The 115,343-nt window shown below is 63.2% G+C and carries 90 protein-coding genes, 1 tRNA gene and 3 pseudogenes (1 of these 94 cut by a window edge); 40 read left to right on the forward strand and 54 right to left on the reverse strand.

Features of this window, described 5'->3' with window-relative positions:
* The 7 genes and pseudogenes from GE253_RS26050 to GE253_RS12810 all read right to left on the reverse strand — a co-directional run.
* Nucleotides 1-1,105 (reverse strand): annotated as a pseudogene (locus GE253_RS26050) (hypothetical protein); the annotation flags it as partial.
* A 315-nt stretch (nt 1,106-1,420) separates the two neighbouring features.
* Nucleotides 1,421-2,164 carry a methyltransferase gene (locus tag GE253_RS12785; RefSeq protein WP_153204516.1) on the reverse strand — a complete coding sequence of 248 codons (744 nt, stop codon included), beginning with the start codon at nt 2,162-2,164 and terminating at the stop codon, nt 1,421-1,423.
* A complete protein-coding gene (locus GE253_RS12790) occupies nt 2,161-3,207 on the reverse strand; it encodes a glycosyltransferase (protein WP_153204517.1) in 1,047 nt (348 codons plus the stop codon). The genes GE253_RS12785 and GE253_RS12790 overlap by 4 nt, the downstream gene beginning before the upstream one ends.
* Nucleotides 3,204-4,661 carry a radical SAM protein gene (locus tag GE253_RS12795; RefSeq protein WP_153204518.1) on the reverse strand — a complete coding sequence of 486 codons (1,458 nt, stop codon included), beginning with the start codon at nt 4,659-4,661 and terminating at the stop codon, nt 3,204-3,206. The genes GE253_RS12790 and GE253_RS12795 overlap by 4 nt, the downstream gene beginning before the upstream one ends.
* Nucleotides 4,658-5,464, reverse strand: a complete 807-nt coding sequence (locus GE253_RS12800) for a class I SAM-dependent methyltransferase (RefSeq protein ID WP_153204519.1) — start codon at nt 5,462-5,464, stop codon at nt 4,658-4,660. The genes GE253_RS12795 and GE253_RS12800 overlap by 4 nt, the downstream gene beginning before the upstream one ends.
* Nucleotides 5,461-7,998: a radical SAM protein gene (locus GE253_RS12805; protein WP_153204520.1), complete on the reverse strand. Its 2,538-nt coding sequence runs from the start codon at nt 7,996-7,998 to the stop codon at nt 5,461-5,463. The genes GE253_RS12800 and GE253_RS12805 overlap by 4 nt, the downstream gene beginning before the upstream one ends.
* Nucleotides 7,995-9,530: a radical SAM protein gene (locus GE253_RS12810; protein ID WP_153204521.1), complete on the reverse strand. Its 1,536-nt coding sequence runs from the start codon at nt 9,528-9,530 to the stop codon at nt 7,995-7,997. Before GE253_RS12810 ends, GE253_RS12805 begins: the two co-directional genes overlap by 4 nt.
* Before the next feature lie 353 nt (nt 9,531-9,883).
* Here GE253_RS12810 and GE253_RS12815 point away from each other — a divergent pair, with 353 nt between their 5' ends.
* The 4 genes from GE253_RS12815 to GE253_RS12830 all read left to right on the forward strand — a co-directional run bounded on the left by GE253_RS12815 (nt 9,884) and on the right by GE253_RS12830 (nt 16,826).
* The gene (locus GE253_RS12815; protein WP_153204522.1) at nt 9,884-11,074 is read left to right on the forward strand and encodes an efflux RND transporter periplasmic adaptor subunit; all 1,191 of its coding nucleotides are present in this window, start codon (nt 9,884-9,886) and stop codon (nt 11,072-11,074) included.
* Nucleotides 11,071-13,023 carry a MacB family efflux pump subunit gene (locus GE253_RS12820; RefSeq protein ID WP_153204523.1) on the forward strand — a complete coding sequence of 651 codons (1,953 nt, stop codon included), beginning with the start codon at nt 11,071-11,073 and terminating at the stop codon, nt 13,021-13,023. The genes GE253_RS12815 and GE253_RS12820 overlap by 4 nt, the downstream gene beginning before the upstream one ends.
* 7 nt (nt 13,024-13,030) lie before the next feature.
* Complete coding sequence (locus GE253_RS12825) at nt 13,031-14,434, forward strand: TolC family protein (RefSeq protein ID WP_173012621.1); 1,404 nt, start codon at nt 13,031-13,033, stop codon at nt 14,432-14,434.
* An 85-nt stretch (nt 14,435-14,519) separates the two neighbouring features.
* Nucleotides 14,520-16,826 (forward strand): HAD family hydrolase, encoded by a 2,307-nt coding sequence (locus GE253_RS12830; protein ID WP_153204525.1) that lies wholly within the window; start codon nt 14,520-14,522, stop codon nt 16,824-16,826.
* Between the two features lie 2 nt (nt 16,827-16,828).
* Here the strand turns inward: GE253_RS12830 and GE253_RS12835 are convergent, their stop codons facing one another.
* The 4 genes from GE253_RS12835 to GE253_RS12850 all read right to left on the reverse strand — a co-directional run bounded on the left by GE253_RS12835 (nt 16,829) and on the right by GE253_RS12850 (nt 21,088).
* A complete protein-coding gene (locus GE253_RS12835; protein WP_153204526.1) occupies nt 16,829-18,862 on the reverse strand; it encodes a glycosyltransferase in 2,034 nt (677 codons plus the stop codon).
* Nucleotides 18,863-18,949: 87 nt separating this feature from the next.
* Nucleotides 18,950-19,492: a gamma carbonic anhydrase family protein gene (locus GE253_RS12840; protein WP_247878633.1), complete on the reverse strand. Its 543-nt coding sequence runs from the start codon at nt 19,490-19,492 to the stop codon at nt 18,950-18,952.
* Nucleotides 19,489-20,547, reverse strand: a complete 1,059-nt coding sequence (argC, locus tag GE253_RS12845) for an N-acetyl-gamma-glutamyl-phosphate reductase (RefSeq protein WP_153204527.1) — start codon at nt 20,545-20,547, stop codon at nt 19,489-19,491. The genes GE253_RS12840 and argC overlap by 4 nt, the downstream gene beginning before the upstream one ends.
* 70 nt (nt 20,548-20,617) lie before the next feature.
* Entirely contained in the window at nt 20,618-21,088 is a 471-nt protein-coding gene (locus GE253_RS12850) for a GNAT family N-acetyltransferase (RefSeq protein ID WP_211101438.1), read from the reverse strand.
* 42 nt (nt 21,089-21,130) lie between these two features.
* Between GE253_RS12850 and GE253_RS12855 the strand changes: the two genes are divergently transcribed.
* A complete protein-coding gene (locus GE253_RS12855) occupies nt 21,131-22,462 on the forward strand; it encodes an MFS transporter (RefSeq protein WP_247878634.1) in 1,332 nt (443 codons plus the stop codon).
* A gap of 180 nt (nt 22,463-22,642) precedes the next feature.
* Here the strand turns inward: GE253_RS12855 and pobA are convergent, their stop codons facing one another.
* Entirely contained in the window at nt 22,643-23,812 is a 1,170-nt protein-coding gene (gene pobA, locus GE253_RS12860) for a 4-hydroxybenzoate 3-monooxygenase (protein WP_153204528.1), read from the reverse strand.
* 146 nt (nt 23,813-23,958) lie between these two features.
* Between pobA and GE253_RS12865 the strand changes: the two genes are divergently transcribed.
* On the forward strand, nt 23,959-24,840 hold the full coding sequence (locus tag GE253_RS12865) for a helix-turn-helix domain-containing protein (RefSeq protein ID WP_153204529.1): 882 nt from the start codon (nt 23,959-23,961) through the stop codon (nt 24,838-24,840).
* A gap of 114 nt (nt 24,841-24,954) precedes the next feature.
* Here the strand turns inward: GE253_RS12865 and GE253_RS12870 are convergent, their stop codons facing one another.
* Nucleotides 24,955-25,851 carry a branched-chain amino acid aminotransferase gene (locus tag GE253_RS12870; protein ID WP_153204530.1) on the reverse strand — a complete coding sequence of 299 codons (897 nt, stop codon included), beginning with the start codon at nt 25,849-25,851 and terminating at the stop codon, nt 24,955-24,957.
* Between the two features lie 73 nt (nt 25,852-25,924).
* Here GE253_RS12870 and GE253_RS12875 point away from each other — a divergent pair, with 73 nt between their 5' ends.
* Genes GE253_RS12875 through GE253_RS12885 form a run of 3 tightly spaced genes read left to right on the forward strand, consistent with a single transcriptional unit; the run spans nt 25,925 to nt 28,537 of the window.
* The gene (locus GE253_RS12875; RefSeq protein ID WP_153204531.1) at nt 25,925-26,422 is read left to right on the forward strand and encodes a MarR family transcriptional regulator; all 498 of its coding nucleotides are present in this window, start codon (nt 25,925-25,927) and stop codon (nt 26,420-26,422) included.
* Nucleotides 26,423-26,468: 46 nt separating this feature from the next.
* Nucleotides 26,469-27,176: a response regulator gene (locus GE253_RS12880; RefSeq protein WP_153204532.1), complete on the forward strand. Its 708-nt coding sequence runs from the start codon at nt 26,469-26,471 to the stop codon at nt 27,174-27,176.
* On the forward strand, nt 27,173-28,537 hold the full coding sequence (locus GE253_RS12885) for an ATP-binding protein (RefSeq protein ID WP_247878635.1): 1,365 nt from the start codon (nt 27,173-27,175) through the stop codon (nt 28,535-28,537). Before GE253_RS12880 ends, GE253_RS12885 begins: the two co-directional genes overlap by 4 nt.
* Before the next feature lie 7 nt (nt 28,538-28,544).
* On the opposite strand, the gene GE253_RS12890 is transcribed toward GE253_RS12885, so the two are convergent.
* Nucleotides 28,545-28,994 carry an NUDIX hydrolase gene (locus GE253_RS12890; RefSeq protein ID WP_153204533.1) on the reverse strand — a complete coding sequence of 150 codons (450 nt, stop codon included), beginning with the start codon at nt 28,992-28,994 and terminating at the stop codon, nt 28,545-28,547.
* A 279-nt stretch (nt 28,995-29,273) separates the two neighbouring features.
* Between GE253_RS12890 and GE253_RS12895 the strand changes: the two genes are divergently transcribed.
* Both GE253_RS12895 and GE253_RS12900 read left to right on the forward strand, forming a co-directional pair.
* Nucleotides 29,274-29,927 carry a DUF47 family protein gene (locus tag GE253_RS12895; protein WP_153204534.1) on the forward strand — a complete coding sequence of 218 codons (654 nt, stop codon included), beginning with the start codon at nt 29,274-29,276 and terminating at the stop codon, nt 29,925-29,927.
* Nucleotides 29,928-29,962: 35 nt separating this feature from the next.
* A complete protein-coding gene (locus tag GE253_RS12900) occupies nt 29,963-30,961 on the forward strand; it encodes an inorganic phosphate transporter (RefSeq protein ID WP_153204535.1) in 999 nt (332 codons plus the stop codon).
* 8 nt (nt 30,962-30,969) lie between these two features.
* Here GE253_RS12900 and GE253_RS12905 read toward each other — a convergent pair whose 3' ends face one another.
* The gene (locus tag GE253_RS12905) at nt 30,970-32,070 is read right to left on the reverse strand and encodes a branched-chain amino acid ABC transporter substrate-binding protein (protein WP_153204536.1); all 1,101 of its coding nucleotides are present in this window, start codon (nt 32,068-32,070) and stop codon (nt 30,970-30,972) included.
* Nucleotides 32,071-32,148: 78 nt separating this feature from the next.
* Nucleotides 32,149-33,258, reverse strand: a complete 1,110-nt coding sequence (locus GE253_RS12910) for a branched-chain amino acid ABC transporter substrate-binding protein (RefSeq protein WP_153204537.1) — start codon at nt 33,256-33,258, stop codon at nt 32,149-32,151.
* Nucleotides 33,259-33,458: 200 nt separating this feature from the next.
* Here GE253_RS12910 and GE253_RS12915 point away from each other — a divergent pair.
* Nucleotides 33,459-33,543, forward strand: a tRNA-Leu gene (locus tag GE253_RS12915).
* 274 nt (nt 33,544-33,817) lie between these two features.
* Here GE253_RS12915 and GE253_RS12920 read toward each other — a convergent pair.
* Nucleotides 33,818-35,722, reverse strand: coding sequence for a potassium transporter Kup (locus GE253_RS12920; RefSeq protein ID WP_348770843.1), 1,905 nt, complete (start codon nt 35,720-35,722; stop codon nt 33,818-33,820).
* 233 nt (nt 35,723-35,955) lie between these two features.
* Here GE253_RS12920 and GE253_RS12925 point away from each other — a divergent pair, with 233 nt between their 5' ends.
* The gene (locus GE253_RS12925) at nt 35,956-37,350 is read left to right on the forward strand and encodes an amino acid permease (RefSeq protein ID WP_211101439.1); all 1,395 of its coding nucleotides are present in this window, start codon (nt 35,956-35,958) and stop codon (nt 37,348-37,350) included.
* A gap of 36 nt (nt 37,351-37,386) precedes the next feature.
* Here the strand turns inward: GE253_RS12925 and GE253_RS12930 are convergent, their stop codons facing one another.
* The 3 genes from GE253_RS12930 to GE253_RS12940 all read right to left on the reverse strand — a co-directional run bounded on the left by GE253_RS12930 (nt 37,387) and on the right by GE253_RS12940 (nt 40,650).
* The gene (locus GE253_RS12930) at nt 37,387-38,565 is read right to left on the reverse strand and encodes an FAD-dependent oxidoreductase (protein WP_247878636.1); all 1,179 of its coding nucleotides are present in this window, start codon (nt 38,563-38,565) and stop codon (nt 37,387-37,389) included.
* Between the two features lie 45 nt (nt 38,566-38,610).
* Nucleotides 38,611-39,255: a DNA oxidative demethylase AlkB gene (alkB, locus tag GE253_RS12935; protein WP_153204539.1), complete on the reverse strand. Its 645-nt coding sequence runs from the start codon at nt 39,253-39,255 to the stop codon at nt 38,611-38,613.
* 78 nt (nt 39,256-39,333) lie between these two features.
* Nucleotides 39,334-40,650, reverse strand: coding sequence for an outer membrane protein transport protein (locus GE253_RS12940; RefSeq protein ID WP_153204540.1), 1,317 nt, complete (start codon nt 40,648-40,650; stop codon nt 39,334-39,336).
* 342 nt (nt 40,651-40,992) lie between these two features.
* On the opposite strand from GE253_RS12940, the gene GE253_RS12945 reads away from it, so the two are divergent.
* The gene (locus tag GE253_RS12945; protein WP_211101440.1) at nt 40,993-42,264 is read left to right on the forward strand and encodes an MFS transporter; all 1,272 of its coding nucleotides are present in this window, start codon (nt 40,993-40,995) and stop codon (nt 42,262-42,264) included.
* On the opposite strand, the gene smpB is transcribed toward GE253_RS12945, so the two are convergent.
* Both smpB and dapA read right to left on the reverse strand, forming a co-directional pair.
* A complete protein-coding gene (gene smpB, locus GE253_RS12950) occupies nt 42,265-42,738 on the reverse strand; it encodes an SsrA-binding protein SmpB (protein ID WP_153204541.1) in 474 nt (157 codons plus the stop codon).
* A 79-nt stretch (nt 42,739-42,817) separates the two neighbouring features.
* Nucleotides 42,818-43,690: a 4-hydroxy-tetrahydrodipicolinate synthase gene (gene dapA, locus GE253_RS12955; protein WP_153204542.1), complete on the reverse strand. Its 873-nt coding sequence runs from the start codon at nt 43,688-43,690 to the stop codon at nt 42,818-42,820.
* A 90-nt stretch (nt 43,691-43,780) separates the two neighbouring features.
* On the opposite strand from dapA, the gene GE253_RS12960 reads away from it, so the two are divergent.
* The 3 genes from GE253_RS12960 (at nt 43,781) to GE253_RS12970 (ending at nt 47,616) form a co-directional block, all read left to right on the forward strand.
* Nucleotides 43,781-45,730, forward strand: a complete 1,950-nt coding sequence (locus tag GE253_RS12960; RefSeq protein WP_247878637.1) for a lytic transglycosylase domain-containing protein — start codon at nt 43,781-43,783, stop codon at nt 45,728-45,730.
* A 327-nt stretch (nt 45,731-46,057) separates the two neighbouring features.
* On the forward strand, nt 46,058-46,288 hold the full coding sequence (locus tag GE253_RS12965; RefSeq protein WP_153204544.1) for a hypothetical protein: 231 nt from the start codon (nt 46,058-46,060) through the stop codon (nt 46,286-46,288).
* 638 nt (nt 46,289-46,926) lie between these two features.
* Nucleotides 46,927-47,616, forward strand: a complete 690-nt coding sequence (locus GE253_RS12970) for a helix-turn-helix domain-containing protein (RefSeq protein WP_153204545.1) — start codon at nt 46,927-46,929, stop codon at nt 47,614-47,616.
* 517 nt (nt 47,617-48,133) lie between these two features.
* On the opposite strand, the gene GE253_RS12975 is transcribed toward GE253_RS12970, so the two are convergent.
* The 6 genes from GE253_RS12975 to GE253_RS12995 all read right to left on the reverse strand — a co-directional run bounded on the left by GE253_RS12975 (nt 48,134) and on the right by GE253_RS12995 (nt 55,922).
* Entirely contained in the window at nt 48,134-48,760 is a 627-nt protein-coding gene (locus GE253_RS12975; RefSeq protein ID WP_153204546.1) for a response regulator transcription factor, read from the reverse strand.
* On the reverse strand, nt 48,757-49,836 hold the full coding sequence (locus GE253_RS12980) for an ATP-binding protein (protein WP_153204547.1): 1,080 nt from the start codon (nt 49,834-49,836) through the stop codon (nt 48,757-48,759). Before GE253_RS12980 ends, GE253_RS12975 begins: the two co-directional genes overlap by 4 nt.
* Before the next feature lie 78 nt (nt 49,837-49,914).
* Entirely contained in the window at nt 49,915-50,043 is a 129-nt protein-coding gene (locus tag GE253_RS26515) for a hypothetical protein (RefSeq protein WP_282183216.1), read from the reverse strand.
* 92 nt (nt 50,044-50,135) lie between these two features.
* Nucleotides 50,136-51,452, reverse strand: a complete 1,317-nt coding sequence (locus GE253_RS12985) for a nitrate/sulfonate/bicarbonate ABC transporter ATP-binding protein (protein WP_153204548.1) — start codon at nt 51,450-51,452, stop codon at nt 50,136-50,138.
* A 12-nt stretch (nt 51,453-51,464) separates the two neighbouring features.
* On the reverse strand, nt 51,465-53,219 hold the full coding sequence (locus tag GE253_RS12990; RefSeq protein ID WP_153204549.1) for an ABC transporter permease subunit: 1,755 nt from the start codon (nt 53,217-53,219) through the stop codon (nt 51,465-51,467).
* Between the two features lie 381 nt (nt 53,220-53,600).
* Entirely contained in the window at nt 53,601-55,922 is a 2,322-nt protein-coding gene (locus GE253_RS12995) for a TonB-dependent receptor (RefSeq protein WP_173012622.1), read from the reverse strand.
* A gap of 545 nt (nt 55,923-56,467) precedes the next feature.
* On the opposite strand from GE253_RS12995, the gene GE253_RS13000 reads away from it, so the two are divergent.
* The 7 genes from GE253_RS13000 (at nt 56,468) to speB (ending at nt 65,083) form a co-directional block, all read left to right on the forward strand.
* Nucleotides 56,468-57,157, forward strand: coding sequence for a TetR/AcrR family transcriptional regulator (locus GE253_RS13000; RefSeq protein WP_153204551.1), 690 nt, complete (start codon nt 56,468-56,470; stop codon nt 57,155-57,157).
* 593 nt (nt 57,158-57,750) lie between these two features.
* Nucleotides 57,751-58,905: an MFS transporter gene (locus tag GE253_RS13005; protein WP_348770851.1), complete on the forward strand. Its 1,155-nt coding sequence runs from the start codon at nt 57,751-57,753 to the stop codon at nt 58,903-58,905.
* Between the two features lie 52 nt (nt 58,906-58,957).
* Complete coding sequence (locus tag GE253_RS13010) at nt 58,958-60,379, forward strand: aldehyde dehydrogenase family protein (RefSeq protein ID WP_153204553.1); 1,422 nt, start codon at nt 58,958-58,960, stop codon at nt 60,377-60,379.
* 170 nt (nt 60,380-60,549) lie between these two features.
* Nucleotides 60,550-62,013, forward strand: coding sequence for an amidase (locus tag GE253_RS13015; RefSeq protein ID WP_247878638.1), 1,464 nt, complete (start codon nt 60,550-60,552; stop codon nt 62,011-62,013).
* The gene (locus GE253_RS13020) at nt 62,010-62,660 is read left to right on the forward strand and encodes a TetR/AcrR family transcriptional regulator (RefSeq protein WP_153204554.1); all 651 of its coding nucleotides are present in this window, start codon (nt 62,010-62,012) and stop codon (nt 62,658-62,660) included. Before GE253_RS13015 ends, GE253_RS13020 begins: the two co-directional genes overlap by 4 nt.
* A complete protein-coding gene (locus GE253_RS13025; RefSeq protein WP_153204555.1) occupies nt 62,657-64,018 on the forward strand; it encodes a flavin monoamine oxidase family protein in 1,362 nt (453 codons plus the stop codon). The genes GE253_RS13020 and GE253_RS13025 overlap by 4 nt, the downstream gene beginning before the upstream one ends.
* A 3-nt stretch (nt 64,019-64,021) precedes the next feature.
* Nucleotides 64,022-65,083, forward strand: coding sequence for an agmatinase (gene speB, locus GE253_RS13030; protein ID WP_153204556.1), 1,062 nt, complete (start codon nt 64,022-64,024; stop codon nt 65,081-65,083).
* 83 nt (nt 65,084-65,166) lie between these two features.
* Here the strand turns inward: speB and GE253_RS13035 are convergent, their stop codons facing one another.
* Nucleotides 65,167-65,541, reverse strand: a complete 375-nt coding sequence (locus tag GE253_RS13035; protein WP_348770844.1) for a GcrA family cell cycle regulator — start codon at nt 65,539-65,541, stop codon at nt 65,167-65,169.
* 284 nt (nt 65,542-65,825) lie between these two features.
* On the reverse strand, nt 65,826-67,283 hold the full coding sequence (locus GE253_RS13040) for an NADP-dependent isocitrate dehydrogenase (protein ID WP_173012623.1): 1,458 nt from the start codon (nt 67,281-67,283) through the stop codon (nt 65,826-65,828).
* Nucleotides 67,284-67,700: 417 nt separating this feature from the next.
* Here GE253_RS13040 and GE253_RS13045 point away from each other — a divergent pair, with 417 nt between their 5' ends.
* On the forward strand, nt 67,701-69,077 hold the full coding sequence (locus GE253_RS13045; protein ID WP_173012624.1) for a globin-coupled sensor protein: 1,377 nt from the start codon (nt 67,701-67,703) through the stop codon (nt 69,075-69,077).
* 28 nt (nt 69,078-69,105) lie between these two features.
* On the opposite strand, the gene GE253_RS13050 is transcribed toward GE253_RS13045, so the two are convergent.
* The 4 genes from GE253_RS13050 to egtB all read right to left on the reverse strand — a co-directional run bounded on the left by GE253_RS13050 (nt 69,106) and on the right by egtB (nt 74,074).
* Nucleotides 69,106-70,293 carry a VWA domain-containing protein gene (locus GE253_RS13050; RefSeq protein WP_153204559.1) on the reverse strand — a complete coding sequence of 396 codons (1,188 nt, stop codon included), beginning with the start codon at nt 70,291-70,293 and terminating at the stop codon, nt 69,106-69,108.
* A 39-nt stretch (nt 70,294-70,332) separates the two neighbouring features.
* Nucleotides 70,333-71,478, reverse strand: a complete 1,146-nt coding sequence (locus tag GE253_RS13055) for a hypothetical protein (RefSeq protein WP_153204560.1) — start codon at nt 71,476-71,478, stop codon at nt 70,333-70,335.
* Between the two features lie 304 nt (nt 71,479-71,782).
* Nucleotides 71,783-72,784, reverse strand: a complete 1,002-nt coding sequence (gene egtD / locus GE253_RS13060; protein ID WP_153204561.1) for an L-histidine N(alpha)-methyltransferase — start codon at nt 72,782-72,784, stop codon at nt 71,783-71,785.
* A 30-nt stretch (nt 72,785-72,814) separates the two neighbouring features.
* Entirely contained in the window at nt 72,815-74,074 is a 1,260-nt protein-coding gene (gene egtB / locus GE253_RS13065; protein WP_153204562.1) for an ergothioneine biosynthesis protein EgtB, read from the reverse strand.
* A 351-nt stretch (nt 74,075-74,425) separates the two neighbouring features.
* On the opposite strand from egtB, the gene GE253_RS13070 reads away from it, so the two are divergent.
* A complete protein-coding gene (locus tag GE253_RS13070; protein ID WP_348770845.1) occupies nt 74,426-74,890 on the forward strand; it encodes a spore coat protein U domain-containing protein in 465 nt (154 codons plus the stop codon).
* 239 nt (nt 74,891-75,129) lie between these two features.
* On the opposite strand, the gene GE253_RS13075 is transcribed toward GE253_RS13070, so the two are convergent.
* From GE253_RS13075 to tagH, 20 genes are all read right to left on the reverse strand, one after another.
* Nucleotides 75,130-75,666, reverse strand: coding sequence for a hypothetical protein (locus GE253_RS13075; protein ID WP_173012625.1), 537 nt, complete (start codon nt 75,664-75,666; stop codon nt 75,130-75,132).
* Complete coding sequence (locus GE253_RS13080; protein ID WP_153204565.1) at nt 75,611-76,099, reverse strand: hypothetical protein; 489 nt, start codon at nt 76,097-76,099, stop codon at nt 75,611-75,613. Before GE253_RS13080 ends, GE253_RS13075 begins: the two co-directional genes overlap by 56 nt.
* A 2-nt stretch (nt 76,100-76,101) precedes the next feature.
* A complete protein-coding gene (locus GE253_RS13085; RefSeq protein WP_153204566.1) occupies nt 76,102-77,028 on the reverse strand; it encodes a hypothetical protein in 927 nt (308 codons plus the stop codon).
* 73 nt (nt 77,029-77,101) lie between these two features.
* On the reverse strand, nt 77,102-77,581 hold the full coding sequence (locus GE253_RS13090) for a type VI secretion system tube protein Hcp (RefSeq protein WP_247878639.1): 480 nt from the start codon (nt 77,579-77,581) through the stop codon (nt 77,102-77,104).
* A 52-nt stretch (nt 77,582-77,633) separates the two neighbouring features.
* Nucleotides 77,634-80,273, reverse strand: coding sequence for a type VI secretion system ATPase TssH (gene tssH / locus GE253_RS13095; protein ID WP_348770846.1), 2,640 nt, complete (start codon nt 80,271-80,273; stop codon nt 77,634-77,636).
* Nucleotides 80,274-80,500: 227 nt separating this feature from the next.
* A complete protein-coding gene (tssG, locus tag GE253_RS13100) occupies nt 80,501-81,559 on the reverse strand; it encodes a type VI secretion system baseplate subunit TssG (RefSeq protein ID WP_153204568.1) in 1,059 nt (352 codons plus the stop codon).
* On the reverse strand, nt 81,556-83,373 hold the full coding sequence (gene tssF / locus GE253_RS13105) for a type VI secretion system baseplate subunit TssF (RefSeq protein WP_153204569.1): 1,818 nt from the start codon (nt 83,371-83,373) through the stop codon (nt 81,556-81,558). The genes tssG and tssF overlap by 4 nt, the downstream gene beginning before the upstream one ends.
* Complete coding sequence (tssE, locus tag GE253_RS13110) at nt 83,366-83,854, reverse strand: type VI secretion system baseplate subunit TssE (RefSeq protein WP_153204570.1); 489 nt, start codon at nt 83,852-83,854, stop codon at nt 83,366-83,368. Before tssE ends, tssF begins: the two co-directional genes overlap by 8 nt.
* Nucleotides 83,855-83,858: 4 nt before the next feature.
* Nucleotides 83,859-84,647: a type VI secretion system accessory protein TagJ gene (locus GE253_RS13115; RefSeq protein ID WP_153204571.1), complete on the reverse strand. Its 789-nt coding sequence runs from the start codon at nt 84,645-84,647 to the stop codon at nt 83,859-83,861.
* A gap of 148 nt (nt 84,648-84,795) precedes the next feature.
* Entirely contained in the window at nt 84,796-86,247 is a 1,452-nt protein-coding gene (gene tssC / locus GE253_RS13120) for a type VI secretion system contractile sheath large subunit (RefSeq protein WP_153204572.1), read from the reverse strand.
* Nucleotides 86,247-87,740 carry a type VI secretion system contractile sheath large subunit gene (tssC, locus tag GE253_RS13125; RefSeq protein ID WP_153204573.1) on the reverse strand — a complete coding sequence of 498 codons (1,494 nt, stop codon included), beginning with the start codon at nt 87,738-87,740 and terminating at the stop codon, nt 86,247-86,249. Before tssC (GE253_RS13125) ends, tssC (GE253_RS13120) begins: the two co-directional genes overlap by 1 nt.
* Nucleotides 87,740-88,249 (reverse strand): type VI secretion system contractile sheath small subunit, encoded by a 510-nt coding sequence (tssB, locus tag GE253_RS13130; protein WP_089290479.1) that lies wholly within the window; start codon nt 88,247-88,249, stop codon nt 87,740-87,742. Before tssB ends, tssC (GE253_RS13125) begins: the two co-directional genes overlap by 1 nt.
* Nucleotides 88,250-88,306: 57 nt before the next feature.
* Nucleotides 88,307-89,413 (reverse strand): type VI secretion system protein TssA, encoded by a 1,107-nt coding sequence (gene tssA / locus GE253_RS13135; RefSeq protein ID WP_173012626.1) that lies wholly within the window; start codon nt 89,411-89,413, stop codon nt 88,307-88,309.
* Nucleotides 89,414-89,417: 4 nt separating this feature from the next.
* Nucleotides 89,418-90,758: a serine/threonine-protein kinase gene (locus GE253_RS13140; RefSeq protein ID WP_153204575.1), complete on the reverse strand. Its 1,341-nt coding sequence runs from the start codon at nt 90,756-90,758 to the stop codon at nt 89,418-89,420.
* Nucleotides 90,755-92,290 carry a type VI secretion system-associated protein TagF gene (gene tagF / locus GE253_RS13145; protein ID WP_153204576.1) on the reverse strand — a complete coding sequence of 512 codons (1,536 nt, stop codon included), beginning with the start codon at nt 92,288-92,290 and terminating at the stop codon, nt 90,755-90,757. Before tagF ends, GE253_RS13140 begins: the two co-directional genes overlap by 4 nt.
* A complete protein-coding gene (gene tssM, locus GE253_RS13150; RefSeq protein WP_153204577.1) occupies nt 92,272-95,823 on the reverse strand; it encodes a type VI secretion system membrane subunit TssM in 3,552 nt (1,183 codons plus the stop codon). The genes tagF and tssM overlap by 19 nt, the downstream gene beginning before the upstream one ends.
* On the reverse strand, nt 95,820-97,241 hold the full coding sequence (gene icmH, locus GE253_RS13155; RefSeq protein WP_153204578.1) for a type IVB secretion system protein IcmH/DotU: 1,422 nt from the start codon (nt 97,239-97,241) through the stop codon (nt 95,820-95,822). Before icmH ends, tssM begins: the two co-directional genes overlap by 4 nt.
* Entirely contained in the window at nt 97,241-98,590 is a 1,350-nt protein-coding gene (gene tssK, locus GE253_RS13160) for a type VI secretion system baseplate subunit TssK (protein ID WP_348770847.1), read from the reverse strand. Before tssK ends, icmH begins: the two co-directional genes overlap by 1 nt.
* A 10-nt stretch (nt 98,591-98,600) precedes the next feature.
* A complete protein-coding gene (gene tssJ / locus GE253_RS13165; protein WP_153204579.1) occupies nt 98,601-99,095 on the reverse strand; it encodes a type VI secretion system lipoprotein TssJ in 495 nt (164 codons plus the stop codon).
* Between the two features lie 30 nt (nt 99,096-99,125).
* Nucleotides 99,126-100,487 (reverse strand): type VI secretion system-associated FHA domain protein TagH, encoded by a 1,362-nt coding sequence (tagH, locus tag GE253_RS13170; RefSeq protein WP_153204580.1) that lies wholly within the window; start codon nt 100,485-100,487, stop codon nt 99,126-99,128.
* Nucleotides 100,488-101,229: 742 nt separating this feature from the next.
* Between tagH and tssI the strand changes: the two genes are divergently transcribed.
* From tssI to GE253_RS13235, 14 genes and pseudogenes are all read left to right on the forward strand, one after another.
* Entirely contained in the window at nt 101,230-103,782 is a 2,553-nt protein-coding gene (gene tssI, locus GE253_RS13175) for a type VI secretion system tip protein TssI/VgrG (protein WP_153204581.1), read from the forward strand.
* Nucleotides 103,783-103,846: 64 nt separating this feature from the next.
* Nucleotides 103,847-104,869, forward strand: a complete 1,023-nt coding sequence (locus GE253_RS13180) for a hypothetical protein (protein WP_153204582.1) — start codon at nt 103,847-103,849, stop codon at nt 104,867-104,869.
* A 29-nt stretch (nt 104,870-104,898) separates the two neighbouring features.
* Nucleotides 104,899-105,306, forward strand: coding sequence for a hypothetical protein (locus GE253_RS13185; RefSeq protein WP_153204583.1), 408 nt, complete (start codon nt 104,899-104,901; stop codon nt 105,304-105,306).
* Nucleotides 105,307-105,496: 190 nt separating this feature from the next.
* Nucleotides 105,497-105,982: a hypothetical protein gene (locus tag GE253_RS13190; RefSeq protein ID WP_211101441.1), complete on the forward strand. Its 486-nt coding sequence runs from the start codon at nt 105,497-105,499 to the stop codon at nt 105,980-105,982.
* A 252-nt stretch (nt 105,983-106,234) separates the two neighbouring features.
* Nucleotides 106,235-106,885, forward strand: a complete 651-nt coding sequence (locus tag GE253_RS13195) for a hypothetical protein (protein ID WP_153204585.1) — start codon at nt 106,235-106,237, stop codon at nt 106,883-106,885.
* Between the two features lie 37 nt (nt 106,886-106,922).
* Nucleotides 106,923-107,372, forward strand: a complete 450-nt coding sequence (locus GE253_RS13200) for a DcrB-related protein (RefSeq protein ID WP_153204586.1) — start codon at nt 106,923-106,925, stop codon at nt 107,370-107,372.
* A 3-nt stretch (nt 107,373-107,375) separates the two neighbouring features.
* Nucleotides 107,376-111,713, forward strand: a complete 4,338-nt coding sequence (locus GE253_RS13205; RefSeq protein ID WP_153204587.1) for an RHS repeat-associated core domain-containing protein — start codon at nt 107,376-107,378, stop codon at nt 111,711-111,713.
* Complete coding sequence (locus tag GE253_RS13210) at nt 111,701-112,219, forward strand: hypothetical protein (RefSeq protein ID WP_153204588.1); 519 nt, start codon at nt 111,701-111,703, stop codon at nt 112,217-112,219. The genes GE253_RS13205 and GE253_RS13210 overlap by 13 nt, the downstream gene beginning before the upstream one ends.
* A 160-nt stretch (nt 112,220-112,379) precedes the next feature.
* Nucleotides 112,380-112,706: pseudogene (locus tag GE253_RS26670) on the forward strand (hypothetical protein); the annotation flags it as partial.
* Nucleotides 112,683-113,654 (forward strand): RHS repeat-associated core domain-containing protein, encoded by a 972-nt coding sequence (locus tag GE253_RS26675; RefSeq protein ID WP_348770852.1) that lies wholly within the window; start codon nt 112,683-112,685, stop codon nt 113,652-113,654. The pseudogene GE253_RS26670 and the gene GE253_RS26675, both read left to right, overlap by 24 nt.
* A gap of 26 nt (nt 113,655-113,680) precedes the next feature.
* Entirely contained in the window at nt 113,681-114,061 is a 381-nt protein-coding gene (locus GE253_RS13220) for an SMI1/KNR4 family protein (RefSeq protein ID WP_153204590.1), read from the forward strand.
* 306 nt (nt 114,062-114,367) lie between these two features.
* On the forward strand, nt 114,368-114,613 hold the full coding sequence (locus GE253_RS13225) for a hypothetical protein (protein ID WP_153204591.1): 246 nt from the start codon (nt 114,368-114,370) through the stop codon (nt 114,611-114,613).
* The gene (locus GE253_RS13230; protein WP_153204592.1) at nt 114,613-115,113 is read left to right on the forward strand and encodes a hypothetical protein; all 501 of its coding nucleotides are present in this window, start codon (nt 114,613-114,615) and stop codon (nt 115,111-115,113) included. Before GE253_RS13225 ends, GE253_RS13230 begins: the two co-directional genes overlap by 1 nt.
* A 102-nt stretch (nt 115,114-115,215) precedes the next feature.
* A pseudogene (locus GE253_RS13235) lies at nt 115,216-115,343 on the forward strand (transposase); its annotated part runs 182 nt beyond the window's last position; the annotation flags it as partial.

The raw sequence follows: 115,343 nt of genomic DNA on the forward strand, positions 1-115,343 counted from the left end.
GACCACCGCCAGAACCCTGGCCACCACCGGAACCTTGACCACCGCCAGAACCCTGGCCACCACCGGAACCTTGACCACCGCCAGAACCCTGGCCACCACCGGAACCTTGACCACCGCCAGAACCCTGACCGCCACCGGAACCTTGACCACCGCCAGAACCCTGGCCGCCACCGGAACCTTGACCACCGCCAGAACCCTGGCCGCCACCGGAACCTTGACCACCGCCAGAACCCTGGCCGCCACCGGAACCTTGACCACCGCCAGAACCCTGGCCACCACCGGAACCTTGGTCCCCGCGAGGATCATCTTTCTGCTTCTGCGGTGGGTCCGGCGGTTGTGCCGCCTGCTGGGCGGGGGGCAGCGGCTGGAAGGGGATCAGCCAGTTGGCACCCGGAAATCCTGTAATCAGCAGCAGCAGGAAAATGGGCAGCAGCCCTGCCACCAGACGCAATGTCCCGATGGCGCGCCACCGCAGATCATCGCGCAGCCACCCCATATCAATGTGAATGTCACCGGGCCAGATGGTGCGTTTTTGCTGGGATCGGCGGCTGGCCATACTGACCAGACGGCCCAGGCGGGTCGATCCATGCGCGATGCCGGCCATGTCCGCCTGGACCGCCGCCGCATAACGCTGTGCCGCCACATGGGCCTGCGCCGCCTGATCCGGTGCCGGACCCAGCGGACGGGGCGGCAATGCCAGCCAGCTCAGCAACGCCACACAATCCGGCGGACCGCCCCCCACAAGACCGGAGAGCGTATAGATGGCAATGGCCGTCGCCAGCATGACGCAAGCGAGCACCGGGACCAATGGCCCGGTGAAGGAAAGCAGGGTCAGGGCGCCACCAAGAAACAGCAGCGCCCAGACGCAGGCTATCAAGTGGAAGGAGAGTTTCTGGGCTGTGCCCAACCGGCGCAATATTTCGGCAGGCTCCCCCGAACGCTGCTGCCAACCGGTGCGAAGCCGCTGGAAGAAAATCGCAAAGGCAGCCGAAGCAAGCAGGATAAGTGTTGCGGCAACCAGCAGCACAACCCAGCCCCCAGTCACGACAGGGGCCGGCATCACGGCCGTCAGATAGCTTGCGAGAATGCCCAGGATGACAGACACGTAAAATCGCGGCTGTTCGAACCACCGCCGATATTCACGGGCAATTTTGAGAAAATGCGCGACCGTCGGCTGAAGGCCAGCCGGCGCAGCAGGTATGTTTACCCGCCCGCCACCGTAACGCATTACCCCTTCAGAGGGCGTCCCCACCATTGCCATCCCACCGACTTTGACAACCCAATTTACTGAAATTTCGGGGGAGCGGGTAAAAAATCATCGTGTAAACAGAATGTTCACTCGCATGTCGGGTATTTTGGCGGCTGATGAAGTCGTTTCTGACCATCGGCAACATGCATACAAGTCGCAGAAATCCAGGGCTCACGCGCTGGCGCCAACATCCGTTGGCTTGGCATAAGCCACCACCCGCAGCAGCCAGGTCATTTCCAGCCACGACCGCTTGGCATGAACCAGCCGCAGGCCCAGCCCCTGGCCGGACAGGATGGCGTTGATGGTTTCCACCGCGCAATCCTCCGACAGCAGCATCAGCACTTCCGTGCGGGCAAGGTCCAGGGCGGCCAGTTGCGGGGCCAGACGGCGGAAATAGGCGAAATCATCGCCACAAAACCAGGCCCGTTCCGCCATGCTGGCAGGATCGTGCGGGTAATAGGGCGGGGTGATGATGATCAGATCAAAGGCATCCGGGGCAAAGCTGGTGGCCTGATCCGCCAGAACCGGGCGCAGGATCAGGCCATTGCGCACGGCGTTCAGCCGCGCATTGGCCAGCGCTGCCGGGTTGATGTCGCTGGACACCACCCAGGCCCCGGCGCGGGCCAGGAACAGGCCGACCAGCCCGGTGCCGCAGCCCAGATCCAGCACCCGCCGCCCGGCCAGCGCCGTGCCGGGAAAGCGGCGGGCGAAATGATCCAGCAGCACGGCGGTGCTGACCGTGGGGCCGGGCGGGAAGACGCCCGGCTGCACAATGATATCAAGCCCCTGCCGCCACCAGCGCCGTTCTACCGCATAATGCCGGCGGAACCAGCGCTGCAATAACGGCGTCACAGGCCGCAATATCAAGCGGCGCAGGCCGGCCAGCCAGCGGTTGCGGCGGGGCAGCCCCGTCATGGCGTCAACCCCTGATAAAGCTGGGTATAGGCTTCCACCGTCTGTTCAATGGGCCAGAGGCGGCACGGCGGCGGCGGATCGTCCGCCAAGGCGGCCAGGGCCGCTGCGGCCAACCCCTCCTCCCCCACCGCCAGCCGGAAACCGGGATCGGCGCTGGACGGGGCAATGCCGACCGCGCGGGATACCACCATGGCACCGCGCGCCCGTGCCTCTGCCATCACCATGGCGAAGCTTTCAAACGCGGCCGTGTGCAACAGCACCCGGCTGCGCGCCATCAGGTCGAACACGGCGGCGCGCGGCAGGCGGCCGGTGAAGCTGAGATTATCCGCCACCCCCAATTGCCGCGCCAGTGCCTCCGCCGGTTCCAGCAATGGGCCCCAGCCGGCCCAGCAGGCGCGCAGGGTCGGGCGCTGCACCACCAAATGGGCGACAATGCGCACAAAGGCCAGCGGGTCTTTTACCGGGATCAGGTTGCCCACGGCCAGCAGATCGATTTCCCGTGGGCAGGCCGGCTGTTCCACCGGGGCCACCCCCCAGGGGATGACATGGCCGACATTCGGCCCGCCATTTTCCAGCAGCACCCGGCGCTGAAAGGCGCTGACCGCCACGCCGGTGACACCCGGCTTGCCCAGCAGGCTGTGCCAGCGGCCGATGTGCCGCACCTCCTGCCCCATCAGCGTCACCACCAGGGGGGCACCGCAAAGCCGGGCCGCCAGCCGGGCCACCCCGGCGCATTCCCCCAGCCAGAAGGCATGGATCAGGTCGAACGGCCCCGCCTGATGCAGGGCGGTCAGCAATTGCGCCTGGGCCAGCAAGCGGCGCGGCAGCCGCGCATTGTCCCCACCAATGGGCAGCACATCCAGCCCATGCCATTGATAGGGGGCGCGGCGGGCCGGATAATGCAGGGCGAAGATGCTGATCCGCCAGTCGGGATGGGCAGCGCGCAGCGCCAGCACATAATCCTGCAGGGCGGGGATACAATCACTGTCCTGTTCATCGGCCGGGAAGCCCGGCGTCACCAGGGCGATGTGACGCGCACTCATCCCGCCGCCCCCGCCGGGGCGGTGGTGCTGCAGGACAGGGCCCGCACGTCCGGCCGCCCCGGTACCTGCCAGCGGGCGATCAGCATCCCCGCCCGCGACCGCCAGGCCCGCAGCTTCAGCCGCAGGGCGCGGGGATGCAGGCGGTTCTTCTCCTGGTCCCAGGCCACCTCATGCGTCAGATAGGCCAGGGCATGGGCGTAGTAGCGTTCGGAATAAGTGCGGGGGAAGCGGTTTTCCCGGTCACTGCCCTCGGCAAAGTCGGGCGAGGTGACGTGGGGCGACAGTTCGCTGTAAAGCTCCGTCCCCTTGATCGGATAGGCCAGCGTGACCGTATAGCGGTCGGGCCGGGCATTTTTCAGATATTGCAGGGTGTTGAGGATATCCACCTCCTCCTCCCCCGGATAGCCCAGCATCAGGAAGGTGCCGGTTTCAATCCCCGCCTCGCTGGCGGCGCGGATCATGGCGGTGGCCGCCTCCACCGTCACCTGCCGGTTCATGCTGTCCAGAATGCGCTGGGAACCGCTTTCCGCCCCGATCCAGACACGGATGCAGCCGGTGCGGGTCAGCAGCTCCACCACCTCCGGGCTCATCCGGTCGGCGCGGGTGATGCATTCATAGCGGATGCGCAGGCCGGCAGCGTCCAGTGCGTCCGCAAATTCCCGCAGCCAGCGGTGATTGACGGTGAAGACATCATCGACAAACCAGAACTGGTCCGGCTGGTACAGCCGGGTCAGTTCGGCCAGTTCGGCCACCACCTTGTCAGCCGCGCGGCGGCGGTAGCTTTTGCCGTAGACGGCGCGGCTGCACCAGGAACAGCTATAGGGGCAGCCGCGCTGGGTGGAAACGTTCAGCGAGGTCTGGCCATGCGCCCCCCGCCAGGCCCGGAAATAGGGCGACAGGTCGATGCGATGGCGGGCCGGGACGGGCAGGTCATCCAGCTTGGGCAGATGCGCGCGCGACGGGGAAAAGGCCGCCTGCCCATCCGCCCCGCGATAGGCCAGCCCCGGAATACCGACCAACATAGCGGGGTCGGCCAGATCGGCATCGGGCAGGGCGGCGATGGCGGCCATCGTCTCCTCCCCCTCCCCCACCACCAGCAGGTCCACGCCATGGGCCAGATAATCGGCGGCGTTATAGCGCCCGTCCGGCCCGCCCAGCACCACCTTGATGCCGGCGTGCAGGGCCGACGCACGCAACTGGCGGATCAGCCGCAGCACCACCTTGCGGGTCATCAAGGTGACGTAGAAGGCCACCATGCGCGGACGCAACTCATCCATCCGGGCCAGGAAGGCGGGCTCCGTCAGGAAGGTATTGTCGATCACCTCATGCACCACGCCCTGGCGGTCCAGCCAGGCGGAGATGGACAGCAGGCCCAGCGGCGGATAGGGCCGCATGATCTTCTGTTCCACCGGGTCATCGGCGAGAAAGTAACCGTGGGAGAGGACGAGGCTCATCCCTGTCTCCGAAATTCCAGCAACATGTGATCGGATATCCCGGCCAGCAGCGGCCAGCCGGGCAAGGCGCGGTCGAGGCGTTCCAGCCGGTCCACCAGGGCGGGACGGTTGGTAAAGACCGGTTCCAGCGCGCTGGGGGGCACGGCCAGACCGATGGGGCGGACGGCCACACAGTCAAAATCGGCGGCGAACATGCGGCGCAGCCGGTCCGGCCCGTAATACCAGATGGGAAAGCTGGCCGCCCCCACCCGCGCCGTCACCGGCCCGCCACCCAGGCGGCGGAAGGCCGCGCGCGGGTGCAGGCGGGGCAGATGCCACGCCACCTCCCACAGGCAGAGCGGCGGCATCACCACCAGCACCACCCGCCCGCCGGGCCGCACGATGCCGGCCAGCCGCCCGGCCAGGGCGGCCATATCATCGGGCGACAGACAGTTCAGCCCGCCGAAATTGGACAGGACCAGATCAAACTGCCGGCCCAGCAGGGCGGGCGACAGCATTTCCGCCGCCAGCCGGGTGGTCTGCACCAGATGGCCCAGCCCGGCCCTTGCGGCTTTACGCGCCGTCTGCACCAACATGCCGGTGGAAATATCGGTGGCCAGCACCTGATAGCCACGGGCGGCCAGATGCACCGCATCTTCCCCCGTGCCGCAATTGATCTCCAGCACGTCCGCCGGGCGGCCCAGCGCGTCCAGCACCGGTTCCAGATGCGACCAGACAAGGTTGCGCTGCGCCCGGCCAACCCGGCTGCGGGTGAAATCATCGTCATAGCTGTCGGCGGCCTGATCGAAGGCGGCATCGGTCATGATGCCGCCCCCGCCGTTTCCGCCGCCGCCATCACCGGGGCATCGCCGCGCGGTTTTTCCAGCCGCAGCCGCAGGGCGCCCAGCGCCAGCGGCAGGGCCTGACGCGCCAGCACCGACAGGGCGCGCAGCCGCCCGCCCGGCAATGCACCGCGCAGCACCTTCACCGCCCGCGCCCAGGCGACGCGGCGGTGCACGTAACGGTGCAGATGGCGGTAGAAATTGGGCCGATAGGCGCCGGGGAACATCAGGTCCAGATCGTCGCTATGGGTCCAGTTGGTCTTTTCCCCCAGCGCTGCCCGCATCCGTTCATAGAAGACCGTGCCGGGCAGCGGGTAGGAGACGGAAATACCGATCTGATCGGGCAGCAGCCCCGTCACCATGGCGATGGTGCGGTCGATATCGGCGCGGGTTTCACCGGGATATCCGAATTGCAGGAAGAAGGCCGACCGCATCCCCAGCGCCCGGATGCGCGGCACCAGCGCGTCAATCTGGGCGCGGGTGATGCCCTTGTCCATGGCATCCAGAATGCGCTGCGATCCGCTTTCCGCCCCGATCCAGACGGTGTCCAGGCCGGACGCGGCCAGTGCTTCCAGCGTGTCAGCCTTGGCCAGCAGATCAGCACGCGACTGAATGGTGTAGGAAAAGCGCAAAGCCCGCTGTTGCACCAGTTCGGCAAAGCGCTGAATCCAGCCGGGTTTCAGGCCGAAAATATCATCCGTGATCCAGAAATGATCGGGCTGATAGGCCGCGATCAGATCGGCGATTTCATCCACCACGCTTTCCGGGGAGCGGGAATTATAGCGGCTGCCATAGATGGGCTTTGCGCACCAGTTGCAACTGAACGGGCAGCCGCGCGTGGTGGAGATGTTCAGCGAGAAGCGACCATGCGCCTGCCGCCAGATGCGGCGATACGCCTCCATATCCACCAGATCCCAGGCCGGGCGCGGCAGCGCATCCAGATCGCGCAGCACGGCACGGCGCGGGGTGGCCACAGGCGTGGCCAATTTGCTCTCCCCCGTCGCTGCCAGCATCGGCTGCGCGTGGATAATGCCCTCGATCCCGTCCAGCGGCTGGCCTTCCCGAAGGGCTGCCAGCACGGCGCGCAAGGTCGCCTCCCCCTCGCCCTTGATCACGGCATGGGCACCGGCGGCCAGGTAAAGGTCGGCATGGTCGGCGGCATCGGAACTGCTGACCAGCACCTTGGCGCCGCGCGCGCGGGCCAGGGAGACCATGCCCAGTGCTGCCTCCCGCATCCGGGTCAGGCACATCTTGGTCAGATAGTTGAAGCCATCTTCATAGATCACCACGGTGCCGGGGCGCTCCCCATCCACCAGATCGACAAAGCCGCGTTCATTCTCCGCCAGACCGGCATCGAACAGGGAGACGTTATAGCCGGCCTGCCGCGCCACGGCGGCGGCATAGAGCGTGCCCAGCGGCGGATAGGGCTGGGCCGCCCGCCACTGCTTTTCATCAAAACGATAGAAAAAGGCCGAGGCCACCAGCAGGCGGGAGCGGTCCACCCCACGGTCGATCAGCATGTCGCCCTTATTCTCCAGCCGGTCCAGCGTGTCCTGATAGGAACGCAGGATGCGGTTACGCCAGTCACGCGTGTGCAGCTTGGCCACATGGCGGGTCATCTGCATGGCCCCGCGCGCTTCCAGCGCCGGCAGGGCCGGCACCTTGCGGCGCACCCAATAGCGGGTGAGATGCAGCAGGGCACGGTCGATCAACCCGCCCCAGGGGCCGGCGAACAAAGTCTCCGCCCAGGGACGGGGAAAGGCCGCCGCCTCCCCCGCCGGGGCGGGCAGCAGGGCGGCCGGGCGGGCCTTGGCTACCCATTTGTTGCGGCTGTGCAACTCATCCAGCAGGGCGGTGCCGGCCACCGGGATCATGCTGGCGGTTTCCACCGCCGTGAACGGGTCACGCAGCGGCAGATCCAGCGTATCGGCATCGACCAGATAATTGGCGCAGAGCAGATCGGGATCGGGCAGGCGATGCACCTTCCACTGGATCAGCGTGCGCGCGATCCACAGCCGGCCCGGCTGGGCAATGATGAAATAGTCAAAATCACCATCCGCCGCCATCACGCCTTTGGAGAGCGAGCCGGAAATCCCCACCGCCCGCACGAAGGGGATGCGCATCAGGCTGCGGCCCATGGCCAGCGCGTCGGGCATCACCTGGCGGGCGCGGGCGGCCGTATCGGCACGGCGCGCCACCCGCGCCGCAATCTCCGCCAGGGCGAAGAAGGGACCGGGCGGCAAAATCCATTGCGGGTCCAGGGCGGCATCCACCCCATCCAGCCGCTGGACCAGGCCCAGCGCCACCAGCCGGTCCAAACCATCCGCCAGGGCCGCCGGTTCCATATCCGGCAGGTCGATCCAATGGCCGATTTCCGCCGTGGTCAGCGGATGACGGAACAGGTCATGATAGGCCAGCACACGCAGGATGGCAGAACCCACCCGGCCCATGCCAGGGATGGAACGGCCGATATCATCATTGGCCGGGATCAGTGCGAGGGGCAGCATGTTGTTCATGGGCTGGTCGCCTCCTCTGCCCGAAATCCCTCGATCTCGGGCCGCGTATAGCGGAGCAGTTTCTGGAAAACCTTCAGTTCCAGCGGCTTGGCATAAAGCTGCAGGCCATAGCGCAGGGCCGCCAGCAACGGCATCAGCCGGCGGTTCAGCGGCCCGACGGTGAAATCGGTGCGGGTGGGGTAGCGCGCGTTCAGCACGGTTTCAAAATCATGGATGTGCCGTACCATGGCGGGCGTCAGCCAGGGGGTCAGCGGGTTACGGTGCAGGTCGAAATTCTCCCAGGCCGGCGACAGCCATTCCTCCAGGCTGGAGGGAAAGGCAAAGCCGGCTTCCACGATCTGGCGGTGCAGGTCGCTGCCCTCCGTCGGCACGGGGCTGTAGATGTAAAGAATGATCTCCGTCGCCGGGGCCTGGCGCTTCAGTTCGCGGATAAAGCCGATATCGCGGTAGATCTGCGCCCAGACGTCGGCTTCTGTCGGCTTGGGGAAGCCCAGCACGAAGGAATATTCCGGGATGATGCCAAAGCCCGCCAGACGACGGGCAAAGCGCAAAATCTGTTCGCCGGACTGTTTGCCGCCCTTGTCGATCTGGGCCAGGATGCTGTCATCCCCGCTTTCGGCCCCGAAAAAGATCATCCGGCAGCCGGCGCGATGCATCAGCGCCAGCGTCTCATCACTATATTTGTCGATCGTGTCGATACGGCCTTCGCCCCACCAGATAACGCCCTGGCCCTGCATGGCGCGGGCGAATTCCACCACCCGCTTTTCCGAGACGAAGAAGTTATTGTCTGTAAATTCAATGGCATCCACGCCATGGGTATCGCGCACCCGCAGCACATCCTGCGCCACCAGGGCCGCCGAGCGCGATTTCCAGCGGCCCTGATAGATCGGCACCACGGCGCAGAAGGAACAGGTGAAGGGGCAGCCGAAGCTGGTATGCATGGCATGGGTGCGCCGCCCCAGGAAGGTACGCGGCAAATATCCCGCCATCGGATAGCGGCGTTCCAGCAGGTGCAGCGGCAGGGGTGGCACGGCATCCGGGTCGGGGATGGCACCGCGCGACACGCGCAGCAGATTATCACCACGCAGCAGGATCAGCCCCGGCACCTTGTCCGGTGCCTGCCCCGCCTCCAGCGCATCCAGCAGGGCCGGGAAGGCCAGATCGGCCGGCCCGTCGATGATGTAATCCACCCAAGATGAGCGCAGCACGGCATCGGGCTGGTTGGAGGGGAAATAGCCGCCCCAGATGATGGTGATATCGGGGAAATGTTCCCGCACCTGGCGGGTGATCGGCACGGCCTGGCGCAATTGCGGCCCCGGCATCACCGTGGCACCGAAATAACGGTAACGCCCGCTGGCCAGCAGGTCGCGGATGGTGGGCCAGGGGTCGGCCTCCCGGTTGCCATCCACCAGTTCAATGGCGAAGCGGTTACCCAGGCAGGCGGCCAGATGCAGGATGCTGTTGGGCACACGGGGCCGGCTGGTGGCCCAGGGGTTGAACAGGATGATGCCGGGCTGGGAAAGGCTGGACAAGATCAGGCCCCCGCCCCTGGGACGGCCCGGCACAAGCCTGCAACGGCCCGCCTGCCCCCACTGAAATCCACCTGATCCATCACCGACCTCCCATACCGTCGGACCCTTGACGGATGGAGGACGGGGATTATTCCGGATGGCAGCAGAAAATTTCTGAAACAGAGCAGAAACAATATTTACAGTTCAGCAATTTCACTTCCCCTGCCGAACAATGATATATCCCGTCGGGAGGGTCGTTAACGATCTTCGGCCCCGGCGACAGTCGCTGCCATACCTGCCCGTGACAGACCGGGTTTCCCCCAGGCTGATCTTGTTCCCTGCAAGTCTCAGGCTTTCCCGACAGGTGTTTACGAATGCGCAAATGGATTTTGGTGGCGGTGATCGTGGCAACCGTTGCCGCCTTGCTGTGGTTCAAACCCTGGCACAAGGAAGGACCACCCAAGGATCTGACGGCAACGGTCCGGCGGGGTGATATCAGCGACACCGTTTCCGCCACGGGCACGCTGGAACCATCGAAACTGGTGCAGGTCGGTGCCCAGGTGACGGGGCAGTTGAAGGCCCTGCATGTCACCTTGGGCGACCGGGTGGCCAAGGGCGACCTGATCGCCGAGATTGATTCCATCCAGCAGCGCAATGATCTGCGCGTCGCCCGCGCTGCCCTGGCGGAAGCCGAGGCCTCGCTGAAATCTCGCCAGTATCAGTTGGACAAGGCCGAACGCACGCTGAAGCGGCAGCGCACGCTTTACACCGGCAACGCCGGGTCGGGGGCCGATTTCGACGATGCGGAAATCGCCGTCGACGTGGCCCGCGCCGATCTGGCCCTGGCCAAGGCGCAGATTGAACGCGCCACGGTGGAAGTGGAAAAGGCAGAGGCCAATCTGGGCTATACAAGGATCGTCGCCCCCATGGATGGCCGCGTGCTGGCGCTGGCGGTCAAGGCCGGCCAGACGTTGAGTGCAGCGCAGACCATCCCGGTCATCGGCGTCATCGCCGAGACCGACACCATGACGGTACGCGCCCAGGTCTCGGAAGCCGATGTGGCCAAGATCAAACCCGGCCAGAAATTATGGTTCAATACGCTGGGCGACCGGCGGACCCGGCATGAAAGCACGGTCAGGAAGGTGGAACCCGCCCCCACCTCCATCCTGACCGCCGGGCAGGAAGGGCTGAGCAGCGCCAGCAGCCAGAGCACGACATCACAGGCCGTCTATTTCAACGTGCTGTTCGATGCGCCCAACCAGGGCGGCAGCCTGATGCCGATGATGACGGCAGAGGTGCATATCACCACGGCCGCGGTGGAAAAGGCCCTGATCGCCCCGATGAGCGCCTTTACCGGCCCCGGTGCCGGCGGGCTGTATCGCGCCCGGCTGCGCGGCCCTGATGGGAAGGTGGTGGAACGCAAGGTCAAGCTGGGCCTGACCAACCAGGTGGAAGGCGAAATCCTGGAAGGCGTGAAGGAAGGAGAGGTGCTGCTGCTCTCCACTGGGATGGAAGGGCCGGGGACTGTACCGGCGGTTGATGTCGATATGGGTGGGGATGAATGACGGCCAGGCTGGAACTGTCCGGCATTACCCGCCTGTACCAGACCGGCGGGGAAACTGTGGCAGCCCTGGACGGCGTCGATCTGGTGATCGAGCCGGGGGAAATGGTGGCCATTGTCGGGGCCTCGGGCTCTGGCAAATCCACGCTGATGAATATTCTGGGCTGCCTGGACCGGCCCAGCGGCGGGCATTACAAGGTGGGCGGCGAGGACGTGGCCAACCTGTCGCCCGACGGGCTGGCCCGGCTGCGGCGGGAACATTTCGGCTTCGTCTTCCAGCGCTATCACCTGATTTCCGGGCTGACGGCGGCGGGCAATGTGGAATTGCCCGCCATCTATACCGGTGAACGGTCGGAAAGCCGGCGCACCCGCGCCCATGCTATCCTGGAACGGCTGGGCCTGGGCGGACGCCTGACCCACCGCCCCAACCAGCTTTCCGGCGGCCAGCAGCAGCGCGTGGCCATCGGCCGCGCCCTGATGAATGGCGGCGGCGTCATCCTGGCCGATGAACCGACCGGCGCCCTGGACAGCCGCACCGGTGAAACCGTGCTGGCCTTGCTGAAGGAACTGAACGCCGAAGGCCGCACCATCATCATCGTCACCCATGATCACGGGGTGGCCGCCCATGCCAACCGGGTGGTGGAAATCGCTGATGGCCGCATCCTGTCCGACAGCGGCCGGCCTGTGGAACGGGCAGCCCCGCCCCCAGCCACCCCCCAGGCGTCCAACCCGTTCCGCCCGCTGGCGGCCATCGGGTTCAGCATCATCGGCGCCATGGCCATGTCGATGCGGGCCATGGCGGCGCAGAAGCTGCGCACCGCATTGACCATGCTGGGCATCATCATCGGCATCACCGCCGTGGTGGCGGTGGTGGGGCTGGGCGAAGGGGCGCAGCGCCGGGTGACAGAGGAACTGAGCGATCTGGGCACCAACACGCTGGGCATCTATCGCGGCCGGGGCTGGGGGGACATGAAGGCCGCCCGCCTGTCCAAGTTGACCCTCTCCGATGCGGATGCGCTGGCGGCCCAGCCCTATGCCGATGGGGTGACACCGGAAATGTCTGGTTCGGTCACCGCGCGCTATGCCGCCAATTCCGCCACCATGTCGGTGACGGGGGTGGGGCTGGATTATTTCCGTGTCAACGGCATGAAACTGAAATCCGGCCGGCTGCTGACACCGGCGGACCTGAACGGCGCGCAGCCCAGCATCGTGCTGACGGACAAAACGGTGGAAAGCCTGTTCAAGGGGGAGGCTGGCGACCCGATCGGCCGCATCATCCTGGTCGGCCAGGTGCCGGCCACCGTGGTGGGCATTGTGGAAACCAGCCGCCAGGGCATGGGCGGCGGCAGCCGGGCCACCGGCTATATGGCCCATACGGCCCTGCGCGCCCGGCTGACCGGCAGTGCGGACCTGGATTCCATCACCGTGCGGCTGAAGGATGGGGTGGACAGCACCAAGGCCGAAAAGGCCCTGAGCGCCCTGCTGATCCAGCGGCATGGCACCAAGGATTTCAACATTTTCAACAGCGACCAGATCCGCAAATCCATCCAGCGGACCACGGCGATCTTCAGCCTGATGATCTCTGCCCTGGCCGGGGTGGCGCTGGTGGTGGGCGGCATCGGCGTGATGAACATCATGCTGATCGCCGTGACGGAGCGTACACGTGAAATCGGCCTGCGCATGGCGGTCGGCGCCCGCCAGTCCGACATCATGATCCAGTTCCTGATCGAAGCCATCGCTGTCTGCATGGTCGGCGGCGGGGCCGGGCTGCTGATCGCCTTCGGGGTGGCCGGTATGTTCAATGCCGGCGCCTTCGGCCTGTCGATCATCATCACCCCGGCCGCTATTCTGCTGGCCTTCCTGTCCACCATGCTGATCGGCCTGATCTTCGGCTTCCTGCCGGCGCGCAAGGCCGCGCGGCTGGACCCGGTCGATGCCCTGTCACGGGATTGAACAACCGATGCGCGCCCGCCTGCTGCCCTGTCTGATCGCCCCGCTGCTGCTTTCCGGCTGCCTGACCACGCCCGCATCCTATCAGCGCCCGCCGCTGCCGGGCGGGCTGGACTGGCAGGGTGAACAGCCCGCCAGCACACCGGCATCCCCAGCCCCGCCTGCGCCGGTGCCGGCGTCGGCCGATCCTTGGTGGCATTCCTTCGGCGATCCGGGGCTGAATGCCCTGATGCCGGTGGTGCTGGCCGCGAATAATGACGTGTTCAGCGCCGCCCTGCGGGCCCGGCGCGCCCTGCTGGAGGCTGATCTGGCCGGCGTGCCCAGCATTCCCAGCCTCTCCGGCTCGGTCAGTGCCGGGCGCAACATGCCTTTGTCGGGCGATGGCAAGGCGCGCAACAATGCCGGCACCAGCCTGGGCCTGTCCTATGAGGTCGATCTCTGGGGCCGCATCGCCGCCAGCCGGGGGGCAGCGGGGATGGAGGCGCTGGCGTCGGCCGAAGATGTGGAGACGGCGCGGCTGACGGTGATTGCCGCCACGCTCTCCACCTGGTGGCGGCTGGCCCATGCCAACCAATCCATCGCCAGCGCCCGGACCGGGCTGGAAACCACCTACCGCACGCGGGAAATCGTTGCCACCATGCTGCGGGCCCGCACGGCGTCGGAGCTGGAACGGCTGGAGATGGAACAGACGGTGGAGGCTCAGCTTTCCAACCTCGCTGCATTGGAGCGGGAGCGGGATGCCCAGCGCGCCGCCCTGGCCGTGCTGCTGAACGGGGCCACCAACCCGGCGGCGGAACCGCAGATGCTGCCCCAGGGCGCGCTACCGCCGCTGGCCCCCGGCCTGCCCGCCAGCCTGTTGTCGCGCCGGCCGGACCTACGGGCAGCGGAATTGCGGCTGCGCGCCACGCTGCGCCGCACAGATGAACGCAAGGCCAGCTATTTCCCGGCGCTGACCCTGTCGGGCAGCCTGTCCACCAGCGGGGAGAAGCTGGCCGAATTTCTGACCAATCCGGTCGGCGCGCTGGCCAGCCAGATCACCATGCCCTTCCTGAACCTGAAGGAAATGGGGCTAAACCTGAAGGTCTCCCAGGCCCAATATGAGGAGGCGCAGGCCAGTTTCCGGGGTACCGTGCTGACCGCCCTGTCGGAAGTGGTCACCGGCCTGTCGGCGCGCGAAGCCCTGTTGCGCCAGGATGACCATCTGGCGCGCTCCCTGACCCTGCAACGGCAGGTGCAGGCGCTGTATGACGTGCGGCTGCGGGCCGGTGCCGTGCCGCTGCGGACCTTGCTGGAAGCGCAGGAACGCACCCGCACGTCCGAAAATGCCGTTATCGACAACCGGCTGGCCCGCCTGCTGAACGAGGCGACACTCTACCGGGCATTGGGCGGCAGCCCGGCTGCTGGCGGGGAATGACAAGGGCGCAATGACAAGGGCGCTTGGCCCCGGGCCGGGCATTGTGCAACAGTTCCGGCCTGTCCCCGCAGCGCCGCCCGGTTCCATGACACTCGCCGCCCTGTTGCATCACGCGCCCTTGCTGGTGTCGTTTGATATTTTCGACACGCTGCTGCTGCGCCGGGTGGAACCGCCGACGGTGCTGTTCGAACAGGTGGGAGAGGCAGCCCTGGCGGCCGGGCTGCTGCCGGCCAGCCTCTCCCCGCCGCTGTTCCGGCTGGCCCGGCAGGAGGCGGAGCGGCGGGCGAGGGCAGGACAGCCGGGCGGAGAGGTCGATCTGGCGGCCATTTATGCGGCACTGGGCTTTGGCGATCCGGCGGCGCTGACCGCCCTGGAACTGGCGTTGGAGCAGCAGGCCATTTTCGCCAACCCGCTGCTGCTGCCGGTGCTGCGGGGGCTGGCGGCGGCCGGCATCCCGGTGGTGCTGCTGTCCGACATGTATCTGGCACCGCCGGACCTGATCCGGCTGCTGCAAGGGGCCGGCATCGGGCCGGGCCTCTATCGCCGGCTCTATGTTTCCAATGCGGAAGGGGTGTCCAAGGCAGGGGGCGGGCTGTTCAGCCGGCTGCTGGCCGACCACCCGCAGATACCGCCCGACCGCATCCTGCATCTGGGCGACGATCCGCTGGGCGATGTCGCCATGGCAAAGGCGGCGGGCCTGCAAGCCATCCACTATGTGCCGGGGCCGGGGTTGGCCCGGCTCAGGGAACGGGAACGGTCGGTAGCGGGGCTGGCTGCCCCGGCAGAGGGGCTGCCGCCGCGCCGCGCCGCCGCCCTGGCCGGGCGGGGGGACGCGGCGGATGAGGCCGAAGCGCTGGAATTCGGTACCCTGGTGCTGGGGCCGGCGGTGGCTGAATATTGCCGCTGGGTGGTCGCACAATGCCGGCGGCAGGGGATCAGGCGCATCCTGCCGCTGATGCGGGAAGCGGCCCTGTTCACCCCCGTGCTGGAAAATTGCATCCGCCAGACTGGCGGCGGGCTGACGGTGACGCCGCTTTACGTCTCCCGTCAGGCGCTGTTACCGCTGGAACTGGCGGGAATCGATGCCACAACGGCACGGCACCTGCTGGGCACCCGGCCGCATCTGCCCTGGGACCGGCTGTTGCAGCAGGCCGGCGGGCAGGTGCCGGCGGACCTTCAGCCCTGGGCCGGGCTGACGCTGGAGCAATTGCTGGCAACAGAGGCTGCCGGCCCCGCCCTGGCCTTGTTCGATGATCCCGCCCTGCAGGCCCGCGCGGCCGCACAGGCGGCAGAAACCCGGACCCTGCTGCTGGATTATCTGGCGCCATTGCTTGGCGAAGAACCGGTGGCGCTGGTCGATCTGGGTGCAAGGGGCAGCACACCGGCTGCCCTGGTGCGGCTATTGCCGGCGGGGCGGCAGCGCTGCCAGATATTCCTGGCCTATGCGGTGGCTGATATTGCCGGCCCGCTGGTGGACGGGATCGGTATCCAGGTCTTTGCCGGGCAGGATGCGGCGGGCCAGACCCTGGGCCGCATCCTTTACCGCAGCCCGCAGCCGCTGGAACGGGTGCTGACGGGGCTGCATGGGACGACGCTGGGCTATCAACGCAAACCGGATGGCGCGGTTGTGCCGGTGCTGGCCGACCCGCCGGCCACGGGTACGGAGGCGCGGCTGCTGGGCCTGATGCAGCAAGGCATCCACCGCTATGCCAGCATGATGGCCGCCGCCTGTCCGGCCGACAGCAAACCCGCCAACGGCTTTGCGGCCTTGCTGCCCCTGGCCGCCGCGTTGCTGCGCCCCACGGCGGCAGAGGCGGCCCTGCTGGGCGGGCTGGCCTATGACCAGAATGACGGGACGGCGGGGGAGCAGGTGATCTGCGATGCCACCGCCCTGGAGACGGTGCGTACCCTGGCCGACGATCCGGCGGGAATGCCCACCCTGGCCCTGGCCATGGGCCTGCGCCCGGCACTGGCCCCCTGGCCGCAGGGCGCACTGACGCTGCTGGACCCCGGCATTTTCCAACGCCCGGCCGACCGGCTGGGGCTGGAGGCGGGGCATGGCCCCGTCTGCCGGGCGCTGGTGGCAAGGCTGCGGCAACAGGGCGTGACCCGTTTCGGCATTCTGGCCGTGGGCGGCGAAGGCGGCATGGGACCGGATTTCATCCGCCACGCGCGGGAATCCGGGCTGGAACCGGCTGCCTATGCCGACCTGATGGCCCATCTGGCCCCGCCCCCCCTGTTCCATGGCGTGCCGGTACAGCCGATGGCGGCGATGCGTCATGCGGGCCTGCCGCTGGTGCTGGTGACGCTGGGTTATGCCAGCCAGTTGACCGCCCTGATGCAGGAGGGTCCGGGGGAGCCGCCGCCGCTGATCAGCCTGCGCCGGGGTTGAAATCACTCCGGCCGCTCTGCCAGACGCGCGGCGATATAGGGATAGGCGTTCAGGATATGGGCCGGCAGCGCCGCCCCCCTCCGCAGCACGCGCAAGATGTCGGAGACATATTGCGCGGCGATGATGATGGTGGCCGCCGCCATGTCGGCGGCATCAATATCCTGGGGCCGGGACAGGGGCAGGCCAAGCATGTCCCCCTGGCGATGGCTGTCCAGAAATCCCCGCAGGCGACCACGGACGGCATCCGGCAAGCACTCCAGCACCAGCGCCCCGCCCTGCCCCGCCCCATAGAGCCAGATCGGCCCTGTCCCCGGCACTGCCGCGAAATCCGCCGCCCGCCAGAGGAAGGCGATACTGGCCGCCAAGGCGGGATCAAGATCGTTCAGCCCGGTCAGGCGGGGTGGCTGTTCCACGCCGGTTGCCGACCGCTCTGGCCAGGGCAGCAGCGGCCCGACGCCAGATGCGGACGGCCGCAGCAGGCGCAGGCTGGGCACTGGGATTTCCCGGACCTCCCCCCGCGCCGCCAGTGCCGGGGCGAGGTTGAGCGCCAGTTGCAGCCAATCCCCCCCCAGCAGGCCGAGTTCGCGCAGCCGTGCCACCGGGCAGCCCAACCCCGCCGCGCGCAGCCAGGCGCGTTCCAGCAAACGGTCTTCAGGGATGGTCAGCGGTGGGGGCGGCGGCAGGGTCCATTCTTCCGCCGGATCAATGGGGAAACCCTGATCCCCCGCCCCGCGCGGCCAAAGACCGGCAGCCAGGGCAACACCCGCTTTCCCGGTCGCCTGCAGCAGCCCCGCCAGATGGCCCGGATGCCATTCCACCCCGGCCGGCAGGATGGCCAGCATCTCCACACCCGCCAGCGCCGCCGACAGCGCCGGCAGACCCGCCGGCCGGTCCAGCAACCGCAGTGACAGCCCAGCGGGAACGGAGGCGGGGGCTTCCCCCGCCGGCAGCAGGGCGGTTACTGCCAGCCCCTCCCCCGCCTGGGCGGCAAGTTGCGCCAGCCGGCCGTCCAGTTCCCCACCCGGTGGCAACAGCACGGCCACCGATGACAGTTGGCGCGGCGCTGGCCGCCGTGTCAGCGCGGCCAGCAGATCCGGCAGCGGTTCCAGCAACACCTCCAGACAGAGCGCGCGGTTGAAAATATCCTGCGCGGCACCGGCCATGGTGCGGGCCTGGACCGGGTGCGCCTTTATCCAGGCCACCCGATCCAGGATATGGTCGGCCATCGCCGCTTCGCCACCGGTCGGGTCGACATACAGCACCGTATCGCCGAACCATTCTTCAATGAAGGGATGGCGGTCGGCGATGATGACAGCGCCGGCCGCCGCCAGCTCGAATACCCGCATATTGGGCACCGCCGCATCCCGATGTGACGGCAGATGCAGGCACAGCCCCATGCCCCAATGATGGGCGGCGGCGATCACCGCGCTTCCATCAAAGGGCAGCGGACCCTGATAGGCGTCCGGCAGATGCGACCAGCGGTCGGCCGTGCCATGCAGGGCCAGCACCCCCGCCGCCGCCAGCCGACCCAGCAAATGGGGATAGCGCCGCCCATCCCAGTTGGAACCGACATAGAACAGCCGGCTCTGCGGCCCCAGATTGGGTGTCAGATGCGAACGGGGGGAACTGACATGGAAGGGCAATGTCGGCGGATCGCGCCCCACCAGCGCCATCCGCCCGCCCAGATGCGCCGCCAGATCGGGGCCGGAGACCAGATAGGCATCATGGCTCAGCTCAAACGCGCGGCCATGATGAAAGGCGGTTTCGCTGCCCGCCGCAATCAGGGCCGGCGGATTCCAGTAACAGGCGAGCCAGGGATGCGCCGTCAGCTTAGGCGTGGCCTGCGGGTGCAGGCACAGCACCGCGTCCGGGTCCATCGCAGCCACGTCGGCGGCCCGGCTGTGGATCGCGGCCTGCCAGCCCAGCCCGGCCATGGCATGGCCCAGGCGCAGCGCCAGTTCCCGTTCGGCCAGGGGAAGGGCCGGGTCGAACGGGTTGAACAGCGCCAGACGCAGCCCCCTGCGATGCAGCGCCATGGTTCAGCCGCCTCTTTCAGAAATGGCCATGCCCTCTCACCGTCAGTCCCCAAGCCGTATCCAAGCGCGATGGGGCGGGCCAGCCCCTCACCCGCCGCCGCCAACCTCTGCCAGATATTGCTTGGCCATGCTGGCATAATGCGGGGCAATGCCCATCTGGACCCGCACATCCTCTTCCGTCAGCGGGCGCAGAAACTTGGCCGGGCTGCCGCCCCATAATTCCCCTGCCTTCACCCGCTTGCCGGGGGTGACCAGCGCGCCGGCCGCCACCATGGCGCCGGCTTCCACCACGGCCCCATCCATCACGCAGGCCTTCATGCCGATGAAGGCGCCATCTTCCACCACGCAGCCATGCAACAGGGCCAGATGGCCCACCGTCACATTGTCGCCGATGGTCGTGCTGAACCGCTCCCGCGTGCAATGCACGACGCTGCCATCCTGGATATTCGTGCCACGGCCGATGCGGATAGCGTTGACGTCACCACGGATGGTGACGCCAAACCAGATATTGCTCTCCGCCCCGATCTCCACATCGCCGATCACCACGGCATTGGACAGGAAGACCGTGGGGTCGATCACCGGCAGCTTGCCCTTGAAGGGCAGGATGGTGGGGCGCAGCGGGCTGGTCATGGGAACACCGGCACCAGATCCAGGCCCAGCGTTTCTTCAAAGCCATACATGATGTTGAAATTCTGGATGGCCTGACCAGAAGCGCCCTTCACCAGATTGTCGATGGCCGAGATGACGATGGCACGGCCCGGCAGCCGATCGGCAAAGACATTGATCAGGCAGAGGTTCGACGCGCGGACATAGCGCGTCTGCGGTGCCACCCCATCAGCCAGCACCTTCACAAACGGCTCATCCTTGTAGGTGTTGCGCAGCATGTCGCGCAGGTCATCCGCCGTGGCGCTGCCCTTCAGCTTCACATAGGTGGTGGCCAGGATGCCGCGGGCCATCGGCATCAGATGTGGGGTGAAGGCGACCACAATATCCTTGCCGGCGGCCTGCGACAGGCCCTGTTCGATTTCCGGCGCATGGCGATGGCTGGCGATGCCATAGGGGTGGATGCCCTCGGTCACTTCCGTGAACAGGCTACCCTGCTTGGCATCGCGCCCGGCACCGGAAGCGCCGGACTTGGCATCGATGATGATATCGTCACTCTCGATCAGGCCGGCCTGCAACAGCGGGATCAACGGCAATTGCGACGCGGTGGGGTAGCAGCCGGGGTTGGCCACCAGCCGGGCCTTGGCCACCGCCTCGCGGGTGATTTCCGACAGGCCATAGACGGCGTTTTCCTGCAGGGCGGGGGCCTTGTGGGCGTGGCCATACCATTGGGCATAGGTTTCCACGTCGAACAGGCGGAAATCAGCCGACAGGTCGCAGATGCGCACATGCTCGGGCAGGCCGGCGATCACTTCCTGCGTGGTGCCATGCGGCAGGCCGCAGAAGACAAAATCCACGCCCGACCAGTCGACATCGGCAATCTTGGTCAGGGCCGGCAGATCATAGGGGGCCAGATGCGGGAACACCTCAGCCACCGGCTTGCCGGCGGCGCGTTCCCCCGTCAGGGCGACGATGCGGGCACGCGGGTGGCGGAGCAGGAATCGCATCAGTTCCGCCCCGGTATAGCCGGAAGCGCCCAGAATGGCGACGCGGACGGGGGCGGACGGATCGATAGTGCTCATGATGTTCCGTTTCTCTCGGCTGCTTTGGTGAAACATGATCAAGGGGTGGGGCCGTTATCCCACCGCTTCATTACAAATACAGCTTCATGCCGACATGCGAAGCCTGAAAGCCTAAGCGCTGGTAGAACCTGTGCGCATCGGTCCGCTGGGAATTGCTGGTCAGTTGCACCAGGGTACAGCCGCGCGCGCGAGCCAGATCCAGGCAATTTTCGATCAGTACTTCGCCCAGGCCCTGGTTACGAAAGGCGCTGGCGATGCGCACATTCTCGATCATGCAGCGCCGCATCCCGCCGCGCGCCAGATGGCGCATATAGTTCAGCTGCGCCACGCCAACCAATCGCCCATCCACATCCAGCACCAGGATTTCGGCATTGGGGTCCAGCATGATCTCGTCCCACGCCTCGTAATAAGACGTCAGGTCGGTCGCGTTGGCATCGGTGGCATTGGGGTCCAGGCTGTCTTCCCGCAGCAGGGCCACCATGTCGGGCACATCGCGCCGCTGCGCCACCCGCACCACCACATCATCCTTCAGCGCCATCATGGTTCCCCTGACATCCTGTCCTGCCCCAGACGATATTCTGCCTTGCAGGATGCACCCTTATCGCCCGGATCGGGGCTGGCGCATAGTTCCAACCTGTCGCCCGTTACCCGATCCGGTTCCATGCCCGCCCCCTCCCCGCTTGAAAAGCCGCAAAGCCCGTTCGCCTATTCAGGCTACCGGCTTTACTGGTTCGCCCGTGTCTGTGCCATCCTGGCCCTGCAGATCCAGATCGTCGCCACTGGCTGGCGAATCTATGATGTTTCCGGCAGCGCGCTGGCGCTGGGATTCGTCGGGCTGGCTGAATTCCTGCCGTCGATCCTGCTGGTGCTGATCACCGGCCATGTCGCCGACCGGTTCGACCGGCGGCGCATCATCAATGTCTGCCAGACGCTAGACATCATCGCCATGATGCTGCTCTGGATGGCCTTGTGGAATGACAATGCCCCGATCTGGCCCGCCTTCATCGCCGTGTTCATCCTGGGCGTAGGCCGGGCGTTTGAGATGCCGGCGGCGGCATCGCTGGTGCCCAATCTGGTCCCACGGGAGATTTTTCCCCGTGCCGTGGCGCTGAATTCATCGGCATGGCAGGGGGCCAGCATCATCGGCCCAGCGCTGGGCGGCGTGCTGTATGGCGTGATCGGTCACTCTGTCTTCGCCATCAGCGCCGCCCTGTTCGCCACGGCCTTCGTGCTGGTCTGGCTGATCAAGCTGGAACCGCGCACGCCAAAGGAAGCCGCCAAGAAGGTTTCCATGCAGGTGCTGCTGGCCGGTTTTTCCTTCATCAAGGCCAAGCCCATCGTGCTGGGCGCCATTTCGCTGGACCTGTTCGCCGTGCTGCTGGGCGGGGCCACGGCCTTGTTGCCGATTCTGGCCAAGGATCAGTTTGGTGCCGGCCCGATGCTGGCCGGCATCCTGCGCGCCGCGCCATCCGTGGGTGCGCTGGCAACGGGGCTGGCCCTGTCCATCTGGCCGGTGCGGCGGCAGGTGGGGCGGACCCTGTTCATTTGTGTAGCGGCGTTCGGGGTTGGCACAGTCATTTTCGGGCTGACCAGTTCCGCCATCATTGCCGGCATCGCGCTGGTGGTGATGGGGGCGGCCGATATGGTCAGCGTCTTCATCCGCCAGTCGCTGGTGCAGTTGGAAACCCCGGACGAGATGCGCGGCCGGGTCAGCGCCGTCAGCAGCCTGTTCATCGGCGCGTCGAACCAGTTGGGCGAGTTCGAATCCGGCGTCATGGCTGCCTGGCTCGGTGCTGGGCCCGCCGTGGTGGTGGGTGGCATCGGCACGCTGGCCGTGGTGCTGATCTGGGCCGTGCTGTTCCCGGCCCTGCGCACGGCGGACCGTTTCCCCGGCACGGTGGAGCAGCGGGGATAGGGGCACCCCCCCCTATCCCCGTCAAGCACCCCTGTTAAAGTGTATTTCCGCTGTACGGAAATACACTTTAACCTTTCGTTCTCCTCAATCGCCGGCGCTGCATCCGCAGCTTGGCTACGCGCCACGAGGCGCGCGGCGGCAGTCGCCGCCGGAGCTGTTTTCGGTCAACCGAAAACAGCTCTACCGCAGGGGCAGCCCGACATAGTTTTCCGCCACGGTGCGGCGGGCAGTTTCGGAGCCCTTGATATAATCCAGCTCCGCCATCTGCATCCGCCGGCCGAAGGCATCGGTATCCGGGAAACGGTGCATCAGGCTGGTGAACCACCAGGAGAAACGTTCCGCCTTCCAGATGCGGGAGAGCGCGCGGGTGGAATAAAGCTCCAGCCCGGTGGCACTGCCCTTGTAATGGTCGATCAGCCCTTCCGCCAGGAAGGCCACATCGGATGCCGCCAGATTCAGCCCCTTGGCCCCCGTGGGCGGCACGATATGGGCGGCATCGCCGGCCAGGAACAGGTTGCCATAGCGCATCGGCTCCGCCACAAAGCTGCGCAGCGGCGCGATGGATTTTTCCAGCGACGGCCCCCGCGTGATGCGCGGGGCAACATCCGGCCCCAGGCGGACGGTCAGCTCATCCCAGAACCGTTCATCCGACCATTCCTCCACCTTCTCCGTCAGCGGCACCTGCACATAATAGCGTGAGCGGGTGTGGGAGCGCATGGAGGCAAGCGCAAAGCCCCGCTCATGGCTGGCATAGATCAGTTCATGATCGCACGGCGGCACATCGGCCAGCAGGCCCAGCCAGCCGAACGGGTACACCCGTTCAAACAGGGACAGCTTGTCGGCGGGAATGGAGGCGCGGGCCACACCATGGAACCCATCGCAACCGGCGATGAAATCCGCCTCCAGCTTCTCTTGCTTGCCGTTGCGGGTCCAGGTGACGATGGGCTTGGCCCCCGTCACATCATGCACCGCCACATTCTCCGCCTCGAACAGCAGGGGGATGTTGCGCTCAATGGCGGCGTCGATCAGGTCGCGCGTCACCTCCGTCTGGCCATAGACCATGACGTTCTTGCCGGTCAGCGCGGCCATGTCGATACGGATCGTCTCCTCACCCGTAGCCATGGCGAAGCCGTCATGGGCCAAGCCCTCCCGGTCCATCCGCTCATTCACGCCAACCTGGCGCAACAGATCGACGGTGATCTGTTCCAGAATGCCGGCGCGGATGCGGCTTTCCACATAGGCGCGGTCGCGCCGTTCCAGGATCACGCAATCGATCCCGGCCTTGTACAAAAGATGGGATAGCAACAGGCCCGCCGGCCCCGCCCCGATAATCGCCACCTGGGTGCGCATCGCTGTTTCCTCTCCATTGATTTAACGTTGTTGGCGCGATGCTACAAAAGGTTCGGTCGGGAAACAGGACACGCAGCAATCAAAAAATTGGACTTTTCATCGATCATTCGTAATGCTGCATAACAGCATAAATCGAGGGATCGCCGATGCGCCCCACCCGCCCGCTGGTGCCGCGTTTCTTTCTTTATGGTGAAGCGCCGGCCAAGGCGGATGAACGTTTCATCCATGCCGAAACGCTGGAGCGCCGGTCACGCCCCAGCGGCTGGAAAATCGCCCCCCATGCCCATCCGGATCTGAACCATGTGCTGGTGATGGGGCGGGGCAACGGGGCGATGCTAGCCGGCGGGCGGGCGCATGGCTTCACCGCCCCTGCCCTGCTGCTGGTCCCGGCGGGGGAGGTGCATGGTTTTGATTTCGGTCCGGAAAGCCAGGGCTTCGTCATCACCTTCGTGGACCCGCTGCTGCACGCGCTGGCCCGGCGGGAGGCTGGGTTGGAAAGCCTGTTCGCCGCCGCCCGCACCGTGCCCCTGCCCGTCGGCGATACGCTGTGCCTGCCCTTGGCCACCGCCTTGGAAGCGGAGATGGAGGAACAAAGGCCGGGCCGGGAATTGATGGTGGAAGGGTTGCTGACTACCCTGCTGCTGGCCAGCCTGCGCGTGGCAAGGCTGGTGGAAGGGGCAGCCGGGGCAGCAGCACGGGGACCACGGGTGACGCTGGTGGCACGCTACCGCGAGTTGCTGGCCACCCATTTCCGCGACGGCTGGTCGGTGGCAGATTATGCGGCGGCCCTGGGGGCCACGCCGGGCCGCCTGCGCGCGGCCTGTCTGGAGGTGACGGGCCGCGCGCCGATCGATCTGCTGCACGAAAGGCTGCTGGCGGAAGCCAAGCACAGCCTGCTTTACGGCGACCTGCCGGTGGCGGAGGTGGCGTTTGAACTGGGATTCACTGACCCCGCCTATTTCAACCGTTTCTTCACCAGCCGCATCGGCTGTTCCCCCGGCCGTTTCCGCCGGGGGGCTGGCGGATAGGCGCAATTTGGTTCCGGCTGGCTGTCATCTGCATCAACACAAAACCGGGACTGACGATGAAGGGGGCGGAAATGCAGGCTGGCGCCCACTATCCCCGCCCCCTTCCAAAAAACCTCACTCCGCCGCAGCGGCCTCCAGGCGGCCATTCACCAGGGCGTCGTAATCCAGCATCAGATTGCGGCAGACCTCACCGGGGGTGAAGGTCCAGTCGCCGATGCGGCCCACGGGCGTGACTTCCGCCGCCGTGCCGGTCAGGAAGATTTCAGAGGCGCCCTGCACCTCTTCCAGCTGGATGTGACGCTCGATCACCTGATAGCCACGGCGCTTGGCCAGATCGATCACCGTCTGGCGGGTGATGCCGTTCAAGAAGCAATCGGGCGTCGGCGTGTGGATGACGCCATCCTTGATCATAAAGAAATTGGCGCCCGTGGCTTCCGCCACATAGCCCCGGTAATCCAGCATCAGCGCATCCTGGAAACCGTCCTTCTCTGCGGCATGTTTGGACATGGTGCAGATCATGTACAGGCCGGCGGCCTTGGCTTCCGTCGGGGCCGTATCCGGGGCCGGACGGCGCCACTTGGAAAGCTGCAGGTGGATGCCCTTCATACGGGCTTCCGGGGTGAAATAGCTGGGCCATTCCCAGCAGGCGACCGCCAGATGAATCTTGTTATGCTGGGCGGACACGCCCATCATCTCGCTGCCGCGCCAGGCGACGGGGCGGATGTAACCATTGACCATGTTGGCCGCCTTGCAGGTGGCAACCTTGGCCTCTTCAATCTCATCCACGCTATAGGGGATGTCGAAGCCCAGCAGCTCGGCCGATTTCTTCAGCCGCACACTATGTTCGCGCGACTTGAAGATGGAACCGTTGTAAATGCGCTCCCCCTCGAATACACAACTTCCATAGTGCAGGCCGTGGGTCAGAACATGCACCTTGGCATCCCGCCATGGCACCAACTGACCGTCGTACCAGATATGCCCGTCGCGGTCATGGAAGGGGATTATCGACATGATGGTGGCTTCCTCGTTACTTTATGTCCGTAGGGACGCTGCCCACGATACGGAATTGCAGAAATAAGTCAACATGGCTGACGTAAAATCAGGTCCGAACCCGCTCTTCCTCCGTGAGGAGGATCTCCGCCAAGGCATCGAACTGCTGTTCTACGCATATCGAGACTTTACCGCCGAACCAGACGCGATGCTTGCGAAAATCGGGCTGGGCCGGGCGCATCACAGGGTCGTCTATTTCGTGGGACGCTATCCGGGCATCAATGTCACGGAGCTGCTGGGCATCTTGCAGATCACCAAGCAAAGCCTGGCCCGCGTGCTGGGCGATCTGGTGAGCCAGGAATATATCGCCCAGCGCGCCGGCACCAAGGACCGGCGCCAGCGCCTGCTGACCCTGACGGAAAAGGGCCAGGAGCTGGAACGCACCCTGTCGGATGCCCAGCGCGCCCGCATCGCCCAGGCCTACCGCGCCGCCGGGGCGGCGGCGGTGGAAGGGTTCCGCACCGTGATGCTGGGCATCATTGATGCCGATGATCGGGCCAAATTCCAACCGCCGGGGCCTGGCAAACGGTGAACTTGTCCACTGCCAGCAAGCGGCCTTCATGCTATCACTTGGGCCCATGACCGATATCACCGACCAGCCCCATATCCTTGTCGTTGATGATGATACCCGCCTGCGGGAAGCGCTGCGGCGCTATCTGTCGCAGAACGGCTTCATGGTGACGGCGGCACAGGATGCCGCCGATGCCCGTGCCCGGCTGGGCGGGCTGGCCTTTGACCTGATCGTGCTGGATGTGATGATGCCGGGCGAAAACGGGCTGGATCTGTGCCGCGATCTGTCCACCCAGGGCATCGCCCCCATCCTGCTGCTGACCGCGCGCGGGGAGGCGGAGGATCGTATCCAGGGGCTGGAGGCCGGGGCAGATGATTACCTGCCCAAACCGTTTGAGCCGCGCGAACTGGTGCTGCGCATCCAGTCCATCCTGCGCCGGCAGGCCCGTCCTGGCACGGGGGGCGGCGCCAACAGCCCGGCCCCCATCCGCATCGGCCGCTGGCTGTTCGATCCGGTGCGCGACGAGCTGCGCGACGGGGAAGAGGTGGTCCGCCTGACCAGCATGGAGTCGGGCCTGCTGCGCGCCCTGGCCGCCGCCCCCGGCATGGTGCTGTCGCGCGAAGAGCTGGTGGAAAAGGCCGCCGTGGATGCCGGCAATGACCGCACCATTGATGTGCAGGTCACCCGCCTGCGCCGCAAGCTGGAAGGCGACCCGCGCGAGCCGCGCTATCTGCTGACCGTGCGCGGTGAGGGTTATGTGTTGAGGCCGGATTGATCCGCTGGCGCGACTGGTGGCGGCGACGGCCCCGGCCCTTCCGGCTGCTGAAACGCTATCTGCCGGCGACCCTGTTTGCCCGGTCGATGCTGATCATGATGACGCCGGTGGTGCTGGCCCAGGGCATCGCCACCTTCATTTTCTATGACCGGCACTGGGACACGATGACCCAACGGCTGGCCATGGGGGTGGCTGGCGAAATCGCCCTGGTCATCGACCAGTTGGGGCGCGATTCCGACGCGGCGGCCCAGGCGGAAACGCTTTCCATGGCCGCCCGCACCACCGATATCCTGATCAGCTTCAATCCCGGTGAGATGTTGCCCACCACGCCACCACGCCCGCGCACGGCGCTGGAGGATACGCTGGCCAATGCGCTGGATGAGCGGGTGCGGCGGCCCTGGCGCATCAACGCCAATATTGCCCATAAATGGATCGAAATCCGCGTGCAACTGCCCGATGGCGTGCTGTCGGTCTTGTCGCCGGAGCGGCGGCTCTACAGCTTCACCTCCTACCTGTTCATCATCTGGATGTTGGGCAGCTCGCTGGTGCTGTTTTCCATCGCCACCTTGTTCATGCGCAACCAGATCCGGCCCATCCGCCGGTTGGCTGTGGCGGCAGATGCGTTCGGTAAAGGCCGCGACATCAGCGATTTCCGGCCGGAAGGTGCGGCAGAGGTACGCCAGGCCGCCCATGCCTTCCTGGTGATGCGTGAACGTATCCGCCGCCAGATCAGCCAGCGCACCGAGATGCTGGCCGGGGTCAGCCATGATCTGCGCACGCCCTTGACCCGGATGAAACTGCAACTGGCCATGATGCCGGAATTGCCGGAAGTGGAGGAACTGAAGGCCGACGTGGTCGAAATGCAGGTGATGATTGACGGCTATCTCTCCTTCGCGCGCGGGGCGGGCGATGAACAGCCCCAGCCGGTGGATCTGGGCGCGCTGCTGGAGGAGGTGGCCGCCAACGCCCGGCGTGAGGGCACGGCGCTTTCGCTGGATCTGGGGACGGCAACTGAGGATGAGGTGGTGCTGCCCCTGCGCCCCAACGGGCTGCGCCGCTGCATCGCCAATCTGGTGGGCAATGCCAAACGCTATGGCTGTCATGTCTGGCTGTCGCTGACGATGGGCGAAACGATGGTGGAAATCATCGTCGATGATGATGGCCCCGGCATCCCGCCGGACCAGCGGGAAGGCGTATTCAAGCCGTTTCACCGGCTGGAACCATCACGCAATCAGTCCACCGGTGGTGTCGGCCTGGGGCTGACCATCGCGCGGGACGTGGCGCGGCGGCATGGCGGCGACGTACTGCTGCGCGACAGCCCAAGGGGCGGGCTGCGCGCCGTGGTGCGGTTGCCTCTATAGAATCACATTAACAACGCGCGGCGGCGCGCTTGCCGCCGGCCAATGTCTTTTCCAGTCGCCGCAGCATCGGTGCCAGTTGATCATCGGAAACCAGTTCTGCTGCCTCCGCCGGATCCATCCAGCGCCGCTCGCGCTGCCCCTTCTCCGGCCAGACATCCAGCATTTCGGTCACACGCAACAAGAAGACGGCGACATCGCATTCCACACTGTCGCCATTGTCCAGGCGTTTTTCATAGCGGTAGGAACCCACCGGCGCGCAGTCGATCCGGCCCTTGATGCCGGCCTCCTCAAACGCTTCCCGCTCCGCCATGGCGCAGGCACCCATCGACTTCTTGGCCCAACCCTTGGGAATGATCCAGCGCTTGGTCTCCCGCGAGGTGACAAGCAGGACTTCCGGTCGACCATCGGTCAGCCGGTAAGGAAGAGCAGCACACTGGGAGGTCTTTGTCTGGGCCATAGCGTTGTTTTACGAACCGTACTCTAGGGTGAATATAGGAGACACTGCACACAAAGAAAGCGTGCATAAGATTATGAGGGAGAGATGCACAACAATGCGTCGCGCCATTTGTTCCCTCCACTCAGAGTGAGGCTTCGACACATGGCCGTCAAGAATGCCTGTTTCATGACAATTGAATTACAGATTCGTGACGCAAGGGTGGTAGAGAATGAAATAGAAGCCGCGTGCGGGCGCCGCCGAGCCAACCCGAACGGCCCTTGACCATTGAAAGCGGAACCCATGCTGAGCCTGTTCCGGGCCTTGCTGCCGAAGGAAGAACGTTTCTTCGACCTGTTCGCCGAACATACCCAATATACCTATGCCGCCGCCCAGGCCCTGCAGACCATGCTGCGGAAGGGTGATGATCTGGAAGGGCGCTTCCAGGTCATCCATGAAGCGGAAGGCAAAGCCGACGTTGTTACCAAGGCGGTACAGGCGGCCATCCACCGCAGCTTCATTGTACCCTTCGACCGGTCCGATATCCAGGATCTGGCGAAGCGGATGGATGATATCATCGATCTGATCCAGGATGTTGCCCGCCATCTGGCCGAAGCCGGCCCGATGTCCTACACAGCCGAAATGCACGGCATTGCCGACGCCATCGTCAAGGCCGCCGGCATCCTGCGGGATGCCCTGCCGCTGATGCGGGATATTGGCCGCAATCACACCCAACTGACGCGCATGACCGAGGAAGTCTCGCAACTGGAAAGCGAAAGCGACCGGTTGTTGCGCGCCGGCAAGGCACGGCTGCGCCAGGAAAGCGGCGGGCTGGATGCCCCCATCACCTATCGCCAGGCCCTGGTCCGGGAAGTCCTGGAACTGGAAGAAGCGGTGCTGGACGCCTGTGAGGATGTCGCCGACATCATCGACAGCATCATTGTCGACAACGTCTGACACATCCCGCCTTCAACGGGTCCAGGACCATCCCCATGGAAACGCTTTCCCTGCCCCTTCTGATCGCGCTGATTGGCATTGCCTTGATGTTCGATTTTCTGAACGGGCTGCATGATGCCGCCAATTCCATCGCCACGGTGGTGTCAACGCGCGTGCTGTCACCCCGCAACGCCGTGTTGATGGCGGCTTTCTTCAACTTCATCGCCTTCTTGTTTTTCGGCACCCATGTCGCCACCACCATCGGCAAGGGCATCGTTGATCCCAACATCATTACGGGTCAGGTGATTTTCGCCGCCCTGATGGGGGCCATCGGCTGGAACCTGATCACGTGGTATTGGGGCATCCCCTCCAGTTCCAGCCATGCGCTGGTTGGTGGCTTAGCGGGGGCCGGTGTCGCCAGCGCAGGATTCGACTCGATTGTAGCCAGCGGCCTGACCAAGACAGCGGTCGCCATCTTCGTTTCGCCCACCATCGGCTTTGTGCTGGCGCTGTTGATCGTGCTGATCGTCTCCTGGATTTTCCACCGCACCACACCGTTCGGGGTGGACAAGACATTTCGCAGCCTGCAGATCGTTTCCGCCTCACTCTACAGCCTGGGCCATGGCGGCAATGACGCGCAGAAGACCATGGGCATCATTGCCGTGCTACTGTTCTCCCAAGGCTATCTGGGTGACACGTTCCATGTGCCGCTATGGGTGGTGCTGTCCTGTCAGACCTGTATGGGGTTGGGCACGCTGTTCGGCGGCTGGAAGATCGTGCGCACCATGGGCTCCCGCCTGACGGACCTGAAGCCGGTCCATGGCTTTTGCGCCGAAACCGGCGGGGCCATCACCCTGTTTGCGGCAACATGGCTGGGCGTGCCGGTCTCCACCACCCACACCATCACCGGCGCCATTGTCGGCGTCGGCTCTGCCCGCCGGGCATCCGCCGTGCGCTGGGGTCTGGCCCAGGGCATCGTGGTAGCCTGGATCGTCACCATGCCCGCCGCCGCCATGGTGGCCGCCGGGGCCTATTGGGTGACGACGCTGTTTTAATTTATCCCTTATGGCACAGGGGCATATTTGCCGTCTTTCCACTGATACATCACATAATCGGTACTGGTGCGGTCGCCCCTGGCATCAAAGGACAGGCGACCGATCACCGTCTCATGGGCGCCTTCCCGCAGGGCCTCGGCCACCTTCTCCCCTTGAGTGACCCCCACCTTGGCCACCGCCTGGGCCCAGACCTGCACCGCCGCATAGGCATAAAGCGTATAGGCCCCCGGCTCCTGCTTGCGGGCGGCGAAACCATCCAGCACCGCCCTGGCGCTGGGCAGGGTCCGGGCATCGGCAGAAAAGGTCATCAATGTCCCCTCCCCGGCCGGGCCGGACAGGGCCAGATAATCATCCGATGCCAGCGTGTCGCCGGAAACAAAGGCAGCAGTCACCCCGGCGGCCCGCATCTGGCGCACGAACTGCGCCGCATCACTGTAATAGCCGCCGAAATAGACGACATCAGCCTGCGCCGCCTTCACCCGCGTGACCAGGGCGGTATAGTCGCGCTCCCCGCTGGTCAGGCTGGTATACAGCACTTCCTGCACGCCCAGCCCGTTCAGGGCCGCCTTGGTCGCATCGGCCTGCCCCTTGCCATATGTCGCCTGATCATGCAGCAGCACGACGCGCTTATCCTTGAAATGTCTGGCGATATAGGCAGCGGCCACCGGCCCCTGCTGGTCATCCCGCCCGCAGGTGCGGAAGATCAACCCGCCCGCTTGTCCGGTGACCTCTGGTGAGGTGGCGGTGGGCGTAATGGTGATAATGCCTTCATCGCCATAGACCTTGGCGGCCGGAATGGTGGTGCCGGATTGTAAATGGCCGATCACCACGGAGACATTCTGAATCACCAGCTTGTTGGCCACCGCCACCGCCTGGGTTGGCACCCCGCCATCATCTTCGGCCACCAGCACCAGCTTTTCGCCCAGCAGACCGCCCTTGGCGTTGAGGTCGGCAATGGCTTGACTGGTACCCTGGCGCAACTGGTCGCCCACGGCGGCCAGCGGGCCGGTCAGGGGTGCGGCGAATCCGACCTTGATCTCGGCGGCGGCAGGAAGGGTGGCAACGCCCAGCAGCAGGGGCAGCACAAAAGCGACGGAACGGAAGGTCAAGGCAAACACCCGGTAGCGGCAGAACAGAAGCGGGCCAGCGGCAGATAACAGCCGCTGGCCCTTCAGCAAAGGGGCGTCTTACTGCCCCGGCACCACGGTATATTTGCCGTCCGCCCATTTATAGACGACATAATCCGTGGTCTTGCGGTCGCCCTTGGCATCGAAGGCCAGCGTGCCGATCACCGTGGAATAGTCGCCATCGCGCATGGCCTTGGCTACCTTGGCGCCATCCACCGACTTGGCCTTCGCGGCAGCCTGCGCCCAGGCCTGCACAGCGGCATAGGTGTAGAGCGTATAGGCCTCCGGCTCAAACTTGGCGTCGCGGAAGCGTTTCACGACGTCGGCGGCTTCCGGCTTGTCGCGGTATTCGTTGCCGAAGGTGACCAGGGCGCCTTCCGCGAACTTGCCGGCAATGTTCCAGAATTCCTGGTTCACCGTGCCGTCGCCGGACATGAAGACGGATTTCAGCCCGGCCTCCCCCATCTGGCGCACCAGCAAACCTGCCTCCGTATGCAGGCCCCCGAAATAGACCACCTGGATGCCGGCATCCTTCATCTTGGTGACCAGGGCGGACATGTCGCGGTCACCGACATTCACCGCCTCATACATCGCTTCCTTCACGCCGGCCTTGTTCAGGGCGGATTTGGTGGCATCGGCCAGACCCTTGCCATAGGTGGTCTGGTCGTGGATGACGGCGATCTTGTTGCCCTTATTGTGTTTCACCAGCCAGGCGGCGGCCACGTCGCCCTGCTGATCATCCCGCCCGCAGGTGCGGAAGATCAGCTCGAACCCCTGTTCGGTGAGCTGCGGGTTGGTGGAAGCGGGGCTGATCATCACAATCCCCTCATCCTCGAAAATCTTCGAGGATGGGATGGAGACGGCGGAATTGAAATTGCCGAAGGCGGCCACACCGCCCTCCGTTGCCAGCTTGTTGGCAATGGCCACGCCCTGGCTGGGATTGGAGGCATCATCCAGCTTGGAAAGCGTCAGCTTCTCGCCCAGCACGCCACCCTTGGCGTTGATGTCGGCGATGGCCATTTCGGCCCCGCGCCGCATCTGTTCGCCGAACACGGCATTGGGACCGGTCAGCGGGGCGACCAGACCGACCCGCGTATCGGCGAAGGCCGGGGCGGTGGCGAGCATGGTGGCGGCCGCCAGGGCGGCGCGCAGGGACTTGCTGAGCTTCATTGTTCCCGTCTCTTCTCATTATCGGCCAAGACCCGAAGGTTGCTGAGGCTAACACGCGGATGCGCCGCGTCAATTCGTGTCGTGGCAACAATTGCGCAATTGGCTGACGAATGCTCTTGAACCGCCCGCCATGATTTGCTATCCACCCCGGCACCGGCGCGGTCGAGCTTGATCGCCTCGGTATTCCGGTCTCGTGTTTTGCGGCCGTGGCGGAATTGGTAGACGCGCAGCGTTGAGGTCGCTGTGGGGCAACCCGTGAAAGTTCGAGTCTTTTCGGCCGCACCACTGGAATGAACCGCCTTCTACCAAGGGCGATGAAAAAGGGCGACACCGGCAGCGGTGTCGCCCTTTTCGCTTTTGGGGCTGGTGGAAAGGGGAGCCGACCGTTCAATCCAGCTCAGAAAGATCTCCTGCGTTCCCGGCCCTGTAACCGTCATTCCCGCGAAGGCGGGAATCCATACGACAGCCCGGATTTTGGATTCCCGCCTTCGCGGGAATGACGGTGGTAAAATGGGTAAGGCACTGGGAACTGACTGATTTTCTGGGTTCCCCCGCCCCCTTAAATCTCCACATTGCCCCCCAGCTCCACCACCCGGTTCAGCGGCAGGTGGAAGAAGTCAGCCGTCGTCGTGGCGCTACGTGACAGGAAGGCGAAGAGATAGCCGCGCCAGGGTGCCATGCCCGGATCGGCGGCCAGCACCACCGTCTCCCGCGTCAGAAAATAGGAGAATCGCATCGGTTCGTAGTCGAAACCCAGATCGGCCCGGCGTGCATTGGCCAGCGTCTTCGGCACGTCCGGATCTTCCATGAAGCCGCAATGCAGGGTGACGCGGAACACATCCTCCCGCAGCGCTTCGGAATGGACGCGCTTTTCCATCGGCACACGCGGGCTTTCGGAAACCTTCACTGTCAGCAGTACCACCCGTTCATGCAGCACATGATTATGCTTCAGGTTATGCAGCAGGGAAAGCGGCACCCCCTCCGCCTCTGACGTCAGGAAAACGGCCGTCCCCGGCACGCGCATCACCTTGTTCGACAGGCTGGCCAGGAAGTCGGCCATCGGCAGGGCACCCTCGCTCTGCTTGGCATGAACCAGCTGGCGGCCCCGCTTCCAGGTGGTCATCAACAGGAAGGCGACAATGCCGGCCGCCAGCGGGAACCAGCCGCCATGCGGGATCTTGGTCGCCGTAGCCAGGAAATAGGCGATATCCACGGTCAGCAACAGGCCGAAAAAGGCCCAGACCCATTTGCCGCGCCAACCCCAATGGGCATGAGCCAGAATCGCCACCATGGTGGTGGTGATGACCATGGTGCCCGTCACCGCCACGCCATAGGCCGCTGCCAGATTGGTGGAATTGCCAAAGCCCAGCACCAGGGAGACCACGGCCAGCATCAGCGTCCAATTGACGAAGGGGATATAGATCTGGCCGATCTCCCGCTCTGACGTATGAACAATCGCCATCCGGGGCAAATAGCCCAGCTGGATGGCCTGCCGAGTTACGGAGAAGGCACCGGAGATCACCGCCTGGCTGGCAATGATGGTGGCCAGCGTGGCCAAGGCCACCATGGGCAGCGCCGCCCAGCCCGGCATCATCAGGAAGAACGGGTTGGTCGCCGCCTCCGGATGGGCCAGCAGCAAGGCACCCTGACCGAAATAATTCAACAGCAAGGCCGGCCAGACCAGCATGTACCAGGCCAGCCGGATCGGCCCGCGCCCGAAATGGCCCATATCCGCATAAAGCGCCTCCGCCCCCGTCACCGACAGCACGACGGAGCCCAGCGCCAGAAAGCCGACCCAGCCATCATGGGCGATGAATTTCACCGCCCAATGCGGCGACAGCGCCTCCAGCACCCAGGGGGCCTGGCCGATATTGGCGATGCCCAGCACCGCCAGCACGATGAACCAGACCAGCATGACGCTACCGAACAGGCCGCCGACAGCGGCCGAACCGCGTGACTGCACGGCGAACAGCAACACCAGAATGGCGATGGCCAGCGGCACCGCCCAATCGGCCAGTTGCGGGGCGGCGACCTGCAGCCCCTCCACCGCGCTCAACACTGAAATGGCGGGCGTGATGGCGCTGTCGCCATAGAACAGGGCGGCGGCGAAAACACCCAGCGTGCCGGCCAGGGCCAGCCGGCCTGACCGCGCCGTCAGGGTGCGCTGCAACAGGGCCAGCATGGCAAAGCTGCTGCCCTCCCCATCATTATCGGCGCGCATGATGATGGCGACATATTTGACCGACACCACCATCAGCAGGGTCCAGAAGACCAGCGACAGCACACCCAGCACATGCAACGGGTCCGCCGGCAAAGGGTGCGGACCGGCGAATACTTCCTTCAGGGCATAAAGGGGGCTGGTGCCGATATCACCGAACACGACCCCGATGGCGGACAGGAACAGCATTCCAAAAGAGGAATGCGCGACATGCGCTTGCCCGGCCGCCGTCTGCGTCTGGCCCAATGTACCCACCCCTAAAGATTTCCCAGTTGCGAACGCTAACCAATCATGCCGCGCTGCGCAAGCGGGCGGCGATAGCGCAAGAAGCGGCGAAATAGTTACCCGCTGATTGCATTTCAGCATTGCATTGCCTGTGCGCTCCGGCTCAGAACTAGGGCCAACCGCAAGCGGCGGCGGGGTCTCTTCCCAACCGCACGCACATGACGGACAGGATGCGGACGGAAAAAGGGTTTGAAATGAGGGCGGAACAGGAAGCGGCCAGCGGGCTGCTGCCGGCACTGGGACCGGTGCAACTGGTATTGCTGGGGGTCGGCTGCATCATCGGGGCCGGCATTTTCGTCATCACCGGGTCGGCGGCGGCGCAATATGCCGGGCCGGCGGTGGTGGTCTCTTTCCTGCTGGCGGCCTTGGCCTGTGCCTGTGTCGGCCTGTGCTATGCCGAACTGGCCGCCATGTCGCGGGAGTCGGGCGGGGCCTATTCCTACACGCGCGATGCGCTGGGGCCGCTGCTGGGCTGGCTGGTCGGCTGGAACCTGATCATGGAATATCTGGGGGCGGCCGCCTTTGTGGCCGTGGGCTGGTCGGGCTACCTGACCGCCCTGTTCGCCACCCTGGGGATACCGCTGCCGTCCGAACTGTCGGCCGCCCCGCTGGCGGTGAAGGAAGGGGCGCTGGTGACAACCGGTGCCATCATCAACCTGCCGGCTGTCTTCATTGTCGGTCTGGTCACCTTCCTGGCCGTCATCGGTGTGCGCCGATCGGCCTGGGCCAATACGGCCGTGGTGATCACCAAGGTGGCCGTCATCCTGGTGGTGATCGCCGTCGGTGCCTTCCATGTAAACCCGGCGCAATGGACACCGTTTGTCCCCGCCAATACCGGAGAGTTCGGCCATTACGGCATTACCGGGGTGCTGCGCGCCGCCGCCGTGGTGTTCATCGCTTATATCGGCTTTGATGCCGTGGCGACCACGGCGCTGGAGGCGCGCAACCCGCAGCGCGACGTGCCCATCGGCATTCTGGGGTCGCTGGTCGTCTGCACCCTGCTTTATATCGGCATGGCGCTGGTGCTGACCGGCATCGTGCCTTATGCCGAACTGAATGTGCCGCACCCGGTGGCGCTGGCGGTGGAACGGATGGGCCCGTCCTGGCTCTGGCTGGAATCGCTGGTTTCGCTGGGGGCCGTGGCCGGGCTGACCTCCGTGGCGCTGGTGCTGCTGCTGGCGCAGCCGCGCGTGTTCTATGCCATGGCCCAGCATGGCATCATGCCGGCCGTCTTCGGCAAGGTGCACAAGACCTGGCGCACACCGTATGTCGGTACGCTGATCACCGGCGGGGCCGCCATGGTGCTGGCCAGCCTGTTCCCCATTGACCTGCTGGCGGAACTGGTCTCCATCGGCACGCTGGTGGCCTTCATGGCCGTGTCGGCCAGCGTGCTGGTGCTGCGCCGCACCCGGCCGGATGTGCCCCGGCCCTTCCGCACGCCGCTGGTGCCGATCATCCCGGTGATCAGCATCCTGACCTGTGCCGGGCTGATGTATTACCTGCCGGGCGATACCTGGGCGCGGCTGGTCATCTGGCTGGCGCTGGGGCTGATCGTCTATTTCTTCCGCCGGAACAAGACGAAAGCGTAAGGTAGAAAGGGCGGGGCTGCGGCCCCGCCCTGCCCGTTAAGCCGGCTTGAACAGGCCAGCGATGGTGGAAAGTGCCCTTTCCGCCTCGGCCCGGTCGGGCTCCGTGCCTTCGATGCCATAGCCGTAATATTCATCCGCCCCGGTGACCTGGAATACGAACCCGTCACGCCGGGGCACGAAGGACACCTGATTGTAATAAATGCCGTAGGTCACCCCCGGTTCCGGGATGGCACGGGCCAGCTGCCCGCGCACGGGGATCAATGTTTCATCGCGCATCAGCGCGCGCGCGCCATAGCCGGTACAGTTCACCAGCACCTTCTGCGGCACCATGGCAAACTCCGCCGGGCTGTGGAATTCCCGCACCTGAATATTGCCGCCATTGGCCAGGAATTCGGACAGCAGCAGGTGGCTATAGGCATTGATGTTGAACATCATGTTGCTATGGCCCCGCACCGTGCGATTGCCAAACGGGTGCTGGCCGGGCGCATAATCCGTGCGGCGGCCGCGCAGTTCCGGCACCATTTCCCGCGCCAGATGGGCGAATTCCGGCCGCGTATCCGGCGGCTCCGCCGTCGGGTTCAGATCGCGCACGATATATTCATCATACCATTCCACCGGACTGCCGGGCAGACCCAACAGATCCTGGAAGGCGGCGAAGGAATGGCGGCACTGCGCCGCCCATACCGCCTTAAAGGCCGGGGTGGCATATTCCGCCATGGCGATCCGCGAGTCGGGCGACCAGACGCCGGTGGCATAGGCGGAACGCACATTGGGCGGCAGTTCCTTGGCGATGATCGTCACCTTGGCCCCGGCCCGCTGCAACAGGGTGGCCGTGGTCAGGCCGATAGCCCCGCAACCAATGACGGCCACATCGCGCTGGCCGGTGGCCATCACCCGTTCCACCGCCGCCGCACCGGAGCCCCAGGAGAGCGACCAGCCGCTGCCGCCATGGCCGTAATGGTGGATCACCTCCTTCTCGCCAATCCGCTCCCGCTCCAGCCTTGGGCCCTGGGCGCGGAAGGGGCGGGTGCAGATGGTGATACGGGTGATGCGGTCGGTATCGGCCAGCAAGGGCGGCAGGCTGAGGACCGGCCCCTTTGGCGCCGCATTGGCCGCCATACCGGCTGGGCGGCTGGCGCAACCACCCAGTGCACCTAAGGAAAGGGCGGCCCCCGCGCCCAGCATCAACCCACGCCGCGCCAACCGCTCCGCCATCGCCCGTTTCCTTATTCGATTTTGCAGTTGCGAAACGATAGCGTTTCAACCCGCCCGGCGAAAGGTGAGATTATAGCGGAATGGCCCGGCCAACGGATGTTCCCCCGCCGCCACGGGTGCCACCCCATGGTAAAAGCGCCGCGACGGCCCGCCCCAGACAACGATATCGCCATGGTGCAGGGGCACCCGCTGGACCGGGCCGGTGCGGGTGCGCCCGCCGAACAGAAAAATGGCCGGCAGGCCAAGCGAGACCGAAACGATGGGATGGGCCATGTCGGCCTCGTCCCTGTCCTGGTGCAGGCCCATACGGGTGCCCGGCGCATAGCGGTTGATCAGGCAACTGTCGGGCTGGAAGCCGGGATAACCCGCCGCCCCGGCGGCACGGGCCGCCAGTTCGGCCAGGATCAAGGGCATGGTGGGCCAGGGCTGGCCGGTGACGGGATCGACAACGCCATAGCGGTAGCCGCTGCGGTCAGTCAGCCAGCCCAGGTGGCCGCAACTGGTCATCGCCACCGACATGCGCCCGCCGCCCGGTGTTTCCATCTGTCGAAACGGGGTGTGGCCGGCAACGGTCCCGATGGCCGTCAGCAACGCGCGCCCCGGCCCAGTGGCAAAGCCGGGCAGCAGCCACGCCCCTTCCGCCAAAAGGCGGGGGGAACCGGGGGAGGGATCGCCGAACAGATCCAGCATGGGCCAAGGCTCCGCACATGAAAAAGGCGCCCACCCTTCTTGCCGGGTGGGCGCCTTCCCATCAAGCACGATGCGGCATCAGAATGTGTAGCGTGCCGTCAGCGCCACAATATCCACATTGCTCTTGAATTCACCGGTCAGGCGGTTGCCGGTGCTGGTGGCCACATTGATCGGGCTGTCATCCACGAAGATATGCGTATAGGCGACATCCAGCGCGATATTCTCCGTCGCCTGCCAGCCGAGCCCGGCGGAAAGCCAGGTCCGGTCACCATCGGCGATACGCGGCGTGCGGTACTGGTCACGCGTCGGGTTCTTGTCAAAGGCGATGCCGGTGCGTACCTGCCAGGCCGGATCGATCTGATAGGTGGCCCCCAGCGAATAGAACCAGGTATCCTTCCAATGCTGCTCATCCAGCGCGTCCGGCTGGGCCGGGTTGGCGAAACGGACGCGGATTTCCTGGAAGCTGGACCAGTCGGTCCAGGCGACCGTGGCATGAAGGCCCAGGGGCCCGAATTCCTGCGTCAGGCCCAGATCAACGCTCTGCGGGGTGGAAACATTGGCTGTCACGGCGGAAGTCGGGGCAAAGGCGGCAATATTGCCGGCCGTCAGCACGGCGCGGACATTGGCCGGCGTCTCGAAGGTGCCATCACCTTCCAGCTTATGCTTGATCTCCGACCGCCAGGACAGGCCAACGCGGGTGCCCTTCACCGGTTCATAGAGCAGGCCCAGATTGGCGCCCCAGGCCCAATCATCACCGTTCACCTTGGCATAGCCATCGGCGGATTGCGGCAGGAAGCCGGGCACGCGTCGGCCGGCCAGCACCGCGCCGAAATCCACGGCATTGCTCAACGTGGCTTCGGCGCGCTGGGCGGAGACACCGCCACCAATGGACAGGCCGGGGCGGATTTCCATCGCGGCAGCAAAATTGATGTTGATCGTCTCCAGCTTGGAATGCAGCGCATGATAGCGGCCGATCCAACCGGCATCATAATCGGTTTCCAGCCCATAGGGCGCTGTGATGGCAAAACCGGTGCGCCAATTCTCCCCTTCCGGCACATAGGCCAGGAAGGCCGCTGGCACCGGGATGGCATCGCCCGTGCGATCAGTGGCACCGGTCAGCGGCCGGCCCAGCGCATCGCGGCCCGTGCCGCGATAGGAAGATGACGGGGTGATCAGGCTGACCCCGACCTCCGCGCCGGAACGCTGCAACTGCGTCATCGCGGCCGGGTTGTTATAGACGATGGAGAGATCGCGCGCATCCGACGCGGCACCGGCAAAGGCCGTGCCCATGCCGGCGGCACTGTTTTCCCGGATCTGGAACCCGCCCGCATGGGCGGTGGTCGCCAGTGCAGCAAGGCTGGTGCCGGCGCAAAGGGCGATAGCAAGGTGACGCATCTATGACTTCCTGGCGTTTCGGTGCTCAAGGCCGGGTTGGTACCGGCGCGTTCAGGTTTTCAGGGTCGGCGCGGTGGCCGCTGCCTTACCATTTCGTAAAGGGAAGCAGATAATTCAAGCTGAAATAATTCTGCGACCAAGATATTTTGATATCGGAACGATATCGGAAAGATATGTCTCTCCAATAATTTCCTATTCCCCTCCCATAGCGAAACAGTCGGCAAGCTGTAACGCCCTCGGCTTCCCACTTGTTCCAACGTGGCGGAGCCTGTATGCGTCGGTTCCGCCCATGAACCGGTCGGCAGGCGGCCGACCGGTGAACAGAAACAGGAACAGACCGGAATGCAGCCAAGCCAGAGCATGACCCGCCAGGATATCCGTACCCTGGCCCTGGCAGCCCTGGGCGGCGCGCTGGAATTCTATGATTTTATCATCTTCGTCTATTTCGCCACTGTCGTGGGCCAACTGTTCTTCCCGCCGGAACTGCCGGACTGGATGAAGCAGCTGCAGACCTTTGGCGTCTTCGCCGCCGGCTATCTGGCCCGACCACTGGGCGGCATCATCATGGCGCATTTCGGCGACCGGCTGGGCCGCAAACGCATGTTCACGCTCTCCATCCTGATGATGGCCCTGTCCACCCTGGGCATGGGCCTGCTGCCCACCTATGCCCAGATCGGGCTGGCGGCCCCCGTGGCGCTGCTGGCGCTGCGCCTGCTGCAGGGGGCTGCCATCGGGGGGGAAGTGCCGGGCGCCTGGGTCTTTGTGTCCGAACATGTGCCTGACCACCGCATCGGTCTGGCCTGTGGCACGGTAACGGCGGGGCTGACGCTGGGCATCCTGATCGGATCGCTGATGGCGACCGGCCTGAACCTGGTCTATAGCCCGGCAGAGGTGCAGGATTTTGGCTGGCGTATCCCCTTCCTGCTGGGCGGGGTGTTCGGCCTGATCTCCGTCTATCTGCGCCGCTGGCTGGAGGAAACGCCGGTTTTCAAGGCCTTGCAGGAACGCAAGGCCGTATCGGCCGACCTGCCCTTGCGCGTGGTGACGCGCGACCATCGCAGCGCCGTCGCCATCTCCATGGCACTGACGGGGCTGCTGTCGGTCGCCATCATCGTCTTGATCCTGATGACCCCGGCCATCTTGCAGAAATCCTATGGTTTCGCCCCGGCCGTGGCCTTGCAGGCCAATAGTGTTGCCACCTTCTTCCTGACCATCGGCTGCATCCTGGCCGGGCTGGGAATCGACCGGCTGGGCGGCGGGCGCTTCTTCCTGCTGGCCAGCCCGGCGCTGGGCATCATGGCGCTGGCCCTGTTCATCGGCGTGGCGGCCCATCCGGGCTGGCTTTTCCCGCTTTCCGCCCTGTGCGGCCTGTCGGTCGGCATTGTCGGGGCCGTGCCCTATGTGATGGTGCGGGCATTCCCGGCAGCGGTACGTTTCACCGGCCTGTCCTTTTCCTACAATGTCGCCTATGCCGTCTTTGGCGGGCTGACGCCCATTGCGGTGACCTTGATGCAGCAGATCAGCCCGCTGGCCCCGGCCTTCTATGTGCTGGCCTTCGCCCTGGTCGGCACCGTCATCGGGCTGGTGCTGCTGCGCGGGCAGCGGCTGGGCTGATCAGCCGCGTGCCCGCATCAGGCGGGCCTTGTCGCGCTGCCAATCGCGTGCCTTCTCCGCCTCGCGCTTGTCGCCCTTCTTCTTGCCCTTGGCGATGCCCAGTTCCACCTTGGCCTTGCCCCGGTCATTGAAATAGATCGACATCGGGATCAGCGTCATGCCTTCCCGTTGGATGGCGGTCAGCATCCGCGCCAGCTCACGCTTGCGCACCAGCAGCTTGCGCGGGCGCTTTGTCTCATGCTGGAAGAACTGACCCGCCTGCCCGTATTCGGGAATATAGGCGTTGACCAGGAACAGCTCCCCATTCTGATCACCGGCATAGGATTCCACGATGGAGGCCTTGCCGGAGCGCAATGATTTCACTTCCGTACCGACCAGCATGATGCCGGCCTCGACTGTATCTTCAATGAAATAGTCGAAGCGGGCGCGGCGGTTTTGCGCCACCACCTTGCGATCGGTCTCAGCTTTCGCCATCGGTTATTGTTCTTCTCTCGTAACGAAATCCGGTCCCGGCGGCGGGAAGACAAATCCACCCGCCGCCGGGCTTTGCAGGTCAGATCAGACCGACCTTCACCATAGCGTCGCGTACAACGGCCTGGCCCTGTTCAGAGCAGGGCACCAGCGGCAGCCGCACCTCAGCTGAGGATTTGCCCAGCAGGCTGGCAGCGTACTTCACCGGGGCCGGGCTGGTTTCTACAAACATGGCATCGTGCAGCGGCATCAGCAGGTCGCGGATGCGGGCCATTTCCGCCATATCGCCTTCCGCCCAGGCGTTCTGCATCTGAGCGCACAAGGCCGGGGCCACATTGGCCGTGACAGAGATGCAACCCACACCCCCCTGTGCCAGGAAGGCCGTGGCAGTAGCATCCTCGCCGGAAAGCTGGCAGAAGTCCGGACCGATTTCGGTTCGGGTGCGCAACGGACGGGCCAGGTCAGCCGTTGCATCCTTCACGCCGACAATGTTCGGCAGCTTGGCAAGCCGGGCCATGGTTGCGACAGACATGTCGATAACGCTGCGGGCCGGAATATTGTAGATGATGATAGGGATATCGACCGCGTCATGGATGGCCTTGTAATGCTGATAAAGACCTTCCTGGGACGGCTTGTTGTAGTACGGCGTCACCACCAGTGCGGCGTCAGCGCCGATCTGCTTGGCGTGACGGGTCAGCGCAATCGCCTCCTCGGTGGCGTTGGAGCCGGTGCCGGCGATGACGGGCACGCGGCCCTTGGCCACCTCCATCGTCAGGCTGACAACCAGCCGATGCTCCTCGTGGGAGAGCGTGGGCGATTCGCCGGTGGTGCCAACCGGCACCAGCCCGTGCGTGCCCTGATTGATCTGCCACTCGACAAAATCCTGGAAGGCTTTCTCATCCACCTTCCCGTCGCGGAACGGCGTGATCAATGCGACGATGGACCCCTTGAACATAGCAGGACACCCCGGTCAAACCTGATGAAGCGGCGAACCTTAACGAGCGGCCTTTCCCGAAACAAGGGTGCTACGCGTGCCCTGGCAACGATGCTGACCTGCCTTGCGCTGGGGCTGGCCGTTACCAGCCCCGTCCGCGCGCTGAATGCAGACGATATTGCAACATATCGGCAAGCCTTCAAGGCTGCTGATCAGGGCAAGATCGAGGATGCCAAACGCATTGCCAAACGCGCCCGCGACGATGTGGCAGAAAAGGTGATCCGCTGGCTGGACCTGACCCAGCCCAACACCAGTGCCGACTGGAAGGAAATCACCAGCTTCATGCAGCGCAACCCGGACTGGCCCAATATGGCCGCCCTGCGCCGCAATGCCGAGGGGCGGATGCCGGCTGATCTTTCCTACCGCGAAGTGCGCAGCTGGTTTGAGGCCAATCCGCCACTGACCGGCACAGGCTTTGACCGCTATGTCGCCGCCTTGATGGAGACCGGTTCCAGTGACAAGGCCATCGCGCTGGTACGAAAACGCTATATTGAGGGTGGCTTCGGATCGGTGGAGGAGCGGGATTTCCGCCAGCGTTACAATGGCCTGCTGCGCCCGGCCGACCATGCGGCCCGATTGGACCGGCTGGTCTGGGACGGGAATTATGATGCGGCTGCCCGGGTGATGCCCATCGTTTCCCCCGGCGAACGCGCTGTGGCGGAGGCACGCATGGCGCTGGCTAATATGTCGCCCGGCGCTGACGGCGCCCTGCGTCGCGTGCCCGCCGCGCTCCAGGATGATCCCGGCCTGATCTATGATCGCACCAAATGGCGCCGCCGCAAGGATATGGACGAAGGGGCGCTGGAACTGCTGAGCAAACCGCCAAGGGAGGCCGAGCATGGCAGTGAATGGTGGGTGGAACGCCACATCCTGGCCCGCCGGTTGATCGAACAGGGCAAGTTCGCCCGCGCCTATGATCTGGTGGCGGCACACAAGGCCAAGGATGGGCTGGCCTTTGCCCAGGCGGAATTTCTGGCCGGCTGGCTGGCCCTGCGCCAGTTGAACCGGCCAGAGGAAGCCCAGAAACATTTCGAAAGCCTGTTCCGCGGCACCACGTCGCCCATCAGCAAATCGCGTGGCGCCTATTGGGCTGGTCGCGCCGTGGAAGCGTTGGGGAACAAGGAACTGGCGCGTACCTGGTACGATGCCGCCATGTCCTATTCCGGCACCTTCTATGGCTTGCTGGCGGCGGACAAGCTGGGCTTGCCAGCGGGCAGTGCCCTGCCCGCCCCCCTCAAGGTACCGGCCGATCTGCACAAGGCCTTCCACAAGCTGGAGTTGGTCCGCGTCGTGCAGGCATTGGCCCGCATCGAAGGGGCGGAAAGCGACCGCGTCACCCTGTTCTTGCGCAAAATGGCCGCCGGCGCCAAGACGGCGGAAACCTATGAAATGGTGGGCAATCTGGCGCTGGAGATCGGGCGGCCGGACCTGGGGGTTACCACCTCCCGTACCGCCTTGCAGGATGGATTCGTCTTGGCCGATGCCGGCTATCCGTTACTGCCGCATAAGTTGAGCCCACGGCCGGAGGCGGGGCTGGTGCATGGCATTATCCGGCAGGAAAGCAATTTCAACCGGCTGGCCGTCAGCAGTGCTGGCGCGCGCGGCCTGATGCAGGTGATGCCCCCTACCGCCAAGGCCGTGGCAAAACAGCAAGGGCTGCGCCACAGCGACGACAAGCTGACGACAGAGCCCAAGCATAATGTCGCCATTGGCAGCGCCTATCTTCAGGAATTGCTGGACCGGTTCGGCGGTTCCTATGTGCTGGCCGTCGCCGCCTATAATGCCGGGCCGGGCCGGGTTTCCGGCTGGCTGAACACCTATGGCGACCCGCGCGGCCCCAATGTAGACATGGTGGACTGGATCGAGACCATGCCCATCTACGAAACACGCAATTATGTGCAGCGGGTGCTGGAAAACCTGCACCTCTACCGGGCAAAGCTGGGGCAATCACCCATTTCAATGACCAATGATCTGGCCAGAGGCAGTGGCGGCCAGGGCTAATAGCAACCAGGAACGGGTGCTGGGGATAAGTTTTCCCCCGGCACCCATATCCCTGCGTCGATCGGCGAGGGCGCCCGAAAACAAAGGCGGGAACACCGGGTTCCCTGCAACTTTTGGACTAACCCTAAAAACCAAACGATGGAAAGCAAGCGCGGTCACTTTATAAGATATTGAAAAATAACAAATAACTACAAATTCTCTCCTCCACCCGGCGCAAAAGAATAGATTGGCGGCAGCTCGCACTTTACCGATCATTAAGACCGCTATCGCACGATTGGTGCGCGCGGACCTCGCGGGAGCGGGACGAGAAAAGCAAGGGGTGCCGGTATGATTGATACCAAAATGGAACAAGAGGTTCGGCTGGCTGCAACGACCCATGCCCGGTTGCTGGATCGTTTCATCCAACTGACCGAAGAGGAAGTACAAAAACATCCCGATGGCTTCACTGCCGAAAGCCTGCGCGAGCTTCTGCATGTATTGCGCACGGAACGCCGGACCTATGGTGTGGCGAGCGGAGTCGTGGAGGTTATGTTCCCTTCCATCGGCAATGCCGCCTGATCACCGCATCAACGGTGTCCCTCCATGCCCGTCGGGCGGGTATTGAACAATGGTCATCACCGACAAACGCAGCCCAAAGGCGATTTACCACACCTATCTGCCGCCAGCCTTCTTCTCGCTGTCGACATTCGATAAAAGTATGTTACAAACGTGGTTAATAGCTTAGTAACGGTGGAGAATGGTCGGGATGGCACGCTTAACTCGTTCTTTGTCGTTTTTTGCGTGCATTACCTGTGTGTCCTGCATTGTTGACATATTATAGTAATGCTGATCCACGCCAGCGATGGTTGAGTTCAACGAGAAGTTCTTCATCTGTTGGCTATATTAGCCCACGCACCAGTGAATCCCATACTGGTTGTAGACATTTCGGATGAAATGTTCGATATTGACCTACGATGGTATGTTGGTCATAAGTGATTTCTGCCAGTTGGTGACGAACGGATCCACCTTATTCCCAGACCTTTTTGGGACGGGGTGGCTGTCTGGAAAGACGAACTGTTATGGCTGGCATTTGCTGTCTTTGAGGCAGGAGATGTCTTGATAACGTATGACTGTTCGTCATTGCACCGTCCAATTGGACGGTGCTTTCATCCATAGCGCAGAAACGATGACGCGGGACGAGGGGGTTAGGAAGGGCAATGCCGAGACGGAGTAAGAATGCGGCCGTGGCCGCGATGGAAACGGTGATTGAAAATCATGTGGCCGGCCGCATTCGCCTGCGGCGCGGCCTTTTGGGGATGAGCCAGTCTGATCTGGCCAAGGCCCTGGGCATCACTTTCCAGCAGGTGCAGAAATATGAACGCGGCTCCAACCGCGTTTCCGTTGGCAAGCTCTATCGGCTGGCCGATATTCTGGACGTGCCACTGACCTTCTTCTTTGACGGGCTTGACGTGCCGGATATGCGCCGGCCGCCGGAAACCTTTGCCGCAACGGCGGAAGGCTCCTCCCCCATCCTGTCGCGGCGGGAACTGGATTTGCTGCGCGCCTGGAAGACGGCACCGGAAGAAATCGCCGATGCCGTTGGCTCCTTGTTGCGCGCCATCTCGCCTAATGCCGGGTATGACGAGGAGGCAGTTGCCGCTGCCCGCGCCGCTGCAACCCAGCAGGTTCCCCCCCCTGCTGCTGTCACGTCGGCACCCGCCGCCGCCGCCGCCACGGTGGAAGAATTGCCGGCCCCGCGCCGTCGTGGCCCGGTCCCCGGTTCCAAGCGTACCGGTACCGCTGCCACCCGGACTGCTGCCGCCAACAAGGTCACTGATGGCCGCCGCCGCCGGGGCGCCATCTGGGATCCGGCCGATATCCGCGATTACAGCGGCGAGAAGGAGTAATTGCGTCAATCACCCGGGTGATTGACGTATCAGTTGTTCCCCCGTCCAGGGCCGGGCGCTGTTTCCCCATAAGGGAGACAGCGCCCGGCCCTTTTTATTGGCCAGCGGTCGGGTGCAACCATAAAATGCCGGTCAGCCGGATCAGGGGGCTGGACAAGCGGAGAAGCCTGATCAATGATCGCGCCACGGGAGCCTGCCGCCGGTCTTGACGCGAGCGGCTCCGTATCCGCCAAAACCCCGGACCCGCTCGCAGAGAGGCAAGGGCTTGAAAAGGCTGGTATTCTTGGACATAGTGAACCTTATCCACAGCCTTTTCGCGGCCTGCCCTCCCCTTCCGAAGCACCCGATCGCAAACAGACGGAATTTCTGTTAGCGTTCAACCGGTTCCAAGGTAGGGACTTTCCCCGGCTGAAAAGCCGGGGCCTCATTGAAGCTGCAGTCATCGCGCCGGCGATTTCTTGCGCTATGGCAGCTTTCCCCGGCTGAAAAGCCGGGGCCTCATTGAAACCACGGCCCCTCACATCGGGGGTTTCAGCATGTCGGAAATGCGGATCAGGTCGGCCAGCGTGGCCGCCTGCATCTTCTTCATCACCTGGGCGCGGCGGACCTTCACGGTGATCTCGCTGACATTCAGCCGGGCGGCGATCTGCTTGTTCAGCAGGCCGGTGACCACCAGGGCCAGCACATCGCGTTCGCCGTCATTCAGCGTGGCGTGACGGCGGCGCAGTTCGTCGGCCACGGCATCGGCCTGCCGCTGGGTGCGGTTCAGGGCGACGGCCTTCTGGATGGCATCCAGCAGATCCTGTTCACGAAAGGGCTTGGTGAGGAATTCCACCGCCCCCGCCTTCATCGCCTGCACCGACATCGGAATGTCACCATGACCGGTGATGAAGATGATGGGCAGGCGGAGGCCGCGCCGGGCCATTTCCGCCTGCAATTCCAGCCCGCTCATCCCCGGCATCCGCACATCCAGCACCAGACAGCCCGGCGCTTCCACCGGTTCGGCCTGCAGAAAATCTGTGGCGGAGGCGAACAGCCGGGCCGGCAGCCCGACAGAGGCCAGCAAATCTTCCAGGGATTCCCGTACCGAACGGTCATCCTCCACAACATGGATCAGGGGCTGGTCGGCGGGGGCCTGGGTCATGGAATGTCGGTCCGGCTGGTCGGCAGGGTGAAATGGAAGCTGGCCCCGCCCTCTTCATTGGCTGTCGCCCAGACTTTGCCGCCATGGGTCTCGACAATGGAACGGGTGACGGCCAGCCCGATCCCCATACCATCGGGCTTGGTGGTGTGGAAGGCGTCGAACAGCTTCTCCACATTGTCGGTTTTCAGGCCGATCCCCTTATCCTGCACGCTGAACAGCGCCTGCCCGCCCTCGGCAAGGCTGATGCGGATGCGCAGGGTGCGGCCGCCTGGCGAGGTGGTGCCCATCGCTTCCACCGCGTTCAGGATCAGGTTCAGCAGAACCTGCTGAACCTGCACCTTGTCGGCCAGCACCGGCGGCATCCCCTCCCCGCTCTCGATGGTCAGGGTGACCTGATTGCGGGTCAGTTCATCACGGATCAGGGCGATGATCTCCTCCACCGTGTCCAGCGCGTTCAGCCATTCCCGGTGCGGCGGCACCGGGCGGGCCAGGCTGCGCACCCGCGCGATGACCGAGGCCGCCCGTTCCGCATCGCTGACAACGCGGGCCAGGGCCTGGCGGGCCTTGTCCAGATTGGGCGGCTGGGCCCCCAGCCAGCGCAGGCCAGCATTGCCGCTATTGGCAATGGCGCTCAATGGCTGGTTGACCTCATGCGCGATGGAGGCGGTCAGTTCGCCCAGCATGTTCACCCGCGCCACCTGCGCCAACTGTTCCCGCGCGGCGACCCCGGCCAGGATGGCCGGCCGGATGCGCAACACCAGCATGGTGGCGGCAATGACAACGATGACACTGATGGAACGGTTGATGGGCCCGGCGGCAGGGTCGCCGCCGCTGGTCAGCTCATAACTGGTCAGCAGCAGCCCCAGACAGAGGCCGGACAGCAGCAGGATGGCACGGGCCGGCAGAAAGCTGGCCGCCACCAGGGGCACGGCGACATAGAGCACGCCAATGGCGATTTCCAGATCGGTCAGCGTGTCGGCGATGAACAGGCCGGCCATGAAGGCAAACAAGCCCGCCAACCGCAGCGCCTTACCGGTCCGGCTCACCGGCTGCGGATCATGCGTGGCTATCTTCATGCCGGTTCCCCTTGCTGCCCTGCCTTTCTCTTTACCCCAAATCCCGGCGCGGCTGCCATGGCTGCTCAAATCCGCAGTTCAGGCCGATAGCGTGGTGCTGCCGTCGGTGCGCCCGCCGGCACTGCAATTGATCTGCAAGCCGTCCGTCGGCAACAGCGATAAAGGCAGCAGCACGGCCGGCAGGATGGGTTTGATCCGACGGGTCATAGCGGGGCCTTCGGACAACGGGAAGCAACACTGCCCCTGCCGAGGGGCAATGCCTGCCAGGTCGACGGGAAAGGAAAAGATGGGTGGGGATATCACACCGGATTATCCAGGCTGAACAGGTCCGCCCCTTCATCATAGGCGTAGAGTTCGGCGTAGCGGCCCCATTGGGTGACCGTGCGCAATGTGTCCTCCGCCCGATCTTCCGACATGTAATCCTCCAGCTCGTCGCGGAAGCGGCGGCCGGGGGCATGGTGGGAGGGGCGGTCATCCAGCACGCGCCGGATATGGGCCGCCAGCGGCACATAATTCAGCAGATGCTGGCCGAAAAGCTGCTTGCGCGTATCGACATCGGCTGTGGCATAGCGTCGGGCCGCCGGCAGCAGCCGCAGGTCACGCCCTTCCAGTTCGGCAAAGCGCAGCAATTGCAACAGCTCGGCAATCTCGAAAATCTCGTCATTCTTGAAATGCAGGCTGTTGGCCAGCCCCGGCAGATCGGCCTTGCCATCATAGGGGGCTTCATGCACCGCCTCGATCAGGCCGGCCAGCGTGTTGGTGGACATGCGGGGCAGGGCCATGCCGATGCCGGTGCCGGGGAACAGCCCCTCGCGCGGCTGTACCGGGTTGGTCCGGCTGGTCATGCGGGCATAGATATCTTCCACCAGCGCCCGGAAGGCGGGATCCTGGCGGCTGCGCGGCTGGGGCAGGCTAACCTTGATCTCCCCCAGCACCCGGCCGGGATTGGAGGAGAAGATCAGGATGCGGTCGCACATCAGCACCGCTTCCTCGATATTATGGGTGACCATCAGGATGGATTTGATCGGCATCCGGCCTTCTGACCACAGGTCCAGCAGATCGGTGCGCAGCGTTTCCGCCGTCAGCACATCCAGGGCGGAAAAGGGTTCATCCATCAGCAGCAGGTCGGGATTGACCACCAGCGCGCGGGCCAGCCCGACGCGCTGGCGCATCCCGCCCGACAATTCCTTGGGATAGGCGCTTTCAAACCCGTCCAGCCCGATCAGGTCGATGGCGGCCAGCGCCCGCTTGCGCCGTTCGGCCACGGGCACATGGCGGGCCTCCAGCCCGACCTCGACATTTTCCAGCACGGTCAGCCAGGGGAACAGGGCAAAGCTTTGGAACACCATGCTGACGACGGTATCCGCCCCATCGGCACCGGGGGGGAAGCTGACGCTGCCGGCGGTCGGCCAGATCAGCCCGGCGATGGAGCGCAGCAGGGTGGATTTGCCGGAACCCGACCGGCCCAACAGCCCGACCACCTCGCCCTCGTACAGGGTGAGGTCGACATGATCCAGCACGGTCAGGCCGCTGCCGCCCTTGCCATAGACATGCCGGACGTCACGCACCTCGACAAGGGGGGCCGCCTGGCGGACGATTTCCTGAATGTAGGCCATGTTCTTGCCTCCTCAATCAAGGCGCAGACGACGTTCGGCGAACCCATAGAGCGGCCGCCAGAGGATGCGGTTGAAGGCGATGACGAACAGCGACATCACGGCGATGCCCAACGCCACGCGCGGATAATCCCCGGCCTGGGTGGCGTTGGCGATATAGGCGCCAAGGCCGGTGGCCTGCAGATGCCGGTCGCCCCAGGAGACGACTTCCGTGACGATGCTGGCGTTCCACGACCCGCCGGAGGCCGTCAGGGCGCCGGTGACGTAATAGGGGAAGACACCGGGCAGGGCGACCTGTCGCCACCATTGCCAGCGGCGGATGCCGAAAATATGCGACGCCTCCCGCAGGTCGGTCGGCAGGGCGCTGGCCCCGGCGATGACATTGAACAGGATGTACCATTGCGTGCCCAGCACCATCAGCGGTGACAGCCAGATATCCGGGTTCAGGTGCAGCCCGGCGATGATCACCACCGCGAAGGGGAACAGCACATTGGCCGGAAAGGCCGCCAGGAACTGGGCCAGCGGCTGCAACCGTTCCGCCCAGGCCGGGCGCAGGCCGATCCAGACGCCGATCGGCACCCAGATCAGGCTGGCCAGGGCGATCAGCACCACCACCCGCAGCATGGTGGCCATCCCCAGCCCGAAGGTGGCCAGAATGTCCGCCAGGCTGAGTTCGGTCATGATGAAACGGGCAATCTGGATGCTGGCCGCCAGACAGCCCAGCAGCACCAGCCCGCCCCACAGCCGGTTCAGCAGGGGCGAGGGGGCGCGCTCGGCCACGGCGCGGCGCGGTCCCCTGGCCGGCCAGCGTTCCAGCAGGGCAATGGCCCCATCCAGCCAGCCCAGCGGGGCCAGCAGCATCCGCATGATTCGGGTGCGCCGCACCAGATCATACAGCCAGGAGCTTGGCCGCTGCTGCGAGGCCGTCTGTTCGAAACGGAACTTGTCCGCCCAGGCGACGATCGGCCGGAAGAACAACTGATCATAGAGCATGATCACCACGGCCATGCCGCCCACGGCCCAAGCGATGGCCATCATGTTCTTCTGGGCGATGGCCAGGGCCAGCCAGGAACCGATACCGGGCAGAGTCACCGTGGTATCGCCGACGCTGATCGCCTCCGACGCCACCACGAAGAACCAGCCGCCCGACATGGACATCATCATGTTCCAGACCAGCCCCGGCATGGCAAAGGGCAGTTCCAGCCGCAGAAAGCGCCGCCAGGGGGAGAAACCGAACTGCCACGTCACCTCTTCCAGATCATGGGGCAGGGTGCGCAGCGACTGATAGAAGCTGAAGGCCATGTTCCAGGCCTGGCTGGTGAAGATGGCGAAGATCGCCGCGCATTCCACGCCCAACTGCCGGCCCGGAAACAACCCCATGAAGAAGGTGACGGTGAAGGTGAGAAAGCCCAGCACCGGCACCGATTGCAGGATATCCAGCGCCGGAACGATGATCAGTTCCGCCTTGCGGCTTTTGGCGGCCAGGGTGGCAATGGTGAAGGTGAAAAGCAGCGACACCGCCAGGGCCGCGAACATGCGCAGCACCGTGCGCAGGGAATAGGCCGGCAATTGCCAGGGATCGAGCTCCAGCGGCACTGTATCCAGGGCTGTTAGCGGCTGCCCCATCTGCCGGACACCCTGCACGACCAGCAGACCAATCACGGCCAGCAGCAGGAAGGCAACGATATCGGCCCAATAGGGAATGGCGCCGGGGCGGGCCACCTGCAGCACAGGCTGCGCCCGCTTCCCGTCAGGGGAAAGGAAGATCATGGTTACCTCCGGGGCATCCCGCCGGGCGGCAACCAGGGCGCCTTACGCCACCTGCCGCCATCCCTGCGGGATGCCTGTTCTATCTCCGGGTCGACTGTCGCTGGACATGCGGGCGGTGTTCCCTTGTTCACCGGGACCGTGCATCACGGTACCGACGCTGAGGTGATTGATACGCCCTGTGGCGGCACGGGGCGAGGCTGCACAGGGTTACTTTCAGAGGCATGGCGTATCGCCCGTCTATACCAAGGTATATCCGGTCGCCGGCACCATGCGGACATGGCATAAGGCCTGCGACGGGGCACCCCGTCGCAGGCTGGCAAAGGCACTTGTTTTACCTATACCGGGGCAGTCGCTGCAAAACCCGATCCCGCTGAGTTCTTCTCACCATTTCTTGCTGATACTGATACCATAGCTGATCGGGCGGCCATAGACGCGGTAATAGCTGCCCAATCCATCATTATTGGCATCGGTCAAATAACTCTTGTTGGTCAGGTTGCGACCCCACAGCGCCGACGTCCAGCCACCGTCATCCGATGTCAGGCTGATCCGGCCATTGAGCAGCCCGTAACCGTCCAGGTTGCGCAGGGCGGCATCTACCGGATTTTGCATCACAATGCGGTTGCTGCGGAAATTATAATCCAGCGCGATGCCGGCCATCAGGTCGCTGGTCAGCTCCCAATCATAGGAGGCGGCGATATTGCCGCTCCAGCGCGGGGAAAAGTCGATCCGGCGATCCTTCCAGTTCAGCGGCTGGCTGTTGAAGGAGAAAATCTGCTTGTCACTGTCGGTGACCTTGGCCTCCATATAACCGACGGAACCCTGCAGCGTCAGGCCGGGGAACGGCTTCAACACGGTTTCCAGTTCGACGCCATCATGGCGGGCCTTGCCGACATTGGTCAGACGGAAGATGAACTGGCCGGGCGTCAGCACGCTGGGCAGCGTGGTCAGTGCCTGCAAGTCCTTATGATCATAATGGAAGGCGGTCAGGTTCAGCATCAGCCGGTTTTCCAGCCAGGTGCTCTTCAGGCCTGCCTCATAAGACCAGACGATTTCTTCCTTATAGGGGGTGACATCGGCCGGTTCCTGCGGGAAGCCGCCAAAAACGCCGCCGGACTTGTAGCCACGGGCGATGGCAGCATAGGCCATCACTGATTTGTCGAACTTGTAGTCGGCCGACACCTTGCCCGACCAATGGTCCTTCAGCTTGGCGGTGGAATTCAGGTTACGCAACAGAACGACATTATCCTGGGGAAAATAGAAGGTACCGTCGCGGTACCGCGTTTCCTCGTCAGAATAGCGCAACGAAGCGGACAGGTTCAGTTGGTCATTGACCGCATAATCCACCTGCCCATAGAGCGCAGCATAGTCCGTTTCCTGCCGGTAACGCACATTGATGAAGGCATTTTCCTGGCGCACGCCCAGCGGCGCGAAGGAAAGGCCGACAATGGCGACATTGTCGCGCAGATCGGCAATGCGATGACCCTTGTAGCTGTTATAGGCATAGATGGCGCCGGCCAGCCATTTGAACGGGCCGTCATCAGTGGACGTAAGGCGCAATTCCTGCGACATCTGCCGGATGGTCGCCGTATCATTCTGCTCCGCCAACCGCAGGTTGGTCGCATCATAATCGAAAAGCTGCTGGAAACCGAAACGGCTGACCCCGGTGATGGAGCTGAGCTTCACCGTGTCGAAATCATAATCCAGCGACAGGGTGCCGCCCCATTCATGATTATCCAGCTTGTTTCCGGGAGAGGAGATGACACGTTTTCCATCATCCGACACCAGGCTGGTGGGCAATGCACCCTTACCCCCGGTTATGATATTGTTGAACTGGGCAAAGTTCAGGCAGTTTTTATTATCCACCCGGCCGGCCAGCACGGGCGCGCAGAAATTCCCGTTGGCATCATAGGCGGCGGTCGCCGAGGCCAATGCGGTTTCCGACTGGTCGCGGTTAGCGAACAGTTTCAACACGCCCGTCAGGCGTTCACTGGGCTGGAACAGGGCCTGGATACGGCCGGACGTGCGGTCGGGCGCGCCATATTTGCCGCTGGCAACCGGGGTACGCTGCCAGCCGCTGCCGCCTTCCTGGGTGGCGGCCACACGCAGGGCGAAATTATCCGAGACCGGTACCGATTGCGCCGCTTCCAACCGATATTCATTCCAGCGGCCATAATCGGAACTGAAATAGCCGTCGCTGGCCCCCAATTCCGGCCGGCGCGACAAGATTTTCACCGCACCACCGGTGGTGTTGCGCCCATAAAGACCGCCCTGCGGCCCCTTCAATACTTCCACCCGCTCCAGATCATACATGGTGCCGCCGCCCATGACGGAGGAGCTTTGGTAAATATCATCGATATAAATGGCGGTCGCCGGGTTATTGTTGGCATTGTAATCAAACAAGGCCACACCACGAATAACCCAGGTGGGGGCGCCGCCCCCCTTGTCGGCCTGGATCTGCACATTGGGGATCAGCGCCCCCACCTGATCCACCGTAACAGCGCCGGCATCCTTCAGCGTGTCGCCCCGGAAGGCGCTGATCGCCACCGGCACATCCTGCAGGTTCTGGGCGCGGCGCTGCGCTGTCACCACGATTTCATCAATGCCCGCCTCGTCGGCCAGGGCGGTGCCCGCCGGCAGGGCCAGCGCCACCAGTGAACAACAAAGCCCAAGACCAGCCGTGAAAGGATGCTTCAGTGTCATCATGTTCTCCCTTGACCCTGACATGGGTCGGGCATGGGACGACCAGCGGCGTCACCGGCAAGGTGGCAGCAACCGGCATTGCCCAGCGCCGCAAAAGGCGGGGCAATAAGTGCCGTCATGCGACAAGGGGCTTCATCCCCCCATCGCCTATCCATGTTACCGAACCCGTTGTGAACGGACCCCCCGCCTGTCACCAGGCACCAAACCGGAAGGTCAAACCCTGTCCAAAAATTTTTGGTCGATTGACCATTTTTCGTCCCTTAGAGCGACTGATTTCCCTGTCGATGTCAAGCAGGTTTTTTAAAATTTTCGATATTCGATATGACGCTCTGCCTTCAGAAACATAATATTATTAAATATCAATCACTTAAATTCCTACTTCGCTTGTGGTTTATCCTGGCTGCCGGTACAAACGCGGCCTGTAAACGCTCCGACCTGCCCACCGAATCCCCCCCGGCAGCCTGATCGATATCGGGTTTAGTCAGATGATCAAAACTGATTGACGCTATCTTGACCACGACCTACCATCAAGATGGCAGGGTGCAACCATGCGCGAACCTTGGCCGTTCCAGGGATATGGTACCGCGCTGGCCCCGGCCACCGCAGGGACGATCCAGATTTTTCAGTCGGTTACGGGAATTGACGTGGCAGCAAAAACAAAAAGCGAAGTCACCAAAGACAGCATCATGGCCGCCGCCATCGCGGTGATCGCCAAGGAAGGGGTGCAGGGCGCCACCACGCGCAAGATCGCGGCCCAGGCGGGCATCAATCTGGGCTCGCTGCATTACCATTTCGAGGGCAAGGACGCGATGTTGCTCAGCGTGCTGAGTTATCTGATCGAAAGCTCCCGCGCCGCACTCACCAGCTATTTCACCGAAACGGAGCCGCTGGCCGACCGGATCGAACATCTGATGGTGTTTATCCGAGGCGCGGTGGAACGCCACCCGGAACAGCAGATCGCCCTGTTCAACCTCACTCTCTATGCGCTGAGCACCTCGGGTTCCGAGTGGCTGGCCAAGAAAAAATATGAGGAATATTTGGGGCTTTACCGCGATGCGCTGAATGATGCCAGCGATGTGCGCGACGGAACGCTGAAGCCCGATATTGAAGCCCTGGCAAATTTCATCTTCACCGGATTCGTCGGCATCCTGATGCAATGGCTGGCCACGGCCAATGGTTTCCGCGCCCGCCAGGCTGTGCAGACATTGGTGATGGCGGCGCGCAAAACCTTCCTGTAAAGGCCCGGCCCGCCCGGCGGTCGCCCATCCCCACAGAGAAAATTTGGTCATATGATCAAAATTTTCCTGCATCCTGAAAAGCGATACCAGCGTTCGGCATCGCTTTGATTTTTCCGGAAGATTTCTTCACCTACCCTTCTTTTTTAGCCAGAAAACCCCACAAATTGGTCGCTGAAAGTCCATTCGACTTGTATATTTCCGCTTGACAGCGGCGTGGTTATCTGGCGGCCTTAAGGCATAATTTAGTCATCCGATCAAATACGGATGCAAGTACAGGGAAGGCTTGGGAACAAGGCCGTCAAGGCCGACCAGCCGGACATTTGGTTGAAACCGCGCGGGTGCCCTGCACCCGCCACCGTTTGCTGTTTTCCGCGCAGGCGCCGCAAGGCGTCGCCGAGAAGCCTTTTGTTGCGCCTTCACCGGCAGCGACGGGGGGATTCCAGCGGGCCGGCGGCGGGTACCGTCTGGGAGATGTTTCATGGAACCGCTCTGCACCCCCCTCCTGTCACTCCATCACGGCCCATGGCGGCCACTTGGTCTCTGAAAAACAGCCCCAAGCCCTGTTACGCCTGCCTGAAAGGCTGCCCCCCGTGATGGTTTCCACCTCCCTCCCAACATCCAACGCTGCTGCCCGCCCGCTGCTGGCGGTCACCGTGTTCGGTTTCATCGGCCCCTTCATCTTCCTGGTTTCACCGGTGATCGCCGGCCAGTTGGCGCTGCAATGGCAGTGGCCGGCGGGTGATATCGGCCTCTTGATGGCGGCAGAGCTGGCCGGCGCTTCGCTGGTCACCTTCCCTGCCATCCTGTTGCTGCGCCGCCTGCCCTGGCGCCCGTTGACGCTGGTGGCCGGGCTGGTCTTCGCCCTGCTCTCCCTGGCATCCGCCTTTGTGGCGATGGGCAGCGGGGCGCTGGGCTGGATGCTGGGGCTGCGTTTCCTGGGTGGGGCCGCCGGTGGTGTGCTCTCCGTGGTCAGCGTGATGGCGGCGGGGGCCTATGTCGCGCCGCACCGGGCCTTTGCCTGCTGGGCCGCCGGCCAGACGGTCAGTGCGGCGCTGGGTCTGCTGCTGCTACCGCTGCTGTTCAACGTCACCGGGCTGGCCGGGCTTTACGGGGTGCTGGCCCTGGTCACCCTGCTGGCCATGGCCACCCTGGGCGGCCTGCCCGACCATTGGCAGACGCCGCCGGCCGATCTGTCCGCCAGCCGCAGCGGTGCTGCCGGGCTGAGCCTGCTGGCCATCTTCGGCTATTTCACCGCCGTCAGCGGCGCCTGGGCCTTTGTCGGGGTGCCGGGGGCCGAGCTGGGATTGTCGGAACCGCAGATCGGCACGCTGACGGCCGTGGCCATGTTCACCGCAGTGATCGGATCGGCCGCCGCCTCCATGGTGGAAAATGGCCCGCTGCGCACGCCTTCCACCCTGACGGTGTTTGTGCTGTTGCTGCTGTGCCTGGGGCTGATCTCCAGAACCGGCACATTGTCGCTCTATATCGTCGCCGTCATCGCCTTTCAGCTCTGCTGGTCATTCCTAGTGCCGATGCTGCTGGCCACGCTGGCCGATAATGACAGCAAAGGCACCCTGATGATCTTCTCCAACATGATCATCGGCGGGGGTGCCGCCCTGGGGCCACTGGTTAGCGGCTATGCCCTGGAACATAGCGGCCATTATGCCGATGTCGCCTTGCTGGGCGGCCTGCTGCTGCTGCTGGCGGCCGCCAGCTTCCTGATTGCCCGTATCCGGGGCCACCGCTAAAGCCGCCCCCTCCCTCAACCGAACCTGCCACCCCATCGCCGGGAAACCAACCATGTCCTCGCCCCTTCAAAGCTATATCGACGGACGCTGGCTGCTGCCGACGAACCCGAATATCATCGATGTGATCAATCCCGCCACCGGTCAGCCCTGCGCCAAGGTGGCGCTGGCCGGCCCGGCAGAGGTGGATCAGGCGGTATCCGCCGCCAGGCAGGCCTTCCAGGGTTTCGCCAGCAGCACGCGCCAGGAACGGCTGGACCTGCTGTCCGCCATCCTGGCCGCCTATGGGGCGCGGATGGCGGACATTGGCGATGCCATTCGCCAGGAAATGGGGGCACCGCAGGGCTTTGCCCGGCAGGCGCAGGCCGGCATCGGTGCCGCCCATCTGGCCCAGACCATAGAAACGCTGCGCCATTTCAACTTTGAGGAAGAGCGCCCCAACCTGCGCATCGTGCGGGAGCCGATCGGCGTTGCCGGGTTGATCACCCCCTGGAACTGGCCGATGAACCAGATCATCTGTAAGGTGGCCCCTGCCCTGGCGGTCGGCTGCGCGGTGGTGCTGAAGCCCAGCGAACTGGCCCCTTTGAGCGCCACCCTGTTTGCCGAGATCATGCATCAGGCCGGCGTGCCGGCGGGCCTGTTCAATCTGGTGCATGGCGATGGGCCGAGGGTGGGCCAGGCCATTGCCCGCCATCCCGACATTGAATTGGTGTCCTTCACCGGGTCCACCCGCGCCGGCATCGATGTGGCCCGGCTGGCAGCCGATACGGTGAAGCGCGTCTCCCAGGAACTGGGCGGCAAATCCGCCAATATCCTGCTGCCGGACGCTGATTTCCCGGCCGCCGTGGCCGGCGGCGTGCGCCATTGCTTCTCCAACAGCGGCCAATCCTGCAACGCCCCCACCCGGATGCTGGTGCCGGAAGACCGTTATGCCGAGGTGGCAGCAATCGCCGCCGCCACGGCCAACGCCATCAAGGTGGGCGACCCGCTGGACCCGGTGACGGAGCTGGGCCCGGTCTCCAACGCCAACCAGTTCGCCAAGATCCGCCGGCTGATCCAGACCGGCATCGCCGAGGGGGCGGAACTGCTGGCCGGCGGGCCGGAAATGCCGGCGGGCCTGTCGCAGGGCTTCTATATCCGCCCCACCGTGTTCGGCCGGGTAACCCCCGCCATGACGGTCAGCCGGGAGGAGATATTCGGCCCCGTCCTGTCCATCCTGACCTATCGGGATGAGGAAGAGGCCATCGCCATGGCCAATGACACGGTCTATGGGCTGGCCGCCTATGTGCAATCGGGCGATCCGGCGCGTGCGCTGGCTGTCGGCCGTCGCCTGCAGGCCGGCACCGTCTATCTCAACAGCCCGGAATGGAGCCCGGCGGTCCCGTTCGGTGGCTACAAGCAATCGGGCAATGGCCGCGAATATGCGGAATTCGGTCTGGCCGAATTCCTGGAGATCAAGGGCATCGCCAGCCGCTGATACCAATCTCCCTTGATCGTGACCGATCCAGGGAGATTTTGCGCTCCCTCAATCGCCGGGCGCTGCCTCCGGCAGCTTGGCTTGACAGCGGGCATGTGCCCGCGGGCCGGCAGTCGCCGGCCTCCAACCCGCCTAAAGGTCAACCTTCAGGCGGGTTGGTATGACATCGAATGACGGACCTCGAAAAGCGGCCGAACTCGGAACAGGAAAAGACCATGCAAGGCGAGCATTTATGGCAATGGGAGGCCGGCGCGCTGGCCGAGGCCATCCGGCAGCGGCGCGTCAGCGCGCGGGAGGCGGTGGAAAGCTGTCTGGCGCGGATCGCGCAGGTGAACCCTGTCATCAACGCCCTGACGGAAATCCAGGAACAGGCGGCATTGGCCGCCGCTGACAAGGCTGATCAGGCAGTGGCAGCCGGGGGCGACCTGCCGCCGCTACATGGCGTGCCCGCCACGGTGAAGATCAATGTCGATCAGGCCGGCAGCGCCACCACCAACGGGGTTGCCCCGCTGGTTGGGTTGATCGCCTCGGTTGACAGCCCGCCGGTGGCGAACTGGCGCAATGCCGGCACCATCTTCCTGGGCCGCAGCAATGCACCGGCCTTTTCCTGCCGCTGGTTCACTGACAATGCGCCGCACGGGCGGACGCTGAACCCGTGGAATCCGGGGCTGAATGTCGGCGGGTCCAGCGGCGGGGCCGCCGCCGCCACGGCCACCGGCATGTCACCGCTGGCCCATTGCAATGATCTGGCCGGCTCTGCCCGCCTGCCGGCTGCCGCCTGCGGCGTCTATGGTCTGCGCCCCACGGTGGGCCGGGTGCCCGCCTTCAACGCCACAGCCAAGGCCGAACGGTCGCTGTGCCTGCAGTTCGGCTCGGCCCAAGGGGTCATTGCCCGCTCGGTCGGTGACATTCGGCTGGGCCTGCACAGCATGGCGCGGCGCGATCCGCGTGACCCGGCCTGGGTGCCGGCCCCGCTGGAACAGCCCGATGATGCAGCGCCGGTGCGCGTTGCCCTGTTCACGGGTGTGGGCGAACACCGGCCCGACAGTCACACCGCCGCCGCCCTGCGCCAGGCCGCCGACACGCTGGCCGATGCTGGCTATGAGGTGGTGGAGGCGGCCCCGCCGCGCTTCATCGAGACAGCCGAACTCTGGATGGCGCTGCTCTCCAATGATTGCCGCACGCCGGCGGCCCGCGCCGCCTTCAGCATGGGCGATGCGGATTTCCTGCACTCGCTGGAATTGACGGCAGCCTGCGTGCCGGAGATGAGCCCGGCCGACATGCTGGCCACCTTGTCGGCCCGCACCGGCCTGCTGCGGGAATGGCAGTTGTTCCTGGAGGCCTATCCGCTGCTGCTGATGCCCACCGCCTGGACCGCCGCCTTCCCGGTAGGCCATGATATTGCCGGTGAACGGGAAGCACGGGAATTGCTGGTCGCCCACAGCCCCTGCACCAGCACGGCCTGTGTCAGCGTGCCGGCCCTGACGATACCGTTCCGCCCCGCAGGCTCTCCCCTGCCCGTCGGCATCCAGCTCGTGGCCGCCCGCTTCCGCGAAGGGCGTATTCTGGCCGCCGCCCAGGCGATGGCCAGCCGGCTGCCGCCCGTCAGCCCCATCGATCCGGTCACGGCATGAGCCTGGCACCGACAGCCGCCGCAGCCGGTGAGGGAAGCCGCCCGGCGCGTGGCAACGCCACACGGGAAGCCATCATGGCCGCCGCCATCACCGTGCTGGCGCGTGACGGGGTGCAGGGCACCACCACGCGCCGTATCGCGCAGGAGGCGGGGATCAATCTGGGCACCCTGCATTATCATTTCGATGGCAAGGAAGCGGTGCTGCTGTCGGTGCTGTCGCACCTTCTGGCCCGGGTGCAACAGGAACTGGCCACCCGGTTTACCCAGCCGGAACCATTACGGGATCGTATTGATAGCCTGATCATGTTCATCCGTTCGCAGGTGGAACAAAGGCCGGATGAACAGGTGGCGCTTTTCAACCTCACCCTCTACGCCCTGGCCACCGATGGTTCGCAATGGCTGGCGAAGAAGAAATACGAAGAATTCCTGGCGCTTTACCGGCAGACGCTGGCAGAGGCGTCCGATGTGCGTGATGGCAGCCTGAACCCCGATCTGGACGGGCTGGCCAATTTCATCCTGACCGGCCTTGTCGGCATTCTGCTGCAATGGCTGGCCACGGCCAATGGGCTGCGATCACACCAGGCGGTGCGGATGCTGGTCCAGGCCGCCCAACAATTATATCTGCCCAGCCATGGAGACAGAGCATGAGCCTGCCTGATCAGTTCCAGGTCGCCATTATTGGCGCCGGTTTCGCCGGCCTGACCGCCGCCCGCGCCCTGCAGGCCGCCGGGCTTTCCGTGATCGTGCTGGAAGCGCGTGACCGGGTGGGCGGCCGCATCCATACCCGCCACGCACCCGACGGCACCCCCATCGATGTTGGCGGCCAATGGGTCGGCCCGACACAGGACAAGGTCTTGGCCCTGGCCGATGAATTGGGGGTGGAAACCTTCACCGCCTATGAGCAGGGGGAGACGCTGTACTGGCTGGAGGGCCGGAGAAGCCGCTGTGAAGGGATGCTGCCGCCCTATGATGAAGAAACCAGGGTGGCGGTGGAAGGCATCTTCGCCAAGCTGGACGGTTTGGCCGCGACGGTAAACCCGGAATTCCCCTGGCTGTCGCCCGATGCCCAGGCGCTGGACAGTCTCAGCTTCGAAGCCTGGATCGAACAGGCAAGCGACGTGCCCGCCGCACGGTTCTGGATGCGCTTCCTGGCCCGCTCGGTGCTGGCCTCCGACGCGCGCGAACTCTCCTTCCTGCATGTGCTGTGCTATATCCGCGCCGGTGGTGACCTGCGCACGGTGATCAGCATGGGCGGCGGCGCGCAGGAACGGCGCTTTGTCAAAGGCGCGCAGCACCTGGCCGAAAAGCTGGCCGATCAGGTGCGCCCGCTGATCCGCTTCAACAGCCCCGTCCGGGCCATTGCCCAGGATGAAAAGGGCGTGACCATTCAGTATGCGGGCGGCAGTGTGAAGGCAGACCGGGTGATCGTCACCCTGCCGCCAGCACTGGCCGGCCGGCTCAATTACAGCCCTGCCCTGCCCGGCCCGCGCGATTACCTGACCCAGCGGATGCCGATGGGCGCCTGTATCAAGATCCAGTTCTTCTATGATGCGCCCTTCTGGCGGGCCGAGGGCCTGTCGGGCATGGCGGTCAGCGACGAAGGCCCGATGAGCCTGACCTATGACAACTCCCCCGCCGTCGGCACACCGGGCGTGATGGTCGGCTTCATCGAAGGGGACGAGGCCAAACATTGGACCGCCAGCAGCCCGGCCGAGCGCCGCGCGGCGGTAATCGCCGAGCTGGTGCATCTGTTCGGCCCCCAGGCCGCCAATGTACGGCATTATGAGGAACTGTCCTGGCTGGAGGAGGAATTCTCCCGCGGTGGCTATGGCGGCTTCCTGGTGCCGGGTGCCTGGACCAGCGTGGGCCACACCATCCGCCAGCCGGTAGGCCGCATCCATTGGGCGGGGACGGAAACCGCCTGGATCTGGACCGGTTATATGGATGGGGCGATCCGGTCGGGCGAGCGGGTGGTGGCGGAAATCCTGGCCGTACATCAGGGGTAAGCCATGGACAGGGAGAAGCTGGCGGGCCTGCGGGCCCGCTATGGCGCGGCATCACCGGCGGATTTCTTCGATCCGCATTTCCGCGATGTCGCGCAAGCCGTGTTCCGGGGGGCCGACGCCCCCCGCCAGCCCTTTGCCGATGCCGGCACCCTGCTGGATGCACCCCTGCAGCCCGATCTGGCCGCCCTGCCGGATTTCGGCGGGCTGGAGATTGCCCTGATCGGCGTACCGATGGATCTGGGCGTGACCAACCGCGCCGGGTCGCGCTTCGGCCCGCGTGCTGTGCGCAATACCGACCGGATCGGCCCCTATGAACATGTGTTGCGCATGGTGCCGGCGGCCGAGGTGGCCCTGGCCGATATTGGCGATGTGCCTTTCAGCAATTACCTGCATCTGGATACCTGCCACGCCGATATCCAGGCCTTTTACCATCGGCTGATGGATGCCGGCGTGGTGCCGCTGAGTGTGGGCGGCGACCATTCCATCAGCTATTCCATCCTGAAGGCGCTGGGGCGTGACCGGCCGGTGGGCATGGTGCATTTCGATGCCCATTGCGATACCAGCGGCAGCGGCGAAGGCGCCCGCTTCCACCATTCCGGCCCCTTCCGTTCCGCCGTGCTGGATGGGGTGCTGGACCCGGCCCGGACCATCCAGATCGGCATCCGGGGCAGTGCCGAATTCTTCTGGGAATTTTCTTACGATTCCGGAATGACCGTTCTTCACGCCGAAGATGTGCAGGAAATGGGCCTGAAGGCGGTGATCGCCAAGGCCCGCGACGTCGTGGGGGACGGCCCCGTCTATATTTCATTCGATGTGGATTGCCTGGACCCGGCCTTTGCCCCCGGCACCGGCACGCCGGAGGTGGGTGGCCTCACCTCCCGCGAGGCGCTGACCATCATGCGCGGGCTGGCCGGGTTGGATGTGGTTGGGGCGGATGTGGTGGAAATCGCCCCGCATTATGACCCCACCAGCAACACCGCCCAGATCGGATCACAGATCCTGTTTGAGGAACTGTGCCTGGCCAGCATGGCGCTGAAACAGCGGCGGGGTAAAGCCGAGGGATAAAGCGCAACAAAAGCCCCCGATGGCGGACCATCGGGGGCTTTCAAACATCGCAGCGGACAAGGGCGGCTTTACAGCCCCGCCGGTCAGGCGACGCCCAGCTTACGCTCATCTTCCCGCTTGCGGGCGGGCTGATAGGCAATGGCGGCATGTTCCGCACAATAGGGCAAACCATGAACAGAGGGCTTGCCGCAGAAATGGAAATCCGGGGATTTCGGGTCGCCCACCGGCCACTTGCACATGCGCTCGGTCAGCGACAGGATGGTGGCACCCTTGGTCGGCTTCTTCTTGATCGGCGACGGACGGCCAGACAGCCCCAGGCGGTGGGCTTTGCCGATGACGGCATTACGCGTCACATTGCCCAGCAGATCGGCAATTTCGCTGGCACTCATGCCCTGACCCCAGAGCTGGCGGAGCTTTTCCACACGCTCTTCGCTCCAGGTGCTTTCGGTCGCTTCCACGCTTCAAACCCTTTCGATAAGGCCGACAATGGCACGGGTTCGACAAGGCATCCCCACCGCCAGAAAACCCGGCATGGGCGGGAATGGGGGGTTATCGAGCAGCCGCCCACAAAATATTGTATGCGGCTGATTCCCAAACTACCAAATTTGACTCGCTTTGGGTAGGGGGACGTCTGCTGAATCTTGTGGGTAACTGCATTAACGCCACCAGATGCAGCGCCCCCGACCAAAGCCGCATGGTCATCCCGGCACAAAAGAGTACCGGAATGACCATTTTTGTCGCTTTACTGGCCCGCCGCGACGGAGAAGCCGTTAGCCCCGTCGAAGCTGTAGAGGCTGGCGGTCTGCACCACATCCAGGCCGGCCTGATCCAGCCGGCCCAGCAGGGCGATGATATCGCCATGGGTCACGGTCTTGCCATCGGCCCCCTGCAGGCGCAGGCGCCAATGGTCAGTGCAGAAGGTCTCCGGCGCGCCTTCCGGCCACACTTTTTGACCACGGTTGGAGATCATGGTCAGCTTGAGCACATCGCCAGCCAGCGGGGTGATACGGGCGGCCATGTCGTCGCCATTGCCACCCTTGTGATCGACGAACACGTCAACACCCAGCAGCTTCTTTTCCTGACGCGGCACATCCTTCAGGGCGATGCCGCCGAAGCTGGCCTTCTCATCCACCTGATAGGAGGCCGGGGTGAGGTGGGTCGGACGCTCGCCCAGACGATCGATCAGGTTGAGTGCGAAATCGCGGGTGCCGACGCGGGCCTTGGAGACGCCGCGCTTGAAGATATCGACGGTGTGGATACCGTCTTCGATCATCTTCAGCCAGGCATTATGGATCCTCTCGGCGGCTTCCGCCTGGCCGATATGGACCAGCATCATCACCGAGGCCAGGATCAGGCCCGACGGGTTAGCAATGCCCTTGCCGGCGATGGTAGGGGCGGAACCGTGGATCGCCTCGAACATGGCGCACTGGTCGCCAATGTTGGACGAACCGGCCAACCCGACCGAACCGGTGATCTGGGCCGCGATGTCGGAGATGATATCGCCATAGAGGTTCAGCGTGACGATGACATCGAAATGTTCCGGCGTATCGGCCAGACGGGCCGCACCGATATCAACGATCATCGTCTCATGTTCGATTTCGGGATATTCGGCGGCGATTTCGTCAAAGACGCGATGGAACAGGCCATCGCTGATCTTCATGATATTGTCCTTCACGAAGGCCGTCACCTTGCGGCGATGGTTCGCGCGGGCATATTCAAAGGCGTAGCGGATGATCTTTTCCGAGCCGGGGCGGGTGATCAGCTTGACCGCCTGGGTCACTTCCTGGCTCTGGCGGTATTCGATACCGGCGTAGAGATCTTCCTCATTCTCGCGCACGATGACCACATCCATGGTCGGGTGCTTCGTGGCGACATAGGGGTGGTAGGAGACGCAGGGGCGGATATTGGCGAACAGCCCCAGCGCACCGCGGATGGTGACGTTCAGCGACTTGTACCCGCCGCCCTGCGGCGTGGTGATCGGGGCCTTCAGGAACACCTTGGTCCGGCGCAGGCTGTCCCAGGCGGACGGCTCCATACCATTCATGATGCCGCGCTTATAGACGCTTTCACCGATCTGAATTTCTTCAAAAGCGAGATTGGCACCGGAAGCCTGCAGGATCTCCAGCGTGGCATCCATGATCTCGGGGCCGATACCGTCGCCGCGGGCGATGGTGATCGGGGTCGGCGCGCTATTGGTCATATTGATCAACGTCCTTCTGTTCATCCGTCCCCTTCAGCGGGGTTTACCGGACGGGCGGCAAGCTAATCCGGACAAGGCCAAGGCGCAATGGACCGAAGGTAGGGGCGGGATTGCCAACAGGACAGCGGGGGCACAGCAGAAAGCACTTTTCTTCCATACTGACCGCTGGCCGGATAAGGAACGGACTCCAGCCGTCAAGCCGCCCACCCTGTTTGGGTTAGCCCAATTAGGGTAGTTGCCACAAAAGTTGGCTATAGAAGCATCACCATTTGCGGATAAAAAAATACAGAAGTCGGGTTGAAAATTAAAGCGAATAACATAATTCTGTATTCAGAAAATACTGTTTCTAATAATGAAAAACATGGAAGCAGTTTGAAGATAAAGTTAGCAAAAATGAGTCAAAAAGGTAATCTGAATATGCATACGCCCAATGATGCACAATCACGTCGCCTCTCTGTCTTCCAGATCACCAACGAGGATTTGGAAATCGCAAGCGAAATGCGGGGCTTTTCGCGCAACCGACTTCCTGGCCTACTTCTACAATGGCAATCCCGCTTTGCAGCTTGGCCCGAGATCCAGTCAGCACTGTCCCGGCCAGAAGTGAACCGCCTGCGCACCGAACATTGGATGCGGGCGGTTTGTGGCGATATCGGCAACGGCTTTCAGGAATCCGCCCAGCGGCTGGCCCAGGCTTTTTATGATAACGGCGTGCCGGGCTATGCCGTCGCCATCTGCCACAGCATTGTGGTGCGGGGCGTGATTGAGGAACTGGGGCTGGAGGATCGGGCCAGCGGCCTGTCCGCCCTGTTGGGCGGTGCCGCGGCGGCACGGCGCGATGCCCTGCGCAATGCCTTGAACAAGCTGGCCTGGCTGGACCTGGAACTACTGCTGGAGACCTATGCGGAGGCGGAACGCATCAGCCGCAGCCGCGCCCTGACCCAGATGGCCGATACGGTGGAGCGTGAAGCCGGTCAGGCCGTGCAGGAGGTGGCGGCCAAGACCGGCGGCATGGCGCGGGAAGCCCAGGAAATGGCGCAGTCCGCCGCCCGTGTCGGCCAGGATGCGCGCACCGTGGCCGACGCCGCCCAGGAAGCGCTGGGCAATGCCGAAACCGTGGCGGCCGCCACCGAGCAGCTGGTCAGCTCCATCCAGGAGATCAACAGCCAAGTGACGCAGTCCGGCCGCTTGACCCGGCAGGCGGTGGAAAGGGGCGACCGCACGGGTACCACCATCGACAGCCTGTCCCGTGCGGTGGAAAAGATCGGGGAGATGGCCCAGATCATCGCCAACATCGCCGGTCAGACCAACCTGCTGGCGCTGAATGCCACCATCGAAGCCGCCCGTGCCGGGGAAGCCGGCAAGGGCTTTGCCGTGGTGGCATCAGAGGTGAAGAATCTGGCCAACCAGACCGGCCGGTCGACAGAGGAAATCAACCACCATATCGGCGATATCCGGTCCGTGATGTCCGAGGCCGTCTTCGCCGTGACCGAGATGGCCGATACGGTGCGGGAAATTGACAGCGTGTCCAGCGCCATCGCCGCCGCCATTGAGGAACAATCCGCCGCCACGCAGGAGATCGGGCGCAATGTTGCCGCCACGTCCGGCGCGGTGCGCGCGGTGGCCGACCGGATCGCCAATGTCTCGGCCGAAGCGCTGCGCACGGGCGAACAGGCTTCCCATGTGCGCAACGGTTCCAGCACCGTGGCCACGGGGATTGAGGAACTGCGCCAGGTGCTGGTGCGGGTGGTGCGGGCCAGCACCGATGATCAGGGCGTCGGCCGCACGGCCGCCTGATCGACGCCCGTGCCGGGACGCGCGGGGGCTACCGCATCAATTCCCGCATCCCGGCATCCAGCCCTTCCAGGGTCAGCGGATACATCCGCCCTTCCATGATCTTCTGAATCATGGCGATGGACTGGGTATAGGTCCAATAGCGTTCCTGCATCGGGTTCAACCAGATGGCATGGCGGTACTGGTGCAGCAGCCTGCCCAGCCAGATGGCCCCCGGCTCCGCATTGAAATGCTCGACACTGCCGCCGGGCTGCACAATCTCATAAGGGCTCATCGCGGCATCGCCGACGAAGACCAGCTTATAGTCGGCAGCATAGGTATGGATCACGTCCAGCGTGGACAGGCGCTCCGCATGGCGGCGGCGATTATCCTTCCACACACCTTCATAGACGCAATTGTGAAAGTAAAAATATTCCAGATGCTTGAATTCGCCGCTGGCGGCGCTGAACAGCTCCTCGCACAGGCGGATATGGTCATCCATTGATCCGCCAATATCCAGGAACAGCAGCACTTTCACCGCATTGTGCCGTTCCGGCACCAGTTTCAGGTCCAGATATCCGGCATTGCGCGCGGTGGAGCGGATGGTATCCGGCAGGTCCAGCGTCTCCGCCGCCCCGGTGCGGGCGAATTTGCGCAGGCGGCGCAGCGCCACCTTGATATTGCGGGTGCCGATTTCAACCTGATCATCCAGATTGCGAAATTCCCGCTTGTCCCAGACCTTCACCGCCCGGCGGTGGCGGCTGCCCTCCTGCCCGATGCGCACGCCTTCGGGATTATAGCCATAGGCGCCAAAAGGGCTGGTGCCCGCCGTGCCGATCCATTTATTGCCACCCTGGTGGCGGCCCTTCTGTTCGGCCAGCCGCTGGGCCAGGGTCTCCATCAGCTTGTCCCAGCCGCCGAGCGCCTGGATTTGCGCCTTTTCCTCCTCGGTCAGATATTTCTCCGCCAGCTTGCGCAGCCATTCTTCGGGGATTTCGGCGGTGATCTCCTCCCCCGCCACGGCAGCGGCCTCCAGCCCCTGGAAGGTCGCCCCAAACACCCGGTCGAACTTGTCCAGGTTGCGCTCATCCTTCACCAGCACGGCGCGCGACAGGTAATAGAAATCGTCGACCGCATAGCCGGCGATGCCGGCCTGCATCGCCTGCATCAGGCCCAGATATTCATTCAGGCTGACCGGCACACCAGCCCGGCGCAGATCGTAGAAGAAGTTAACGAACATGGGCAGCACCGCAGCAAGGGCATTCCGATGCAAACCATATCATAAAGTCTGGTCCGAGCCTTGTCTCATGGCGACCGCGCCCTGGAGCCAGCGAGCACCCATTCTTGCCAGAGAAAGCATATAAAGTGGTGCGATCACCATGATGACGCGGTCGGGCGCAGAGTTTAACGTCAAAAGGGCAGTTATTAACAAGCCCGCCGCGACAGTGAGCAGAGACAGAAGCTCGACCTTCAGCGCCTGATCATCCCGCCAAAACCAAAGAGCCAGCAGGGCAGATATCAGCCACACGCCAAAAACATTCAAGCGAAACACGGCAGTGACAATAAGCCACTGACGAAGGTAATGAACGAATAGATACAACCAATCATGACGTTTATCATCGAATTGGAAATTCCATTGATAGGCATGTGGGTCCACGACTGTAAAGAAATAACCAGTCCGCAGCAAAAAATACAACATGATCGCAGCCACGGCTAGGCCCAGAACAATCAGCCAGTGCAGTATATCCGACCGGGAGGGCGACCGACCCAATAGCATTGGCCATCCAATCTGCGCGACCGCCCAGCCAGCAACCACAAGCAGCAGCGCCTCCCGCTGGAACACCGTCAGGACCAGCAGGAACGCCAGACATATATAGGCCAGCCAGTGTCGTGTCCTGGAGAGCAGAAACAGCAAAGGTGCAAATACCCATGACCATGCACCCGTCAACGGACTAAGTGCGTAATATATACAGTTACCGGATAGCAACAACAACATAAGAGCGAACAAACCCACCGGCGAAATAACGCCCCGCCTCCACACATCAGATCGAGCAGCCATCATATAGGTGACGGCACCGGCAATACAAACCCCAATAAAATTGGTCAATAGCAATGAAAATAGCACTTCTCGTTGAAAAAAAACTCCCCCATGATTTGAGAAATTCTCAAACCATATTTGAACAGGAAAATTAATTCCTGTTTTCATTATTAAGTTTGCTATAACTATGGTAAATTGACGCATCGAAAAAGCAATTGGCACAATATCAAATTGAAATGGATGAAGAACCATGGCATGATACGAACTAAAATCATTGTGACCACTCCACGGAATTTCATATTTATGAACATAAAAGAACTGCGGGTAGCAGAGAATTAAAGAAAAAATAAAACCAACAACGAGGCTTTTTACTCCATCTTTTACCATTAGATCACGACCTTAAAGCAGGAGTGCAGCAACACAAAAAATTGTTAATCAACTTAACGTTATACATCTCCCTCAAAAAAAAGGAAGCCTTAAATCGTAATTTCACAAACCGTTTCCTGCCCATGGCGGCAAAGCGAGATTCTGCTGCCAAGCACGTTGGCAGCAGAAGAAACGTTTTTTGTTTCCCAATCAGGAGAGTGCGAAGCAATAATTATGCCAATATAAGTGGATCATAGCTCTTGGTAATCATATGTTCCTTTGAGTGCCGAGCGCTGCCTCTGGCAGCTTACCTCACGCGTACCTGTCACGCCTCCAGCCAGTGCAGGCTGAACAGCGCCCGCGGATCTGTCCAGACAGCAGCTGGGCGATAGCCGGCCCGGCGGGCCAGGGACTGGAAGCCTTCAATACTATATTTATGGGAATCCTCTGTATGGATCGGCTCCCCCTCCAGAATGGCGAAGCGCTGCCCGGCGGCACGGACAATCTGGTCCCGGCGGGACACCAGATACATGGACACGCAGCTCCGTTCCCCATCCCAAAGCGCCATGTGGCGGAAATGGGCCGGGGCAAAGGTGCCATCCAGTTCCCGGTTGATGCGGCCCAGCAGGTTGAGATTGAATGCCGCCGTGATGCCGGCGGCATCATCATAAGCGGCCTCCAGAATGGCCGGATCTTTGCGCAGGTCGATGCCGATCAGCATCCCCCCGCCCTCCACCCCGCCAAAGCGCAGTGTGTCACGCCAGCGGGCCAGGAAGCCCTCCGCCTCTGCCGGGGTGAAATTCCCCAGGGTGGAGCCGGGGAAGAAGCCGACACGGCGGCGCGGTATCCCCGCCTGGGGTGGTGGCACCGGCACATCCCGAAGGTAATCGGCACAGAGCGCCATCACCTCCAGCCAGGGATAATCCGCCGCCAACTGGTCACAGGACCGGCGCAGATGATCGCGCGAAATATCGATGCCGACATAGGAGAGCGGATTGACCAGCCGGTCCAGCAGCGTTCGCACCTTGCGCGAGGAGCCACTGCCCAGCTCCACCAGCTGCACGCCCGGCCCCAGCATGGCGGCAATGGGGGCGGCCACCCGGTCCAGGATCGCCTGTTCGGTGCGGGTCGGATAATATTCCGGCTGTTCACAGATACGGTCGAACAGGGCCGATCCCAATTCATCATAGAAAAAGGCGCAGGGCAGTGATTTCTGCGGTCGTGACATCCCGTCAATGACAGCAGCGGCGAAATCGCCCTGGCTGGGTGCCAGATCCAGAAAGCCGATACGGCTATGGTTGGCGGATGTCGTCTTGGGCACGGCCATTGGATCACATCTCCCTGGCAATTGGTTGGGTCAGCAGTTGTGCCGGGCCAGCCGCAGGCCACTGAATTGCCAGCGGGCGGCAGCGGGGAAAAAATTGCGATAGCTGGCGCGGGAATGGCCGGGCGGTGTGGCGACGGAGGCACCGCGCAGCACCATCTGCCCGCTCATGAACTTGCCATTATATTCGCCGACGGCCCCGGCGGCGGGGCGATAGCCCGGATAGGGCAGATAGGCACTGGCCGTCCATTCCCAGACAGCACGGCCGGTTTCCCGTCCCGAGATCGGGGCCGGGTGGCGGGCGATCCCCCCTTCCCCCTCCTCCTGCCCCGGCGTGCCAGGGTTGAAATGGGCCGCCATGGCGGCTTCCCATTCCATTTCCGTGGGTAGGCGCAGGCCCGCCCAACGGGCATAGGCATCGGCCTCGTAATGGCTGAGATGGCAGACCGGTTCGGCCGGATCGACAGGCCGGCAGCCTTCCAGAGTGAAGTGCCACCAGCGACCATCCTCACCGTGATACCAGTATAATGGGGCCTCCCAGCTCTCCCGCTGCACCGCCGCCCAGCCATCGGAAAGCCAGTGGCGCGGACTGGCATAGCCGCCATCAGCCATGAAGCGCAGCCATTCGCCATTGCAGACGGGACGGTCGGCCAGTTGGAACGGCGATAGCCAGACATGATGGCGCGGCCCCTCGATATCGAAGGCGAAGCCGGGGCCGCGATGGCCGATTTCCATCAAGCCGCCCGGATGATCGATCCAGCCCAGCGGCGGGATCGCCCCGCGCGGGCGGGTCGTTGCCGGCAGGCGCAACGGGTTTTGCGCCTGCAGATGCTTCACATCCGTTTGGATCAGTTCCTGATGCTGCTGTTCATGGTTCAGGCCCAGCAGGATCAGGCTGGCCAGTTCCGGCGCTGGTTCTGCCTGCAACAGCCTTTCCAAGGCCTGATCGACATGGGCGCGCCATTCCAGCACCGCGTCCAGCGCCGGCCGGGTCAGCAGGCCCCGGGCCGGTCGGGGATAGCGCGGCCCCAAGGTCTCGTAATAGGAATTGAACAGGGAGTCCCAGCCGGAATTGAACGGGGCGGCACCGCCATGCGGGATCAGGATGAACCGTTCAAAAAACCAGGTGGTGTGCGCCAGATGCCATTTCACCGGGCTGGCATCCGGCATGGACTGCACGGCCATATCCTCCACACTCAGCGGTGCCACCAGCGCCAGGGTGCGCGCCCGCACCCGGCGCAGCAGCGCCGCAAGGTCAGAGGGGAGGATGGGGTTGGTCTGGCTGTCCGGCATCCTTGGCTTCCATCATCACACAACCCGGCACGGCACGCCGGATGGGCACGCTAGAGAACAAGGGAGAGGTGAATTTGTTGCGTCACCGGACGCAGAAGGTAGGCGGGGCCTGAAAATGCCACACCGGCCGCTGGCTGGTGTGGGGACGTCACTGCATTATGCAATAATTATATTTACGCAATTGTTTTTTGCAACGTTTTGCTTAATGCAACGAAATGGATTTTCCAGAAAAATTCAATAATATTGTTATTTTTCAATTGGTTAAATGTAACCCTCAAACTTGGCATCACGGCTGCAGTCTTTCCTCGGCATGAAGGCGATAACGCCTCGAATGAACCGATGGAGTTGGATGTGTTCAAGACTTTCGCCCGCGCTTTTGCCCTGACCGTTGTCACCGCCGCTGCCTTCGCCGCCCCGGCCCTGGCGCAGAATGCTAACGGCACCATCCAGTTGCGCGGCAATGTCGCCCTGTCCTGCACCATCGCTGTGACCGACCTGTCGCAGTCCCTGTCGCTGAAGACGGGTGAGAACGCCAAGACGGTTGGCAACGTCACCGAGACGTGCAATTCCGGCAATGGCTACAAAATCACGCTGGCTTCCACCAATGCCGGCAAGCTGAAGTCGGGCAATAACGAGATCGCCTATCAGGTCAATTACGACAATCAGGCCGGCGCCCTGACCACGCAGATGATCGTTGATCGCGCCAGCGCCCAGTTCAACAAGAAGTCTGACCTGAAGGTCACCGTTCCGGCCTCCACCACCTACATTGCCGGCGATTACTCCGACAGCATCACTGTTACCATTGCCGCCAAGTAAGCAACAGCTCCGCCGGGCTTTTCAGCCATCGAAGCCCAGGTTCGAGAAGAAAGCCCCGCCGGTCAGTTGCCGGCGGGGCTTTCTTGCTTGCGGCCTGCATATTGTGCCTAATCTGGCCCTGGCGGCCCTGGGTGGCGATGTGGCGTTGAAAGCCCCCTCCAGCGAGGGGCCTCTTTTTTCACCATCACCCTGCCCCGCCAACCGTTGCAGCACGGGCGGCAGCGGGTTGATGAACCGGGCTATTGCGCCCGGAACATCTCCATATAAGGGTTAGGGGTAATGCCGTGATACTGATCGGCAGTTGGAGGAGCGGGGCATTCCTTATTTTTCGGTACGTAAAGATAAATTGGCATCTTCCTGTCCACACGGAAGCAACTCTTGTAACCATGAGCATAGGCCAAAAGGCTACTGCTCATAAAGCCAGGGACAATCAAGGCAAGGAAACAAAGAACGGATGCCTTCGCTATATTTTTCTCCAATATCATTGGTTTTTTATATTTTCTAAATATAGCAATGAAAACTGCAATTCTAGCGCCATACAAAGGAATTATTGCTATATACAGAAGAGAAAAACTTATAAATAATACATCATCCCTTCCGTTAAAATTAGGGACCTCGCCGACCGTATGGCGAGAAACCAGAATGAAAGAAATAAAAAAAATATCGAATATATATGGCCAAATCATTGATATTTTTATAACATCAGATGATTTAATTTTATTATTCATGGATATTTTGTTTTTTATAAATATCCATGTACGGATTTGGGTGAACATGAATATATTGATCCAAGGTTGGTGGTTCTGGGCATTCCTTGTTTTTTGGAACATATAAATAAAGCGGAGCCCGTCTTTCAACACGGAAACAGCTTTTGTATCCGTTAAGACTTGCCCATATCCCACTGCTAAACATACCAGGAACAATCAGTAACATAAATAAAACAAAAGAAAATTTAGCTATTTTTTTCTCGAGCGTCATTGGCTCTTTAGATTTACGAATTATCGCTACAATAATGGCGATTCGTAAGATATAAAGAGGAAAAAAAGCCATGTACAAAAAAGCATAGTTCATAAAAACAACTTTATCTCTTCCATTAAATATAAATAAATCATCACGCTGATAATAACCAATTCCAATTAAACACAAAAATAATATATCTAAAAAATACGGAGTCGGGCTGAAAATTGTTACTTTAGGTTTTTTTTGCATCCTTAAAATACCCCATAAAAGTTCAGGTAATTTCTTCCGAAATTGTATCTATAAGATCTGATATTTGATATACTTTTATGTATTGAATCAATTATATCGATAAAGTAACATAACCTACTTCCAATATCACTTAATTCATTTAATGTATTTTTCTCTAATTTCATAGAGTAATTTATCAGATTTTCAGTTATTTTATTATCATTGTCCAGCCTCATCAAAAAAATACCTGCGATCAAGCTCGAAAATGCAACCAAAGCAACAACAATCACAACTGGCACTGCAACACCAAAGAAAAATGTGACAATGGACCCAGCGACCGCCGCCACCGCAATCCCAACCAAAGACGCGATCAACGCCTGAACAAGATCACTCGCCAAACCGGTGAACAGACGGGCGAACGAAAACTGGTCCTGGCGGAGTTCTTCCAGAATACGGATACCAGCATAAATCACAAAGGCAACCCGCAGCGCCTTCAGGCCATTCTTCAGATATTCCGCATTGCTGAGCGTGAACACCGCCATCTTTGGATGGCTGCGCAGATACCGCGTTCCGGGAAGGTTGGGGCGGGCACCGGCATAGCCTTTAAAGACGACATATTGCTTGCCGTCGCTGGCCGTCTTCACATAGGCCATCCCCATGACGCCGATCAGGCTGATCTGTTTGACAACAGAGGATCCCGCGTCGGCCAAACCCTTCAACACCACGATGTCGGCGTTATATTCCTTCAACTCGTTGTTCAGCGACAGGATAAGGTCATCCAGCGGCAGTATCGTGATGCATTGGTCCTCATAACGCACCTCGCCGGCCATCCGGCGCAGCTTGTCCCCCACCGTGCCAGGAACCTGTCCGGGCAGGATGGCACTTCCACCCCCCCAAAGGGGGCGGGTGGGGTTCTCATTACGGTACAGGTTTTCAAAAACTGCCGGCATATGAAATCTCCCCGTAATGAAACCAACCCGGCGGGCAGGTTTCCCCACCTGCCGGGTTGGCAAACCCGATCGGTCAGGCGGACTTGGTGGTGGCCAGGTCGTAGGACGCGATGATTGGCGACTGTGGGTTGTGCTGGCTGTCGTAGGGGATGTACTTCATCTCCACCTTGGTGAAGTTCAAGGTGATCTGTTCTTCCGGACGGTCGTTGGTGGCAACGATGTTGTAGGAGGAGATCAGGGTGTTGGTCAGGGTGAATTCGATATAGGTGTCACCCGGATTGCCCGAGGAGACGATGTGAATCTTGGTCGTCACCCCGTTGCGGCCGGAGCAAGATTGCGAGAACAACTTGACCGAAGAGCTGTCGGACGTCTTGGTCAGCGTCACCTCACCCACCGACGGTTCGGAACCTTCGCGGTTGGAAGTTGCACCCGCCAGGGTGTTCATGTGGCGGCTGACACCCCATTGCAGGGTCTTGATGTCGGTCCATTGCACATGGTTCTGGTGGGTCGCGTCACCGGCAATGCCTTCGATCTGCATGTAAATCGGCATCATTCACTCCTTGGTTTGGTTGATCAGAACAGCAGGTCAGGGAAAAATGGCACCATCACGCCGCCGAACTGGCGGGTTGTGACTTCCAGCCGGGCTGGGGTACCGGGTCCAGGTCGATGCGGAAGTCGCCGGCGGCGTCATCCCAATCGACTTTGGCGGCGACAATGCTTTGCCGCGCCGCCAGACTTTCCAGCAGACGCCGGGACAAGGCCGGCATCAGGGAACGGGACAGTACATGGTCAATGGCGCGGGCCCCCATATCGCCCTCGCCGCAGCGCGCCACCAGCCGTTCCACCAGGGCCGGCGTGACGGTCAGGCTGGCGCCATAGGTCTGGCGCACGCGGGCGCGCAGCCGTTCCAACTGGATATCGACAATGGCGCGCAACTGCTCTCCGCCCAGCGGCAGATAGGGCACCACGCTGACACGTCCCAGGAACGCCGCCTTATAGTGTTTCAGCAGTTCCGGGTGCAGCGTAGCGGCCAGCCCTTCCAGGTCGGGCAGCGTATCGGGGTCCGCCCCCAACGCCATCAACAGGTCGGCCCCGGCATTGGAGGCCATCAGGATGGTGGTGTTGCGGAAATCAATGTCGCGCCCTTCGCCATCGCGCAGCACGCCCTTGTCGAACACCTGATAGAACACGTCCTGCACGCCGGGATGGGCCTTTTCCATCTCGTCCAGCAGCAGCACGCCATAGGGGCGGCGACGCACCGCCTCGGTCAGCACCCCGCCCTCGCCATAGCCGACATAGCCGGGGGGCGAGCCCATCAGCAGGGAGACCTTATGTTCTTCCTTGAATTCCGACATGTTGATGACGGCCAGGCTCTGTTCCCCGCCATACAGCATGTCGGCCAGGGCCAGGGCCGTTTCGGTCTTGCCGACACCGCTGGGGCCGGCCAGCAGGAACACGGCCGGCGGCTTGCGCGGGTCGTGGATGCCGGCGCGTGCGGTGTGCAGCACATCGGCAATCAGGCGCAGCGCACCATCCTGGCCGACCACGCGCTGACGCAGGCGGCTTTCCAGGCCCAGCACGTTTTCCACCTCTGACGACAGCATCCGGCCGACGGGAATGCCGGTCCAGCGGGCCACCACGCTGGCCACGGCGGCGGCGGTCACATCATCATGCAGCAGCGGCGTTTCCCCCTGCAGGGCCGCCAGATCGCGGCGCAAGCGGGCATGGCGTTCACGCAAAGCCAGCGCTTCCGCCTCTGCCAAGGGTGTGGCCGCCGGCCCCTCCAGCCTGGCGGTGATGTCGGTAATCTGGCTGATCAGGGCTTGTTCAGCCTCCCAGCGACCGGCCAGTTCCGCCTTGCGCGCCTTGATATCGGCCAGCCGCTCCGCCAGGGCCGACAGGGTGGCGGCATGGTCGGCGCCCAACCGTTCCTCCCGCGTCAGCACCGCCTGTTCGGCCTCGATGGTTTCCACCTCCCGCGTCAGCGCTTCCAGCGCTTCCGGGGTGCCGGCCCGGCTCATCGCCACCATGGCGCAGGCCGTATCCAGCAGGCTGACGCATTTATCGGGGAGTTGCCGACCGCTGATATAACGGTGGGAGAGATGGACAGCGGCGCGCACCGCCTCATCCAGGATGCGCACACCGTGATGGCGTTCCAGCGTGGGGACCAGCCCGCGCATCATGGCAATCGCCATCGCCTCGTCCGGTTCCTCCACCTTTACCGGTTGGAAACGGCGGGTCAGCGCGGCATCGCGCTCGACATAGCGCTTATATTCGCTCCAGGTGGTGGCGGCGATCATGCGCAGGGCACCGCGCGCCAGATCGGGTTTCAGCAGGTTGGCGGCATCGCCCTGCCCCGCCTGCCCGCCGGCACCGATCAGCGTATGGGCCTCATCCACAAACAGGATGACAGGCTTGGCGGAACCCTTCACCTCCTCAATCACGCCTTTCAGGCGGTTCTCAAACTCCCCCTTCACGCCGGCACCGGCATGCAACAGGCCCAGGTCCAGCGTGCGGATGGAAACATCGCGCAAGGCGGCAGGCACCTCGCCGGCGGCGATGCGCAGGGCCAGGCTTTCCACCACCGCCGTCTTGCCGACGCCGGCTTCGCCCACCAGAATGGGGTTGTTCTGGCGGCGACGGGTCAGGATATCGATCACCTGCCGCACCTCCGCATCGCGCCCGATGATCGGGTCGATGCGGCCGTTGCGGGCTTCGGCCGTCAGGTCGATGGTGTAGGCATCCAGGTTGGGCGTGCGGCCCCCGTTGCGCGGTGTGGCCGCCGCTGCACCCGTCACCGGTTGGGCGGTGGGGTCGGCGGCGACAATCGCCTCCAGCCCCGCGCGGTCCAGATCGGCCAGCAACGGCCCCAGATCGCCCAGCGCCACCGCCCCCTTTTCATCATGGCACAGCGCCAGCAGCAGGTGCAGCGGGCTGACCGCACCAGCCTTGAAGCGCAGCGACGCCACCAGCCACGCCTCCCGCATCAGCGTCACCACGCGGGGGGAGAAGGCGGGCGGGCGGCTGCTGCCGGTGCGGCAGCGTTCCAGCGCGCGCTCCAGCACCCGGCGCATTGCATCTTCGGTGATGCCGACACGCGGCAGCACCGGCGCCAGCACCGTGTCGGGCCGGTCCAGCAGGGCCAGCAACCAATGTTCGGCCTCAATCTCATAATGGCTGCGCGCCATGGCGATGCCAGCCGCCGCCTCCAGCGCGCGGCGGGAATGGTCGTCCAGTCCTGCCACCAAAGTCCTTAAATCAACTGCATCCATGATAACCGCCACGATTGGAAGGGCTGCGCCGATGGCCTTTGGCCGGTTCGCACTGTCACGTCGGTGAAATAATTATGTACAGGAAATGGAAATGACCACCATTTCCGCTATAGATACCGCAAAATCGCAGAGAATAAACTTCGTAGTGGTGTTACCACCAACGGGATTTCCTAAATATCTTGTAATTTTTCAAAACGGATTCAGTGATAATAATCCATATTACTTACGTCTATTATCGCATCATCCGGATCACGTACCATGGGGAAGGCGCTGAGCCAGCCGTCGTACCCCAAACGCACACCGTCGCCCCCCTGCAACACACAGTCGGGCACTTCGTTCCGCCGCAGGATCAGTTGCACGTCAAAATCCAGCCCCGCCCCGGCATAAAGCCGCGCCAGTTCAACAATGCGGCGCAGGCCGGGGCTGCCGGGTAGATGATCCCGGAACTGCCGCCTGGTCAGCGGCCCCAGAATCAGGCGGAAACGGCCCTGCACATCCCACATGCGGGCACCGGCCACCGTATCCACGCCCAGCCGGTTATATCCGCCCAGGCGGGAGAAGCCGCCCTGCAAGCAGGTCTGTTCGCTGGCGGGAATGGCGATCCAGCGCCCGCTGAATTGCTGCACCTTCACCGGGATGCCGCAGGCATCGGCCAGCATCCGTTCAAGGGAGATGGCGGCGCGTGGCTGCTGGCTGAACAGGCCGGCGAAATAGACCATCACCTCATCTTGCAAGGACAGGCGCCCGCGCACATGCGGCGTGCCGAAACCGGCGATGGATAGCAGCGCCGTGCTGGCGGCATCCCCGCCGGCCAGCCCATGCCGTTCATAAAGGGCCGGCAAGCGATAGCGTCGCCACGCCTGGAAGAACAGGGCGCCAATCCGGTCATTGAACAGGTCCAGAAAGGCAGCAAAACCGGGGGACCGGTCCTTCAGGCTGCGGATCACCGTCTCAGTATAGACCTGGGGCAAGGCCGATAGCGGCCCTGTCATGGTCATCAGGTTGACGGTCATTTCCGCCCGCGGCACCCCCTCCCCATCACCATCCATCGGGGCCAGCAAGGACAGGTGCTGGATTTCATGCGCTGGAAAGGACAGTGACGGGTTGGCGGTGAAGCGCACCGGCGGCCCGTCTGCCGCATCCTCATTCGCCGCCGATAATTGGCGTTCCAACAACTGGATGGCGCGGAACAGGTCGAACCGGTGCGGCTGGTCGCGGAGCAGGTCGATCAGCGGCGGGATTTTCGGGGCAACGCTCATGCCACAATCCCTTCGCCGATGCGTGCCGGCCAGCGGGCCATGATCTCCGTCCGACCCTTGGCCCGCAGGCTCAACCGGGTGAAGGAATTGATGCTGGCATAAAGGGAGAAGAACCGTTCCAGCACGGCGGCGGGCAGAAAGATGCCGGTGCTGCCGCCGCGTTCCGGGTCCAGCACCAGTTCAATATCCAGGCCACGGCACAGGGTCGCCACATCGGTATGCGGTGCCCGCGCCGTGGTGCGGCGGCTGGTAACAGAGACAACGGCATCCACCAGGGCGCGGGTTTCCGGTGTATCCTTCAGATCGTAGAGCCGCAGGATGGCGCGCAGCGCATCCGCCCCACCCGGCCCATCCACCAGCGACAGATGGTTCAGCGACAGGTGAGAGATCAGCCGCCAGCGCGCCCCATTGCCCGTGGCCGGGCGGATCACCGGGGTGGGCGGGGTCAGGCAGGCGATGGGCAGCAAGGGCCCGCCATCGGACAGGGTGAAATGCGGATGCCCCCCGCCAAACGGCAATTGCGCCGGCAGGTCGCGGTTGAAGCACAAGGTCTCCACACTCACCGTCCAGTCGGCGGGGATGGAGGGGTTCAGGCCCAGATCCACCAGCGACAGGAACATGTCGGTGCTGGCATCGCGGCTGCCGCGCGGGCGGCGCATCGCGTGCCAGAAATGTTGCTGCTTGTCCGGGTCCGGCGACTGGTGCCCGCCATAAAGCGGGGCGATGGATAGTTTTTCGCCACGAGGGGACGATGCGGTGACGCGCTCAATGGCATAAATCTCCCGCGCTTCCGGGCGGCGGGCATCGGGCTGCACCAGATATTCATTCACCTCGTGTCCCAGGATGATCGGTTCCGCCGCCTGGCGGAACAGGTTCACCACCGGCACACAGCCCAGCGCGAACAGCGACGGGCGCACCAGCTTTTCGCCTTCCTGCCAGGCGCGGTCGAGATAGAGGTAAATCTCCATCTCCTTGCCCACGCCGCGCAGGATGCGGGCCGACAGGCCGCGCAGATCGACAAACAGGAACTTTTCCGGGAAGGCAAACAGCTCTGTCAGCAACCGATAACCGATGAAGGATTGCGCGCCATAGGGCACCATGCCGTCCTCCGGCTCAAACCCCACCGCCGACAGGCAATCCGGCCCCAAGGTCACCGGCACCGGATCATTGATATCCGACACCAATGCCATGCCGATGACATTGTTCAACAGCAATTCATGCAGGCGGTACACCGCCTCCGGCGGGCCGTTCAGGAAAAAACGCAGCCGGTCCGGCCCCAGTTCCGTCAGATTCATCCCCTGGGCGGTGGCGCTGATCTTCAGGCGCAGCACCGACTTGGCCACCCGTGCCGCCGGCACCAGGGGGGCTGCCGCCGGCATGGCGGCCAGACTGGCCGTCGTCACCTCAATGGGCCAGACCTCTGCCGGCATGGTGGTACGGAAACGGCAGGGCTCCCCGCGCACCGGCTCGGTCTCCAGCGCCGCCCCGCGCGGGACGGCGTGGCTGCTGGTCAGTTCCGGGGCCGCCTTCATCTGCACCACGGCCATGGAAGGCATGGGCGTGACATAATGGGGATAGAGCATCCCCAGCAGCGCGTCGGTCAGTTCCGGGAAATCATCATCCAGCTTCTGCCGTACACGCGCGGTGAGATAAGCGAAGCTCTCAATCAATCGGGCGACATGCGGATCATCCACCGCATTGGGGCTGATGCGCAGATTGCCCGCCACCTTGGGATGATCAGCGGCAAACTGTGCTGCTGCGCGGCGGATGGCGGCCAGTTCCTGGGAATAGAAGGAAAGAAACGTGTCAGGCATGGCTGCCGCCCTTAATGGAGAAGGTCTGGCTGACCGGATCGAAGACGGATTCAAAGACAATCGGCTCTGGTGAAGGTTCCACCCGGATCACCGCTTCCACCCGGAAACGCAGGGTGCGGTCCAGCACATGGTCGCTGGTTAGCACCGACACGGCGACGCCGGCCAGACGCGGTTCGAAATTGCGGATGGCGGTTTCCAGGGCGCGGCCGAAAATCGCGTGTCGTTCCGCCGTCGCCATATTGATGGAAGTGAAGTCGGGAATGCCGAAGCGCAGCGGGCTGCGCGCCAACTCCCCAATCTCCCCGCCCGGCACGCCGGGGCGGCGGCGGGTATTCAACAGGGCTTCCAGATCGCGGCGGATGGCCTGTTTCAGTTGCGCCAGGGCGGCATTCCAGCCGACCTGACGCACGCTTGGCCCTTCCACCGGCTGTAACAGCCGGTCGAACACGGACGGGATGATGGTGACGGGCGGGGCGGCCATCGGCTTACCCCCCTGTTGGCGTGAAATGCAGACTGGTCAGGTCCAGCACCGGTTTCGCCTGATCGCCCAGCAGGAAACAGCGCTGGCCCTTGCCCAGCACCAGCCCGGCCTGTTCCTGCCAATCGGTGGCACGGCCCAGGCGGAAGGCGGGCGTATCCGGGGCAATTGCGGCATAGATCGCCGGCATGTAAAGCGTGCCGGTGGTGCCATCATCCAGGGTCAGCCGCACTTCCCGCCAGATCAGGTCCAGCAACTGGCGGGCCGGCACGAAATCCAGCCCCGCCATATCGGCCAGATCAACCCAGAGATAGCGGCCATCCATGGTCAGCAATTCCAGCAGGCCGCCGGTGGCATCATCCAGATCGCGGAAATCATCGAAGCCTGGGCCTGCCTTGGGCGCACGGGCAGTTTCCGCCTGGGCGTAGAGCGAGGCAGCGCCCGCTTTGTCGCCTTCGCGCCATTTGACGCCGGCTTCCAGATGCAGGCGGATAGCATCGGAGGGTTCGCGCAGCAGGTCGGGCGGGCGGCCGGCACGGTACCAGTCCTGCCGCGCCGCTTCCGCCCGGATCAGGTGGCGGGTCAGGCTGATGCGGCGCTGCAGCTCCGGGGCCTGATTCAGCAGGATGGCCAATTGGGCATCGGCGCGCTCCAGTTCCCCATTGGCGCAGAACAGTTCGGCCAGCCGATAGCGGGCCGTCTTGTCCGTCGGCCCCCGACGCACCGCCTCCGTCGCCGCCACAATGGCACCCGGCAGGTCATCGGCGTCGATATGGTGTTGCAGGGCGGTGGTCATGGGATGGTCCTGTTGTTAAGTGAAATGTCCAACGCTCTGTTTCCGTCACCCCGGCGAAGGCCGGGGTCCAGGGGCCACAAGCGCGTCGCTCTATGATGCTGGACCCCGGCCTTCGCCGGGGTGACGGTAGAGAGAGCGAACAGGTTGATCACCCCTGCGGCCCCACCAGTTCCGTCACCAGCCGGAAACTGGTCTGGATATCGTCCAACTGGAAATGCGGTTTCAGGTGGATGACGCAGCCGAAGGCACCGGGGCGGCCGGCAATGTCGCGCACCTGCACCTCTGCTTCGCGCAACGGGTAACGGGCCTTGAAGGAGAGCGCCGCATCATCATTGCCCAGGCAATAACCGCGCAGCCAACTGCGCAAATGATCCTCAAACTCCGCCGCCGTGGCGAAGGAACCGATCTTGTCCCGCCCGATCAGCTTGATGTAATGGGCAAAGCGGGAGGCGCAGAGCACATATTGCAGCATCGCCGACAGGCGCGCATTGGATGTGGCCGTGGCCCGGTCATAGGCTTTGGGATTATGCAGCGACTGGGTGCTGTAAAAGACGCAGGCATCCAGATAGCCAACGCGCGACAGGGGCACCATGCCCATCTCGCTCAATTGCTTTTCCTGCCCGTCGGAGAAATAGACCTCCAGCGGCGGGGCCGCCGGGCCGCTGCGCCCGAAGGAGGGGAAGGCATAGCCGGGAAACTCCGTCAGCACGCCGCCGGCCTCCATATCCTCCGGCGCGCCACGGATATCGGCGAACCAGCCATAATGGTGATAGGCACGCATCACCACGGTGGCGAAGGCAAAGGCGGCATTGCCCCAGAGGTAATCCGCCGCCCCCGGCCGGCCGGCATATTCGGTGAAGCGAAAACCATCCACCCGGTGCGGATCATGGCCATAGGGTTGGCGCATCAGGATGCGCGGCAGGGCCAGCCCCAGAAACCTTGCATCATCGGCATCGCGCAGCCCCCGCCAGCGCAGATGATCCGGCCCATCAAAGGAACGGGACAGGTCCACCGTGCCGCCCATGTCGCTGAAACTGTCCAGCCCCAGCAATGCGGGCGAACAGCTTGTCACAAAGGGGCAGAAGGCCGCCGCCGCCACGGCGGCGATGGATTTCAGCGTACCGACATCGTCGGTCGGGTGATCGGCGCTGCGGTTATGGCGCACATAATAATCGCCGATCAGCAGGCCAAACGGTTCCCCGCCCGGCGTGCCGAACTCCTCGCTATAGACCTTGGCGAAAAGCTGGCTCTGGTCGAACTCGATGGCGCGTTCAAAATCGCGCGCCAGTTCCCGCCACGCCACATCCAACATGCGGATTTTCACCGCGCGGGCGGATGCCGCCGTTTCCACCAGTTGCAACAGCCCCCGCCAGGTTGCTTCCAGCCGCTGCATCCTTGGGTGATGCAGGATGGCATTCACCTGCGCCGTCAACAGCCGGTCGATGGCGGCGATCAACTGGTCGATGATCAGTCTTTTATCGGGATGGCGGCGCAACTGCGCCCGCCAGTCGGCGCCCGTATCCGCCTGCGTAGGCCGGCGGGGATCATTCCCCGCCGGCACCGCCTGCGGCCTGGGCGTCAACACCAGGGGCTGATGCATTATTGCTTGCTCGGGATACGCGCCACCATGCGCAGGGAGGTGGTCAGTTCTTCCATCTGCAGCCAGGGCCGCATCCAGGCGATGGCGTTATAGGAACCGGGCTTGCCGGGGATTTCCTTCACCGTCACCTTGGCCTCGCGCAGCGGATAGGCTGCCTTCATCTCCTGGCCGGCCCCTTCATTGGCGTTGACGTAATTGTTGATCCAGCGGTTCAACCAGGCTTCGCAATCCTCCACTTCCAGGAAGGAACCGATCTTGTCGCGCGCCATCACCTTCAGGTAATGGGCGAAACGCGAGGTGGCCATCATATAGGGCAGCCGGGCAGAGATGGCGGCATTGGCCGTGGCATCGGGCCGGTCATATTTCTTGGGCTTCTGCACCGTCTGGGCGCCGAAGAACACGGCATAATCGGTATTCTTGTAATGGCAGAGCGGCAGGAAGCCCAGCTTGCCCAGTTCCGCATCCCGGCGGTCCGTGATGCCGATTTCCGTCGGGCATTTCTGGTCAGGGTCGCCATCATCGCTGGTGAAGATATAGGTGGGCAGATTATCCACCTTGCCACCACCTTCGGCCCCGCGAATGGCGGTACACCAGCCATATTTGGCAAAGGCCTCCGTCATCCGCGCGCCCATCACATAGGCGGCGTTCATCCAGCAGAAATTCTCATGCTCCTGCGCCTGGTTGCGGCCATCGGTGCCGGGCGGCGTTTCCTCGTAATTGAATTCGTCGATGGTCAGCGTGTTGGAGCCATAGGGCAACCGGGCCAGCACGCGCGGCAGGGAGAGCGTGACGAAGCGGCTATCCTCGCTGTCACGGAAGCTGCGCCACTGGGTATATTCCACCGTGTCGAAAATCTTCTCCAGGTCGCGCGGCTTGGCCAGATCGCGGTAATCCTGGAAACCGAAAAGCTGCGGGCTGGCGGCGGAGACGAACGGTGCAAAGGCCGCAGCGGAGATGGAGGAGATGCTGGTCAGCATCTGCACATCTTCGGGGTGATTGGTGAATTCATAATCACCGATCAACATGCCATAGGGCTCACCGCCCGGCGTGCCGAACTCATTCTCGTACAGCTTCTTGAACAGTTCGCTCTGGTCGAACTCCACCGCCTTGGAGAGATCCTTCATCAATTCGCGCTTGCGCACATTCAACACGCGAATTTTCAGGTTGGCGCTGGTTTCCGTGTTCATCACCAGATGGTGCAACCCGCGCCAACTCCCTTCCAGTTTCAGGAAGTCGGGATGGTGCATGATGGCGGCCAACTGCTTGGACAGTTTGGCATCCAGCGCGTTGACCGCCTCGTTGATGGTCAGGGTCAGGTTGCGGCGATAGGTGACGGTGCCGTTCAGCGCCTCCTGCGTCAGGGTGCGCAGCAGGCTTCCAACGCGCGACGGTTCCGTCTGCCGGGTGGCGCTGATCGCCTGATCCAACAGCGACGGCGCGCCGTCCAGGGCTTCGGTCTTGGTGGCAGAGGTGGCAAGCGTTTGCGTCGACATCACTTCACCTCCTCAGGGGTGGCGGCCAATTGTTCGGACAGTTTGCGCAACTGGGCATCGTCCTGCAGGATCTGCTCCAGCAGATCTTCCAACTGGGTGGACCGGTCAGCCTTGGTCAGCAGGTCGCGCAACTGGTTGCGGGTTTCCAGCAACTGGCGCAGTGCGGGCACCTGCTGCACGATCTGCCCCGGCTCCATATCCTCCAGGGAGGCGAATTTCAGCTCCACCGCCATTTCGCTGCCATCGCCGGCCAACTCATTCGCCACCCGCAGGCGCAGTTGCGGCTTCATGCGGGCCAGGATTTCGTTGAAATTATCGCGGTCGATCTGGATGAATTTGCGGTCCTTCAGCGGCTTCACATCGTCAGACGGATCGCCGGAAAAGTCGCCCAACACGCCGACGACGAAGGGAAGCTCCTTCTCCACCATCGCGCCATCGGTTTCGACCTCGTACTTGATATGGACGCGGGGCTTACGAACCCGCTCCAGCTTGTCATGCACACTGGCCATGTCATTTCTCCTGAAACTTTAAAGGTTTGCTGTTCGCGGTCAGGTGGAAAAAAAGGGTCAGGAAGGCGGGGGCACGCGGATGCCCGCCGCCGTCAGCATGGAATTGCGTACCGCCGGATCGGCCACCAGTTCGGCCAGCAATTCCGGCAGGGTCATCTGGCCGCGCCGCACCAAGTCTTCGATCGTGTAGGAGATCGGGGAATGCGGTTCGGTGCGGCGGAAAAACCGACCAATATCGGCCAGCAGGCGCAGCGCCTCCTCCCGGCTGGCGATGCCTTCGGGGCCGACAGCCGGGCCAGAACGGGGCGGCGTGATCTGGATGGGCGTGCCGCTGACACTGGTTTCCAGGATCGGGTCATCCGCTGCCACCGGGTCAGCCATCGCCTCTTCCTTGTTCAGTTCCGTCAGGAACAGGGTGGCATCCTCAATTTCTTCCAACAGGTTAGCGATGGCGGATGTCGGTGGTGCTTCCGTCCCACAGCGTTCCGTCAATACCCGGTCCAGGTCGGCAAAGGCGGCCCGGCAGGCGCGGATATAGGCCAGTAGCCGGCGCTTTTCCGCCACCGGAACCGCCGCCATGCGCTGGCGCAACGCATCCGGCGACGGGGTGCGATTGGGCCGGTTGCGGGTGTCCGGCGTCTGCACCGCCCGCTGAGCCAACTGGAAATGCCAGAAGGCAAAACCGCCATCATTGCGCAGCAGCGGCACCTTGCGGATGGGCTGGATCAGCGTGCCTTCCGCACCGATGCCATTCAGCCCGGCCACGGCGGCCATGCGCACGCCCACCCCATCCTCGTCGGGCAGCGGATGTACATTATCCCAGAACCGTTCCACCAGACCGGTCAGCAGGCGGAACCCGTCCGCCAGCCCGGCAAACCCATCCAGCCGCACGGCGGCTTCCACCAGCCAGACGGCCACTTCCAGATCCTTGGAGCGGTCGGTCAGCAGGGCCGTGCCGCTCTCCAGAATCTGCTGCCATTCTTTCAGCGGGGCCTGCGCCTCGTCATCGGAATCTGCCCGGCGTTCGGTGGCCCGCGCGCCGGCGCGCAAATCCTTCAGGTGATAATAACCACCCTCCCCGCCTGCCTTCCCGCGCAGATCAGGGCCGCAGGCACGGGGGCCTTCCAGCGGGGTCAGCAGAATATCGAGATCAAACAAAGCCATGGGCTCACCCCCTGCCTTTACCGAACAGGGAACCGATGCGGGACAGCAGCCCGCCACCCGTTGCCGCCCCCGGCGCATCCAGCCCGCGCAGCAGAACCGACAGGTCGGTCGGCCGCTGTTTGGGATCGGGCTGCAACATGGCGCGGATGATGGGGCGCAGCCGGTCGGGCACGGCGTCCAGCGGCGGCACGCTGCGGCGGGCGTCGGCCGCCTGATCGGGCGTCTGGCCCATGGGCAGTTTCTCGCCCCGCGCGGCAGCCGCAATCACCAGCCCCAGGCTATAGATATCGGAGGCGATACCGATGGTCCCGCCATGCAGGCCCAGTTGCTCCGGTGAGGCGAAGGAGAATTTGCCGGCGAAATCCAGCCCATCGCGCGGCGTCACCCCGCCGCGCAGTTCCGCCGCCACGCCGAAATCAATGATCTTGGCCGCCGCCGGATTATCATCGGGCAGCAGGATATTGTCCGGTGAGACGTCCCGATGCACCAGACCGGCAGCATGGATGGCCGACAGCCCCGCCGCCAGCCGGCGCAACAGTGCTTCCAGTGCCGACAGGCGCAGGGGGCCGCGCCGGATCAGTTGCGAGAGCGACGGCCCATCAACATATTCCAGCAACAGCATGGAACGGCCGTCATTGTCACGGAACAGGCCGGCGCATTCCACGACCGCCTCATGCCGCACACGGCGCAGCAACCTTCCCTCCGCATGGAACATGCCGACAATGCGGGGATCGTCCCGATAGGCCGGGATGATCACCTTGATGGCATGGTCGGTTTTCAGGTCACGGTGGCGGACCCGGTAAATCTCCCCCATGCCGCCACGCGCCAGCAGGGTGCGGACCTTGAAGCTGTTCAGCATCACCGCCCCCGGCGCCAGCGACCAGCCGGAACTGTCCGGCGGCGGTGTCGGGGCGGGGTCATCATCGCGCCCGTCGGTGGCCTTGGCGATATAGCGTTCCAGCACGCCGCGCGCCGTGCGCAACAGGTCCAGCGTTTCGATTTCCGCCAGACCGGTGCGCTTGGCCTCCGCCCGGATGGCCCCGATCAGGCCGGCAAGCTGGTTTTCCACCACCTCCCGCGTGGCGGCCTTGGCCAGCGGGCCGGGGGCGGCGCGGATGGCGGTAAACTCCACCGGCTCCACCGGCGGGGCGGGTTCGCCCGGCACGAAACGGGTCAGTTCCTCCGGCGCTTCCGGTTCGGCAGCCAGCAGCAGGGAGGTTTCCTCATCCGGTTCCACCGGGGCGGACATCAGCAGCGATGTCACCTCATCCGGGGCTTCAGGGATGGGAAGTTGATCATCTGCCGGTTCAGCGGCGGAGCGGGCGGCCAGCATGGCATTGTTCATGCTATCGCCTCCCCACCCGTGTCCGCCGACGGCTGCGGTTGGGCGACCACCATATCGGCGGGGATATCCACGATGATGGCGGTCAAGTTATCCGGCGCGCCGGAAACCAGCACATTCTCCACCAGCGCATCCACGGCATCACGCGGGGGCAGCCCTTTGATCATCTGGGCGATTTCCGCATCGCGCAGCACCTTGGTCACACCGTCGCTGCACAGCAGGAAACGATCACCAGGAAGTGCAGCGTCATGCATCATGTCCACCTCAAGCGTGTCGGCGGCACCAACCGCACGCGTTACCAACATCGTGCTCCGCTGGTTGTTCCCCATTCCGGCGGCGACATGATCACTTGTCAGTTGCTGGATGACGCCATCACGCAACCGATAGACCCGACTGTCCCCCGCCCACAGGCAAGAGATGCGGTTGGCATAGACCAGCAGCACCACCGCGGTGGAGGCGACAACGGCCTGTTCGTCCAGCGTGCGCGCCCGGTCGCGCAACATGCCGTTGGCCTCCGTCAGCGCATCGCGCACATCATCGACAAAGCCGGCGTAGGACAGCGGGGGCAGCACATTGTCCAGCGTGGCCACCACGGTGGCGCTGGCCACTTCGCCATCGGAATGGCCACCCAGCCCATCGGCCACGCACCACAGCCCGATATCCTCCCGCATCAGCAGGGCATCCTGGTTGGCACCCCGGCGGGTACCCGGATGGGTGCGGCCATGGCAGGGCATCGGCACCACCGGGCGCAGCAGCAGGATGGGCAGTTCGGCATCATCCAGATGCAGCACACTGTCCGCCGGCCGCTCCCAGCCCCATTCCTCCCAATGGCCATCCATGAAGGCGGCGAAGTTCTGCGGCGCCGGCAGGCCGGGGGCAATCAGCAGGGAAGAGGCGACGCGATCGGACCCGCTGGTCCACCACAGGCTGAACCGGTTATTGAAGCCGATCAGCACCTGATCCAGCAGCCTTCCATAGGTGTCGGCCAATTGGCCATTCTGCACCTTGCCATCGTCATCCAGCCCCACGCGCAGGCCATTGGCACCATTGGCGGCTGGCCTTGTTGTGTCATAGGGCGGGGCACCCAGCGTGCGCAGCGCCTGGTCGAACCGGTCGAAGACGAAGCCATCCTCCAGCGAGGACAGGGCCAGCGCCTCCACCTTGTCAAACCAGCCGCGCGCCGTTTCGATCAGCCTTATGGGGGCGACGCAGCCCGGCAGCGGGGCCGCCAGCACCAGGGGGAAATAACGCCCCACCCGGTCCACCGAGGGCATCAGCACGCCGGCCAGCGGTACCTCCCCGCAGACACCCGGCCCCAGCACGAAACGCCAGATCGGCGTTTCCAGGTAGGAGGGCAGCCAGCCCTCCCCCATCTGGCGGCGGGATGTGGCGATGGATGCCTGCAGCCATTCGTCCAGGGGCTGCACCAGCCCCGGCCCCAGCCGGCGGGACACAAAGTCCCCCCGCGCCGGGATCTTGCCGAAAAAGCCGGGCTCATGCGCCGAGGCGCCGCTATTTAGAACGAGGTTGGACAACGGAAATTCCTCAATTCCTTGAGCACCAGGGGGTTGAGCGACGTACTGGAGCGCACTTCAAACACGGCTGTATGGCCATCAGCGGTGAAGGAGATGCGGGCCGTATCGCTGCCCACGGCGGACATGGCCCCCTTGTCGACCAGCCGGAACAAAGACCAGGGGCCGGTCTGGGTCATGCCCTGCGGGTTGGCATTGCTGCCCGATACCTCAAACACCACGCGGCTGACGGCATTGGCCTCCCCCGCCGGCCATTGCAGGGCGGTCGGCCATTGCGGACCATGGCGATATTCCACCTGCTGGCCGCCGCTGGTCAGCAACACGCCGGTCGCCTTGGGGTCTAGCGTAGAAGGTGTCACCTGCAGGGTGACATTTGGGGTCTGCCCACCATCGGGGAAGAAGGCATCGCGGATCTGCGCCGCATTCTGGAAGGATGCCAGAACCGAATTGGGAATGCCCAGGCCGGTGCCACCGACGCTGTTCCAGCGCCAACGCGCACTCGACGTATCCACTAGCGTGCGCAGATGGATGTTGAAGAACTTGTCCATCAGGCCGTTGGGGGCGAACAGGCGGGTGAAATCACCGATGGAGATTTCGCTGTCTGCCCCCGTTTCGAACGGGTAGCGACCGCGCACCGCCCGCCGGCAGAATCCCCCCACTTCCCCACCCCACAGGTTGGAAAGCTGGGCCCGCGCGCCACCGACCGACTGTTGGGTAATGCCTTCGGTAAAGGCACCAACCCAGGCGGCCACGGGCTGCGGCAATTGCGGAACCTGGGCGGCCAAGCGCTGCGTCGGTCCAGCCCCGCCCCGCGAAGCGCGGGCATACATATCCACCTGCCCATTGGCCGGGCCGCTGGCAAGCGCGCTCATCTCCTCATAGGCATTGCCCAGCAGGCGGATCAAATCCTCCACCCGCGCCGGCGCACCATCCGCCGGGGTGATGAAATCGGCGATGGGCTGGAAATGCTCCGTCACACCGCGCGCACCCGCCGGGGCATTGGCCATGGCGGCCGACACAGCGGCGGCATCGCCAGGATTGACGCCGGGCGGCAAAGCCAGCCTTGTTTCATCAGCCACCGCGCGCAGCAGCTTCAGCATCGGCATATCCGGGCCGGACACCATGTTCAGCACGGTCACGGTCTGCTGCAGATCGGCCATGGGCACGATGCGCAGATCGTTCAGCATCTCATCCCAGACGCGGGTGTAATCGGCGAAGTAAAGTTCCAGCACGCGGGCGCGGATTTGTTCGGCCTGTCCCGGTGCCGGGGCTTGCTTTTCACCCATGACCCAGCTTTGCGCCTGCACTTCCTTCAGCACAGCGTCCAGGGCCGGCTGGAAGGCGGTGTAAAAGCCCTCGCGGGTATAGACGCCGGGGATACCCTCGTTCAGCGGCTTGCCTGACAGGCGGGTAAACACGCGTTCCCCGCTGCCGCCGGCATGGTTGACGGGCAGCCATTGCTTCTGCTGCGCCACGTCACCGCGCTGGCGAACCAGGGCATAGACGCGTTCTGCCGGGGTCAGCTTTTCCAGGCTGCGGCGCGACTGTTCAATCAGGTTGGCATCCAGGGCGATGGGCGACAGGCCGCCAGCAATCAGGCTGTCCAGATGGCGCGCCAAGGCTTCCCGCAGCGGCTGGTTATTGGGGCCGGGCCAGGATGTGGCCCAGTCATTGGTCATCCATGCCTTCACGGCATCGGCATCCATCGGCCCATGGCTGCCCAGCATCAGATAGATGCGCAGGGCGGCAGCGGTGAAATCATCATCGCCCTGGCGGTCGCGGATCTGGTCTTGCAGACGGACCAGCAGGCGGGGCAGCAGCAGGCCATTCAACGCCTTCTGATAGGCATTGCCATGCACCGCCGTCAGCTTGTCCCCCTGGTACAAGCCGAAGGTCAGCCAGCTCCCGGCGTCCGCCCCTTCCGGCGTCAGACCGGTGGGCAGGGCGCGCAGGATATCCAGCGGCCTGACCACACGGGGCAGGTCGCCATCGGCGACATTCTGCACCGGAATGCCCTGCACCGCCTTCTCATAGTCCGCCAATTGTTCATTGATCTGCGCCACCTGGCGCTCATTGGTGCGATAGCCCGTGGTCCAGGCATAGGCCATCACCGCCAACAGCACGAAGGCCAGCGCATAGGTGGCGATGCGTATCCGCCGCCGCCGTTCCTCCACCTTGGGGTTAAGGCTGACCACGGCGGCTTCGGCAAACACCACTTCGCGGAACAGACGGGTCAGGAAATAGCTGCGGCCCTGGCGGTTATTGGCTGGCAGGCGCACCGGGTCCAGCCCGAAGGTGCTGGTGATGGTGGCCATGGTGCGGTCAATCGGCATCCCCACCTGCAGGCTGCTGGTGAAATAGACACCGCGCAGCAGGGGCCGGCTGTCATAGGCGCTGGAGCGGAAAATCTCCGTCAGCACCTCCAGCATGGCGTCGCCCAGGCTGGCCACCTGATTAGGGAAGTTGAAGACCAGACCGCGCCGGTCAATATCGCTTTCCTGCTGCACCCGTTCCAGCAGCCGTTCATTCAGCCGGGCAACCAGAGCTTCCAGTTCCTGCGGGAAGCGGGTGACAACGCCGGCATTTTCCGCCGAGCCATCATCCAGCGGGAAGGTCATACCCCAGACCTGCTCCCGTTCCGTCTTGCCCAAGCCGTCGAAGAACTCCACGAAGCCCGGCACCAGATCGACCTTGGTGAAGGCGACATAGACCGGCACCTGGATGCCGAAACTGTCATAGAGCTCGTTCAGGCGCTGGCGGATGGCGCGGGCATGGTTCAGCCGTTCCGTGGGGTCTGGCGCCATCAGGTCGGCCAGGCTCAACACCACCACCGCCCCATTGACCGGCTGGCGGGCGCGATAGCTTTTCAGCAGGTCCAGGAAGCCCAGCCAGGCTTTCTGGTCCAGTTGCGGGTCGCTGTCCTGCGTGGTGTAGCGACCGGCCGTATCCAGCAGGATGGCCTGATCAGTGAACCACCAGTCGCAATTGCGCGTGCCGCCAACCCCCTTCAGCGGGTCGCGCCCCAGGGAGCCGGAGAGCGGAAAATTGAGACCGGAGGTGAGCAGGGCCGAGCTTTTGCCCGATCCGGGCGGGCCGATCAGCATGTACCAGGGCAGTTGGTACAGGTAGGACCGGTTCATGCCGCTGCCACCGGCCTTCTTGCGCAGGGTGCCCAGCGCTTCCAGCAGCCGTTCGCGCAGCTGACGCAACTCATCGGCCGAGGCATCGCCGCGCTTGTCGGCCTCCCCCGCCTGGGTCAGGTCGCGCATCATCCGGTCGTCGGTCTTGCGCGACTTGAAATTGACCTGCAGGTTGAAGGCCGCCCAGACCACGAAGACCGCCACACAGGCGATCATCCGCGCCATGTCGGATTCCAGCGGGCGATAACTGCCCACGGCGATCAGCGCGCCGACATACCAGATCATCAGCGCGAAACCGATGGCCCAGATCAGCGACCAGACCCAGCGGGCGCGCAAAGGCTGCACCAGGGTAGAAAAAAAGGGCTGTACCGTGGCGGGAAGGAATTGCGTGATCATTGCGGCGTTCCTTGGCTCACCGGCGGCTGGGCCGCCGGGGCGGGCGTCGTCTGTGCGGGGGCGACCGGTGAAGTCGTCACCGTTGTTTGCGCGCTCGGCATCGGTGCGCTGCGCAGGATGACGTCGATGCGGCGATTGGCTTCACGACCGGCCTCATCATCATTGGATGCGACCGGTTGGGTATCGGCCATCCCCTGCGCCTTGATCCGGGTGGGATCCTGCACATGCTCGGCGATGATCGCCGCCACGGCATCGGCGCGCGCTTGCGACAGGTGCCAGTTGGAGGGGAAGCGGATGGTACGGATCGGCACATTGTCGGTATGGCCGGTGATGGTCACCTGACCGGGGCGCGTGTTCAGCGCCTGACCGATCCGCACCAGCAACCCATCGTAGGAGCCATCCACTTGGGCCGAACCGGATGCGAACATGCCGGCATTACGGATGCGCACCACTGTATCGGTGCCCTGCGCCACCACCGTCACCAACCCAGCCTTGATCTCCGGTGCCAGGAAGGCGGTGAAATGGTCCACATCGCGGGCCGGGGCCTGTACCGGCGGCGCTGGATCAGCAATCTTGATGGACGGCGCGCCGGCGGGTGGCAAGGCCGCCATCTTCTCCAGCGTGGCATCGGACTGGCCGTTCAGTGCGAAGCTGAAACCAACCGCCATCAAGGTGATGACGATCAGCGTCACCGCCATCACGGTCCAGAATTCGATGCTGGGCATCAGTGGGCGATAGGGGGCTTCCACCCCGCGCCAGTGGGGCGACAGCTCCCGCTCCCCCTCCCCGCGCAACTGCATCAGTGTGCGGTAAAGATTGTCGCGGATGCGGGCATGTTCCAGCGCCCCCTGGGCCAGGATGCGCAACCGCCCCTCAAAGCCTAAGGAGAGGCAGAGATACATCAGCTCCAGCACATGCAGATTGGCGGCCGCATCCTTCAGCAGATGGTTCAGCAGGTCATAGAAACGCTCACCCCCCGTCACATCGACATGGAAGCTGACCACCATGCTGGTGCGGGTCCAGGTGCTGCTGGCCCCCCAGGGCGTGTTCAGCACCACATCATCCACCGTGGCGCAGAGCGCGTAATGCGCGGCGCGGGCGGCCTCCGGCGAAAGGCCGGAACCCTGGATGCGCTTTTCGAAATTCTTGATCTCGCCGGCCACCCGTTCGCGCAGATCGGCGATATTGGGTTGGGTGGCGGTGACGCGCAGGCGGCGGATCAGGTTCAGGATCGGCCCGGCGGCGGCCAGCAGCGGGTTCAGGCCGCCCAGCGTCAGGTCGATCGTGTCATTGGCCACAAAATCGCTGGGCGGCGGCACCACCGCACTGGCCGGGGCCGCCGGTCGGCGGCCGCCCGGCGTCGGCTTGATGATGGTTTCCTCGTGGCCTGATTGGCCATAGCTGGCAAAGCTGGACATCAGGCGACCCCTTTGATGGCCCACAGCTCCATATCCACCTGGGCGAATTCACCGGCCAGATGCAGGGCGATGCCGCCCGATTGCTGAAGCTGCTTGAAATGCGGAGAGCTGCGATCCAGTTCGAAAAACACCTGACCGGAGCGATAGGGAAGCTGGCGCGGCGCCATCGGCATCGGACTGACGCGGATGCCCGGCAGCGCCACATTCACCAATTGGGCGATCTGTTCCACCGGGCCGATCTTGACCTGATTGGGGAACAGCCGGCGCAGATGTTCGACCGGCATGTCGCCATTGACCGCCAGCACAAAGCTGGCATTGAACAGCAGCGAGCGGTCAGCAATGACGCCAACCTTGATGCCATGGCGGCGCGGTTGCAGCGGGATGGGCACCGCCGTCTGTTCCAGCACGGCAGACAGGGACGCGCGCAGATCGGCCAGCACCGGGCGGAAGGTGGCCTGCAAATCCTCGTGCCGGTAATCGGGGAAGATGGTGGCGCGCTTGCCCTCAGCGGTGAAGGTCGCCAACTCACCGGCAATTTCCACGCACAGGCGGTAAAACCGCTCAGGGTGCAGCATGGGGGCGGTGGCGGCGTAATGGCGCAACAGCGGCTCGTACCGGTTCACCGTCTGTAACAGCAGGAAATCGGCGATCTCCGCCGCACCCTTGGCCTGGGACGGGCCGGCCACGCGGGCGGCCAGCGCTTCGGCCCGGTGCTGGATCAGGGCCTGGATCTCGGTCAGGAAGCCATGCAGCGGCGACTGGGCCGCGACCGAGGTGGTGGGGGCGATAAACTGGTCATCCAGAATGATGGCGCGGTCGGATCGCACCTCCACCACCCGCGCCACAGCGATCTTCTCGTACCCCGCCAGCGGTTGGGTTTCCGGGGCCAGCCGCAGGCGCAGGCGCGCCACATCCATCGGTGCGGATTGGCCGCTGCCCAGATTGGCGTCCTCCGCCTCGAACCGGGCGGGGACATAGCGGGTGATGGCATCTTCAGAATTGGGGTTGCCAACCTCCGCCGCCCCTGGCTGGCGCACCGGCAGGGTCAGATAGATCAGGCAGTTCTTGATATTGTCGAACAGTTCCAGCGGCGGCGGATGATCGGCATCATCGGGGATGGAGAAGGGGGTGCCGTCTGGCAGGATGCCCCGCGCCGCCGCGATGGCGAACTTACCGATCCCCAGCAGTTCCCGGTTGATCACCAGTTCGCTGATCCCCCAGGAAAAGGGGGTCAACGGTTGGGTGCGGGCCGCTACCAGCCGCTCGACATGGCGGTCGGCCTGCTGGAAATGCTGCACCCGCAGGAACATGCCCTCGGACCAGACCACGCGGTTGGCGGACATCATCATCCGGCATTCCTCACTTTTGTTCCGGCTGTGGGCGCTGCTGCACCGTCACGCCCGTGGCCCCAACGGTGATATCCAGGATGACGGTGCCGGTGGCGGGGACGGCCACCACCTCTCGCCACTTCGCCTTGTCGATGGCGCGATAGGCGGCGACCACGCCGACATAATTCACCTTGTCGTTGGCTGGCTGGTTGATCAGCTTCTGGTCCGACGGAGCCAGCACCAGTTCCTGACGGTCCAACTGATCGGCACCCAGGGTCTTGGCATCCTGCTGGATCAATTGGATGGGGGCGGCCAGATTGAAACTGTCCTTGCTGGCCAAGCCATAGACGCGCACCACCACCGGTGCCGGGCGGCCCTGCACATCGGCATTCACGTCACGCGTGGTGGTGACATAGATGGGAATGGCCCCACGCGGAGCCGGCGGCGGCTTGCTGGAACAGGCAGACAGCAGAAGCGTGCCGGCAAGGCCAATAGAAGCGAGGATAGATAAGCGGCTTATTGTCATCTCTATTCAGCCTGTTTCTGGTCAGCCTGATCAAAGGCTGCGGAATTGTTTGGTGTAGGCGGCAGAGAACTTGCCACCGAGCGGTGGACCGGAGGATTGTTCCCCCATGATCCGCTGATGGGTCTGTTCGTATTTTTCCCAACACCGCGCCTTATGGACCTGCGGCAACATGGACGAACTGACATCGGCACTGACGCTTTCCGGCGAGAGCTGTTCCAGCACATCGGCCACCACCGTCTTCATGCCGGCGATCAGGGCCACTTCATGGGCCTTGATGTCGCGCAGACTTTCCCGGATGGCGTCCGGCGCATCCAGGAAACCCGTCACCCGCTTGCCGATCAGCACGGCCAGCGTGCCGTCCAGATTGGCGGAGAATTTTAGCGGGTTGTTTTCCTTGGCGCGCAGCAACGTATGTTCGATGCGGAATTCCGATTTCAGGAAGGCCCGCAGTTCCAGCAATTCCCGCATCCCGGATACGGCCTCGCGGAAGGCCAGCCCCATCTTGTGCATCAGGGCGGCCTGATCGGCATTGTCGATGGCTTCCATCGGCAGGCCGACGCCGGCCATGAAGGCAGCCACCGGGTCCGTCGTGCCGCACAGGTCGGGTGCTGCTTCCACCGGCTCCTTGACCACGGGCGGCGGTGGCGGTGGCGGTGGCAGTGGCGTGGACGCTGGCACAGCTTCCGCCACTGGCGGGCGCGGCATGGGGCGGGGAAAATCGGGGTCGGGTTCTGATTCGGCCAGGGTTTGAGGCTCCGCCGGCAACGCCGCCTCATCGGAATGCCAATCCGGCGGGATCACGGGGCGCAGCACGTCGGGGGCCGTGAAATGATTGGCCAGTTGCGGATGCCCACCAAAGGCCGCCATGTCGGATTCCGGCACTTCCAGCGTTGCCAGGTCGCCGTCGCGTTCGATCGGGCTGGCATCGCTGCGCCGCCGCCCGCCCAGAATATCCGTCACCGAGGCCGGATTGGCGCCATAGGCGGCGGGGGCAGTCTCCATGGCGAAATCAAGCCCAGCCCCACCCGCCTGCGAATGGTCACCGAACAAGGCGGGGGCGACCGTCACCGTCTCCCGAAACTCCGCCTTCAGCTCGCAGGGGCCGAGATTGATCATCTCCCCATCGCGCAGCGCCTGGGCATTTCCCTTGCCCAATGGCATCGCTGCATCACCGACAAAGACACCATTGGTGCTGGTATCGATGATGAAATAGGCATTGCCGCGTTTTTCAAAACGGCAATGCTGTTTGGACAGGTGGCGGTTTGGGTCGGTGACGACCCAATCATTCTCCTGCCCGCGCCCGATGCTGATGCTGGCGCCGTCGAAGCTGCGGCTTTCCCCTTCGCTCAGGGAGCTTTCACCCGCTTTCATCACTTTCAGGACAAGCGCCATCTCTTCCTCGTTCGCGTGGGAGCGGGGCGTTGCCGAGATGCGAAAACGACCGGCATATCACCCAATGATCATATAAAGATCGAAGACCGTTTTTTGTTTCAAAAATATTATGATTATTTTTGGAACGTTCGTGGAGTCAGGACAATACCATCAATAAAGATCGCCAGATAATGGCGCTCTTTCACGAAAAATAGGTATCACACGGCATCCGCTGCAACGACGTGCTATTTGGTGTTATCCATATATGTTCTATTTATACACCCGCACTATTCCGGAAAGCTAAGCATACGCCGATTTGGTGTCACCCCTTCCGGATTACACACGTTCGATCAGTCACCTTCGTCGGAACCCGCGCGCCGAAAGACGATAAACAAGCCGAGGAATAGGCCGAAAGAACGGATGGGCAAGACCTCAGCCGACCACCCCTTTCGCGCGGAAATGGCCCGACAACCCCATCGGCAACCCCATCGACAACCCCATCGGGTTACCCCACCTTCCTGCGGGCTGTTTGCCTTCTGTTGCGTTGAAACGCCGGCCCTTTCCTATAATAACAGGACGCAGGGAGACGCCCCGTCTCCGGTCAATGACGTTTGCCCACCGCCGCAGCAACAATTTCTTTGACGTTTGATAAACATCAGGAAACGAACATCCCCGCCCCAACTATCCGGCCGGGAACGAACCTGCGAATTGTCTGTTGGTGACATATCAGCGGCTGCAAGGGCCTTTTGCTCGGGAATCTGGAATGGACGGTTTCACGCAGGTCAACCGCATCCTGGCGATCGACACGCCGCTTGGGCTCGATCAGTTGCTGTTGGAAGCGCTGGAGGGGACGGAGGGCGTGTCGGCGCTGTTCAATTTCCGCGCCACGGTGCGGGCACAGACCGATAATCTCGACCCGGCCAGCCTGGTGGCCCAGCCGGTGGATCTCCATCTGCGGCTTCAAGATGGCGTCTATCGCAGTTTCAACGGCATCGTCGCCGGGTTGACCGCCGGCCATGCCGCCGGGCGCGGCCAGCGCCATTATGAGCTGGAGATCGTGCCCTGGCTCTGGCTGCTGACCCGCACCAGCGATTGTCGCATCTTCCAGAACAAGAGCAGCCTGGAAATCCTGGCCACCATCTTCGATGAGATGGGCCATAGCCAGTATGATTTCTCCATGGCCGGCTCACCGCCACCCCGCCCCTATTGCGTGCAGTATCGGGAGACCGATTTCGCCTTTGTCTGCCGCCTGCTGGAGGAGGATGGGCTTTACTATTTCTTCCGCCACGAGCCGGGCAAGCACACGCTGGTGGTGGCAACGCAGACCGCCGCCTATCAATCCGGGGCCGAGCCCAGCATCCCGTTCAGCGCCACCTCGGCCCTGTCCAACCATATCAAGGACTGGCGACGGCGCCATTCCTATCAGGCCAGCGCCTGGACGGTGGCCGATTACAATTTCGAAACCAGCAAGCTACGCCTGAACCAGACGGTTCCCACCCTCTCCAATTTCCAGCAACAGCCCCAGCACGAACATTTTGAGTTTCCGGGCCTTCATGCCGATCCTGGCCTGGGCGAACGCCGCGCCAAGCTGAACATGCAGGCCGAGGAAGTGGAGCGCGAAACCATCCAGGGCGTCAGCGATTGCCGCACCCTGGCCCCCATCGGCCGCTTCCTGATGACCGGCCATCCGGTGATGGCGGAAAACAGTTCCTATGTCGTGCTGTCGGTCAGCCACAAGGCCGCCGACCAGTCCTATGAAACCAATGGCGGCAGCAATACGCAGTACGAGAACAGCTTTACCTGTATCCCGGCAGCCACCCCCTTTGTCCCCCGCCGCACCACCCCCCGCCCCACCATCCCCGGCCTGCAAACGGCCGTGGTGGTGGGGCCCAAGGGGGAGGATATCCATACCGACGCCTATGGGCGGGTGAAGGTACAATTCTATTGGGACCGGCGCGGCACGGCGGACGACCGCTCTTCCTGCTGGATCCGGGCAACGCAAAGCTGGGCCGGGCGCGGCTTCGGCGCACAGACCATTCCGCGTGTGGGCATGGAGGTGGTGGTCGGTTTCATGGAGGGCAACCCGGATCGCCCCGTGATCCTGGGGCTGGTGCCCAATTCCGAAACCGCCGCGCCCGTTTCGCTGCCGGCGCAGAAGACGCAGACAGCCTTCCGCACCCTGTCCAGCCCCGGCGGCAACGGCTTCAACCTGTTCTCCATGGAGGATAAGGCGGGTGGCGAGGAACTGGCCTTCCATAGCCAGAAGGATCTCTCCACCGTCGTCCAGAACAACCAGTTCATCCAGATCGGCAATGGCGCCATCCAGCGCGCCAAGAACCTGATGGTCTTCCAGGTCGGTGAAAGCGCCATCCAACTGACGCCAGACAAGATCATCCTGGTCTCCAACGGCTCCACCATCATCATGGACAAGACGGGCATCAGCCTGGATGGGGACTATATCTGGCTGAACACCAAGGAGAAGGTGCCCCCGCCGGAAGCAGAAGAGGTGCAGGTCTCCGGTGGCGGTGGCGGCGGCGGGGCGGCTGCCGGCAATGGTGCCGCCAGCGGCAGCAGCGCCACGTCGGCGATCAATGGGCAGAACCCGGCCGGCGAGAGAACCGCCAGCGCCTCGGGTTCAGCATGGGCCGCCAACAAGACGACCGGGCCGGTCACCGCCAAGGTGATGGGTGCCGAAGGCTCCGTCACCGGCACCGTGAGCAATGACAAGGCCACGGTGGATGCCAAGGGCGAGGCGGCATTGGCCCGCATTTCCGCCAAAGGCCAGAATGACTGGGGTGAGATCGGTGGCGGCCTGGATGTCTTCGCCGCCGAGGCCGAAGGCCATGCCGGCATCACCAAGAACGGCCTTGGCGCTGCGGGTGAGGCCAAGGCCGCCATGCAACGGCTTTCCGTGGAAGGGGCGCTGGGCAACAATGATTATGGCAAGATCGGCCTGAAAGGCACGGGCGAACTGTTCTCCGCCGATGCCAAGGGCCAAGCCCTGCTGGGCGATGACGGGCGCTATATCGGTGCCGCCCTGGGCGGCAAGGCCGGCGCCCGTGTCGCCCAGGCGCAGGCGGAAACCAATGTCACCATTCCCATCGGCTGGCTGCCCGGCGTTCCGGACGACTGGACCATCTCTGGCAAGGCCGGCGGCGGTGTTTCGGCCGGCACGGCGGAAATTGGCGGTGGCGGATTTGGTTACTATGACCGTCAGACATCGCGCTACCATGGGGGTGGGTTCGCCGCCATCGGCGCCCTGTTCGGCGTCGATATCGAGGGCGAGGCCAGCATCGGGCCCGCGCCGAAGAAATGATGCATTGTCGATTGGAAGCGGCAGCCATTTTCGCCGCGCGCAACATAATCCGAGGGAAAGTGCGATGACCGAGATGCGGACAACCATCCAGGCAACGCCGGCCGATCTGGCCCGCGATTACCTGCAGCAGCCCTTTCCCAGCCCCTATCCCGCCTTCGCCTTCACGCTGCGCATCCCCAAGGATTGGCTGTGGTTCGAGAAGGAGGGCAATCCGACGGAGCCGAACGGGCAGTTGCAAAAGCTGGCCGCCTATGGTGACCGGACCGATCAGAGCCTGATCGAAGTGCTGGCGCTGCGGCTGGAACGGGAAATTGCGCCGGAGGATTGGCTGGAACAATGGGTGATGATCAACCAGTTTCAGGTACTGGGTCATCGCTCCATTCCCTCCACGGCCGGCCGCAACGCGGATGTTCTGGCGAAGAAGATGATTGCGGGCCGCCCGGTCCTGTTCCGGCTGCGCACATTCAAGAATGGCAAGTTCCTCTATCTGCTGCATTGTTTCAGCGATGAGGCGCATTATCCCCAGGTGGAGGAAGCCTTCCTTGTCGCCGCGGCCAGCTTCCAGTTGACCCAGGTGCAGGCACAGCAGCCCTATGCGGAACCCATGCAGGAACTGCCCTTGAACAAGGTGTTCCAACTGGGGTTCAAGGTGCCCACCTCCTGGATCGCGCAACCAGACAATAGTGCCGGCCCCGACAGCCAATCCTGGAATCTGGCCAATGGGGATGGCACGCCGGTGGGCTTCCTCAACGTGCTGACCAGCACCGGGGCCAGCACGGCGGAGATGGCGGCGGCCCCGGTGATCGCCAATCTGCGCAATATCGGCGCCGATCTGCGGGAAGTGCCCCTGACGCCGGTGGATGCCGGGCTGCCCGGCATTCACCTGTCGGTCGCCGAACGCGAAACCAGCCTGAACGGCACGCCGGCCCACCTGCGCCAGACGGTGATCCGGACGGCAAAGGGCTGGGCCGTCTTCACCCTGCTGTCGCCGGCCCCCACCCCCGACCCCTATCTGATCGGGCCGATCAACCGGCGAGCCTTTGACATCGCTTATGGCAGTTTCCTGGCCGGTCTGGTGCCGCATTGAGTGCCACGCCCCCCGCAAGGTTAAGCCCGATGGGGCGCCTGGTGATGGCCTTGCCGGCGGGTCGGCAACTGGCCCTGACCGTCGCCATCCTCGCCGGATTTCTGGGTGTGATCATTGGCATCGGCTTCCTGCTGGAAGGCCGGGGCCGGGAAATGAGCGGTACGGTGCTGAACGTTTATCGCATCGCTCTGGGGCTGCCGGCCTGGTTGCTCTTCTGCCTTTTCATCCGCTGGTATCTCTCCTTCGTATTGAAGAAGGTGGCTCAGTTTGAGCCTTTTCCCGACGCGGTGCCCGCCATATACCGGCTCTGGCTGGTCCCCTACAGCCGGGCGGATATCGCCCATATCCATGCCACAGGGCGTGGGGCCGACCTGTTCGCCACCAGCATGTTGATGCTGGCCAGCTTCGGCCTGCTTTACGCCATTCTGGCCACATAACCCGAAATTCGGGCCACGGGATCAATCCTGAACGGCCTTTGAGACGAGGGCACCTATGAGATCCCCCCTTACCCATCTTCTTGCCTGTGGTTTTCTCTGTCTTGCGGTGATGGCCCCGGCGGGGGCAGGCATGGCGACGGACAGCACATCCGCTTTGCAGACCCGTGTAACGGCGAGCAAGGAAGAGATCATGCGGTCCTATATTTTGCAGGACTTTCCCAGCCCCCACCCGCCTTTCGCCTTCAATATCCTGATGCCCAAGGACTGGCTCTGGTTTGAAAAGGAAGGGCGGCCAACCGCCCCCAATGGCAAGCCGCAGTTGCTGATTGCCTATGGTGACAGGGGCGACACAAGCCTGGTGGAGATTTTGGCGCTCAAGACCGAACGGCCGGTCGTACCCGCCGACTGGCTGCATGAATGGTTGAAGGCCAATGATTATCAGATCCTGGCCAACCGCATCATCCCGGCCGCCACGGGGCGCAATGCCGATGTAAAGGCGCGCAAGATGGTGAAGGGCCGCCCTGTTCTGTTCCGCATCCGCACATTCCAGAAGGATGATTACATCTACATTCTTCATTGCTTCAGCGATGCGGAAACCTATCCCCAGGTCGAACAGCATTTCCTGGTCGCGGCGGAAACCTTTGAACTGACAGGGAACACCAAAAGCACGCCCTGATACTGGCGGGGGCCGGGCAAACCATGACCGGCACCAAAGCTGTTCAGTCCACAGCGTGGCTTTACCAATCAGAGATACCCCCCTTTCGCCCCAGGGCTCGCCGTTAGAACGGTCAGCACCCGACCGCGTTTAAGGTAGAGAGAAAGGCAGCAATGATCGCCTGTCACGGGAAGTCAGGGTCATCAGCCAGCGTGACCCGCTCCTGAAATCACGTCTCGCAGGCTGTCCCGTCTTGCAGAAGAGGTTCAGCAGATGTCGGTCTTCGCCACCCTGTTCCAGCCGGGCGCCATTGGCTCCGGCTTGGGCATCCCCCCCTTCACCCCCTTCAACCTGCAAACCCCGGGTGCGCTGGCGGAAATGGCCAAGATGGCAGCCCAGGCGCTGCCGGGGCCAGCCGGACAATTGCTCAACCCGGCGCTGCAAATGGCCCAATCGCTGGCCGCTGGTGGACCGCAGGCCGGTGCCGCCAGCGCCCTGAATGCCGGTATGGCACAGGCGGCATCCGCCTTGGGCAACGCCGTGCCAGGGATGCAGGCGGCCAGTGGTCTGCTGCAAGGCGGCATGGCACAAGCGGCTTCCGCCCTGGGGAACACCCTGCCGGGGATGGCAGGTGGGGAGTCTGGTGCCCTGCCCGGTAACCTGCCCACCTCCGCCGATCTGGACGCCGTGGCACAGCGCTTCGCGCCGGCCGGCCAGAATGCCCTCTCCAGCCTGCAGGGCATGATGCCCGGCAGCGCCACCACCACCGGCCCTGCCGGGCAGGCCGCTTCAGCCCTGGCGACAAAGGCCATGGCAGGGGAACTGCCCAAGGCCGACGATCTTCTGGCCGCCGCCCCCGCCACCGGGAACCAGAAGATCGATCAGGCCGTTTCCGTGGCCCGCACCCTGCGCCAGCCGGGTTGATCACCCCCCTCTCCGCCCCATCCTGTCAGGACATCCCATGTCGCAGACCTGCCGCACCCGCGATTTCAGCTTCCAGTTGCCGGATGACTGGACCGACCGGTCGATGATCGCCTGGGCGGGCCCCTCGGATAATAGCGGCCCGGTCGCCCCCAATATCATGGTGGCCTATGACCGGCCGCGTCCGGGGGAGGCGTTGGGGGCCTATGTCAACCGGCAGATGGCGGACCTGTCGTCGCGTGCCCAGGGCTTTCAGTTGGAATTACGGCGCGACGTGATGCTGTCGGGACGGCAGGCGGTGGAAGTGCTGTTCCAGTGGAATTCCGGGGCCGGCATGGTGAAACAGCGCCAGCTTTACGCGCAACTGCCGGATGGACGCCTGATCTCCATCGTCAATACCGCCCCGGCGGAACGCTTTGCCGCCTGTGATCAGCAGTTCCTGGCTATGCTGAACAGCTTCACCTGGCCAGCCCCGGGCGCGGCGGCCTGAACCATGGATGGCGAGTTCAACGCCGCCCGCGAAGGCGACCCGATCGAGCATAGCAGCGCGCTGGCCGGCTTCCTGGTCGGTGCCGCCATCGGTCTGGCGGCGGCGGTCGCTGTGGTTGCCGTGGTGGGTACCGGTGGTGCGGCCCTGGCCGTTGTCGGGGCCGTGGGTGGCATCATGGCCTCCACGGGTTCGGGGGCCCTGCTGGGCCAGGCGTTGGGCAGCACCTTCACCCATGCGGCGGGCGAAATCGCCCCCACCTGTTCGGATAATGTGATCATCAATGGCAAGCGGGCCGCCCGCGCCATTGAAGACAAGGGCAAATGTTCCGACCATGGCCCGACACCGCAACGCATTGCCCAGGGCAGCCGTACCGTCGTCATCAATGGCCAGCCCGCCGCCCGCATCAAGGACAAGCTGGAATGCGATGGGGTGATTGCCGCCGGCTCCCCCGATGTGTTCATCGGACGGGAGCCGGGCAATTACCTGCCCATCGATAGCGAAGTGCCGGAATGGATGGTGGATACCGCCAATTTCCTGGTCATTGCCGGCTCGCTGATGGGGCTGGGGGCGGGGGCCGGTGCCGCTTTTCTGGCGCGCGGCCTCTGCGGGCTGGCACGCTTCGGCGGCACGGTCGTGGGCGGCATGGCCGGGGGGATGGCCGGCGGCAAAGTCGGTGGTGCGGTCGGCCAAGCCTATTGGGGCGAGCGCGGTCGCATCATCGGGGAGGCTTTGGGCGGCTCCATCGGCGGTTTCGTCGGCGGTGGCCTGGGCAACCGCATGACTGCCGGCCACCCCGTCGACGTGGCCAGCGGGGAACTGTTCACCGAGGCCCTGGATTTTGAGGTGGCGGGCCCCATCCCGCTGGTCTGGGGGCGGGTCTGGATGTCCAGTTCCACCCATCAGGGGGAATTGGGGTCCGGCTGGCACCACCCGTTCGACATGGCGCTGTATCGCTGGGTGGCGGGTGGTGGCTGGGCTGCGCGGCTGAGCGATGGCAGGCTCGCCTTCTTCCATGATCCCGCCCCCGGTCGCCCGGCGCTGAACAGCGTTGAAAAGCTGCTTTTACAGACAGATGGCCTGGATTATTGGCTGACCGACTATCAGGGCACGCGCATGGCGTTCGGGCCGGCGGATGCCGGTGGCCTGCACCGGCTGGTGGGCGTGGCGGATGCCAATGGCAACGCCATCCGCCTGTCACGCGGCGACCAGGGCCGCCTGCTGGGCATCATCGACAGTGCCGGGCGCGACTATACGGTCGAAACCGACGATGCAAGCCGCATCACCGCCATCGACGCACCCCACCCGGAGGGACCGGATGCGGATGGCCAGCCCCGGCGGCTGCGGCTGGTCAGCTTCCGCTATGACGCGGCTGGAGACATGGTGGCCGCCGCCGATGCGCGCGGCCATGAATGGCACTATCGTTACGAAAACCACCTGCTGGTGGAAGAGGTTCGGCGCGGCGGTCTTGCCTTCCATTTCGTCTGGGATGATGTGGCGCGGGGCCGTGCCGCCCGCTGTGTGGAAACCTGGGGCACCAACGGGCTTTACCACGCCAAACTCAGCTATGACATCAGCGCCCGCACCACCGAAGTGGTCACCGGGCGCGGGGCGAAAAGCCTGTATCGCTGGAACCCGCTGCACCTGATTGATGAAGAGACCGACCCGCTGGGCCAAATCACCAAGCGGGAGTTCGATCAGGCGGGCCGGCTGGTATCCATCACAGGCCCCGATGGGGCTATTCTGCGCCTGACCTATGATGAGTTGGGCCGGCTGGTGGAACGCGTCACCCCCGATGGGGCGGTGCTGAAGCTCGGCTACGGCGTGCCCGTGGATGGCGACCTGACCCGGCCCAATCTGGGCCGCCCGGCACAGGTGGTGGAGCCCGATGGGGCCACCCATCGCTTCACCTATGATCCGCGCGGCAATCTGGCCCAGCATATTTCCCCCTCCGGCCAGCCGACCTCCTATCTGCGCGATGGGCGCGGCCTGCCGCTGGCCCTGCACGATGCGTTGGGTACCATCCAGCGCTTCACCTGGTCCGCCGGTGGCGACCTGCTGGCGGAAGCGACGGAGAAGGGCCCCTATCGGCAATATGATCATGATGCGTTGGGCCGCGTTATCTCCGTCCAGCGCGGCACCGATGCGCCGCTGCGCCTCAGCCGGGATGAAAATGGCAACCCCATCACCATCCACCGCCCCGATGGCGGCAAGGTGGAGTTGGACTATGACGCCGAAGACCGTGTAACCCGCCATAAAGACCCGCTGGGGCGGGTGACGCGCTGGCGTTACGACGGGTTGCCCTATCCGCTGGAACGTACTGCCGCCGATGGCTCGCGCTTCCAGTATCACTACGATAGCGAACTGAACCTGATCGGCCTGACCAACGCCAAGGGCGAACGCTATCGGCTGGATTATGATCCGGCTGGGCGGCTGGTGGCGGAAACCGGGTTTGACGGGCGGCTGATCCAGTACCGGCGCGATGCCGCCGGCTTTGTGGTGGAAAGCACCGACCAGGGCCGCGCCACCCTGTTCAGCCGTGATGTGCTGGGCCGGCTGGTGGAGGCACAGTTCGCCGACGGTCGTGCCCACCATTACCGGTATGATGTGGTGGGCCGATTGCTGGCGGCGGAAACGCCGGGCCATGCCAACCTGTTCGCCTATGATACTGATGGTCGGCTGGCGGTGGAACGCCAGGGCGGCCTGGAAATCCGCCATCTGCATGATGCGCGCGGCGGCCGCATGGCCACGCTGCTGCCCGATGGGCGGCGGGTGGAATTGGCCTGGGGTGACGATGGGCTGCCGTCTGCCGTGGGCTGTGACGGGCGGGAGATTGCCCGTTTCCAGCGCGACGCGGCGGGCCGGGAGATCGGTCGCCAAGCCGGCAGCATCTTCCAGCGCCAGGATTTTGACCCGCAAGGCAGGCTGATCCGCCAGGAAGGGGTGCGGCGCGGCGGTGCTGTCAGCTTCAGCCGGGCCTATGGCTATGATGGTGCCGACGCGCTGGTAGCCATTGAGGATGCCAAGCGCGGGGTTCGGCGCTATCGCTACGATGCCTGCGACCGGTTGTTGGCCGTGGAAGGCACCAACCCGGAAAGTTTCGTTCCCGATCCCGCCGGCAATATCCTGGCCTCGGGTGCCGATGCCGGTTTCTGGGGTGGGGAGGCCAAGGGCGACCGGCTGCTGGTGCATGGCGATGCCAAGTTCCAGTATGATGCCTGGGGTAACCGGGTGCAGGAATGGCGGGCCGCCGGCGGGGCGGTATCGCTGACCTACCGATACGATGCCAGCAACCGCCTGGTGGCGGTGGAGCGGCAGGATCGGCGGGGCCGCACCCTGGCCCGCTATGGCTATGATGCGTTCGGGCGCCGGCTGTGGAAACAGACCACCCATCTGCCCCCCGCCAGCGCCAATGATGACGCGCCCTCCCCCGCCGGCGAAGCGCCGGATCTGGTCTGGCAGCGCACGGATTTCCTCTGGGATGGCGATGTGCTTCTGGGCGAAAGCGCCACCCACGCCCCCGATGCTCCCAGCCCCGATCCGCTGGCCGTTGTCTATCTGCACGAGCCCGGCAGCTTCCGCCCGCTGGCCCAACTGCGCCGCAGCGGCGGAGCGGATCAGCGGCCACAGGTCTATCATTACCACCTGGACCATCTGGGCACGCCGCAGGAACTGACCAACGATAATGGCGAGTTGGTCTGGCAGGCGGAATACCGCGCCTGGGGGGCCTTGGCGAAGCTGCATGTGGCGGATGTCGAAAACCCGCTGCGCTTCCAGGGCCAGTACCATGACCCTGAAACCGGCCTGCACTATAACCGCCACCGCTACTACGCCCCCAACGAGGGCTGCTTCACCACCCAAGACCCGATCCGGCTGGCCGGCGGCAGCAACCTTGCGGCGTACACCACAAATCCAGTCCAGTGGATCGACCCGCTGGGGTTAATGCCGTGGGCATGGAATCCCAACGGAATGGGGCACCATCTCGTTTACCGAAACAAAGCAAACTCAGCAGGCCTCACCCATCTCGGGACCGCAAAAGACACCCCAACTTTCTTCCCCAGCAATTATGAGCCCGGGATGCACGAGGCGATTCACCGTGCACAAGATCCCTATGTGGGCGGACGTCAAGGGACATGGGCAGGAACGCCTGACGAATTGCTCGAAGCATCAAGGAAGGGCCTCGGCGACGTCGCAGAAATCCGGGGCGATCTTAAGGTTCCGCGCACCGGGGAAATTCTTGCGCGTGACGTAACCCCCGAACAAGCTTATGATAAGCTGATGGAATGGCACAATGAGAAAACAAAAAATTCATCAATTACAGGAGCAAAAGGATGCAAGTTTTAGATTTCACTGTTGAAGAAAACGGAATTGTTATTTTCGACAAGAATGTCGTAAAAAGATTTTACGGAAGCAAAATTAAAGACGGTGATGATTTACTAAATAGATTCATGACCTCAGATGAGGGAGACGACGCCTTAAAAAACGGACTTATTGTTCCAGTTCTTGCTATAGATGATATGGGATATGATATTATCATTAAAATGGACAACGAGAATTGCCCAGAAGAATCTTTCATTATTTTTTCGAATGGCACATACCCGCTTCACATTGAAGAATTCGCTTGCATATACGATCTATATAGCATCATGCATTGGAGCAATGAATCTGAAGATGGGGTTCGAATAAATATCGAAAAGGGATATTACGGCGTCAATATACATGGATACCGTATAGATGATGAAAACGGCCACATAAAGAAAGCTGGTTATATTTTCTCATTTAAGAAAGAAAGCGATCTTCCAAAAGTTACTGGAGAAACCGGATCTCCAATGCGCGTTATAGATTTATAAACACAGGTGCTTATCAAGTAATTACCTGACGGTCGCTGTCAAACCGGCAGCCTATCCAGTGCCGGGGTTTTGACCCGCAGGGCCGGTTGCCCCGTCAGGAAGGGGGGGGCGACGTGGCGGTGCCGTCAGCTTCAGCCGCGCCTATGGCTATGATGGTGCCGACGCGCTGGTGGCGATTGAGGATGCCAAGCGCGGGGTGCGGCGCTATCGCTATGATGCCTGCGACCGGCTGCTGGCCGTGGAAGGCACCAACCCGGAAAGTTTCGTTCCCGATCCCGCCGGTAATATCCTGGCCTCGGGTGCCGATGCCGGCTTCTGGGGTGGAGAGGCCAAGGGCGACCGGCTGCTGGTGCATGGCGATGCCAAGTTCCAGTATGATGCCTGGGGCAACCGGGTGCGGGAATGGCGGGCCGCCGGCGGGGCGGTCTCTCTCACCTACCGGTACGATGCCAGCAACCGCCTGATGGCGGTGGAACGGCAGGACCGGCGGGGCCGCACCCTGGCCCGTTATGGCTATGATGCGTTCGGGCGGCGGCTGTGGAAACAGACCACCCATCTGCCCCCCGCCAGCGCCAATGATGATGCTCCCTCCCCCGCCCCCGCCGGCGATGCGCCGGGTCTGATCTGGCAGCGCACGGATTTCCTCTGGGATGGCGATGTGCTTCTGGGCGAAAGCGCCACCTACGCGCCCGATGCCCTCAGCCCCGACCCGCTGGCCCAACTGCGCCGCAGCGCCGGGGCGGATCAGAGGCCACAAGTCTATCACTACCACCTGGACCATCTGGGCACGCCGCAGGAACTGACCAACGATAATGGCGAGCTGGTCTGGCAGGCGGAATACCGCGCCTGGGGGGCCTTGGCGAAGCTGCATGTGGCGGATGTCGAAAACCCGCTGCGCTTCCAGGGCCAGTATCACGACGCTGAAACTGGCTTGCACTATAACCGCCACCGCTACTACGCCCCCAACGAGGGCTGCTTCACCAGCCAAGACCCGATCCGCCTGGCCGGCGGCAGCAACCTTGCGGCTTACGCGCCCAATCCGGTAGAATGGGTCGATCCGCTGGGTCTGTCCAACTATCCAGGGGTAGACTTCAAAGGAAGCCCAGACCTATTTCCTACGACAGGGGATCAGCGCAATATAGTTCAGATTAATATGCAGGGTGCCAGAGGCCGAGATTTCACACAGGCATTTACTGAATCTAATATTCCTAGAGCAGATGCGTCTGATTACACCTGGCACCATCTGGATGATTTTGATCCGGTGACCGGGAAAACTACTATGCAGCTTGTCAAGACATCAGCACATGAAGCTACATTCACACACAGCGGTTCAGTTTCGCAGTTTGAGAAGCACTTCGGCGTCGAATACGACACCCGCGACGCTGTTAATATCGCCGATGAGAACGGATGGCTGAAAGGCCGGCCTCCAAGATGATGCCCCCTGTAACTTAGGAGAAACTGATGACTGAGTTATCTCTCTCCAAAACTCACCACCCCCTTTCTGAAGAAGATATGCGATTGTTAGAAATAGAATTGAAATTTCCGTTACCAGAGTATTTTAAGAAATTTTACCTAAAACACAATGGCGGCACACCAAATCTTTCTTGTTTTGAACCCGATGATCCTAATTATGATGCATACGAGATAAGTCAATTTCTACCAATAAAGGACAAAACATCAGATGGAAGAAATATAGAAAACACGTGTCAAAAAATGCGGAAAAAGGGTGTTTTCCCGAGCGACCTAATTCCATTCGCCAAAGATTGGGGTGGGAATTTTTTTTGCATAACCCCCAACGGTTCTGTGATTTTTTTTCCACAGATTCTTGGAAATCCGAACTAACGAACATAGAAAACCAAAAAAAAACCATCCGCCATTTATGTGGATCCTTTAAGGAGTTCATATTGAGGCTAGAGGAAGTGTAATTTTCTCGGAGGCGATAGCGCCCCGAAACCGCTTGGTGGCGGTGGATCGGCAGGATCGGCGGTGCCGCACCCTGGCCCGCTATGGCTATGATGCGTTCGGGCGGCGGCCGTGGAAACAGACCGCTCACCTGCCCCCCGTCATCGCCAATGACGACGCGCCCTCCCCCGGCGGCGATGCGCCGGGTCTGGTCGGCAGCGCACGGATTTCCTCTGGGATGGCGACGTGCTGCTGGGCGAAAGCGCCACCCACGCGCCCGATGCCCCCAGCCCCGATCCGCATTGGCATCGCCAACAAAGCCCAACGTTTGGCCGTCGAAACACACCGTCCCAAATCCAGGCCGATGCACTGAATCCACAAGGCGCTGCTTATCGGGATTCCCAAGCGATGATTGATGGTGCAAGTTTCGAGAATAAAGCGGCGGCGGAGGCGGCAGCCGCGCAAATTCGAGAACTCTCTGGAGGATTGTAATGAACGTTGATTTCCGATTTGGCCGGATGAGTAAACTACTAAGGAAGCCTGTAACGGATCCAGAAGTCATTGCCTTAGCGAACATCTCAGATGATGTGGTGAATAAATCTGCACATTCAGGATTTATAAACTTTAAGAATATCGGCCTAACCATAATGTTAAAAGAAGCTCCTTGGGTGATAAATTATTATAAACCCGGAGATGAGACTGTCCTGTATGTTGACGGTATACATTTTTATTCGGAAGGATATGAAGAACATGCAAAATACTCTGAGGAAATGCCACATGGTTTAAATTTTGGAGACACGAAGGACGATGTATTGAAAAAAATGGGAGAGCCATATTCTACTGGTGGCGGAAATTACGTTAAGTTACTAAATAAAAATTCTCCAATGTGGATAAAATATATGATTGGGGATGATGTTCTACATATTCAGATTAACAATGATGAGAGAGTCGATCTTGTATCTTTATCCGTAATTACTCCAGCAATCAAATAGCTCAACTAACGCATCAAATGGCTATGATGGTACCGACGCGCTGGTGGCGATTGAGGATGCCGAGCGCGAGGTTCGCCTCTATCGCTATCTGGCTTTCCTGGAAAATATGAAACTATCGGCAAAGCCTGGCGCTGGGTTTGGCAGGAGGTCATTCCGTTTTTGCCTTTCCCCGCGAGGCCATACACATACTCTATACAACAAACGCCATCGAGGCCCTGAATTCAAAGCTC

This window comes from Niveispirillum sp. SYP-B3756 (assembly GCF_009495745.1).
Classification (GTDB): Bacteria; Pseudomonadota; Alphaproteobacteria; order Azospirillales; family Azospirillaceae; genus Niveispirillum.

Coding starts and splice junctions, on each gene's coding strand:
- GE253_RS12795 (WP_153204518.1), bottom strand. CDS start 4,661: ATGAGCCTCGTCCTCTCCCACGGTTACTTTCTCGCCGATGACCCGGTG.
- GE253_RS12850 (WP_211101438.1), bottom strand. CDS start 21,088: ATGATGGCGCTGAAGGATGATGTGGTGGTGCGGGTGGCGCAGCGGCGC.
- GE253_RS12980 (WP_153204547.1), bottom strand. CDS start 49,836: ATGAAGATAGCCACGCATGATCCGCAGCCGGTGAGCCGGACCGGTAAG.
- GE253_RS12875 (WP_153204531.1), top strand. CDS start 25,925: ATGGCTGACGTAAAATCAGGTCCGAACCCGCTCTTCCTCCGTGAGGAG.
- GE253_RS13050 (WP_153204559.1), bottom strand. CDS start 70,293: ATGTTCGTTAACTTCTTCTACGATCTGCGCCGGGCTGGTGTGCCGGTC.
- GE253_RS12890 (WP_153204533.1), bottom strand. CDS start 28,994: ATGGCCCAGACAAAGACCTCCCAGTGTGCTGCTCTTCCTTACCGGCTG.
- GE253_RS13205 (WP_153204587.1), top strand. CDS start 107,376: ATGGATGGCGAGTTCAACGCCGCCCGCGAAGGCGACCCGATCGAGCAT.
- GE253_RS13025 (WP_153204555.1), top strand. CDS start 62,657: ATGAGCCTGCCTGATCAGTTCCAGGTCGCCATTATTGGCGCCGGTTTC.
- GE253_RS12800 (WP_153204519.1), bottom strand. CDS start 5,464: ATGACCGATGCCGCCTTCGATCAGGCCGCCGACAGCTATGACGATGAT.
- GE253_RS12830 (WP_153204525.1), top strand. CDS start 14,520: ATGACACTCGCCGCCCTGTTGCATCACGCGCCCTTGCTGGTGTCGTTT.
- GE253_RS12835 (WP_153204526.1), bottom strand. CDS start 18,862: ATGGCGCTGCATCGCAGGGGGCTGCGTCTGGCGCTGTTCAACCCGTTC.
- GE253_RS12960 (WP_247878637.1), top strand. CDS start 43,781: ATGCTGACCTGCCTTGCGCTGGGGCTGGCCGTTACCAGCCCCGTCCGC.
- GE253_RS12785 (WP_153204516.1), bottom strand. CDS start 2,164: ATGACGGGGCTGCCCCGCCGCAACCGCTGGCTGGCCGGCCTGCGCCGC.
- GE253_RS13075 (WP_173012625.1), bottom strand. CDS start 75,666: ATGTTCACCCAAATCCGTACATGGATATTTATAAAAAACAAAATATCC.
- GE253_RS13000 (WP_153204551.1), top strand. CDS start 56,468: ATGCGCGAACCTTGGCCGTTCCAGGGATATGGTACCGCGCTGGCCCCG.
- GE253_RS13055 (WP_153204560.1), bottom strand. CDS start 71,478: ATGGTAAAAGATGGAGTAAAAAGCCTCGTTGTTGGTTTTATTTTTTCT.
- GE253_RS13185 (WP_153204583.1), top strand. CDS start 104,899: ATGGGGCGCCTGGTGATGGCCTTGCCGGCGGGTCGGCAACTGGCCCTG.
- GE253_RS12840 (WP_247878633.1), bottom strand. CDS start 19,492: ATGACCAGCCCGCTGCGCCCCACCATCCTGCCCTTCAAGGGCAAGCTG.
- GE253_RS13005 (WP_348770851.1), top strand. CDS start 57,751: ATGGTTTCCACCTCCCTCCCAACATCCAACGCTGCTGCCCGCCCGCTG.
- GE253_RS12975 (WP_153204546.1), bottom strand. CDS start 48,760: ATGACCCAGGCCCCCGCCGACCAGCCCCTGATCCATGTTGTGGAGGAT.
- GE253_RS13090 (WP_247878639.1), bottom strand. CDS start 77,581: ATGATGCCGATTTACATGCAGATCGAAGGCATTGCCGGTGACGCGACC.
- GE253_RS13180 (WP_153204582.1), top strand. CDS start 103,847: ATGACCGAGATGCGGACAACCATCCAGGCAACGCCGGCCGATCTGGCC.
- GE253_RS12900 (WP_153204535.1), top strand. CDS start 29,963: ATGGAAACGCTTTCCCTGCCCCTTCTGATCGCGCTGATTGGCATTGCC.
- tssA (WP_173012626.1), bottom strand. CDS start 89,413: ATGGCTTTGTTTGATCTCGATATTCTGCTGACCCCGCTGGAAGGCCCC.
- GE253_RS13200 (WP_153204586.1), top strand. CDS start 106,923: ATGTCGCAGACCTGCCGCACCCGCGATTTCAGCTTCCAGTTGCCGGAT.
- smpB (WP_153204541.1), bottom strand. CDS start 42,738: ATGGCGAAAGCTGAGACCGATCGCAAGGTGGTGGCGCAAAACCGCCGC.
- alkB (WP_153204539.1), bottom strand. CDS start 39,255: ATGCTGGATCTGTTCGGCGATCCCTCCCCCGGTTCCCCCCGCCTTTTG.
- GE253_RS13190 (WP_211101441.1), top strand. CDS start 105,497: ATGCGGTCCTATATTTTGCAGGACTTTCCCAGCCCCCACCCGCCTTTC.
- GE253_RS13015 (WP_247878638.1), top strand. CDS start 60,550: ATGACGGACCTCGAAAAGCGGCCGAACTCGGAACAGGAAAAGACCATG.
- tagH (WP_153204580.1), bottom strand. CDS start 100,487: ATGGCGCTTGTCCTGAAAGTGATGAAAGCGGGTGAAAGCTCCCTGAGC.
- GE253_RS13080 (WP_153204565.1), bottom strand. CDS start 76,099: ATGCAAAAAAAACCTAAAGTAACAATTTTCAGCCCGACTCCGTATTTT.
- icmH (WP_153204578.1), bottom strand. CDS start 97,241: ATGTCCAGCTTTGCCAGCTATGGCCAATCAGGCCACGAGGAAACCATC.
- GE253_RS12880 (WP_153204532.1), top strand. CDS start 26,469: ATGACCGATATCACCGACCAGCCCCATATCCTTGTCGTTGATGATGAT.
- GE253_RS26675 (WP_348770852.1), top strand. CDS start 112,683: ATGGCGGTGGAACGGCAGGACCGGCGGGGCCGCACCCTGGCCCGTTAT.
- tssK (WP_348770847.1), bottom strand. CDS start 98,590: ATGATGATGTCCGCCAACCGCGTGGTCTGGTCCGAGGGCATGTTCCTG.
- tssM (WP_153204577.1), bottom strand. CDS start 95,823: ATGATCACGCAATTCCTTCCCGCCACGGTACAGCCCTTTTTTTCTACC.
- GE253_RS13040 (WP_173012623.1), bottom strand. CDS start 67,283: ATGACCAATAGCGCGCCGACCCCGATCACCATCGCCCGCGGCGACGGT.
- GE253_RS13230 (WP_153204592.1), top strand. CDS start 114,613: ATGAACGTTGATTTCCGATTTGGCCGGATGAGTAAACTACTAAGGAAG.
- GE253_RS12995 (WP_173012622.1), bottom strand. CDS start 55,922: ATGATGACACTGAAGCATCCTTTCACGGCTGGTCTTGGGCTTTGTTGT.
- tssB (WP_089290479.1), bottom strand. CDS start 88,249: ATGGCCAGTGTGCATGACAAGCTGGAGCGGGTTCGTAAGCCCCGCGTC.
- GE253_RS12820 (WP_153204523.1), top strand. CDS start 11,071: ATGACGGCCAGGCTGGAACTGTCCGGCATTACCCGCCTGTACCAGACC.
- tssF (WP_153204569.1), bottom strand. CDS start 83,373: ATGCCTGACACGTTTCTTTCCTTCTATTCCCAGGAACTGGCCGCCATC.
- GE253_RS12910 (WP_153204537.1), bottom strand. CDS start 33,258: ATGAAGCTCAGCAAGTCCCTGCGCGCCGCCCTGGCGGCCGCCACCATG.
- GE253_RS13210 (WP_153204588.1), top strand. CDS start 111,701: ATGCAAGTTTTAGATTTCACTGTTGAAGAAAACGGAATTGTTATTTTC.
- GE253_RS13220 (WP_153204590.1), top strand. CDS start 113,681: ATGACTGAGTTATCTCTCTCCAAAACTCACCACCCCCTTTCTGAAGAA.
- speB (WP_153204556.1), top strand. CDS start 64,022: ATGGACAGGGAGAAGCTGGCGGGCCTGCGGGCCCGCTATGGCGCGGCA.
- GE253_RS12815 (WP_153204522.1), top strand. CDS start 9,884: ATGCGCAAATGGATTTTGGTGGCGGTGATCGTGGCAACCGTTGCCGCC.
- GE253_RS12945 (WP_211101440.1), top strand. CDS start 40,993: ATGCAGCCAAGCCAGAGCATGACCCGCCAGGATATCCGTACCCTGGCC.
- GE253_RS12870 (WP_153204530.1), bottom strand. CDS start 25,851: ATGTCGATAATCCCCTTCCATGACCGCGACGGGCATATCTGGTACGAC.
- pobA (WP_153204528.1), bottom strand. CDS start 23,812: ATGCGCACCCAGGTGGCGATTATCGGGGCGGGGCCGGCGGGCCTGTTG.
- tssJ (WP_153204579.1), bottom strand. CDS start 99,095: ATGACAATAAGCCGCTTATCTATCCTCGCTTCTATTGGCCTTGCCGGC.
- GE253_RS12825 (WP_173012621.1), top strand. CDS start 13,031: ATGCGCGCCCGCCTGCTGCCCTGTCTGATCGCCCCGCTGCTGCTTTCC.
- GE253_RS12985 (WP_153204548.1), bottom strand. CDS start 51,452: ATGGCCTACATTCAGGAAATCGTCCGCCAGGCGGCCCCCCTTGTCGAG.
- GE253_RS13045 (WP_173012624.1), top strand. CDS start 67,701: ATGCATACGCCCAATGATGCACAATCACGTCGCCTCTCTGTCTTCCAG.
- GE253_RS13115 (WP_153204571.1), bottom strand. CDS start 84,647: ATGACCACCGCCCTGCAACACCATATCGACGCCGATGACCTGCCGGGT.
- tssI (WP_153204581.1), top strand. CDS start 101,230: ATGGACGGTTTCACGCAGGTCAACCGCATCCTGGCGATCGACACGCCG.
- GE253_RS12930 (WP_247878636.1), bottom strand. CDS start 38,565: ATGGCGGAGCGGTTGGCGCGGCGTGGGTTGATGCTGGGCGCGGGGGCC.
- GE253_RS12940 (WP_153204540.1), bottom strand. CDS start 40,650: ATGCGTCACCTTGCTATCGCCCTTTGCGCCGGCACCAGCCTTGCTGCA.
- GE253_RS12790 (WP_153204517.1), bottom strand. CDS start 3,207: ATGAGTGCGCGTCACATCGCCCTGGTGACGCCGGGCTTCCCGGCCGAT.
- GE253_RS12970 (WP_153204545.1), top strand. CDS start 46,927: ATGCCGAGACGGAGTAAGAATGCGGCCGTGGCCGCGATGGAAACGGTG.
- GE253_RS12805 (WP_153204520.1), bottom strand. CDS start 7,998: ATGAACAACATGCTGCCCCTCGCACTGATCCCGGCCAATGATGATATC.
- GE253_RS26515 (WP_282183216.1), bottom strand. CDS start 50,043: ATGACCCGTCGGATCAAACCCATCCTGCCGGCCGTGCTGCTGCCTTTA.
- argC (WP_153204527.1), bottom strand. CDS start 20,547: ATGAGCACTATCGATCCGTCCGCCCCCGTCCGCGTCGCCATTCTGGGC.
- GE253_RS13020 (WP_153204554.1), top strand. CDS start 62,010: ATGAGCCTGGCACCGACAGCCGCCGCAGCCGGTGAGGGAAGCCGCCCG.
- GE253_RS13140 (WP_153204575.1), bottom strand. CDS start 90,758: ATGAACAATGCCATGCTGGCCGCCCGCTCCGCCGCTGAACCGGCAGAT.
- GE253_RS12965 (WP_153204544.1), top strand. CDS start 46,058: ATGATTGATACCAAAATGGAACAAGAGGTTCGGCTGGCTGCAACGACC.
- GE253_RS12925 (WP_211101439.1), top strand. CDS start 35,956: ATGAGGGCGGAACAGGAAGCGGCCAGCGGGCTGCTGCCGGCACTGGGA.
- egtB (WP_153204562.1), bottom strand. CDS start 74,074: ATGCCGGACAGCCAGACCAACCCCATCCTCCCCTCTGACCTTGCGGCG.
- GE253_RS13195 (WP_153204585.1), top strand. CDS start 106,235: ATGTCGGTCTTCGCCACCCTGTTCCAGCCGGGCGCCATTGGCTCCGGC.
- GE253_RS13085 (WP_153204566.1), bottom strand. CDS start 77,028: ATGCCGGCAGTTTTTGAAAACCTGTACCGTAATGAGAACCCCACCCGC.
- tssG (WP_153204568.1), bottom strand. CDS start 81,559: ATGAGCGTTGCCCCGAAAATCCCGCCGCTGATCGACCTGCTCCGCGAC.
- egtD (WP_153204561.1), bottom strand. CDS start 72,784: ATGGCCGTGCCCAAGACGACATCCGCCAACCATAGCCGTATCGGCTTT.
- tssC (WP_153204573.1), bottom strand. CDS start 87,740: ATGTCGACGCAAACGCTTGCCACCTCTGCCACCAAGACCGAAGCCCTG.
- GE253_RS12990 (WP_153204549.1), bottom strand. CDS start 53,219: ATGATCTTCCTTTCCCCTGACGGGAAGCGGGCGCAGCCTGTGCTGCAG.
- GE253_RS12865 (WP_153204529.1), top strand. CDS start 23,959: ATGCGCCCCACCCGCCCGCTGGTGCCGCGTTTCTTTCTTTATGGTGAA.
- dapA (WP_153204542.1), bottom strand. CDS start 43,690: ATGTTCAAGGGGTCCATCGTCGCATTGATCACGCCGTTCCGCGACGGG.
- GE253_RS13010 (WP_153204553.1), top strand. CDS start 58,958: ATGTCCTCGCCCCTTCAAAGCTATATCGACGGACGCTGGCTGCTGCCG.
- tssE (WP_153204570.1), bottom strand. CDS start 83,854: ATGGCCGCCCCGCCCGTCACCATCATCCCGTCCGTGTTCGACCGGCTG.
- GE253_RS12895 (WP_153204534.1), top strand. CDS start 29,274: ATGCTGAGCCTGTTCCGGGCCTTGCTGCCGAAGGAAGAACGTTTCTTC.
- tssC (WP_153204572.1), bottom strand. CDS start 86,247: ATGCATCAGCCCCTGGTGTTGACGCCCAGGCCGCAGGCGGTGCCGGCG.